The organism is Marinomonas sp. 5E14-1 (genome assembly GCF_039939215.1).
GTDB lineage: Bacteria > Pseudomonadota > Gammaproteobacteria > Pseudomonadales > Marinomonadaceae > Marinomonas.
Genome location: NZ_JBDXMW010000007.1, coordinates 115,343 through 206,506 on the forward strand (window position 1 = coordinate 115,343; position 91,164 = coordinate 206,506).

At 41.4% G+C, this 91,164-nt stretch carries 83 protein-coding genes (1 of these 83 running past the window's edge); 62 read left to right on the forward strand and 21 right to left on the reverse strand.

Annotated features, from left to right (window positions below):
• From serC to rpsA, 5 genes are all read left to right on the forward strand, one after another.
• On the forward strand, positions 1-224 hold the 3' end of the coding sequence (serC, locus tag ABFY09_RS08280; protein ID WP_347983839.1) for a 3-phosphoserine/phosphohydroxythreonine transaminase. Its footprint begins 856 nt before the window's first position; the window shows 224 of its 1,080 coding nt (coding positions 857-1,080); its start codon lies off the left edge, out of view; the stop codon is at positions 222-224.
• A gap of 4 nt (positions 225-228) precedes the next feature.
• On the forward strand, positions 229-1,347 hold the full coding sequence (gene pheA / locus ABFY09_RS08285) for a prephenate dehydratase (protein ID WP_347983840.1): 1,119 nt from the start codon (positions 229-231) through the stop codon (positions 1,345-1,347).
• Positions 1,348-1,411: 64 nt separating this feature from the next.
• Positions 1,412-3,640 carry a prephenate dehydrogenase/arogenate dehydrogenase family protein gene (locus ABFY09_RS08290; protein WP_347983841.1) on the forward strand — a complete coding sequence of 743 codons (2,229 nt, stop codon included), beginning with the start codon at positions 1,412-1,414 and terminating at the stop codon, positions 3,638-3,640.
• A 19-nt stretch (positions 3,641-3,659) separates the two neighbouring features.
• The gene (gene cmk, locus ABFY09_RS08295; RefSeq protein ID WP_347983842.1) at positions 3,660-4,343 is read left to right on the forward strand and encodes a (d)CMP kinase; all 684 of its coding nucleotides are present in this window, start codon (positions 3,660-3,662) and stop codon (positions 4,341-4,343) included.
• Positions 4,344-4,505: 162 nt separating this feature from the next.
• On the forward strand, positions 4,506-6,188 hold the full coding sequence (gene rpsA, locus ABFY09_RS08300) for a 30S ribosomal protein S1 (RefSeq protein ID WP_347983843.1): 1,683 nt from the start codon (positions 4,506-4,508) through the stop codon (positions 6,186-6,188).
• Between the two features lie 134 nt (positions 6,189-6,322).
• Here the strand turns inward: rpsA and ABFY09_RS08305 are convergent, their stop codons facing one another.
• Positions 6,323-6,571: a hypothetical protein gene (locus ABFY09_RS08305; protein WP_347983844.1), complete on the reverse strand. Its 249-nt coding sequence runs from the start codon at positions 6,569-6,571 to the stop codon at positions 6,323-6,325.
• Entirely contained in the window at positions 6,568-7,296 is a 729-nt protein-coding gene (gene tsaA, locus ABFY09_RS08310; protein WP_347983845.1) for a tRNA (N6-threonylcarbamoyladenosine(37)-N6)-methyltransferase TrmO, read from the reverse strand. The genes ABFY09_RS08305 and tsaA overlap by 4 nt, the downstream gene beginning before the upstream one ends.
• A 134-nt stretch (positions 7,297-7,430) precedes the next feature.
• On the opposite strand from tsaA, the gene ABFY09_RS08315 reads away from it, so the two are divergent.
• The 18 genes from ABFY09_RS08315 (at position 7,431) to bfr (ABFY09_RS08400) (ending at position 26,680) form a co-directional block, all read left to right on the forward strand.
• Positions 7,431-8,690, forward strand: a complete 1,260-nt coding sequence (locus ABFY09_RS08315; RefSeq protein ID WP_347983846.1) for a glutamate-5-semialdehyde dehydrogenase — start codon at positions 7,431-7,433, stop codon at positions 8,688-8,690.
• Entirely contained in the window at positions 8,680-9,345 is a 666-nt protein-coding gene (nadD, locus tag ABFY09_RS08320) for a nicotinate-nucleotide adenylyltransferase (RefSeq protein WP_347983847.1), read from the forward strand. Before ABFY09_RS08315 ends, nadD begins: the two co-directional genes overlap by 11 nt.
• A gap of 14 nt (positions 9,346-9,359) precedes the next feature.
• Positions 9,360-9,713, forward strand: a complete 354-nt coding sequence (rsfS, locus tag ABFY09_RS08325; protein WP_347983848.1) for a ribosome silencing factor — start codon at positions 9,360-9,362, stop codon at positions 9,711-9,713.
• Positions 9,714-9,723: 10 nt separating this feature from the next.
• Complete coding sequence (gene rlmH, locus ABFY09_RS08330) at positions 9,724-10,191, forward strand: 23S rRNA (pseudouridine(1915)-N(3))-methyltransferase RlmH (protein ID WP_347983849.1); 468 nt, start codon at positions 9,724-9,726, stop codon at positions 10,189-10,191.
• Between the two features lie 10 nt (positions 10,192-10,201).
• Positions 10,202-12,082, forward strand: a complete 1,881-nt coding sequence (gene mrdA, locus ABFY09_RS08335; RefSeq protein WP_347983850.1) for a penicillin-binding protein 2 — start codon at positions 10,202-10,204, stop codon at positions 12,080-12,082.
• Positions 12,075-13,196, forward strand: a complete 1,122-nt coding sequence (rodA, locus tag ABFY09_RS08340) for a rod shape-determining protein RodA (protein WP_347983851.1) — start codon at positions 12,075-12,077, stop codon at positions 13,194-13,196. Before mrdA ends, rodA begins: the two co-directional genes overlap by 8 nt.
• Positions 13,193-14,239, forward strand: a complete 1,047-nt coding sequence (mltB, locus tag ABFY09_RS08345) for a lytic murein transglycosylase B (RefSeq protein ID WP_347983852.1) — start codon at positions 13,193-13,195, stop codon at positions 14,237-14,239. Before rodA ends, mltB begins: the two co-directional genes overlap by 4 nt.
• Positions 14,226-15,158 (forward strand): septal ring lytic transglycosylase RlpA family protein, encoded by a 933-nt coding sequence (locus tag ABFY09_RS08350; protein WP_347983853.1) that lies wholly within the window; start codon positions 14,226-14,228, stop codon positions 15,156-15,158. Before mltB ends, ABFY09_RS08350 begins: the two co-directional genes overlap by 14 nt.
• A gap of 81 nt (positions 15,159-15,239) precedes the next feature.
• Positions 15,240-16,388 (forward strand): D-alanyl-D-alanine carboxypeptidase family protein, encoded by a 1,149-nt coding sequence (locus tag ABFY09_RS08355; protein ID WP_347983854.1) that lies wholly within the window; start codon positions 15,240-15,242, stop codon positions 16,386-16,388.
• Between the two features lie 21 nt (positions 16,389-16,409).
• On the forward strand, positions 16,410-16,715 hold the full coding sequence (locus ABFY09_RS08360; protein WP_347983855.1) for a DUF493 domain-containing protein: 306 nt from the start codon (positions 16,410-16,412) through the stop codon (positions 16,713-16,715).
• Complete coding sequence (gene lipB / locus ABFY09_RS08365) at positions 16,716-17,360, forward strand: lipoyl(octanoyl) transferase LipB (RefSeq protein WP_347983856.1); 645 nt, start codon at positions 16,716-16,718, stop codon at positions 17,358-17,360.
• Between the two features lies 1 nt (position 17,361).
• Complete coding sequence (lipA, locus tag ABFY09_RS08370; RefSeq protein WP_347983857.1) at positions 17,362-18,321, forward strand: lipoyl synthase; 960 nt, start codon at positions 17,362-17,364, stop codon at positions 18,319-18,321.
• A gap of 147 nt (positions 18,322-18,468) precedes the next feature.
• Positions 18,469-20,367, forward strand: a complete 1,899-nt coding sequence (speA, locus tag ABFY09_RS08375) for a biosynthetic arginine decarboxylase (RefSeq protein ID WP_347983858.1) — start codon at positions 18,469-18,471, stop codon at positions 20,365-20,367.
• 31 nt (positions 20,368-20,398) lie between these two features.
• Positions 20,399-21,280 (forward strand): N-carbamoylputrescine amidase, encoded by an 882-nt coding sequence (aguB, locus tag ABFY09_RS08380; protein WP_347983859.1) that lies wholly within the window; start codon positions 20,399-20,401, stop codon positions 21,278-21,280.
• A 338-nt stretch (positions 21,281-21,618) separates the two neighbouring features.
• Positions 21,619-22,506: a GNAT family N-acetyltransferase gene (locus tag ABFY09_RS08385; RefSeq protein ID WP_347983860.1), complete on the forward strand. Its 888-nt coding sequence runs from the start codon at positions 21,619-21,621 to the stop codon at positions 22,504-22,506.
• 793 nt (positions 22,507-23,299) lie between these two features.
• On the forward strand, positions 23,300-25,597 hold the full coding sequence (gene parC / locus ABFY09_RS08390; protein WP_347983861.1) for a DNA topoisomerase IV subunit A: 2,298 nt from the start codon (positions 23,300-23,302) through the stop codon (positions 25,595-25,597).
• A 133-nt stretch (positions 25,598-25,730) separates the two neighbouring features.
• Positions 25,731-26,204 carry a bacterioferritin gene (gene bfr / locus ABFY09_RS08395; RefSeq protein WP_347983862.1) on the forward strand — a complete coding sequence of 158 codons (474 nt, stop codon included), beginning with the start codon at positions 25,731-25,733 and terminating at the stop codon, positions 26,202-26,204.
• 11 nt (positions 26,205-26,215) lie between these two features.
• Positions 26,216-26,680, forward strand: coding sequence for a bacterioferritin (bfr, locus tag ABFY09_RS08400; RefSeq protein WP_347983863.1), 465 nt, complete (start codon positions 26,216-26,218; stop codon positions 26,678-26,680).
• An 18-nt stretch (positions 26,681-26,698) separates the two neighbouring features.
• Here the strand turns inward: bfr (ABFY09_RS08400) and ABFY09_RS08405 are convergent, their stop codons facing one another.
• The 3 genes from ABFY09_RS08405 to ABFY09_RS08415 all read right to left on the reverse strand — a co-directional run bounded on the left by ABFY09_RS08405 (position 26,699) and on the right by ABFY09_RS08415 (position 28,425).
• The gene (locus ABFY09_RS08405) at positions 26,699-26,893 is read right to left on the reverse strand and encodes a (2Fe-2S)-binding protein (protein ID WP_347983864.1); all 195 of its coding nucleotides are present in this window, start codon (positions 26,891-26,893) and stop codon (positions 26,699-26,701) included.
• Between the two features lie 184 nt (positions 26,894-27,077).
• On the reverse strand, positions 27,078-27,713 hold the full coding sequence (locus tag ABFY09_RS08410; RefSeq protein ID WP_347983865.1) for a DsbA family oxidoreductase: 636 nt from the start codon (positions 27,711-27,713) through the stop codon (positions 27,078-27,080).
• 37 nt (positions 27,714-27,750) lie between these two features.
• A complete protein-coding gene (locus ABFY09_RS08415) occupies positions 27,751-28,425 on the reverse strand; it encodes a DNA-3-methyladenine glycosylase I (protein WP_347983866.1) in 675 nt (224 codons plus the stop codon).
• 146 nt (positions 28,426-28,571) lie between these two features.
• On the opposite strand from ABFY09_RS08415, the gene ABFY09_RS08420 reads away from it, so the two are divergent.
• From ABFY09_RS08420 to ABFY09_RS08440, 5 genes are read left to right on the forward strand one after another with little or no spacing between them, the layout of a single operon-like run.
• Positions 28,572-29,297 carry a pyridoxine 5'-phosphate synthase gene (locus ABFY09_RS08420; protein WP_347983867.1) on the forward strand — a complete coding sequence of 242 codons (726 nt, stop codon included), beginning with the start codon at positions 28,572-28,574 and terminating at the stop codon, positions 29,295-29,297.
• A gap of 27 nt (positions 29,298-29,324) precedes the next feature.
• A complete protein-coding gene (locus ABFY09_RS08425) occupies positions 29,325-29,930 on the forward strand; it encodes a tRNA-uridine aminocarboxypropyltransferase (protein ID WP_347983868.1) in 606 nt (201 codons plus the stop codon).
• Between the two features lie 26 nt (positions 29,931-29,956).
• Positions 29,957-30,250 (forward strand): DUF1244 domain-containing protein, encoded by a 294-nt coding sequence (locus ABFY09_RS08430; RefSeq protein ID WP_347983869.1) that lies wholly within the window; start codon positions 29,957-29,959, stop codon positions 30,248-30,250.
• 19 nt (positions 30,251-30,269) lie between these two features.
• Entirely contained in the window at positions 30,270-30,947 is a 678-nt protein-coding gene (locus tag ABFY09_RS08435) for a transglutaminase-like cysteine peptidase (RefSeq protein ID WP_347983870.1), read from the forward strand.
• Positions 30,948-30,957: 10 nt separating this feature from the next.
• On the forward strand, positions 30,958-32,910 hold the full coding sequence (locus ABFY09_RS08440) for an EAL domain-containing protein (protein ID WP_347983871.1): 1,953 nt from the start codon (positions 30,958-30,960) through the stop codon (positions 32,908-32,910).
• A gap of 32 nt (positions 32,911-32,942) precedes the next feature.
• On the opposite strand, the gene ABFY09_RS08445 is transcribed toward ABFY09_RS08440, so the two are convergent.
• Positions 32,943-33,302, reverse strand: a complete 360-nt coding sequence (locus tag ABFY09_RS08445) for a hypothetical protein (RefSeq protein WP_347983872.1) — start codon at positions 33,300-33,302, stop codon at positions 32,943-32,945.
• 138 nt (positions 33,303-33,440) lie between these two features.
• Between ABFY09_RS08445 and ABFY09_RS08450 the strand changes: the two genes are divergently transcribed.
• The 14 genes from ABFY09_RS08450 (at position 33,441) to ABFY09_RS08515 (ending at position 52,178) form a co-directional block, all read left to right on the forward strand.
• Positions 33,441-35,729 (forward strand): type I secretion system permease/ATPase, encoded by a 2,289-nt coding sequence (locus ABFY09_RS08450; protein ID WP_347983873.1) that lies wholly within the window; start codon positions 33,441-33,443, stop codon positions 35,727-35,729.
• Positions 35,730-35,731: 2 nt separating this feature from the next.
• The gene (locus tag ABFY09_RS08455) at positions 35,732-37,063 is read left to right on the forward strand and encodes an HlyD family type I secretion periplasmic adaptor subunit (protein WP_347983874.1); all 1,332 of its coding nucleotides are present in this window, start codon (positions 35,732-35,734) and stop codon (positions 37,061-37,063) included.
• 110 nt (positions 37,064-37,173) lie between these two features.
• Positions 37,174-37,791, forward strand: coding sequence for a response regulator transcription factor (locus ABFY09_RS08460; RefSeq protein ID WP_347983875.1), 618 nt, complete (start codon positions 37,174-37,176; stop codon positions 37,789-37,791).
• Between the two features lie 223 nt (positions 37,792-38,014).
• Positions 38,015-38,620, forward strand: a complete 606-nt coding sequence (locus tag ABFY09_RS08465) for an ANTAR domain-containing protein (RefSeq protein WP_347983876.1) — start codon at positions 38,015-38,017, stop codon at positions 38,618-38,620.
• On the forward strand, positions 38,617-39,807 hold the full coding sequence (locus ABFY09_RS08470) for an ABC transporter substrate-binding protein (RefSeq protein WP_347983877.1): 1,191 nt from the start codon (positions 38,617-38,619) through the stop codon (positions 39,805-39,807). The genes ABFY09_RS08465 and ABFY09_RS08470 overlap by 4 nt, the downstream gene beginning before the upstream one ends.
• Before the next feature lie 324 nt (positions 39,808-40,131).
• Positions 40,132-41,541, forward strand: coding sequence for a CmpA/NrtA family ABC transporter substrate-binding protein (locus ABFY09_RS08475; RefSeq protein WP_347983878.1), 1,410 nt, complete (start codon positions 40,132-40,134; stop codon positions 41,539-41,541).
• 65 nt (positions 41,542-41,606) lie between these two features.
• Positions 41,607-42,578 carry an ABC transporter permease gene (locus tag ABFY09_RS08480; protein ID WP_347983879.1) on the forward strand — a complete coding sequence of 324 codons (972 nt, stop codon included), beginning with the start codon at positions 41,607-41,609 and terminating at the stop codon, positions 42,576-42,578.
• 34 nt (positions 42,579-42,612) lie between these two features.
• Positions 42,613-43,458, forward strand: a complete 846-nt coding sequence (locus tag ABFY09_RS08485; protein WP_347983880.1) for an ABC transporter ATP-binding protein — start codon at positions 42,613-42,615, stop codon at positions 43,456-43,458.
• A gap of 4 nt (positions 43,459-43,462) precedes the next feature.
• Complete coding sequence (locus tag ABFY09_RS08490; protein ID WP_347983881.1) at positions 43,463-44,692, forward strand: FAD-dependent oxidoreductase; 1,230 nt, start codon at positions 43,463-43,465, stop codon at positions 44,690-44,692.
• A gap of 44 nt (positions 44,693-44,736) precedes the next feature.
• Positions 44,737-47,295, forward strand: coding sequence for a nitrite reductase large subunit NirB (gene nirB / locus ABFY09_RS08495; protein ID WP_347983882.1), 2,559 nt, complete (start codon positions 44,737-44,739; stop codon positions 47,293-47,295).
• A gap of 4 nt (positions 47,296-47,299) precedes the next feature.
• On the forward strand, positions 47,300-47,635 hold the full coding sequence (gene nirD, locus ABFY09_RS08500; protein ID WP_347983883.1) for a nitrite reductase small subunit NirD: 336 nt from the start codon (positions 47,300-47,302) through the stop codon (positions 47,633-47,635).
• Between the two features lie 286 nt (positions 47,636-47,921).
• Positions 47,922-50,597 carry a nitrate reductase gene (locus tag ABFY09_RS08505; protein WP_347983884.1) on the forward strand — a complete coding sequence of 892 codons (2,676 nt, stop codon included), beginning with the start codon at positions 47,922-47,924 and terminating at the stop codon, positions 50,595-50,597.
• A complete protein-coding gene (locus ABFY09_RS08510) occupies positions 50,594-51,592 on the forward strand; it encodes a glycosyl transferase family protein (protein ID WP_347983885.1) in 999 nt (332 codons plus the stop codon). The genes ABFY09_RS08505 and ABFY09_RS08510 overlap by 4 nt, the downstream gene beginning before the upstream one ends.
• Positions 51,593-51,602: 10 nt before the next feature.
• Positions 51,603-52,178, forward strand: coding sequence for a molybdenum cofactor guanylyltransferase (locus ABFY09_RS08515; protein WP_347983886.1), 576 nt, complete (start codon positions 51,603-51,605; stop codon positions 52,176-52,178).
• 25 nt (positions 52,179-52,203) lie between these two features.
• Here ABFY09_RS08515 and ABFY09_RS08520 read toward each other — a convergent pair whose 3' ends face one another.
• From ABFY09_RS08520 to purM, 3 genes are read right to left on the reverse strand one after another with little or no spacing between them, the layout of a single operon-like run.
• Positions 52,204-52,878 (reverse strand): DUF3108 domain-containing protein, encoded by a 675-nt coding sequence (locus ABFY09_RS08520; RefSeq protein ID WP_347983887.1) that lies wholly within the window; start codon positions 52,876-52,878, stop codon positions 52,204-52,206.
• Between the two features lie 55 nt (positions 52,879-52,933).
• Positions 52,934-53,587 (reverse strand): phosphoribosylglycinamide formyltransferase, encoded by a 654-nt coding sequence (purN, locus tag ABFY09_RS08525; protein ID WP_347983888.1) that lies wholly within the window; start codon positions 53,585-53,587, stop codon positions 52,934-52,936.
• Positions 53,584-54,642: a phosphoribosylformylglycinamidine cyclo-ligase gene (gene purM, locus ABFY09_RS08530; RefSeq protein ID WP_347983889.1), complete on the reverse strand. Its 1,059-nt coding sequence runs from the start codon at positions 54,640-54,642 to the stop codon at positions 53,584-53,586. Before purM ends, purN begins: the two co-directional genes overlap by 4 nt.
• Before the next feature lie 115 nt (positions 54,643-54,757).
• On the opposite strand from purM, the gene ABFY09_RS08535 reads away from it, so the two are divergent.
• Positions 54,758-55,843, forward strand: a complete 1,086-nt coding sequence (locus tag ABFY09_RS08535) for a DUF2066 domain-containing protein (protein WP_347983890.1) — start codon at positions 54,758-54,760, stop codon at positions 55,841-55,843.
• Complete coding sequence (locus tag ABFY09_RS08540) at positions 55,843-56,070, forward strand: hypothetical protein (protein ID WP_347983891.1); 228 nt, start codon at positions 55,843-55,845, stop codon at positions 56,068-56,070. Before ABFY09_RS08535 ends, ABFY09_RS08540 begins: the two co-directional genes overlap by 1 nt.
• A 70-nt stretch (positions 56,071-56,140) precedes the next feature.
• Here the strand turns inward: ABFY09_RS08540 and gltA are convergent, their stop codons facing one another.
• A complete protein-coding gene (gene gltA, locus ABFY09_RS08545) occupies positions 56,141-57,424 on the reverse strand; it encodes a citrate synthase (RefSeq protein ID WP_347983892.1) in 1,284 nt (427 codons plus the stop codon).
• Positions 57,425-57,997: 573 nt separating this feature from the next.
• Between gltA and sdhC the strand changes: the two genes are divergently transcribed.
• The 11 genes from sdhC to lhgO all read left to right on the forward strand — a co-directional run bounded on the left by sdhC (position 57,998) and on the right by lhgO (position 71,202).
• A complete protein-coding gene (gene sdhC / locus ABFY09_RS08550) occupies positions 57,998-58,375 on the forward strand; it encodes a succinate dehydrogenase, cytochrome b556 subunit (RefSeq protein WP_347983893.1) in 378 nt (125 codons plus the stop codon).
• Positions 58,369-58,716, forward strand: a complete 348-nt coding sequence (gene sdhD / locus ABFY09_RS08555) for a succinate dehydrogenase, hydrophobic membrane anchor protein (protein WP_347983894.1) — start codon at positions 58,369-58,371, stop codon at positions 58,714-58,716. Before sdhC ends, sdhD begins: the two co-directional genes overlap by 7 nt.
• Positions 58,717-58,719: 3 nt before the next feature.
• Positions 58,720-60,492: a succinate dehydrogenase flavoprotein subunit gene (sdhA, locus tag ABFY09_RS08560; RefSeq protein WP_347983895.1), complete on the forward strand. Its 1,773-nt coding sequence runs from the start codon at positions 58,720-58,722 to the stop codon at positions 60,490-60,492.
• 12 nt (positions 60,493-60,504) lie between these two features.
• Positions 60,505-61,209, forward strand: a complete 705-nt coding sequence (locus ABFY09_RS08565) for a succinate dehydrogenase iron-sulfur subunit (protein WP_317003461.1) — start codon at positions 60,505-60,507, stop codon at positions 61,207-61,209.
• Between the two features lie 367 nt (positions 61,210-61,576).
• The gene (locus tag ABFY09_RS08570; RefSeq protein ID WP_347983896.1) at positions 61,577-64,414 is read left to right on the forward strand and encodes a 2-oxoglutarate dehydrogenase E1 component; all 2,838 of its coding nucleotides are present in this window, start codon (positions 61,577-61,579) and stop codon (positions 64,412-64,414) included.
• A gap of 33 nt (positions 64,415-64,447) precedes the next feature.
• A complete protein-coding gene (odhB, locus tag ABFY09_RS08575) occupies positions 64,448-65,956 on the forward strand; it encodes a 2-oxoglutarate dehydrogenase complex dihydrolipoyllysine-residue succinyltransferase (RefSeq protein ID WP_347983897.1) in 1,509 nt (502 codons plus the stop codon).
• A gap of 106 nt (positions 65,957-66,062) precedes the next feature.
• A complete protein-coding gene (lpdA, locus tag ABFY09_RS08580) occupies positions 66,063-67,502 on the forward strand; it encodes a dihydrolipoyl dehydrogenase (protein ID WP_347983898.1) in 1,440 nt (479 codons plus the stop codon).
• An 89-nt stretch (positions 67,503-67,591) separates the two neighbouring features.
• Positions 67,592-68,758, forward strand: coding sequence for an ADP-forming succinate--CoA ligase subunit beta (gene sucC, locus ABFY09_RS08585; protein WP_317003466.1), 1,167 nt, complete (start codon positions 67,592-67,594; stop codon positions 68,756-68,758).
• Between the two features lie 2 nt (positions 68,759-68,760).
• Positions 68,761-69,633, forward strand: coding sequence for a succinate--CoA ligase subunit alpha (gene sucD / locus ABFY09_RS08590; RefSeq protein WP_347983899.1), 873 nt, complete (start codon positions 68,761-68,763; stop codon positions 69,631-69,633).
• A gap of 96 nt (positions 69,634-69,729) precedes the next feature.
• Positions 69,730-69,960 carry a cysteine-rich CWC family protein gene (locus ABFY09_RS08595; RefSeq protein WP_347983900.1) on the forward strand — a complete coding sequence of 77 codons (231 nt, stop codon included), beginning with the start codon at positions 69,730-69,732 and terminating at the stop codon, positions 69,958-69,960.
• 15 nt (positions 69,961-69,975) lie between these two features.
• The gene (gene lhgO, locus ABFY09_RS08600; RefSeq protein ID WP_347983901.1) at positions 69,976-71,202 is read left to right on the forward strand and encodes an L-2-hydroxyglutarate oxidase; all 1,227 of its coding nucleotides are present in this window, start codon (positions 69,976-69,978) and stop codon (positions 71,200-71,202) included.
• A gap of 85 nt (positions 71,203-71,287) precedes the next feature.
• On the opposite strand, the gene ABFY09_RS08605 is transcribed toward lhgO, so the two are convergent.
• Positions 71,288-73,435 carry a TonB-dependent siderophore receptor gene (locus tag ABFY09_RS08605; protein WP_347983902.1) on the reverse strand — a complete coding sequence of 716 codons (2,148 nt, stop codon included), beginning with the start codon at positions 73,433-73,435 and terminating at the stop codon, positions 71,288-71,290.
• Positions 73,436-73,663: 228 nt separating this feature from the next.
• Here ABFY09_RS08605 and ABFY09_RS08610 point away from each other — a divergent pair, with 228 nt between their 5' ends.
• From ABFY09_RS08610 to ABFY09_RS08620, 3 genes are all read left to right on the forward strand, one after another.
• Positions 73,664-74,617, forward strand: coding sequence for a helix-turn-helix transcriptional regulator (locus tag ABFY09_RS08610; protein WP_347983903.1), 954 nt, complete (start codon positions 73,664-73,666; stop codon positions 74,615-74,617).
• Between the two features lie 116 nt (positions 74,618-74,733).
• Complete coding sequence (locus tag ABFY09_RS08615; RefSeq protein ID WP_347983904.1) at positions 74,734-75,213, forward strand: hypothetical protein; 480 nt, start codon at positions 74,734-74,736, stop codon at positions 75,211-75,213.
• Between the two features lie 224 nt (positions 75,214-75,437).
• Positions 75,438-76,520 (forward strand): class I mannose-6-phosphate isomerase, encoded by a 1,083-nt coding sequence (locus tag ABFY09_RS08620; RefSeq protein ID WP_347983905.1) that lies wholly within the window; start codon positions 75,438-75,440, stop codon positions 76,518-76,520.
• A gap of 145 nt (positions 76,521-76,665) precedes the next feature.
• Here ABFY09_RS08620 and ABFY09_RS08625 read toward each other — a convergent pair whose 3' ends face one another.
• From ABFY09_RS08625 to ABFY09_RS08640, 4 genes are all read right to left on the reverse strand, one after another.
• On the reverse strand, positions 76,666-77,976 hold the full coding sequence (locus tag ABFY09_RS08625) for a TRAP transporter large permease (protein WP_347983906.1): 1,311 nt from the start codon (positions 77,974-77,976) through the stop codon (positions 76,666-76,668).
• Positions 77,973-78,431 (reverse strand): TRAP transporter small permease, encoded by a 459-nt coding sequence (locus tag ABFY09_RS08630; protein ID WP_347983907.1) that lies wholly within the window; start codon positions 78,429-78,431, stop codon positions 77,973-77,975. The genes ABFY09_RS08625 and ABFY09_RS08630 overlap by 4 nt, the downstream gene beginning before the upstream one ends.
• A 131-nt stretch (positions 78,432-78,562) precedes the next feature.
• Positions 78,563-79,555 (reverse strand): TRAP transporter substrate-binding protein, encoded by a 993-nt coding sequence (locus ABFY09_RS08635; RefSeq protein WP_347983908.1) that lies wholly within the window; start codon positions 79,553-79,555, stop codon positions 78,563-78,565.
• Positions 79,556-79,833: 278 nt separating this feature from the next.
• On the reverse strand, positions 79,834-80,601 hold the full coding sequence (locus ABFY09_RS08640) for an FCD domain-containing protein (RefSeq protein WP_347983909.1): 768 nt from the start codon (positions 80,599-80,601) through the stop codon (positions 79,834-79,836).
• A 234-nt stretch (positions 80,602-80,835) separates the two neighbouring features.
• Between ABFY09_RS08640 and ABFY09_RS08645 the strand changes: the two genes are divergently transcribed.
• From ABFY09_RS08645 to ABFY09_RS08655, 3 genes are all read left to right on the forward strand, one after another.
• On the forward strand, positions 80,836-82,305 hold the full coding sequence (locus tag ABFY09_RS08645; protein WP_347983910.1) for a mannitol dehydrogenase family protein: 1,470 nt from the start codon (positions 80,836-80,838) through the stop codon (positions 82,303-82,305).
• Position 82,306: 1 nt separating this feature from the next.
• A complete protein-coding gene (gene uxuA, locus ABFY09_RS08650; protein WP_347983911.1) occupies positions 82,307-83,494 on the forward strand; it encodes a mannonate dehydratase in 1,188 nt (395 codons plus the stop codon).
• 280 nt (positions 83,495-83,774) lie between these two features.
• A complete protein-coding gene (locus ABFY09_RS08655; protein ID WP_347983912.1) occupies positions 83,775-84,818 on the forward strand; it encodes a low specificity L-threonine aldolase in 1,044 nt (347 codons plus the stop codon).
• 65 nt (positions 84,819-84,883) lie between these two features.
• Here ABFY09_RS08655 and arsJ read toward each other — a convergent pair whose 3' ends face one another.
• The 6 genes from arsJ to ABFY09_RS08685 all read right to left on the reverse strand — a co-directional run bounded on the left by arsJ (position 84,884) and on the right by ABFY09_RS08685 (position 90,190).
• Complete coding sequence (gene arsJ / locus ABFY09_RS08660) at positions 84,884-86,101, reverse strand: organoarsenical effux MFS transporter ArsJ (RefSeq protein WP_347983913.1); 1,218 nt, start codon at positions 86,099-86,101, stop codon at positions 84,884-84,886.
• A gap of 76 nt (positions 86,102-86,177) precedes the next feature.
• A complete protein-coding gene (locus tag ABFY09_RS08665) occupies positions 86,178-87,185 on the reverse strand; it encodes an ArsJ-associated glyceraldehyde-3-phosphate dehydrogenase (RefSeq protein ID WP_347983914.1) in 1,008 nt (335 codons plus the stop codon).
• Between the two features lie 49 nt (positions 87,186-87,234).
• A complete protein-coding gene (locus tag ABFY09_RS08670) occupies positions 87,235-87,384 on the reverse strand; it encodes a hypothetical protein (RefSeq protein ID WP_347983915.1) in 150 nt (49 codons plus the stop codon).
• Between the two features lie 24 nt (positions 87,385-87,408).
• Positions 87,409-87,579 carry a metalloregulator ArsR/SmtB family transcription factor gene (locus ABFY09_RS08675; protein ID WP_347983916.1) on the reverse strand — a complete coding sequence of 57 codons (171 nt, stop codon included), beginning with the start codon at positions 87,577-87,579 and terminating at the stop codon, positions 87,409-87,411.
• 204 nt (positions 87,580-87,783) lie between these two features.
• Positions 87,784-88,635 (reverse strand): universal stress protein, encoded by an 852-nt coding sequence (locus ABFY09_RS08680; RefSeq protein WP_347983917.1) that lies wholly within the window; start codon positions 88,633-88,635, stop codon positions 87,784-87,786.
• A 64-nt stretch (positions 88,636-88,699) separates the two neighbouring features.
• The gene (locus ABFY09_RS08685) at positions 88,700-90,190 is read right to left on the reverse strand and encodes a SulP family inorganic anion transporter (protein WP_347983918.1); all 1,491 of its coding nucleotides are present in this window, start codon (positions 90,188-90,190) and stop codon (positions 88,700-88,702) included.
• Positions 90,191-90,581: 391 nt separating this feature from the next.
• Here ABFY09_RS08685 and ABFY09_RS08690 point away from each other — a divergent pair.
• Positions 90,582-91,164, forward strand: a 583-nt coding sequence (locus ABFY09_RS08690) for a retention module-containing protein (protein ID WP_347983919.1), incomplete at its 3' end; no start/stop codon positions are given.

Sequence of the window (91,164 nt, forward strand, 5' to 3'; positions counted from 1 at the left end):
CTGTTGATCCAGCGTTTAGATCTCGTATGAATGTGCCTTTCATTTTGGCAGATCAATCTTTGGATGCTTTATTTATTGAAGAATCAGAAGCGGCTGGTTTGCGCACGTTAGCAGGCCATCGTTCTGTTGGTGGAATGCGAGCAAGTATTTATAACGCCATGCCGATGGAGGGTGTGCTTGCCTTGATTGATTTTATGCGCGGTTTTGAAGAGCGTCACGGGTAATAATATGTCTAACTCTAAAGAAATAGTGCCTGATACATTGCCATTGTTGCGCGATCGTATTGATTCGATTGATTCACAGATTCAGGTGCTTATTAATGAACGTGCACGCTGTGCTCAAAAAGTGGCTGAAGTGAAGCTTGCTGAGCAATCTGATGACGTTGTTTTTTATCGTCCTGAGCGTGAAGCACAGGTCTTAAGGCGTGTAATGGAACGCAATGAAGGGCCTCTTGGTAATGAAGAGATGGCGAAAATTTTTCGTCAAGTGATGTCTTCTTGTCTTGCCTTAGAGAAACCCATGCGCATTGCGTTTTTAGGGCCAGAAGGCACCTTTACTCAACAAGCGGCATTGAAGCACTTTGGTAAATCTATCCTAAGTGCGCCAATGGCAGCTATTGATGAAGTCTTCCGTGAAGTGGAATCAGGCGCGGCAAATTATGGTGTTGTGCCCGTTGAGAATTCAACAGAAGGTGTTGTAAACCATACTTTAGACAGTTTTCGCGACTCGCGTTTGAAAATTTGCGGAGAAGTGGAGGAGCGTATTCATCATCATTTGTTGGTGAGCCCGAATATCAATTCGGAAGATGTGACGCATATTTATTCTCATCAACAATCATTGGCACAATGTCGAGCTTGGTTGGATCGCTATTGGCCGCACGCAGAGCGTGTGGCTGTTAGCTCTAATGCGGAGGCGGCTCGTCTTGCTGCTGATGCTGGTCGAAGTGGCCGTGCCGTGGCTGCGATTGCAGGTGAAGTGGCGTGTGAATTGTATGGCTTGATTAAGGTGTCGGCGAACATTGAAGATCGCCCAGACAATACGACACGATTTTTGATTGTGGGTAATCAGGATGTACCGCCTAGTGGTAAAGATAAGACATCTTTATTGATTAGTGCTAAAAACGAGCCTGGTGCCTTGTATTATTTGCTTGAGGCATTTGAGCGTCACGGTGTAGATATGACGCGATTGGAAACTCGGCCATCACTAATGAGTCGCTGGGGGTACATTTTTTACATCGACTTCATTGGGCATTATTTAGATGATGCATGTCGTGCTGTGATTGATGAGCTACGTGAAAAAGCATCCGAAGTAAAGGTGTTGGGTTCTTATCCTGTGGCTGTACTTTAAGTCGATAGTCACTTTTTAATATTGCTAGATATGTCGCGCTTTGATAGATAAGAGTAGTTTTTTAATGCCACTGGATACTATGCCTCAAGAAAAAAATAAATTCGGTAATGTCATGATTATTGGTCTTGGCATGATTGGTGGTTCTTTCGCTAAAGCTCTGAAAGATCGTGGTTTGGCGACACTATATGGCGCTGATCGTCGAGACGGTGAATTGGCGTTAGGTGTGTCTACTGGAGTGATCGATTATCCAGCTCAACTTACTGAAGATTATATCGCCAGGATGGATGTTATTGTTTTAGCAACACCTGTTCGAGCCATGGAGTCTGTTTTAAAAAGAATAAAGCCTTTTCTTTCGGTGGATACTTTGGTGACAGATGTTGGCTCAACAAAAGGGAGTGTGGTTGAGTCTGCGCGTCGTGCTTTTGAGGGGGTGCCGTCGAACTTTATTCCCAGCCACCCAATTGCGGGAGCAGAAAAGAGCGGTGTTTTAGCTGCTAATCCTTTGTTGTTTGAAAAGCACATGGCAATCGTGACGCCTTTGTCGGACAGTGATCCGGTTTTGCTTGATCTTTTACATCGTATTTGGCGAGCCATTGGTGCAGACGTTGTGAGTATGGATGTCGAGCATCATGATCATGTTTTAGCGTCTTCTAGTCATTTGCCTCATTTGCTTGCCTATACTTTGGTTGATGCGCTTGCTAATAGTGAACGCAGTCAGGATGTATTCAAGTTTGCCGCTGGCGGCTTTAGAGACTTTACTCGTATTGCTTCTAGTGACCCTGTCATGTGGCGCGATGTTTTTTTGGCTAATAAAGAAGCCACATTGGCGACGCTTGATCATTTTACTGATCGCCTTGCGGATATGCGCTCTGCGATCGAGCAAGGTGATGGTGCGAGTATGTTTGGTGTATTTACCCGAGCCAAGTCTGCACGAGATCATTTTCTTCGTTTGTTAGAGCAACGTACAATGGGCTCGACAAAAGAAGTGCGACCAACTTCTGTTTCAGTTTTGCCTGCTTCTGTTATTAAAGGTGATATTTCTTTGGCGGGTGACAAATCTTTGTCACACAAAACCATTACCATAGCTGCGCTTTCGGAAGGGGTGAGTGATTTACAGAATATTGATCTTAGTGTTGATGTTCGAATTACTATGCAAGCCTTTCGAGATATGGGTGTTGTCATTGAGGAGGTCGCATTAGATCGTTTGCGAGTGCATGGTGTCGGGCTTCGTGGTCTTAAGGCACCAATAGCACCCATTAATATTCATGAATCTCGGGAAAGTTTGTATCTCTTGTTGCCAGTGTTGGCGGGACAATCATTCGTAACTACTGTTGTTGGTGAAGGTGAGCTGTTAAAACAACCTATGAGTGATTTGTTTTCAGTTGTCCGTGAAATGGGCGGGAAAGTCGCTTCTGATGTGGAGGATTGTTTGCCTATCGTCTTAACGCCAGGGCAAGTAACAGATGTTTCTATTGACTTAACTAGTGGGTCTGAGCGTTTAAAAATGTCGGCTTTTTTGGCAGCTTTATATTCACAAACAATGGGGCGTGTAAGGCCATTGTTTGAAGAGTTATCTCATTGCGAGGTCTTGTTACGTCAATTTGGAGCGGTTGTTTCTGAGTGCGATGGTAGTTTTCAAATAGGTTCATCATCATTATCTGGCGTAGATATCGTACTTTCCGGTGATGTGCACGAAGCTATGTGGTGGACGTTGCTGGCAAGTTTACTTCCAGGTTCTGAACTTAATATGAAGAATATAGGTCTAGACTCTGTTTCGTTTGATTACCTTTCGTTTTTGCAATCTATTGGGTTAGATGCGTCTGTGCCAACGAAAAGTGTCTTAGGAACAGGGTTGCGCGAAGGGGAGATGCATGTTGTATTTTCTGAATTGCAATCTTTCACATTAAGTGCAGAGCAAAGCTATCGATTTAGAGAGATGTTGCCACTTTTATGTGTTGTGGCTGCATATGCCAACGGTGTAACGCATATGAATGGTATTAACGCATTGCCTTATTACTATGAAGATAGAGTATTCGCTCTAGTTGATGCGCTTGAAAAAGTGAAAGTACGTTGTACTTATGAAAATGGCGAATTGATTATTTATGGCTCTGTTCCGCAAGGTGGTGAGCTTGATTGTGCTGGCGATGATCGTTTGGCGTTGGCCATGCTGGCACTTGGTGCAAGAAGTAAATCGACTACAGTCGTCAATGACTGTCAGAAATTATTAGAAGAATTTAATGAGTTGGAGAACATTGCAGAGCAATTAGGTTTCCATTGTTCGGTAATGCAGTAGTTTTTTAAGAGGAATAGTTATGATTAACCAAGGCCCAGTTATTACAATTGATGGTCCAAGTGGTGCTGGTAAAGGTACCGTCAGTCAATTAATTGCAGAAAAACTGGGGTGGCATATATTAGATAGTGGAGCCTTGTATAGACTTCTTGCGCTTGCTGTTTCACATCATGGTATGTCTGTTGAAGATGTGGAGACGCTAAAAGTATTAGCGGAGCATTTGGATATACAATTTCAACAAATGGAGCCAGGTAAAGTTGAAATTATCTTAGAAGGTGAAACTGTTACTCAGGCAATTCGTACTGAAGAAGTGGGAAACAATGCTTCTAAATTGGCTGCAATCCCTGAAGTCCGAGAAGGTCTATTGCTTCGTCAGCGTGCGTTTTCACAGTGGCCAGGCTTAGTTGCTGACGGTCGCGATATGGGCACAGTTGTTTTTCCTTCCGCACAAGTTAAGGTGTTTTTAACCGCTTCTGCAGAAGAACGTGCACAGCGTCGCATACAACAATTGCAGCAAAAAGGCGAAACAGTTAATCTTGATGAATTAGTTAAAACGATTAAAGAAAGAGATGAGCGAGATGCTAATAGAGCTATCGCTCCTCTTGTATCTGCTGCAGGCGCCTTAGTAATCGATAGTACAGATTTAAGTATTGAACAGGTTGTCGAGATGATTTTTACTGAAACAGTAAAAGCCGGTCTTGCGTAGCCTGTTCTTTTTTGTGTCTGGAATGTGCTAGAATAGACTGAATTTTATCAAAGTCGGTAAAGGTGCCAGCAAGCCTTTATCGCATCATTCGAAAAATTGACCCACATTTGCTGGCAATGTGGATAGGGTTTAGTTTACTAAACCAAACATATAGGAAATACAATGACTCAAAGCTTCGCAGAACTGTTTGAAGAAAGCCTTTTAACCGTCGAAATGGCGCCAGGCTCAATTGTTACTGGTATTGTTGTTGATATTGACAGCGAATGGGTAACTGTTCATGCAGGTCTTAAATCTGAAGGCGTAATTCCTCGTTCTCAGTTTCTAACGGAAAGTGGTGAATTCAACTTAAACATCGGTGACGAAGTTAAAGTTGCACTTGACGCTGTAGAAGATGGCTTCGGTGAGACTAAATTGTCTCGTGAAAAAGCGAAACGTGCAGAGACTTGGTCTGTGCTTGAAAAAGCTTACGAAGAAAATGCCATTATCCACGGTGTAATTAACGGTAAAGTTAAAGGTGGCTTCACTGTTGATATCGCTAATATCCGTGCCTTCTTGCCAGGTTCTTTGGTAGATGTTCGTCCAATCCGCGACACATCACATTTGGAAGGTGTTGATCTAGAGTTCAAACTTATTAAGCTTGATCAAAAACGTAACAACGTTGTTGTTTCTCGTCGTGCCGTTATGGAAGCGACTAACAGCGCTGAACGTGAAACACTTCTTGCTTCTCTTGAAGAAGGTCAAGAAGTTAAAGGTATCGTTAAGAATCTTACTGATTACGGTGCGTTTGTTGACCTTGGTGGTGTTGATGGTCTTCTTCACATCACTGATATGGCTTGGAAGCGTATTAAACACCCAAGCGAAATCATTGCTGTTGGCGATGAAATCGACGTTAAAGTACTTAAGTTTGACCGCGAGCGTAACCGTGTGTCTCTAGGTCTGAAACAGTTGGGTGAAGATCCATGGGTAGCAATCAAAGCTCGTTACCCAGAGAATACTAAAGTAACGGCTAAAGTTACTAACTTGACTGACTACGGTTGCTTCGCTGAACTTGAAGAAGGTGTTGAAGGTCTAGTTCACGTATCTGAAATGGATTGGACTAACAAAAACATCCACCCATCTAAAGTTGTTCAGATCGGTGATGATGTAGACGTTATGGTTCTTGATATTGACGAAGAGCGTCGTCGTATCTCTTTGGGTATCAAACAGTGCACTATGAACCCATGGGAAGAATTTGCTACTTCTTTCAACAAGGGCGACAAAATCTCTGGCGCAATCAAATCTATTACTGACTTTGGTGTGTTCATTGGTCTTGACGGTGGTATTGATGGTTTGGTTCACCTATCTGACCTATCTTGGGAAGAAGCGGGTGAAGAAGCTGTTCGTCAATACAAGAAAGGCGATATGTTAGAAACTGTTGTATTATCTATCGACGCTGAGCGTGAGCGTATTTCTTTAGGTGTTAAACAACTTGAAGAAGATCCGTTCCTTGCTTTCGTAGCTGAAAACGACAAAGGCGCTATTGTTAATGGTACTGTTTCTGAAGTTGATGCGAAAGGTGCAGTAGTTGTTCTTGCGGAAGGCGTTGAAGCTACTTTGAAAGTATCTGAAATCAGCCGTGACCGTATTGAAGATGCAACATCTGCATTGAAAGAAGGTGACAAAGTAGAAGCAGCGATCATCAATGTTGATCGTAAAGCTCGTACTATTGCTCTTTCTATCAAGCAGAAAGATGCTTCTGAAGAGAAGACAGCGTTGAAAGCGCACTCTGAGAAACAGCAAGCTGAAGCGAATGGTCCTACTACTATTGGTGATTTGATCAAGGCGCAACTAGAAAGCCAAAACTAAGTTTTGATTTTCTGGAAGTTATAAAAAGCGGACTTCGGTCCGCTTTTTTTATGTCTATTTTTGGGGAATTTATTGACAAGAAAACTATACACAGAACATGTGGATAACTATGGGTATAGAGTTTGTGTATGTTTTTAGCCTAATGAATTGAGAAAAGTTTGGATATCTTCGTCATCCCAATTCTCTTTTTCCAATAGGTTTTTGAAGGCGTCACTTTGCTGGACTTTGTTGAAGTTTTTTTGGAATTTTGCGTAATGGAAGTCTTTTATTAGGCGCTCATCGTGCTCTGATCGATAAATTGGCGCCTGCTCAGTTTTTTTCCTCTTATCTTCGTCTAGTGAGTCGATTTTTTTATATGTATTCAAAAAATGTTTTTTGTTCATATTTCGATCTCTGTTTCATGTTCTATTTCTAGTATCTCAAAATGATCACTTCTTGCACACCACTTAACATTTATATCCCAGAGTCTAATTCCATGTTCTCGATCTATTTGATCTGACAAGTAAGAGGGTCTTGGGTCTTGAGCAATAACTTGTTCAATTAAGCTTATAATTGGTCTTTTATTTTCGGTCTTGTATCGCTCACATTGTAGTTTAGCAGTCGCTGAGAATTGTACTTTATGGGTTGAAGATCTAGTATGTGCGAATCCACCTTTTGCTTCAGGGATATTGTCGGCATAAGGTAGGTAAGGCTTTATATCTAATACTGGTGTCCCATCGAGTAAATCTGCGCCATGCAGATCAATAAACACTTTTGTATCTTCTTTGTAGATGCGCCCCATTTTGACCACAGATAAGCCAATAGGGTTGGGTCTATGGGTTGCTCTTGTGGCAAATACCCCCATTTTTTTCTGTCCACCTAAGCGTGGAGGACGAACCTTTGCTTTCCAGCTTTCTTGCTGATTTGCATGGAAAATAAATTGAATCCAAATGTGTGAGAAATCATTCAAGCCATCTAATGTGTCGAGTCTATTGTAGGGCGCAATGAGTTCTAAGCGAGCTGTTGCTTCTGTGACTAATCCCGGTTGTCTAGGAATGCCAAATTTTTCTTTATAGCAGGAATGTATTATGCCAATGGGGGAAAGGGTGTATGAATGAGAGCTGGGCACCGAGTCTTCCTTCTTCGTATAAAACTGCACTAAATGAATGAAAATATTATGTTAGTATACTGGCTTAGTTGAATTGGTCGTGATTTATTTTGCTGCCTTCTGTTTGTGCTTCTTACTTTTATTAGAGATTAAAAATGTCTTTAGAATCTTATATGAATCAAATTGGTCAGCAAGCTAGAGTTTCTTCTCGCTTACTTGCTAAAGCTTCCACTCAGCAAAAAAACATGGCGTTGTTCGCTATGGCAGACGCTTTAGGTGATGCACGACCTCGATTGATAGAAGCAAATTCGAAAGACATGGAAGAAGGCCGAGCGAAAGGATTGGATGCTGCTTTATTAGACAGATTATTACTTAATGACGCTCGAATAGATAACATGATTGAAGGTTTGAAACAGGTTGCTTCTTTGCCTGACCCAATTGGTGAAGTATCAGGAATGGTGTATTTACCTTCTGGCATTCAGCGTGGCCAAATGCGAGTGCCTCTTGGTGTTGTGGGTATTATTTACGAATCTCGTCCTAATGTAACTATTGACGCTGCGAGTTTATGTTTGAAGTCAGGTAATGCAACTATTTTACGTGGTGGCTCAGAAGCGTTTCATTCAAATCAAGCTATTGCAGAAGCAGTATGTAAAGGGCTTGAAGTGGCTGGCTTGCCTGCAGATGCGGTGCAAGTGTTAAACACAACTGATAGAGAAGCGGTTGGTAAAATAATTACTATGCCTGAATATGTTGATGTTATTGTGCCTCGTGGCGGCAAAGGCTTAATTGAGCGAATTAGCAAAGATGCTCGAGTGCCTGTCATTAAGCATTTGGATGGTAATTGCCATGTGTATATTGACGATGAAGCAGACTTTGATAAAGCCTTCAAAATTGTGATTAATGCAAAAACACGTCGCTACGGCGTGTGTAATGCAATGGAATCTATGCTCGTTCATAAATCGGTTGCAGACGACATACTTCCAAAGCTGGTTGCGGCCTTTGAAGAGAAAGGCGTTGAACTCGTTGGTTGTGAATTGTCTCAATCTATATCCTCTTCTATTGGCGTAGCGACAGAAGAAGATTGGTATACGGAATATCATGCCCCTAAACTTTCGATCAAAATTGTGGTCGATATGGATGAAGCAATTACTCATATAAATAAATATGGTTCGCATCATACCGATGCCATTGTTTCTCAGAATTACAGTAAAACTCGTGCTTTTATGACAGAGGTCGATTCTTCATCTGTTATGGTAAATGCTTCAACATCCTTTGCAGACGGTTTTGAATATGGTTTTGGTGCAGAAATTGGTATTTCTACAGATAAAATTCATGCTCGTGGCCCAGTTGGGCTATTAGGACTTACCAGTCAGAAATACATAGTGCTGGGTGATGGTCATACACGTGATAATTAAGCAGCAAAATGAAACAAGACGATCTGGTTTGGCAATTATGGGAGGGACATTTGACCCCGTTCATAATGGCCACCTTAGAACGGCTGTTGAGGTGCTTGATAAATATCAATATTCAGCACTGAAATTAATACCTTGCTTTCAGCCTGTTCATAAAGGTGAGCCAGGTGTTACGGCTCGTCAGCGTTTAGAAATGGCACAGTTGGCCGTTTCTAGTCACCCAAGGTTAAGTGTGGATTCTCGTGAAGTAGAGCGAGAAGGACCGAGCTACAGTGTAGACACCTTGCGAGATATACGTGCTGAAATAGGCCCAGATGAACCACTGATTATGGTGTTGGGTATGGATAGCTTTTTGTCGCTTCCTACTTGGCATGAGTGGCGAGTACTAACTCAGTATGCTCATCTTTTAGTGGTTTCACGTCCTGGTTGGGAGCCAGATTTGATTTCGGAGCTAAATGCATTTTGTGAAAACTATCGTGCCTCTGCATCGCATGAGTTACAATGCGCACCTTCGGGATTGGTCTGGTTTGAGACATTAACCCCATTGGGGATATCTTCTAGCATGATTAGATCGCTGGCTCGAAATAATGAGTCAATTGCCTATTTATTGCCAGAGCCCGTTCAAAAGTACGTAGAGCAACATCAATTATATCGATAGGATAACGTAATTATATGAGTCAGATTAACCTCACAGCAGATCAAATTTTAGCCTTTGCTGTCGAAGCATTAGAAGATGTAAAAGGTGACAAGATCACTGTGTTGAACGTTGGAAGTCATACAGACATGATGGATTACATGGTGATCTGTACAGGTACTTCTAAACGCCATGTTAATGCTTTAGGGCAAAATGTTTTTGAGCATCTTAAGCAACAAGGTTTACAGCCGCTAGGTTCTGAAGGGCGTGGAATGGGAAGTGACTGGGTGCTTGTTGATCTACATGATGTTGTTGTTCATGTGATGACAGAAGAAGCTCGAGCATTTTATGACCTTGAGAAGTTGTGGGATATAAAACCAGAAACGTTATAAGGTCTTTATAATGCGAGTTCGTTTGATTGCTGTTGGTAACAAAATGCCCAAGTGGGTGACTCAAGGTTATGATGATTATGCTAAGCGTCTACCAAAGGATTTTGCGTTAGAGCTTGTTGAAATTTCGATGTCGCCTCGTGGTAAAAATACGGATATACCCAAAGCTATTCGTAAGGAAGGAGACGCTATGCTCGAAGCGATTTCTTCTGGAGATAAAGTCATTGCTATGGAAGTGCTTGGTAAGGAGTGGTCTACTGAGCAGCTTGCAGATCAAACAGAAAATTGGCGCATGGATGGCTATAACGTGAGTTTATTAGTGGGTGGGCCAGACGGATTAGATCCAAGATGCACGGCTCGCGCAGATCAAGTTTGGTCTCTATCTCGTTTAACGCTTCCGCATCCTATGGTGAGAATTATTTTAGCTGAGCAAATTTATCGTGCTTGGACTTTAATGAACAATCACCCATATCATAGATAAGGTGTGGTGAGTGAACAGCAAACATCAGGCGTTTCGTAATTATGGAGAAGAAAAGAAATTAACTCAGCGGCGAGTTACTGCTGCAGCGATTTTTGTATTGTTCTTGTCTATTATCTTGATGGTTCGTTTGTTTTATCTGCAAGTGATGAACTATGAACTTTATCAAACTAAGGCCGATGAAAACCGAGTTATGCTGGTAACGGACCCTCCACCCAGAGGGCTAATTTACGATCGTAATGGCGTAGTATTAGCTGATAATCGACCTATCCACAGTTTGACAGTTATTCCTGAACGGGTTGCTAATTTTCCTGAGTTAAAGAGAGAGCTTTCAGGAATTATAGATATTAGTGACAGCGAGTGGGAAGATTTTGATAATCGCCTTAAAGAATATCGCCGGCCTTATCAATCCCTTACTTTAAAGCCTCAGCTGACAGATGAAGAATGGGCTAAAGTTTCTGTTGATTTATATAAGTTAGACGGTGTTCAAGTTGAAGCTCAACTAACTCGATACTATCCATATGGTGAAGCGTTTGCTCATGCAATTGGCTATGTTGGGCGAATTACATCCAAGGACCTTGAGAGAGTGGATAGGCTTGCTTATCAAGGGGCTTTATTTATAGGGAAGACAGGAATAGAAGGCTTTTATGAAGATACTTTGTTTGGAAAAACAGGGCTCAGTAAAGTGGAAGTTAATGCCCGTGGGCGAATCATGTCCGAGCTGGAAAAACAGCCTCCAACACCTGGAAAAGACCTTCGTTTACATTTAGATGCTCGATTACAGCAATATGCTTATGATTTGTTGGGCGATTATAAGGGCTCTGTTGTTGCTATTGATCCGGATACAGGCGGTATATTAGCGCTGGTGTCTAAACCTGGATTTGATCCTAATTTGTTTGTCCGTGGTATTTCAGTTCAAGATTATTCATCGTTACGTAATTCAAAAAAACTTCCTCTTTTTAACCGAGCTTTACGTGGTGGTTATCCTCCGGCATCAACCATTAAGCCATTTATGGGGCTTGCTGGACTAGAGTATGGATTTTCATCCTGGACGGAGCGTTACTTCGCAAAGGGGTATTATCAAATAAACCCTAATGGTCGACGCTACCGAGATTGGAAACGAACAGGTCATGGTTGGATAGGTTTAGAGCGTTCGATTATTGAATCGGTTGATACTTATTATTATCAACTCTCAAACAAGATGGGAATAACGCCTATTCATAACTTCTTATCGAGATTTGGTTTCGGTCAAAACAATTTGCTTGATTTAAACGGTGGTAGTGTTGGTTTATTACCTTCCAATGAATGGAAGAAAGCCAAATATAATGAACCTTGGTATCCTGGTGATTCGGTTAACGTAGGCATTGGACAAGGCTTTATGGTGGCGACACCGGTACAAATTGCTGCAGCCACTTCTGCGTTAGCGGGTAGAGGGCATTATTATTACCCTCGTATGGCGCAAAGTGTCGGCGGCGAACCTATAGAGTTTCCTGGTGAGCGCGGCGATGATCATCATATTGTTCTTAAAGATCAGCGGAATTGGGAGCGTATGATTGTCGCGATGCGTAAAGTAATTACTGATTCAAAAGGCACGGCAAGACGTTTACAAGGAACGGATTATCTTATTGCAGGTAAGACGGGTACGGGGCAAGTATTTAGTTTGCAAGAAGACGAAGAGTACGACTCCGAAAAGTTAGATCAACGTTTGCATGATCATGCATTGTTTATTGGCTTTGCGCCTGCTGAAAAGCCTAAAATTTCAGTTTTTGCTATTTTTGAAAATGGTGGAAGCAGTTCTAAGCCTGCCGATTTAAGTAAAAAGCTATTTGATGCCTACCTTTATAATGATTACCCAGTCGAATACGACAACTTAAAAGGGAGTGGTGATGACTGAGAGCTTTTATCGTAGAGCATTGTCTTTTACCAATGCTCGTTTATGGAAGTTAGTGCACATTGATATTCTATTAATTGGCTCTTTATTGTTGTTGATTGGTGGTGGTTTATTTGTATTGTACTCCGCTTCTGGTCAGAATATTGCGATGGTTGATCGACAGGTGTTTCGCTTAATTGTGGGTATGTGTGTATGCTTGTCTCTTGCTCAGTTGCCGCCAAAGTACATGCGTCGAGCTTCACCTACCTTATTTCTTTTTCTAGTGATTTTACTTGTTTGTGTGTTGCTATTTGGTGTCGGCGCTAAAGGTGCTCAACGTTGGTTATCGTTGCCCGGAGGGCTCCGTTTCCAACCTTCTGAAATCATGAAAATAGTCATGCCTATGATGGTTGCTTGGTATTTCTCTAATCGACCGCTGCCTCCGACGTTTAAAGAAATTGTTACTGTTCTCGGCATCATAATATTGCCTGTTTTAATGATAGCGAAGCAGCCTGATTTGGGAACCTCCTTACTTGTTGCTGTCTCAGGTGTTTTTGTTCTATTTTTGGCAGGTTTAGGTTGGCGTTATATTTTAAGCGCCACAGCGCTCGCTCCTATCGCTGGTTATGTTTTATGGCAAGTGATGCATGATTATCAACGTCAGCGAGTGTTAACTTTTTTAAACCCTGAAAGTGATCCTTTGGGGTCGGGTTGGAACATTATCCAGTCGAAGACTGCGATTGGGTCCGGTGGTGTTTATGGCAAAGGCTGGTTAGAGGGAACTCAGGCCCAATTGGATTTTCTACCTGAAAGTCATACTGATTTTATTATTGCCGTTCTCGCAGAAGAGTTTGGAATGTTGGGGTGTGGCCTGCTTATTTTTGCATATTTACTGGTTATTGCTCGAGGGCTATACATTGCCACTAATGCGGAAGATAACTATGCACGCTTATTAGCAGGTAGTCTGACGTTAACATTCTTTGTGTACATGTTTGTAAATATCGGTATGGTGTCTGGGATTCTTCCTGTTGTTGGAGTTCCCTTGCCACTTATAAGTTATGGTGGTACTTCTATTATTACCATCATGGCAACATTTGGTATTTTGATGTCGATACAAACTCATAAAAGGGCAATATGATGATTAAACAGATAGTAGTCGTTTTTTGGACACTCGGTCTAATCGCTTGTAGCAATGTAGACCATTCTAATTCAGGTGTGAATGGCTCCTTATTAGAGAATGAATTGGAAGATGCATCGGATTCATATGCGGCTAACTCTGAAGTTCAGTCGTTTATAGGTAAATTAGTTAAAGAGCATGATTATGATAGAGATACTCTTGAATTGGCTTTTTCTCATATAAAAGTGCGACCTAACGTTATTGAGAAGTCTGATAACCAACCAGAAGTGCTTGTTCCATATTACGAATACAAGAAGCGCTTTGTTACAAAAGCAAGAGCTGAGTCTGGTCGTGAATTTGCAGAGCGTAATCAATATTGGTTACAAAAGGCAGAGCAAGAGTTCGGTGTGGAGCCAAACATCATAGTAGCACTCATTGGTGTCGAAACCTATTACGGCCGTATCACGGGCTCTAAAGATGTGTTCACATCGCTCACCACTTTAGCTTTTGATTACCCAAGACGTAAAGAATATTTTCAAAGTGAGTTAGAGGCTTATTTATTACTTGCCCGTGAAAAACAATGGAGCATTGGTGTTACAAAAGGGTCTTACAGTGGAGCGATGGGAATGGTTCAATTCATGCCCAGCAATTATCGTAAGCTTGCTATAGACTATGATGAAAATGGCCATATTGATTTATGGAAATCAGAAGCGGATGCAATAGGTAGTGCTGCTAATTATTTAAAACATCATGGTTGGCAAAACAATCAACCTTGGTTTGTTACTGCTCAGGTAGCTGATCCTGTAAAAGTAGAGAAAGAGATTAATCGTGGTAGAAAAGCAGACACTGAAATGAATGTCTGGTCTTCGTATAATGTCTTGCCGACACAGTCTTTTTCGCTTGGGAAAACAGGACTGGTTGCGTTACGTACAGGACCTGAAGAGGTTACTTATTGGTTGGCTTATGAGAATTTTTTTACCATTATGGATTATAACCCTAGCCGAAGATATGCAATGTCTGTATTAGAATTGGCGCAGAGTATAGGTAAATATGAGAGTTATTAAGGTACTGTTTTTTGTTGCTTTATCTTCTTTATTGTTAAGTGGTTGCATGAGTACGCGCCACGTTTTGGGGCAAGATGATATAGATTATGAGAAAGCATCTGGTGGAGGTCGCTATTCTATTCTACAAGATCATGCGCCAACAGGAGATATTAAGGTTGATCACCTTCCTGATTTGGTTCCGAAGTGGGAGCCTAAAAGTCGAGGCGGTAATAAAAGCTCCTATAAAGTCTGGGGGAAAACCTACAGAGTAATGGATTCTGCAGAAGGCTATGTGGCAGAAGGAACGGCATCTTGGTATGGTAATAAATTTCATGGTCATAAAACCTCAAATGGGGAAATATATGACATGTATAGCTTTTCCGCCGCGCATAAATCCTTACCTTTGCCAACTTATTTGAAAGTGACAAACTTGGAAAATCAGCGCTCTGTTATTGTTCGAGTCAATGACCGAGGTCCATTTCATGGTGATCGATTGATTGATCTTTCTTATGCTGCTGCAGCTCGTTTGGACTACCATAAGAAAGGTTTGGCCAGAGTTCGAATTGAAGCCATTACTCCAGCGCAAGGGCAGACCTATAATCCGAATTCTACAGTAGTTAATAATACAGCTAATGTCGTTCAGACCCAGCTGGCTAAGGCTTCATTACCTTCTAGTGCGAATATTGCAGCTGCCTCTGGGGTGAATTTCACTCATTTACAATTAGGGGCTTTTAGTTCTGAAGAGTCCGCAGAGCGTTTGAAGCAAAAGCTGTTTGAAGCCTTCGATACGAGTATTAAAATAACAGCAAATAAACAGAGGGACGGCCTCTATAAAGTCTTGGTCGGGCCTTATGATGACGCCAATGAATTATCAAATTGGCAGAAAAAATTGCAGCAGGAGGGGTTTGAGAATCCAGTTAGAGTTATTTTACTACCTTAGTTATTTATTTGTTGGGCTAGAGATTCATAGAGTGCTCTAGTATTATTTATCCACATTTTTAAGAAGACGATATTTTTGAGCATGAAAACACTCCTAGTTTCTTTATTTTTTACACTAAATATTTTTGTCGGCTCTGTATTTGCCGCTTCTCCGCTGATTCCTGCTCCTCCACAATTATCTGCAAGCAGTTATATCTTAATGGATGCTTATACTGGGGATATCCTAGTAGATAACAATGCTAATGAGGCCTTACCTCCGGCAAGCCTAACAAAACTTATGACGGCTTATATCATTGAATATGAACTTGCCCGCGGAAATTTGACACTAGAAGATCAAATTAGAGTCAGTGAAAAAGCATGGCGAATGGAAGGTTCCAGAATGTTTATTCGTGAAGGAACCTATGTATCACTGGAAGATTTAATGCGCGGAATTATCATTCAGTCAGGTAATGATGCCAGTGTTGCCGCAGCGGAACATGTTGCAGGCAGCGAATCTGCGTTTGCTGATTTGATGAATCAGCATGCACAGCTTTTGGGAATGACGAATACAAATTTTGTGAATTCCACTGGCTTCCCTGCTGAAAATCATTACTCCACTGCTAGTGATCTTGCGAAGTTATCTCGCGCAACCATTTTGCAATTCCCAGAAAATTACAAAATGTATTCGGAAAAGTATTTCACTTATAACGACATCCGTCAGCCAAACCGCAATAAATTACTATGGCGAGATAAAACAGTAGATGGTTTGAAAACAGGTCATACAAACGAAGCAGGTTACTGTTTGGCCGCTTCTGCTGTGCGAAATGGCACACGTTTGATTGCTGTTGTGATGGGAACGAAATCTGATGAAGCTCGTGCTGCAGAAGCGCAAAAGCTATTGGATTACGGCTTCCGCTATTATGAAACACGCAAACTTTATAGCCGTGGCCAAGTATTGAATAATGCACATGTATGGCGCGGTAGCCAATCTACTGTAAAAGTAGGTTTTGCTGAAGATGTGCTTGTGACCATTCCACGTCAGCAAAGTGCTTCTATTCCTGCGATATTAGAAATGCAGGAAGAGATTACCGCTCCTATCGCAGTTGGAGATATTCTAGGAACCATTGTTGTTGGCACTGAAGGAAATATTTTATTGGAGCGACCGGTTGTCGCTTTGGAAGCTGTTGAAGAGGGCGGTTTCTTCAAACGCCTATTCGATAGTATTAAGCTTTTCTTTATGAAGCTGTTTTAAGCTGAATAAATAGGTAAATTAATGGCATTAATTACAAAAGATGGTGATCAGGCTGAGAATGCAGTAGATGCACCTAAAATAGAATTTCCATGCGAAAACTATGTTATAAAAGTTGTTTCCCTTGAAGTGGAAGGTATTCATGAAACGCTTGCTGAATGCTTCAAGGTGCATGCACCGGAGATGGATGCTAATGCAGTGAAAGTAAACCGATCCAGTAAAGGACGTTTTGTTAGTTACAGTTTCCGTATTTTGGCTCAAAATGAAGAGCAATTATCTGCTCTTCACATTGATTTAATGGCGATAGAAGCTGTTAAAATGGTCATGTAAATGGAGCTTGATTTAATTTGTCGTAATTTGGGGGTTGTTGAGTATTCTGATATTTGGGATCGGATGAAAAATTTTACTCAGACTCGAACCAAAGACGACGCTGATGAAATTTGGCTTTTGGAACACCCGCCTTTATTTACACAAGGGCAAGCGGGTAAACAGGAGCATCTTCTTGCTCCTGGTGACATTCCTGTGATTCAAGTCGACCGTGGTGGCCAGGTCACGTATCATGGCCCAGGGCAATTAGTGGCTTATGTGTTAATTGATCTAAAGCGTTTAGGAATAGGCGTTCGTGATTTGGTTAATGTATTGGAAAACTCCGTTATTCAAGTGTTGGCTAAAAACGCAATAGATGCCTACCCAAAACCAGATGCACCGGGTGTTTATGTTGATGGGCAAAAGATTGCATCACTCGGGTTACGAGTGCGCAGAGGTTGTTCATTTCATGGGCTTGCATTAAATGTAGATATGGATCTCACACCTTTTGATCGTATCAATCCATGTGGCTATCAAGGTCTGAAAATGGTTGATATGAAGCACCTAAATAGCAATGTGGTTTTATCAAATATCAAAGTTCAGTTGGCGAACCAGCTTGCTGAGCTGCTCGGGTATAGTTATCCGACTATCCAACAAGGGTGGAAATAAAATGACAGCAGAACGCAAACGCGTTGTCCAAGGGGAGAAGTTACGTGGCGCCGATAAAATGGCACGTATTCCAATTAAGATTGTTCCAACAGAAGAAATTCCAAGAAAGCCAGATTGGTTGCGTGTTCGTATGCCTGCTTCGCCTGAGATTGCCCGTATTAAGAGCACTTTGCGAGAGCACAAACTGGCATCTGTTTGTGAAGAAGCAAATTGCCCGAACTTAGGCGAATGCTTTAGTAACGGTACAGCGACTTTCATGATTATGGGCGAAATTTGTACTCGCCGTTGTCCTTTCTGTGATGTAGCTCATGGTCGTCCAAACCCTTTGAAAGAAGACGAACCAAAAGAGCTTGCTGCCGCTATTCGTGATATGAAGCTAAAATATGTGGTTATTACTTCTGTAGATCGTGATGATCTACGTGATGGCGGTGCACAGCATTTTGTTAATTGTATTAATGAAACGCGGGCAGCAAGTCCTAATATTGAGATTGAAACTTTGGTACCAGACTTCCGTGGTCGTATGGAAGTCGCTGTTGATACTCTTTCTTTAGCGCCACCAGATGTTTTTAATCATAACTTGGAATCTATTCCACGTTTGTATCGCCAAGTAAGACCAGGTTCTGATTATCAGTGGTCATTGGATTTGCTTAAAAATTTTAAAGATTGCTGTCCAGATGTGTCAACTAAATCAGGTTTAATGGTTGGTATGGGCGAAACGTTCGAAGAGATTGTTGAAGTCTTAAAAGATTTAAGAGCACACAATGTAGACATGTTGACGATTGGTCAGTACTTACAGCCTTCTAAACATCACTTCCCTATGGCGAGATTTGTACCGCCAGAAGAGTTTGCTCGTTACGAAGAAGTTGCAAAAGAGTTAGGTTTTAAGCATGCGGCTTGTGGACCTTTGGTTCGCTCTTCTTACCATGCAGATAAACAAGCTCATGGTGAGCATGTTTCTTAGTTGCTTATAAATTGAATTGAGAAGCGGAGTTGAGATTTTTCTTAGCCCCGCTTTTTTTTACTCTTAGGAATAGGCTGATGCCAGTATATTGTGCGGCATAAGTATTTATTGGCTGTTGCAAAACAGTAATTTAGTTTTGGAGATGATATGAAGCCTTGGTCCATTAAAGATTCGATGGAGCTATATAATGTAAGTCATTGGAGCAGTGGTTTTTTTTCCATTAATGACAAGGGCCGTGTTGTTGCCTTACCCGATAGAGAAAACAAGATAGATCTTACTGAGCTATCTAGCGGGCTTAAAGAGAAAGGGGCTCCTTATCCATGCTTGGTTCGCTTTCCTAATATTTTGCACTCACGTATTGAGAAAATCACAAACTCCTTTCAGCAAGCGATAGCGCATTATGATTACCAAGCCAAATACGCCATCGTTTATCCAATTAAGGTAAACCAACAGCGACGTGTCGTAGAAGAAATAGCGGGCTGTCAACCAGACAATCTATCTAATGTTGGTTTAGAAGCTGGTAGTAAACCAGAGCTAATGGCAGTGCTAGCGATGCATAAAAATACCGATGGTATTATTGTGTGTAACGGATACAAAGACAGAGAGTTTATTCACCTTGCTCTAATGGCTGAAAAAATGGGGCATCAGGTTTTTCTCGTCGTTGAGAAAATGCATGAGTTGGATTGGATTTTGGAAGAAGCCGAGAAAATCGGTGTTCAGCCTCGTATTGGTATACGTATTCGATTGGCTTCTACATGCACAACTCATTGGGGAAACAGTGGTGGTGAAAAATCCAAATTTGGACTAACGACTTCCCAGTTATTGCGTGCTGTTGAACGATTGCGCGAATTAGGCTTGTTGCATTGCCTGGAATTGATCCACTTTCATTTAGGCTCGCAAATTACACGCATTCGAGATATTCAAAACAGTTTGAAAGAATGTGCTCGTTATTACGCTGAACTGCATCAAATGGGTGTAGAAGTGAAATGGGTGGATGTTGGTGGTGGTTTGGGTGTCGATTATGAAGGTACACGTTGCCAGAACGATTTTTCCGCGAACTATAGTATTGGTGAATATGCGAATAATGTGGTTTTTGCGTTCCACAATGTTTGTGAGCAATACGACCTTCCTCACCCTCACTTGATTTCAGAATCTGGCCGAGCAGTGACGGCTCATCATGCAATGATGATTGCGGATGTGTTTTCTCATGGCGCAGAGCTTTTACCAATAGAAGAGCCTAGTGAAACGAGTGAGCTTGAGTTGCAGCGTTTATGGGCTTCTTATCAAAGTTTGAAAAGTGAAAGCGATGATGAAAGCCGTTCATTGGTGGAAATCTATCACGATTTATTGGACGATTTTAATGACAGCTTAACTTTATATAATCATGGTCAGCTAAATCTTTCCCAAAGAGCGCAGGCTGAGAATTTATTTTTATCTGCTTGCCGTAATTTATTGCCTAAACTGGATAATCGTAATCGTGGTCATCGGGCGGTCATTGATGAGTTGAATGAGCGGTTAGCCGAAAAGTTGTTTGTTAATTTATCGGTTTTCCAATCTATGCCAGACGCATGGGGAATCAACCAACTTTTTCCAGTGTTGCCATTACAAGGTTTGGAACAAGCGCCATCTTTTAGAGGTAAGATTCAAGATGTTACTTGTGACTCAGATGGTTGTTTATACAGCTATGTTGACGGTCAAGGTATCGAATCGTCTTTGCCCTTGCCTCCGCCACCTGCAAAAGGAGAAGATTATTTAATGGGCTTTTTCTTAGTGGGGGCTTATCAAGAGACGTTAGGAGATTTGCATAACTTATTCGGCGACACTTGTTCTGTTGACGTATATTTAACCGAAACAGGTTTCATGATTGATCATGTTTTAAAAGGCGATAGCGTCCAGGATGTTTTGAAATATGTTAGCTATGATGAGCAGGTGTTACTAAATCGCTATCAGGAAAAAATTGCTTTAAGCCCATTAAGTGAAGATGAAAAAGTAGATTTATTTGCTCTATATAAGAAAGTTTTGAGTGGTACAACATACTTAGCGTAAGCTGATTTAATAACCATTTTGGAAGGATTGATTGATGAGAAATGTGAAAGTAGCTTGTGTGCAAATGTCGATTGGTACTGATTTTCAGGAAAATTTAGATAATGCTGTCGTGCAAGTAAAGGAAGCCGCGGCGAATCAGGCTAATATTATACTTTTACAAGAGCTTTTCATGGGGCCGTATTTTTGCATTGATCAAAAGCCAGAGTACTTTGATTGGGCGCAGCCCGTAAATGATTGTTTGGCGATTCAAACCATGAGCGCACTTGCGAAAGAACTGAGCGTGGTTCTGCCCATTAGCTTCTTTGAGCGAGATGGAAATGTATTTTACAACTCTCTTGTTGTGATTGATGCAGATGGAGAAGTGCTGGATTTATATCGTAAGTCTCACATTCCAGATGGCCCTGGTTATCAAGAAAAGTATTACTTCACGCCTGGCAATACGGGCATTAAAGTTTGGGATACAAAGTTTGGGCGTATCGGCTGTGGTATTTGCTGGGATCAGTGGTTTCCTGAGCTAGCACGAGAACTTGCTTTAAAAGGTGCGGAACTTATCTTCTACCCGACAGCGATTGGGTCTGAGCCACCTTACCCAGAATGGGATTCTAAGGATCATTGGCAGAGAACGATGCAAGGGCATGCAGCAGCAAACATGGTACCTGTGATCGCAGCGAATCGAGTGGGGCGTGAAATCGGAGAGAATAGCTTTATACAGTTTTATGGTTCATCTTTTATGACAGATGAAATGGGCGCAATGAAATGCGTTGCTGATAGAGACGAGAGCGCTATTTTATACTCTGAATACGATTTAGATTTTATTCGTAAGGCACGCCAGTCCTTCGGTTTGTTTCGAGATCGTCGCCCTGATCAGTATAAAGCGATTACTTCTGGAGCGGGTTCTACTTGGGAGAAGTAAAGCTGTGTATGCTGTAGAAGCAAAAACAATGAGACAAAAAAATGCCCGTTTGAGAAACTAAACGGGCATAAAGCTTTCCATATCCTTATTGATTAAGGGGGCTCAATAAGGGCGACCTGTTCGTACAGGGATACATTATCTAATTCCGTCGGGCCTGTACGAGAGTTTAGCGGACATATAAGGCGAATGTTGGGCTCTTATATATCGGATCTTCTGGTTGCATGTGTTCGCCATGTCAGATCGGTCCGTAGAGGTTAATTAACTATAGTCTTAAATTTCGATAAGGGCCGATATAATTTATATCCTTAACATTTATTTAATATTTACATAGAGTCTGAATGAGCGTATTTAGTTCCCCCAAAAAATTGCCTTATTTTGCAATAACCCTATCGAGTCGCTTAATTCTTGATGATCTTATTCATCGAATAATGATTGATAAAATGATTGCTTTAGCGACAGAGCAACCTGGTTGTCTTGGTGCAGAATTTGGTGGTGGAGAAATTGGCTTTGTAGTGACTTATTGGCAAACTAAAGAAAGTGCCGAAGCTTGGCTTCAGCACAATATGCACCGCAGAGTCTTGTCTTTGGGTGAAAGTTTTTGGTATGAAGAGTATTCGTTGAAGTTGTGTGAAGTGTTAAGTGATATGCCTTTCAAAGCGACAGATCAAAATTTATATAACACGCGTTTTCCTAGGATCGACACTCAGCATGGTGTATTAAAAATTCTTGATGAGTCACAAGTTGATCTTTTTCACCAATACATTATTGATGAAAGGGCCTTTCATGAGCCATGGGAGCCTGCTCGGAGTGAAAGCTATTACTCGTTGGAAACCTGCCTGCTACGTGTGCGAGAGATGAGAAGAGATTTTTTAGAAGACAAAGGTGTTGCGCTTTGTTTGCTTTCACCCAATGAAGATAGAATGCTGGCTTATACAAATTATTCAAATATTGTTCGTGGCGTTTTTCAAGGCTGTAATTTAGGTTATAGCTTGCGCCAAGATGAGCAAGGCAAGGGAATCATGCATGAGACCCTAAAGGCAGGAATAGACTATTTGCAAAAAGAGTTAAATATTGAGCGTATACAAGCCAGTTATATGCCTAGAAATAATAAAAGTGCAGCTGTTTTAAAGAAAATGGGGTTTGAAAAAGAGGGAGTTGCAAGAGATTATTTGAAGATTAATGATGTTTGGGAAGATCACATTTTGACGGCTTTAATCTTGCGTTGAGTCCTTTTTTTGGGGTAAGGAGTAAAATGCGCCGTTTAGTGTGTGACGTAATTACTAATAGAAAAATAGTGCTATCAGCGCTCGGATTTGATATGGCTATTGGTTCTTTTTTCAGTAAGGCCTTTCCCAAATTATCACATGCTTGGTGTTCTTCTGTATAAGCTGTTCCATCGATTGACAGCATATGTGGCTTGATTTTCATTGTCATAACGGTCCAATCTTAATGTGATTTCGTCCTGATCCTAATTCCATCTTACCTGAGGGCACTTTTTCTACGGGCTTAATTTTTGTGTTTTTGCTTTATTGAAGTGGATAAGGCAAAGCTCAGCTTTTGATGTTAGTAGCGTTACTGTACTCAGACTGAGAGCGTCTAACCAAATCCTTTGATGCTTTTAATGCTCGTTTCTTGTTTGCCTTCCTGTAAAAAAATTCGCTTTTAATGACGAAGTAAAATGTATCCACTTATTTTGATAGAAGCGAGTTGGAGTGCTATCTTGAAAAAGATATTCATGAGTAGTACATAAGTCACCTTGTTGGTGAATAATGATCCACTGACTCGATGATTTATCTAGACTGTAATGTATTGGGTAAAACATATTTTTATTAGTCATATTTGATTGTATGGCTCTTTTTCATCATCTAACCTGTTGAAGCATGAGAATAAGGGACTTTCCATGCTAATCTTATGCGGAGCATTGATGAGTTTCTTTATAGTTGAGTTCATCATCATAGTTTGTGGGATATTCATGTGTGATAATAGGCATATGTAAACGTTTGTAGAAGGAAAGGTTCCTTGAGTGAGTTGTCAAATTTCGAGTCAAATGAAACCCTTTCATTAAAAGACTATACGGAAAAAGCGTACTTGAATTATTCCATGTACGTTATTTTAGACCGAGCCTTGCCACATATTGGTGATGGCTTAAAACCAGTGCAGAGACGTATTGTCTACGCGATGAGCGAACTGGGATTAAAGTCCAGTGCCAAGTATAAAAAATCAGCTCGTACAGTCGGTGATGTGCTAGGTAAATTTCACCCGCATGGTGACAGCGCTTGTTATGAAGCTATGGTTTTGATGGCGCAACCTTTCTCTTATCGCTACCCATTAGTTGATGGTCAAGGTAACTGGGGCGCACCAGACGACCCTAAATCCTTCGCCGCTATGCGTTACACCGAATCTCGCCTTTCTAAATATGCAGATGTATTGCTTAAAGAAGTGAGCCAAGGGACAGTGGATTGGGTGCCAAACTTTGACGGCACTTTGCAAGAGCCTTCGGTATTACCTTCTCGACTTCCTAATCTATTACTAAACGGCACGACAGGTATCGCTGTTGGTATGGCAACAGATATTCCGCCACATAATTTACGAGAGGTTGGTGGTGCGTGCATTCATCTTTTAAACAATCCTAATGCGGATTTAGATGAGCTACTAAACTACGTTCAAGGGCCGGATTTCCCAACTGGTGGTGAAATTATTACTCCTAAAGCAGATATAGTGAAGCTTTATGAGACAGGCAAAGGTCAGATCAAAGCTCGTGCTCGTTTCACCTTGGAAGAGGGTGAAATAGTTGTTAATGAATTACCGCATCAGGTTTCGGGTAGCAAAATTCTAGAGCAAATCGCAGCGCAAATGCAGGCGAAAAAGCTTCCTATGGTCGTGGATCTACGAGATGAATCTGACCATGAGAACCCAACGCGTTTAGTCATTGTGCCTAAATCCAATCGTGTTGATGTTGACTCGGTGATGACTCACTTGTTCGCGACAACTGATCTGGAAAAATCCTACCGTGTCAATATGAATGTTATTGGCTTGGATGGCCTGCCTCAGGTTAAACCGCTAAAGAATTTCTTATCAGAGTGGCTACGCTTTCGTATTGATGTGGTTCGTCGTCGATTGCAATTCCGTTTAGATAAGGTATTAAACCGTTTGCATATTCTGGAGGGCTTGTTAATTGCCTACCTGAATATCGATGAAGTGATTGAAATCATCCGAACAGAAGAAAAGCCGAAAGTTGAGTTGATGAACCGATTCGGGTTAAGCGATCTTCAGGCTGAATCTATTCTTGAGTTGAAACTTCGTCATCTTGCCAAACTTGAAGAGATGAGAATCAAAGGCGAGCAAGATGAATTAGAGAAAGAGCGTAAGCAATTAGAAGGCTTGTTATCTTCTGATCGTAAATTAAAAAAGCTTATTTCCGATGAAATCCAAGAAGCCATTGATGCGTTTGGTGATGAGCGTCGAACTCCTATTGTGGCGAGAAAAGAAGCCCAAGCCTTTAGTGAGGAAGACCTTCTATCGAATGATCCTATTACTGTTGTGATTTCAAAACAAGGTTGGATACGCGCTGCGAAAGGTCATGATATTGATGTGCAGGGCTTAAGTTATAAATCTGGTGATGAGTTCTTGATTAGTACGAAAGGTCGCTCCAATCAGACGCTAGTTTTACTTGCTTCTAATGGTCGAACCTATTCGATTAAAGCGCATACTTTACCTTCTGCCAGAGGCCAAGGTGAGCCGGTTACAGGACGAATCTCATTAGAGAAAGAAGCGACGATTGTGTCAGCTGTTCTGGATAATGAAGACGCACATTACTTGATTGCAAGTGATGCCGGTTATGGTTTCGTCGCCCAATTAAAAGATCTTTTTGCTAAAAACAAAGCGGGTAAAGCAACGTTAAGTTTGCCAAATTCTGCACAAGTTATGACGCCGGTGCTTGTTCAGGACCCTGAACAAGGTCGAGTGGTTGCGGTAACAAACGAAGGCCGTATGTTGGCTTTTGATATCGCGTCTTTACCGAAGATGGCAAAAGGTAAAGGGAATAAAATGATTAGTATTCCTACTGCCCGTGCTGCTGACAGAGAAGAGCTCATGGTTGCTATGGCGTGTATTCAGCCTAATGACCTTTTGACGGCTTATGCTGGCAAACGCTTTATGTCCTTCGTTCAAAAAGACCTAGAAGAATATATTGGAGAACGTGGCCGAAGAGGTTTGAAACTTCCTAGAGGTTTCCAGCGTATAGACAGTCTTGAGGTAAAAGTCGGAGAAGGTAAATTAGCTAAGCCTGATGAGGCTCCGGCGCAAGATTTGTTTTAAATAATGGCTGAATCATCATTGTGGTCATAAATTTACCCGTTAGATCACAATGATGATGTGAGTTAATGCTGACTAGAGATGTATGTGTTCTAGACAAAGCAGGTTTGTGAATAAGCAAGTAGAGGAAATGAAAATGAAAGGTAGTCAAAAAGTAATTGATAGCTTAAATGCATTGTTGGCCAATGAGTTGGCTGCTATTGACCAATATTTTATTCATTCACGTATGTATGATGATTGGGGCCTAAACAAATTATATGAGCGTTTGAACCATGAGATGGAAGAAGAAACTCAACACTCAGACTGGCTAATTAAGCGTATATTGTTTTTGGAAGGCGTACCTTGCATGACAAAGCGTCGTGATTTATTAATTGGTACAGATGTTAAGTCTATGATGAGTAATGATCTTACTCTTGAATTAGAAGTAGTCAGCAGCGTGCGAAGTGCCATTGCTATTTGTGAGTCAGAAGGTGATTATCAAACTCGTGAAACGCTTGAAAAATTACTGTTTGATACTGAGGAAGATCATGTTTATTGGTTAGAGCAACAGCTTGGTCTAATGGAAAAAATCGGTATGCAAAACTACTATCAGTCACAAATGGGTAACTAAGGGAGTTCTTTATGAAAGGAGATCGCGAGGTTATCGCCAGTCTTAATAAAGTATTGGCTAATGAATTAGTTGGAATTAACCAATATTTTCTTCATGCACGCATGTTTAAAGACTTTGGTTTTAGTACGCTTGATAAAGCGGATTATAAAACGTCTATTCAGAAAATGAAAAATGCCGACCGCTTGATCGAGCGTGTTTTGTTTTTAGAGGGGTTGCCAAACCTTCAAGATCTTGGTCGTCTTCGTATTGGTGAGAATTGTGAAGAAATGATTGCTGCGAATATGGATTTTGAACAGGAGACATTGCCAGCATTGAAAGATGCTATTGATCTCTGTGAGAAAAAATTCGATTTCATGAGCCGAGATGCATTGGAAAAAATTCTAGAAGAGCAGGAAGAGCAGATTGATTGGTTAGAAACTCAGCAGCACTTGATTGAAGTGTCTGGGATTAAAAACTACTTACAATCACAAATGTAAGTAGCTGTTCGCTTATTGCTAAGCGACCTGATATTGACTGTCAGCGATTTTTATCAATTCACTATTGAGGACTTGTTTCGCGCATTGGCAGCACTTTCCGCATTGACTACCTATGTTGTGCTCTTTATATAGGGCACGCATAGTAGTCGCTCCTTGCTCAATAGATGCTTTAATGTCTCTGTCTGATACTTTGTTGCATATACAAACGTACATAAATGAAAATCACTCGCACTAATATTTCTATAATTTAATTCTATTTTTAATGTGAATGATTATCAACAGATATAAATTTATCTATTTTGGGTATTTAATAGTTTTTATAAAGAGAGTTGATAGGAGAAAGTAAAAAGACTTAATCCTATCCATTGAGAGACAAAGAGAAGAGTTTTATTTATTACTACTTTTGGGCGATGTCCGTAAGTACTTTTAAAAATGATTCTGGATCATGGGCACCATGAATCATGTATTTGTCATTAATGACATAAGTTGGAGCTGAATTGATTTCTAAGCCACGTAAATGTGAGAGCTTCTTTTCTGTAATGGTTTTGGTTTTTTCGCTTAAAGCGTATTCAATATCTACTTCTTGCATACCGACACTCAGTGCTGTGTCTTTAAGCACGCTTTGTAATCCTATGTCTTTGCCGTCGGTAAAATAAGTGTGAAATAAAGCAAGAACAAAAGGTGTCGCTAAATTTACTTTTGTGGCCGCAAGTACAAATTGATGAGCTAGCTTGGTGTTTGGCACTCGATCTTTTTCTGAAAAGTTAAATTGAATGCCTGCCTCAATGCCAATTTGCTGTAGGGCATGAGTTGCTTCATTAAGCTTTTCTGGGCTGCCAAATTTTTCTCCAAGGTAAGTGTCACGATCTGCACCTTCTATCGGCATGTCTGGGTGTAATTCAAAAGGCTGCCAGCGGATGTCAATGCGATAATCATCGCCTAGTTGCTCGATGGCTTGTTTGAGGCGTGAATAGCCTAAGTAACACCAAGGGCATATTACATCTGAAATAATGTCGATGCGTAGATCGGCCATGTCTTCTCCTGCATAATTTTTAATAAATAATAAGTTACTAGTTAACACTTAAAGCGATGCATTGACTGATTTCTGTATAAGAGCGATCGCTTTCTTTGTGCCAATTGTTAAACGCTTCTTGAGTGGCTTTTAAGGCAGATTGAGTGTTCCTTCCAGTGCTAATGATTTCATTTAAGCGCAGATAGCCTTCGACATCTTTGGTGAGTAAGAACGAGTCTTTACCCATTGCTCGCAATGTATAAGGCCCCGTATTTCCGCCTAGGCGAGCGCCATGTTTCTTTAGATAAGCCCACAAGCCAATAATATTGTCACTAGGCCAATCTGCAATAAAGTGAGAAAAAGAACCGTGTTTCGCTTGGCAGTCACTGATCATTAAAGCGTTTTCTCTAATGGTCATGACTTTGCCAAGGTGTCTTATGATTCGAGTGTCTTTGGCTTTTTCTTCCCACATCTCATCATGAATTAGAAGCATCTTTTCAATGTCGAATTGAAAGAACACCTCTTCAAAGCCAGGCCATTTATTTCGTACCACTTGCCAACTGATGCCAGATTGGAAAACTTTTTGTGAAAAAGCCGCGAGCCATCTGTCGTCTGTATGTTGCTCTAATTCTGCTGAACTTAATGGGCGAGCAAGCCTTTTTTCAAGGTGCTTTGGTCCACCATGTCGCAGAGCTGCACGATCATAAATTGATTGAAAGAGTTCGTATTGCATCTTGGACTCCTATTTTGTTGGGCGCAGTTTAACATAAGCCTTCCTTTATAGGATGGATGAAGGGAGTATCTTGTTTGGTATTTTAGTGATTGAAATGGTTGATTTGTCTTATAATGCTTGCAAATGACCTAATCGAGATAAGTGGAATGACACATTTAAGCGTAAATCTGAATAAAATTGGCTTGCTCCGTAATTCTCGAGGAAGAGATTATCCAAATCTGGTGGATATAGCGGAGCGTACTCTTAAGTTAGGCGCATTCGGTATTACGATTCACCCAAGACCGGATCAGCGCCATGCAACTTATCAAGATGCGTATGACACAAAAGAACTACTCAAGCGTTTTCCTGGTGCAGAGCTAAATATTGAAGGCTTCCCTGATGCGAAGTTTTTAGAAGTGGTTTTGGAAGTTGAGCCAGACCAATGTACGCTGGTTCCTGATGATCCAAACCAACTGACATCCGATCATGGATGGAATATTGCTCGTGATCAAGATGCTTTGCGTCCAGTGATTGCTAAGCTAAAAGCAAAAGGAATTCGAGTTGTTTTGTTCATGGATCCTGATCCTGAGAACATGGCGTTAGCAAAAGAAATTGGCGCAGACCGCGTTGAGTTATATACAGAAGAGTATGCCAATGCATTTGGTAAAGCGGGTTTTGAAGAGATTCTTGAAAATTACCAAAACACAGCGCAAGCTGCTTTAGACGTTGGTTTAGCTGTTAATGCAGGGCATGATTTGGATTTAAATAATGTTCAGGCGTTATGTGAACCTGGTCGAATTATGGAAGTTTCAATTGGGCATGCGTTAACCGTCGAAGCATTGGATCTTGGTTGGGACAATGTGGTTAAAGCGTATCTTGAAAAACTCGCCTAACCTATATGAATTAGGTTGGTCTGGGTCATGCAGGTAGATAAGCGAGCTCGTTGTAATGGTTGTCGTTTTTTAGTTGAGCAGTGTGTTTGCGAATGGATTCCTAAACTGGAAACAACATTAAAAGTGTTGGTTATACAGGACCCTAAAGAAGCTAAACATGCTAAGAATACGGTTGCATTACTGCGCTTGGGATTGTCATCAGTAGAATGTATTTCTATCGACAATCGGAACCTCCTAGAAGCTAGTTTGTCTGAATTAGAAGAAAGTAAGTGGCGATTGGTATTTCCTTGTGACGACGCTGTCGCTGTTGAATCCATGAGTCGAGGTGACTTGGCGCAAATTGAAGGCGTAATTTTACTGGATGCAACATGGCGAAAAGCCAAGAAGATGTATTTCACCGAGCCATTGTTAAATAGCTTTAGAGCGATAACATTTTTACAGCCGCCAGAAGGAAAATATGCTATTCGTAAGTCGCCTAATGACGTATCAGTTTCTACTTTAGAAGCCTGTGCTTATATTGTTGAGCAAATCACGGAAGCGAATATGCAGCCCTTACGTGACTTCATGGTTGTTGCGCAAGATTGGCAGTGGCGAAAGCAGCCTGCGGAACATCGCCATAACAATGGTCATTAATGATTTTAAATAAAGAGATTGAATGCATGAATAATCAAACAGAAATTGAAGCCGCTGTACTTCGTCGTCTTTTGAAGCATTTAGATGATAATAAATCTGTTCAGAATATTGATTTAATGAATTTAGCAGGCTTCTGCCGTAACTGTTTAAGTAAATGGTACATGGTAGAAGCAGAGCAGCGAGGCGTATCTATAGATTATGATGCAGCTCGTGAATATATTTATGGTGAGCTTTATGACGACTGGAAAGCAAAGTATCAGCCAAAAGCAACACTTGAACAGTTAGCCGCATTTGATGCAAAGTTTCAGTCTAAAAAGTAATGATAAAGTGAGAAAGCGATTGAGTTCGTTTTTCGGCTTTTTTAGAGGTGCAAATCGTTTTGTTTTGGTGCTTCTGATTGTCTTTCTTGTACCGCAGTGGTGGTTGTACGCTGACGTTTCAAGCAAATACCAAAAACTAGCCAAAAAAGCTGGGCTCGTATATGGCCCTAATGCAGAGAAACGTGTTCTAGCTTGGCGCCGGCTTATTGAAGAGAGTCGACCTCTCTCTGTCGTTGAGAAGTTAGCCAAGGTAAATAACTTCTTCAATCAGATGGAGTTCGTTGATGATGATATTTTATGGGCAAAAGAAGATTATTGGGCGACACCAATTGAGTTTCTAGGTATGCAGGCTGGCGACTGTGAAGACTTCACAATTGCAAAATACTTCACTCTTCGTGAGTTGGGTGTGCCTGACGAACAGTTGCGTTTGGTTTATGTTAAAGCTTTAACATTGAATCAGCACCATATGGTGCTTGCTTATTATCATAAACCGACTTCCATTCCTGTCTTGTTAGATAATATCGATAAAGAATTGAAACCTGCGTCCAGACGTAATGATTTATTACCTATCTATTCCTTTAATGCTGAAAACTTATGGTTATCTAAAGAAAAAGGGCGTGGTGTGCTAGTAGGGGGCTCATCACGATTGAGCTTGTGGACAGATTTAAATGATCGACTTAATACGATTACCAATTAGGAGAACCTAGATGACGCTGTTCCGCCAGTTAATGATGACGATTATAGCCATCTTTTCATTAATGCTTGTGGTTGTTATGGGCATTAACTTCAATACAACAAAGGGCTATTTGATCGGGCAGCTGGAATCGACAACGCAAGATTCAGCCACGTCATTGAGTATGTCTGTTTCTGATTTTATGGCTTTTGAAGACTACGCCTCAGTGGAAAGTAGTATCAATGCTGTGTTTGATAGCGGCTACTTTTCTGAAGTACGGATACATGTTTACGATGGTGACAGAAATATTGCTCGTTCAAATTCGGTCACTGTTGATGGCGTTCCTACTTGGTTTGTGAAGCTGATTGATTTCAGAGTGCCTATTGCGAAAGCGGTTATTTCAAACGGCTGGAGTGAATTGGGTCAGGTTTATATTACAGGCAGTGCCGGTTATGGATACCATCAGCTTTGGCTAGCCACTCGAGATTTGCTGATTTCCTTCTTTATTATAGGTTCCATAACACTTGTGCTGGGGAGTATTGCTCTACGTTATTTATTTAAGCCTTTGGTTGAGTTGGAAAAACAAGCGGAAGCGATACAACAAAGACGTTTTGTGAAAATGCTTAATGTACCTAAAACTCGTGAGCTTAGGTCTGTTGTTCTTTCTATGAACCGAATGGCTGAAAAGTTAGAAAAAGAGTTTGCTGCTGAAGTAGAAACGGCCCAATGGTTACAATCCAAAGCTTTTAAAGACCCTGTTAGTGGGTTAGGTAATAGGCACTTTTTTGAGAGTCAAATGAAATCGCACTTTTCTGAACGGGAACGCGGTTTTGATGCATTAGCACTAATTAGTCTTGCTGATTTGGCTAAACTTAATAATGAGCAAGGGTACGAATCAGCAGACCTTTTCATTCAATCTGCGGCTGAGATATTGTCCAAAAAGGTATCGGCAGTATCTACCTTTGCTACTTTGGCTCGTTTATCTGGTGCGGATTTCGTCTTGCTAATCCCTAATTTTGGTCGTAGTCAGCTTGAACTGATCTTGTCTGAAATCATGGGTGAGTTAATGGAGCTTCATACCGCAGAGATCAGTTATTCTGAGTCTGTTGCTAATATTGGTGCGGTTATTATCGATGGGAGTGTGGATAGATCTAATGCTATGTCTCAGGCGGATGAGGCGTTACGTGAAGCTAAGCGACAAGGGATGAATACTGCGAAGGTCTTAGGGCTTCAGGGAGCTCAAAGCGTGGCTATCAATAGGACGAAATGGAAAGAAATTATTGAAAAAACAATACTCCACCGTTCTTTTAGCCTTAAAAAGCAAAAGGTGGTCTCTATCAATCAATCAACCCCTGAAGTGCTTCATGAAGAAGTTTTTATTGGGTTGGAATATGAAGGGAAAAATTACCACGCTGGGTATTTTATTGGCTTAGCGAATCAGTTTGATCTATGTGATCAGCTAGACCGAGTTATTATTGAGCGGGTGATTGATTTTATTAAATCTAGAAACCTAGAGAAACCTTTGGCCATTAATTTGTCTGCTTCATCCTACGCTAAACCAGAATTTATTTCGTGGTTGGATAAAGTGCTAAGTCAGACAGAAGAGAGTGTTAAGAACAAATTGATCTTTGAAATATCGGAGCAAAGTGTTTTGGCTGAAGAATCACAGACTCAAGTGTTAGCCGATCTATTGAAGAAGCATAGTGTTGTATTTGGTATTGATAATGTTGGGAAGCAAATTTCTGCCTTCCAATATTTACAAATGTTGATGCCAGATTATGTGAAAATTGATTCTTCTTATACGCGTATGGCAGCGGGTAAAGAGTCTGAATCCTTCTTCATGCACACTTTATGTAAGGTATTTAGTAGCTTGAATATTGATGTTATTGCAACAGGTGTAGAGCATGACAAGCAATTGAAAGCATTGGCCCGTTTCGATGTTACTGGAGCTCAAGGCTATTGTGTCGGCCGAGCTCAAGAAATGTAATAGCTACTAATCTTTTGCCTTGGAGGCTCTTTTTATATCAAAGAGTCTCCGTCAGTATTTTGAGTTTCTATCATTAGGTCATCTTCACCATTGTGAACACGGCGAACCCATTTTCTTCCCAAGATTTTTTTCTGGGCAGCCAGAGGAAGTTCAGTAAATTGGATAAGGCGCTTTTCCGTTAAGAGGTCAATTAAATCCTCGATGATACGCATCATATCGTTATCGGAATTGGCTAATATTTGCTGGGTGCTGGTGTTTTCTGAGGTGAATTTCTTTTCTAATATCGCCGCAACAGTTGGCTCATTTGGAGCGACCAGTAGGTCATATTCATCCGTTTGAGATGCTGAAACGTCAATGATAACGCCTTCATCGTTCACTTTTGCGTATAGCATTATGGTATCCTCAGTGCGTAAATTTGTATTTCATGTCTTAGTGAGCTTTATATATTACTTAATAAACACTATTCTAGACAGATACATTATAGATTGGTTTGTAAATAAGACTTTCGGTAGTTTAGGAGAATATAGAGTATGTCTGACTCTGATCAACCAGAACAGAACTCTTCGTCACCTGTAGGAAATGATTCTTATGAAAAAGATAAAGTCATGAATGCTCAAGGCGAAACGGAAAAGACGACGCCAGATCAAGAAGAGTTAGCAAAAGCTGCAGATCAATGGGATATGCAGAGTGCTTCTTTGGAATATCCAAACCCGCTTTTGGATTGTTTAGTTTTATTAAGTAAATATTTCCATAACCCTTATACAGCAGACAGTATTGCCGCTGGATTGCCTATTACAGATAACGCAATGACGCCTGAGCTGTTTCAGCGTGCGGCAAAGCGTATCGGTATCAGTACACGTTTTGTTAAACGACCTTTAAACAAGATCCCAGATATGGTTTTGCCTGCCGTCCTGCTGCTAAAGGATAAGCAGGCTTGTGTTCTATTAGAAATGGATCGAGCTAAGAAGACGGCAAAAATTTTTCGCCCAGAATCTGGTGAGGGTGAAGTGATCCTCTCTTTAGAGGAACTAGAGTCCTCTTTTACTGGTTATAGTTTTTTTGTTCGCCCTTTGTATCAATTCGACAAGCGTTCGACAAAAGCAGATGAGACTGAGCGCAAAAAAGGACATTGGTTCTGGGGAACTATTACAGGTTCTTGGCGTATATATCGAGATGTGTTTATTGCCTCTCTGCTCATTAATATTTTTGCTTTGGCTAGCCCGCTCTTCGTCATGAACGTTTATGATCGGGTTGTGCCAAATAATGCGTTTGATACCCTTTGGGTTTTGGCAATTGGTGCTTCCGTAGTTTATCTATTTGACTTCTTGTTGCGTAGTTTACGATCTTACTTTATTGATATTGCTGGGAAAAAATCAGATATCCTTATATCGGCTTCTATCTTCTCACGGGTAAGTAATATCACAATGGCCTCGAGGCCCAAGTCTGTTGGTGCTTTTGCAAAGAACCTCCAAGAATTTGAAAGTATTCGCGACTTTATCACATCAGCATCAATTACTACTTTGGTTGATATTCCTTTTATGTTTTTGATCATTGGTGTGATTTGGCTGATTGGTGGCCCAGTAGGTTACATTCCGATCATCACTATCGTACTCATTATTTTATATAGCTTAATTGTTCAAATCCCGCTACGCCGCTCAATAGAAGAAAGTCAGAAAACGGCATCACAAAAGAATGCGGTTCTTATCGAAAGTCTTTATAACGCAGAGAGTGTAAAGCTGAATAATGCCGAGGGTGTTTTCCAAACACAATGGGAAAACGCTGTCGGTAATATTGCGGATTGGGGGGTGAAAACTCGTCAGTTATCTCAGTCTTGCTCTGCGTTTGCCATGGTTGCCCAGCAATTGACTACAGTTGTTATTGTTATTGTTGGGGTTTACCAAATTTCAGAAGGTCTAATGAGTATGGGCGCGCTAGTCGCTGCTGTTATGTTAACTGGACGGGCACTTGGACCTATGGCGCAAGTGGCGAGCTTGGCAACACGTTACAATCAGGCAAAATCTGCTTTCAGCTCATTGAATGAAATTATGTCTTCACCGGTAGAAAACCCAGATGATGTGAAGTTTGTACATCGTCCAGTGTTCAATGGTGACTTCCAGTTTGAAGCCATTAACTTTTCTTACCCTGACCAAGAGCAAACTGCAGTTACAGACGTTAATATTAATATCCAACAAGGTGAAAAAGTCGCGATTATTGGGCGCATTGGTTCAGGTAAATCTACATTAGGTAAGTTAATGACTGGCTTGTATACACCAAGTAGTGGAGCAATACGTATTGATGGTGTGGATATTAGACAAGTAAACCCAACAGATTTACGACGGAACATTGGTTCCGTTTCTCAAGACGTCAATTTATTCTATGGCTCAATTAAAGACAATATTGTGATGGGTGTTCCATATATGGAAGACGATGCGATCATTCGAGCGTCGGATTTATCAGGTGTTTCTGAGTTCGCTAACCGTAAACCAAGTGGGCTAGACAGCATTGTTGGTGAGCGTGGAGCATTGCTTTCTGGAGGACAAAGGCAAAGTATTGCAATTGCTCGAGCACTTTTGTTTGATCCACCGATTTTGATTTTAGATGAGCCGACCGCCTCAATGGACAATACGACAGAGTCACGAATGAAGCGTCGTTTAATGGAAGCGGTAAAGGACAAGACTCTTATTTTGATTACACACAAAGCCTCTATGCTGGATATGGTTGATCGTATTATTGTTATGGACAATGGTCGACTTATTGCGGATGGTCCAAAAGCACAAGTGCATGAAGCGCTCCGTCAAGGCAAGTTGAAGGTTAGTTAATAATGAGTAACAAAAATCAAGTATCTCAAAATGACTTAGAGTATTTAACAGACCGTAATGCGGCTCTTATGCTTAGAACCCCTAGAGGTGGCCGCATTATTCTCTGGGTTATCTTTATCTTTATCGCAGTTGCGCTTGTTTGGGCGAATTACACATCATTGGATGAAGTGACGGTTGGGGAGGGGACGGTTATTCCTTCGAGCCAAGTTCAGCAAATCCAAAACCTTGAAGGCGGTATTCTAAAAGAGATTAATGCACAAGTTGGTCAAGTGGTGGAAAAAGGTCAAATCTTGATGACAATTGAGAATACAGAAGCTCTTTCTACTTTGCGTGAACGACAAGCCGAATATATTAACTTGCAGGTTAGAGCAACTCGACTTCAAGCTGAATCTTATGGTGTTGAGCCAGAATTTGACCAAGATGCGTTAGAGCAATATCCCTTAGTTGTCACGCGAGAGCTGGACTTGTACAAGAACAAAATAGAGTCGTTACGAGCGAATCAAGTGAGTTTTCAGCAGCAAATAGAGCAAAAGAAACAAGAAGTAGTTGAATTGCAAGCTAAACTAGAGAACTTAAGACAAAGTTACGCCTTTTCAAAAGAAGAGTTAGATTTGACTCGTCCTGCGTTTGAGCAAGGTGCTGTTTCTAGAGTGGAATTACTTCAACTTGAAAGAGACGTGAATCAGCTTAAAGGGGATTTAGAGGCGACGGAGTTAGCTATTCCTCGAGCGGGTTCTGCACTTAAAGAAGCACAAAGTAAATTAGCGGAAAGTGATGCACAGTTTAGAACGGAAGCACAAGAAGAGTTGACTAGTGTGCGAAGTAAGTTGGATCAATTAAGAGAGAATACGGTATCACTTGAAGATAAAGTATCGAGAACTCAGGTGCGGTCGCCAGTTAAAGGGATTGTAAAACAAATCCAAACCAATACAGTCGGTGGTGTTATTAAACCTGGTGTCAATATGATGGAGATTGTTCCAATTGAAGATTCTCTATTGATTGAAGCGAAAGTTAGACCAGAAAACATTGGTTTTATCCAACCTGGGTTTAATGCTGTTGTTAAACTTTCTGCTTATGACTTTGCCATTTTTGGTGGATTAAATGGTGTAGTTGAAAATATCAGTGCTGATACAATTTTAGACGAAGAGGGAAACAGCTTTTATCTTGTTCGCGTGAGAACAAACAAAAATTACTTAGGAAGTGACGATTCAAAACTGTCGATTATTCCAGGTATGCAATCTACTGTAGACATTATTACAGGTAAGAAAACGTTACTTGATTATTTATTGAAGCCTATTTTGAAAGCAAAGAATAACGCCCTTAGAGAGAGATAATTACAAAAATAAATTTGTAATTCTTGGCTTGTAACAAATGTTAACAATGGCAATGTTTTCTACTGGTTAGAATCATTTCAGTGGAAACTGACAAAATAACGAGATCTGCTTTGAAAATATTATGTTGGAATACCGATGATGCTGTATGGACGCATTGGAATCAAATAGTTAGTGTCAATGTAGATTTATTTCGAGTTGAGAGTAGAGAAGAAGTTCGTCGATCATTACAAGGTCTATCTGCGGACTTTCGTTATTGCTTTATTTACTTGGCGGATAATGGTTTTGCGAAACATGTTGAGGACGTTGTTGCTTTACGTGAAGAGTTCCCATATCAAAAAATAATCGTTTTTCCGAATCAATCGAGCCAAGCAGCAGCGCTAAGGCTTTTTTCTGTTGGTGTGAGTGGCCAGTGCAATCCTTATATTGGTAAAGAGCAATTGTCGTTGGTATTGTCTGTTGTTGATTCTGGGGAAATTTGGGGTGGAAAGGCTTTCATTCAGCAACTCATTTCACAGTCTGCTGCTAATGCTGTGTCTGAAAATGAGCTTGAAGGGCTATCCGATCGAGAATTAGATGTGACTCAATTGGTTGCTCGAGGGTTGTCAAACAGAGATATAGCAAATGAGATGGGGATTACTGAACGTACAGTAAAAGCTCATTTGACATCTATCTTCAAAAAAACCAATACAAAAGACCGATTGGCTTTGGCTTTGCTAGCTCAAAATTAATAACAACGCGCCTCATTTCGGGGCTTTAACTGGATCTTTGTGCACCAAATCGCTCTCCTCCTTTTCTTTAGGTTTCTTTTTCTTTCTCTATTTTTTATAGGGCCTTGTTAATACAGGGATTTTACGAAAAATTGCCTTTTCTTTTTAGGCTTTAAAATGGCGCATATCTTGCAGTATATAAAAGTATATTTTTATATTTTTATATTTTTTAAGAGAGTGCACTATGTCTGCGCCCCCAGAGAAAGAGTTAACCATCATGCTTGTTGATAATGAGCCTGCCCGAGCAGCCATTGTTGAGCAAGCAATGACAGACAGTGGTTATCGTGTCATTAGGCGCCTTGAGAATGCCAAAAATCTAACGGAAGCTGTTAATCAATATCAGCCTGATATGGTTATTATTGATATTGAATCTCCCGATCGAGATATATTAGAAAATATGTCTCGCCTTACCCAAGATAACCCTCGTCCAATTGTAATGTTTGCCGAAGAAGATGACTCACGACACGTTGAAGCAGCCATTAGAGCTGGCGTCAGTGCATATGTAGTTGATGGTGTTAATAGCGGAAGTGTCAAAGCGCTGTTACAAGTAGCTATTGCGAGGTTTCGCGAATTTCACGCCTTAAGGTCGGAACTGGAAACAGTCAAGAGCCAATTAGAAGACAGAAAACTTATTGATAAAGCGAAAGGTTTAATTATGAAACATCAACAATGTGATGAACCGGCCGCCTACAAAGCATTAAGAAAGTTAGCCATGGACCGCAGCCAACGTATGACAGAGGTCGCACGTAACATTATATCGGTAATGGAACTCATGGGAGGTGCAAAGTGAGCCCAAAACAAGAGAATACGACACCTTTGCATAACGGGACCGTTCGTATTGGATTCATTCCATTAATAGATTGTGCCCCTTTTGTTATTGCAAAAGAAAAGGGCTTCTTCGTTTCAGAGGGTGTAGATGTAGAGCTTTCTAAAGAAGCATCTTGGGCTAGCATTCGTGACAAAGTTGCGTTTAATGTACTTGATGGCGCTCATATGTTGGCTTCTATGCCTATAGCAGCCACGTTAGGGGTAGGTACCATCAAAAAAGCGATGCAAACCAGCTTTACTGTAAGTCATAACGGAAATGGCATAACCATTGGTAATGCTCTTTATGATCAGCTTCAGCATTATTCTGAGTCGGTTGCAGATATTCGTACGGGGGCAGCACTCAAAAAATTGATTGATAATCGAGATAGGCAAGATACGCCTCTGCGTTTTGCTATTGTGTATCCATATTCTTCGCATAATTATCAATTACGAGATTGGTTGAGCCGTGTGGGTATTAGCCCAGATAAAGATGTACAAATTACTGTTGTGCCGCCAGTAAAAATGCTCGATGCACTTAAGTCAGGTGAAATAGATGGTTATTGTGTGGGTGAGCCCTGGAATAGCCTTGCTGTTGAACAAGGTGTAGGGCACATGTTGGTTACAGGCTATGAAATTTGGGGGAGTACGCCTGAGAAAGTGTTTGGTGTGAATTCCTTATGGGCAGAACAGAATGAATTGGCCCACTTAGCTGTTATTAGGGCTCTGGAGAAAGCATGTACTTGGGTAGATGAAGCGGAAAATCAAACTGAATTATTAGAAATATTAAGTCATCCAGATTATTTAAATTGTACGGTTGAGCAATTGGTATATGGCTTTAGTGCGATTAAACCTAAAGGGCAATTCGACTGGCCAATGGAGGCTTATCAGCGCTTTTCTGGAAGTGAAATTAATAAGCCTTTACCAAGTTACGCTTTGTGGATTATGGCGCAAATGCACCGTTGGCAGCAACTAGAAGGTTTTCCTTCATTGAATGAAGTGGCTGAGCAAGTGTATCGCAAAGACCTTTATTATAAAGCGTTAGGGCTTGATGTTGAGAAAGATGATTCTTGGCGTTTGAACTCTTCAGCAGAATCCAATTGGTTAGAGGCTGTATCGACAGGAAATGTTTCTTTGCACTCGGAGGGTATTTTGAAAGGTTTTAGTGAGTAGCGTGTCTTTTTATGGTGCGTAGTGCGTAAGAAATGAGCGCGGCTTAGTGTTTTATTTGTCAAAAACTGCACTTTTTTTACTTAAATTTATTAAAAAACATTATATATCAATGGTTTGTTTTTTTTGGCATATAACGTGCTTTCTTTTTATGTATCAAGTTTTAATAAAATTTTGGTGAGGTTGGCAACGATGTCTAACTATCACCCACATTATTAGCAGTTCAATGTAGGGCTGTTTATGAATGGCAAAGGCGCCTGTGGACACATTAATTGTGATCCGCATGCGCCTTTTTTTGTTTTTACGTTTCTCAAGTGGAGCATAGTTATGAATATGAGATCTTTGAAAGCGGTTTTATCCTTACCCGAGTTAGCCTCTTCAACTAAGAAGGTAGGTCTTTCTTTACTGATTGGTTCTACATTCCTATCTGGAATTGCTCATGCTGAGCTTGGTTACCCAGAAAAAGAAGAGCTCAAATTTGGTTTTATAAAATTAACTGATATGGCGCCTTTAGCGATTGCCTACGAGAAAGGTTATTTCGAAGATGAAGGCTTATATGTCACGCTAGAAGCACAAGCAAACTGGAAAGTATTATTAGATCGAGTGATTGATGGGCAGCTTGATGGTGCTCATATGTTGGCGGGTCAACCTTTAGGAGCAACTATTGGTTATGGGACAAAGGCTAACATTATTACTGCATTTAGTATGGATTTGAATGGTAATGGCATCACCGTTTCTAATGATGTTTGGGCTGAAATGAAAAAGCACATTCCAAGCGGCTCTGATGGAAAACCAGTTCATCCAATCAGTGCTAGTGCTTTAAAACCTGTTATCGATGGTTATAAAGCAGAGGGAAAACCATTCAAAATGGGAATGGTGTTTCCTGTCTCTACTCATAACTACGAATTACGTTATTGGCTAGCAGCTGGTGGTATTCATCCTGGTTACTATGCGCCAACGAAAGGTGATACAAGTGGTCAGATTGATGCGGATGCCTTGTTGTCAGTAACGCCTCCACCGCAAATGCCAGCAACAATGGAAGCAGGAACCATTCACGGTTACTGCGTGGGTGAACCTTGGAACCAGCAAGCAGTATTTAAAGGTATTGGTGTTCCAGTTATTACCGATTACGAAATCTGGAAAAACAATCCAGAGAAAGTATTTGGTGTGAGTGGTGATTGGGCAGAAGAATATCCAAATACACACATTCGTGTTGTAAAAGCCATGATTCGTGCAGCGAAATGGTTGGATGAAAATAACAATGCTAACCGTCCCGAAGCAGTTGAAATCTTGTCTCGTAGTGATTATGTCGGTGCCGATTACGACGTTATTGCTAACAGTATGACTGGGACATTTGAGTATGAAAAAGGTGACAAACGTGAAGTTCCTGACTTCAACGTATTTTTCCGTCATAACGCAACTTACCCTTACTACAGTGATGCTATCTGGTACCTGACTCAAATGCGTCGTTGGGGACAGATTGCAGAGCCTAAGTCAGATGAATGGTTCATGAACGTAGCGAAAGAAGTGTACCGTCCAGACATCTATGCTCAAGCGGCCAATGCTTTGATCGAAGATGGTTTGATGGTGGCATCTGAATTCCCAGATTTTGAAGCAGAAGATGGCTTCAAAGCACCACAAAGTGACTTTATCGATGGTGTTACTTATGACGGCAAAAAACCAAATGATTACCTGAAAAGCTTTGAAATTGGTTTGAAAGGCGACGACCAAATATAAGTAAAGCGAATAATAAGACAGTCAGTCAGGCTGTCTTATTTTGTTAAACAGAGTGAGAGAGAAATATGAATATACCGAGCTTATCCATAGCGTCATTGAAAGACAAAGTAGAAAGCATTTCATTGAAAAGCTTGTTGCTTCCTCTTTTTGGGATTTTGGTTTTTATTTCGTTATGGCAGGTTGGTGCAAGCCGAGTTCATACTTCTTTAGGAGAGTTCCCAGGGCCATCAGTTGTATACGAGCAATGGAATAGTCTTGTAGCTGAACATCAAAACGAGCGAGTTAAGGAAGAAGCGTTTTATGAGCGCCAAGAAAAACGCATTGAAGCGCGTCAAGCGAAAGATCCTAGCTATGTGGGTAAGTTAAGAGATTACACAGGTAAGCCAACCTTTTTTGATCAAATATTTACAAGCCTTTATACCGTATTGGCAGGTTTTGGATTGGCGAGTCTTATCGCAATTCCGCTTGGTATTTTAATTGGTCTTAATAGTTCAGTTTACAGTGCTCTTAATCCGGTTATTCAAGTATTTAAACCGGTTTCACCGCTTGCATGGTTGCCTTTGGTCACTATGGTTGTGAGTGCGACCTATGTTACAGACGATCCAATGTTTTCGAAATCTTTCCTAACCTCCATGTTTACTGTGACGTTATGTTGCATGTGGCCGACTTTGATTAATACAGCCGTAGGTGTAGCAGCGGTAGAGAAAGACTTGTTAAACGTATCAAAAGTATTGCGTCTGAATTGGATGACCCATGTCATCAAGATTGTTATCCCTTCTGCTATCCCATTGATGTTTACCGGACTTCGTTTGTCTTTAGGTATTGCTTGGATGGTTCTTATCGCAGCAGAAATGCTGGCTCAAAATCCAGGTTTAGGTAAGTTTGTTTGGGACGAATTTCAAAACGGTAGTTCTAACTCGCTAGGGCGAATTATGGTGGCGGTGTTGATGATTGGTTTTATCGGATTTTTATTAGACCGAGCTATGCTTGTAGTTCAGCGTTTTGTCTCTTGGGATAAAACACAAGTATTACGTTAATGGTTAACTAGATAAGACTAAGTAGGAGATAAATATGTCAACCCATTTGGATATCAGCAAAGTTTCTATCGAGTTTCCAACCCCAAAAGGTTCGTTCAAAGCGCTTGATAATGTCAGTTTGAAAATTAACAAAGGGGAGTTCGTTTCCCTGATAGGTCACTCTGGTTGCGGTAAATCTACTGTTCTGAATATTGTTGCAGGACTTTATGATGCAACGGAAGGCGGTATTTTACTTGATGGAAAAGAAGTGAAAGGCCCAGGCCCAGAGCGTGCTGTTGTTTTCCAGAACCATTCCTTGTTGCCTTGGTTGACGTCATACCAAAATGTTGAATTGGCGGTTAAACAGGTTTTCAAGAAGACAAAGTCTAAAAAAGAAATGCACGAATGGATTATGCACAACCTAGACCTTGTGCATATGACTCATGCGGCAGACAAACGGCCTGATGAAATTTCAGGTGGTATGAAGCAGCGTGTAGGTATTGCGCGTGCGCTGGCAATGGAGCCAAGTGTTTTGCTAATGGATGAGCCTTTTGGAGCTTTGGATGCTTTAACCCGTGCACACCTTCAAGACTCTTTGATGGAGATTCAAAAAGATCTAAATAACACAGTCATTATGATTACTCATGATGTTGATGAAGCTGTCTTACTGTCTGATCGTATAGTCATGATGACGAATGGTCCAGAGGCGACCATAGGTGAAATTCTTCATGTAGATTTAGAACGTCCACGAGATAGATTGGCATTGGCTAATGACCCTAAATATGTTGATTACCGTGCGCAGGTACTGACTTTCTTATATGAGAAACAGCGCAAAGTTGAGCCTATTTCTGCTGCGAAAGCGAAAAAGGCATCAGGCACAAATTCAGCAGTGAGTGCTTAAGAATATGCGTCAAGAAGGCTGTGTTCGTATTGTTATTGTTGGTGGTGGAATGGCAGGCAGCAAGCTGGCGTTTGAATTGATGCAGCAAAAAAATGCGAATTATTCTATTACACTGATTGGTGAAGAAGCTCAGGTTGGATACAACCGAATCATGCTGTCTTCTTTGTTGGCCAAAGATATTTCAGACCATGAAATGTCTTTGGTTGATACGGAAAAAATGCAGCAAGAAGGTGTGTCTATTATTGCTGGTGATGGGGTTGAGAGCATTGACCTTGAGGCTAAAGTGGTTTGTTTAGCCAGCACTAGAACCATTGGCTATGACAAATTGATTATGGCGACAGGTTCACGAGCAAAAATCTTGCCTATTGATGGGGCGAAGGCGTCAAATGTGATGGGCTTTCGTACTTGGAACGATGTCAACGTTATGGCGAGCCTTCAACAGAAGCGTTCTGTTTGTGTCATTGGTGGTGGCTTGCTGGGATTAGAGGCAGCTGTTGGACTAGTTAAGCGAGGTCATAAAGTTACTGTTTTTCATCGCTCAAAGTGGTTGTTGAACCGACAGCTAGATACTGAATCGGCTGCTTTGTTAGGTAGCCGATTAGAGCAAATGGGAATTGAGTTTCGTCTGGGCGAATCGCCATCTTCTTTTATCCAATCAGAAAACGGTCTTGTTAATCAAGTTGTGCGCGCGGATGGTGAACGAGTTGCAGCTGACTTAATTGTTATGGCGGCAGGAATTTCACCAGAAATTGCTTTGGCGAAGTCAGCTGGTTTAAAAGTAAATCAGGCGATTATAGTGGATGAAAAAATGCAAACGTCCCATCGAGATGTTTTTGCATTAGGCGAATGCTGTGAATTTGAACAGCAGACTTTTGGTTTAGTCGCTCCTATTTGGGATCAGATAAAAGTGTTAATCAGTGTGCTGAATGACAAAGATGCCAGCTTTTCAATTGAGCCTACTCCAACCAAATTAAAAGTATCTGGTGTGAATCTTTTTTCAGTCGGGAAGATTCAAGCAGACCCAGAAGACTCATGCATCTTCTTTAAAGATGTAGGAGCCAATCATTACCGCAAACTTATCGTCAACGATGGCGTATTAGTTGGAGCAATTCTTTATGGCAACGTTGCCGATGGGAGCTGGTATTTTCAGCTAATTAAAAACAAAACTAATGTCTCTGACATGCTTGAACTACTGGTGTTTGGGGAAGCATATTGCTGCCCAAAAGTGGCCTAATTAAGCGGTTTTAGACGTTGCTAGTTAAAAGCAAGGGGAACACGATGACATCTAACATACCTCTATCGGCCAATAAACCACATCTTGTTGTAGTGGGGAATGGTATGGTCGGCCACCATTTTGTTGAACAGATTATTGCCCAAGGTGGTCATAAAACTTTCCATATTACCGTATTTGGTGAAGAGCCTCATTTAGCCTATGACCGTGTGCATCTCAGTGAATATTTTACTGGTAAAGGCGCAGCCGATTTGGCTATGACAGACGGTACGTTATATGACGATAATGGCGTTCGTTACTTTACAGATAGTCTTGTAACCGAGATTGACCGTGAAGCCAAAACACTACTTTTGCAGAATGGTGATTCATTAGCATATGACAAGCTTGTTTTGGCCACAGGTTCTTATCCTTTTGTTCCGCCAATTCCGGGTCACAAACGTGATAACACCTTTGTTTATCGAACATTGGAAGATTTGGATGCTATTCGAGATTGTGCCAAGAAAGTGACTCGTGGCACAGTTGTAGGCGGTGGTTTGTTAGGTTTGGAAGCTGCAAATGCCTTAAAGAATCTCGGGTTAGAAACCAGTGTTGTAGAGTTTGCCCCTCGACTTATGCCTGTTCAGTTAGATGAAAAGGGCGGTAGTGTTCTGAAAGGAATGATCGAAGCTTTAGGTGTGAAGGTTTATACCGATACAGCGACACAAGAAATTGTCGATGGAGAAACGGCTTTCCATCGTATGAATTTTGCTGATGGCACACACCTTGAAACAGATTTGATTTTGTTCTCTGCAGGTATTCGACCTCAAGATGCATTGGCGAAGCAGTCTGGCCTAGAAATGGGCGAGCGTGGCGGTATCACTATTAATAACCAATGCCAAACCAGCGATGCAGATATTTACTCGATTGGTGAATGTGCGCTTTGGAATAATCGAATCTTTGGTCTGGTTGCACCAGGTTACACCATGGCGAAAGCAGCAGCAGGTCATTTGATGGGCGATGCAGGTTTGTCATTTACTGGTGCAGATATGAGTACCAAGTTGAAGTTACTTGGTTGTGATGTAGGTTCGGTTGGTGATGCTCATGGCACTTCACAAGGCTGTAAGGTTTTTGTTTATCAAGACGAGTTGAGCCAGAGCTACCGCAAAATGGTTGTTTCAGAAGATGGCAAGAAATTGCTAGGCGCGGTGTTAGTCGGTGACAATAGTTATTACGATACCTTGCTGCAATACTATTTGAATGCGATTGATTTACCTGAACAAGCGCAATCTTTGATCTTACCAGCAATGGATGGCGCACCCGCTGCGTTGGGAGTTGACGCTTTGCCGGCGACAGCGTCAATTTGTAGTTGTCATAATGTATCGAAGCAAGATATCAGTGATGCTGTCTGTGGCGGAGCTTTGTCTGTTGGTGATGTGAAAGGAATGACAAAAGCCGGAACAGGTTGTGGGGGTTGTGCTGCTTTGCTGAAAAAAGTAGTCGATAGCGAGCTGCTTGCGCTAGGGGTGGAAGTCAGCACAGACATTTGTGAACACTTCGCTTATACGCGTCAGGACTTATATAACATCATCAAAATTGGCAAGATCAAAAGCTTTGATGAGTTGTTAGAAAAGCACGGTAAAGGTCACGGTTGTGAAATTTGTAAGCCCGCGGTTGGCTCTATCTTAGCCAGTGTTTGGAACGAATATGTTCTTAAAAAAGAGCACATTATCTTGCAAGATACCAATGATCGCTTCCTAGGTAATATGCAGAAAGACGGTACTTACTCTATCGTTCCTCGTATTCCTGGTGGCGAGATTACACCAGAAAAATTGATTGTGCTTGGTGAGGTGGCAAAAGAATACAAGCTTTATACCAAGGTAACAGGTGGTCAACGTATTGATTTATTTGGTGCGACCTTGCCTCAGCTGCCAGAAATCTGGAAAAAGCTTGTCGACGCGGGTTTTGAAACAGGCCAAGCCTACGGTAAGTCATTACGAACGGTTAAGTCTTGTGTTGGTAGTACTTGGTGTCGTTATGGTGTGAATGACAGTATGACCATGGCAGTTGATTTGGAGAACCGTTATAAAGGTTTGCGTTCTCCTCATAAAATCAAGTTTGCCGTGTCTGGCTGTACTCGCGAGTGTGCAGAAGCACAAAGTAAAGACATTGGTGTTATTGCGACAGAAGGCGGTTGGAACCTTTATGTTTGTGGTAACGGTGGTATGAAGCCCCGTCACGGCGACTTATTTGCTACTGACTTAGATGATGAAACACTCATTAAGTATATCGATCGCGTATTAATGTTTTACACAAAAACCGCAGATCGACTGCAACGAACTTCCGTCTGGATGGATGGCCTTGAAGGTGGTCTAGAGTATCTAAAAGAAGTCGTTATAGGGGATAAGTTAGGCATGTGTGACGAGCTGGATGCAGCGATGAATTATGTTGTTGATACCTTCCAGTGTGAGTGGAAAACAACATTAGAAGACCCAGAAGCACTGAAAACATTCCGTCAATTTGTTAACTATGATGGTGTGGATGACAATGTTGTTTTTGTTGAAGAGCGTGATCAAATTCGCCCTGCGACAGAAAAAGAAAAGTTAGAATTGATTGCGAAGGTGGGTTAATAAGATGGCATCACAGTGGAAATTAGTTTGTAAGCAAAGTGATCTTATTAGAGGTGCTGGAGTGGCGGCTATGGTTGATGGTCAGCAAGTGGCACTTTTTTATATAACTGAGTCTGACGATAAGGTGTTTGCTATCAGTAATTGGGACCCATTTGGCAAAGCAAACGTTTTATCTCGTGGCCTGGTTGCTCACCTTCAAGGCAATTGGACTGTTGCTAGCCCTTTGTATAAACAACACTTTGTGTTGTCTTCTGGAGAATGTCTGGAAGATGAAGTGGTTCGAATTCCTTGCTGGAAAGCCAAACTAGAAGGGAATGATGTGTACATTTCTGAAGCTTAATGTGTATTTTTGCATTATTTTGGTGCAAAAAATTGAGGCCTTATGCTATTAGTAAAAGATCACTCGTCCATTTATAGGGGATTGATAGCGAATACATGGATTTAACATCTTTTATCAAAACTGGCTTGTTTATTGCTTAGTATAAAAGTAACTGATGCACCGTAAGTCGACGAAGGTTTACACATAAAGCAATCAGATATTACAAAAGGCAACGAGGCCCAATCGCTTTTCTAGAAAAGCGATTGGGCCTTTTTTTGTTTTTGGATAATAGGTTTGAGGAGTGATCATGACAGCACGAATTGAGAAAACGACTTGTCCATATTGTGGCGTAGGGTGCGGGGTGAATTTTACTGTACCAAATGCCACTACTGACCCTGTTGAGCCAGTGTCTGGAGATCGTGATCATCCTGCTAACTTTGGTCGCTTATGCGTTAAAGGTAGTAGCCTCGCACAAACCATTCAATCTGACGATAGATTGTTGACTCCTATGGTGCATGGCGAGTCTGCTACTTGGCAAACGGCGATTGAGACGGTCAGTGAAAAAATTGCTCAAGTGGTAAAGGATCATGGTTCTGATGCTTTTGCGTTTTATCTTTCTGGGCAGATTTTGACAGAAGATTATTATGTAGCGAATAAGTTAGCCAAAGGCTTCATTGGAACGTCTAATGTCGATACCAACTCTCGATTGTGTATGGCGTCAGCGGTTGTTGGTTATAAGCGTGCTTTTGGCTCTGATACCGTTCCCTGTAATTATGAAGACTTAGAACTGTGCGATTTGTTAATCATGGTGGGGTCTAATGCGGCTTGGACGCATCCTATTTTATTTCAACGTATTGCAGAAGCTAAAAAGCAACGTCCTCACATGAAAGTGGTTGTGATTGATCCTAGAGAGACAGCCACTTGTGATATCGCAGATTTGCACTTGGGAATTAAACCTGGCAGCGATGCGGCGATCTTCTCTTATTTGTTACAGCACTCTGTTCAGGCTAATGTGCTTGACCAAGGTTTTATTTCTCGTCACACCAATGGTTTTAAAGAGGCGCTAAATCAGGCGAGTGAGTCAACACCGACGTTGGCTTCTGCGGCAGGATTCTGTGGAGTCAGTGAAAAAGAGTTAAGCCTGTTGGCAAGTTGGTGGACAGAAACGCCAAAAACGGTGACTTTTTATTCTCAAGGTGTGAATCAGTCTTCATCGGGTGTCGATAAATGTAATGCGATTATTAATTGTCATTTAGCAACTGGGCGTATTGGAAAGGAAGGTGCTGGACCGTTTTCGATTACAGGTCAACCGAATGCGATGGGCGGGCGAGAAGTGGGCGGATTAGCGAATCAGTTGGCTGCACACATGGATTTTGCTACGCCAGGTGCTCAGTCTTTGGTTCAGCGTTTTTGGCAAGCGCCTAATATGGCGACAGAAAACGGTTTAAAAACAGTCGATTTATTTCAAGCTATGGAAGAAGGTAAGGTGAAAGTAGTTTGGATTATGTCGACTAATCCTATGGTGAGTCTGCCGGATACGGCTCAAGTGAGAAGAGCGTTAGAAAAGTGTGAGTTGGTTATTGTCAGTGATTGCAAGGCGCATACTGATACCACTGCGATGGCAGATGTCTTATTTCCAGCAACAGGTTGGAGTGAGAAAAATGGCACAGTGACAAATTCAGAAAGAAGAATCTCACGCCAACGAGGTCTTTTACCTGCACCAGGTGAAGCCAAACATGATTGGTGGGCGATGTGTGAAGTAGCTAAAAGCTTGGGTTATCAGTCAGCGTTTTCTTATCGAAATGTGCATGAAATCTTTGTGGAGCATGCGGCGTTATCTGCCTTTGAAAATAATGGCAAACGTGATTTCGATATTGGGCATTTCAGTCAAATGACAAAAGAGGAATACGATGCTTTGATTCCTGTGCAGTGGCCTGTGCCAAAAGGTCGACCAGAGGGCACGGCTCGTATGTTCGAAGATGGCCGCTTTTTTACGCCAGACAAGCGAGCTAAATTTGTACCTATTGTGCCACAATTACCTATTAATCAGTTTTCTCTGGAATGGCCGTTTACACTTAATACAGGGCGTGTTCGAGACCAATGGCACACTATGACACGAACGGGCGATGCCGCTTTATTAACAAAGCACACTGACCAGCCTTATGTAGAAATTCACCCTAGAGACGCAAGAGAGCTTGGTGTTGAAGACAAAACACTTGTTCGCCTTACCTCTTCATATGGGGAAGCCTTGTTGAAGGCAAAAGTAAGTCGAGCAGTGACTCCAGGGAATGTTTTTGCACCAATCCATTGGACGCAACAATTTTCCAATGCATCTGTTGTGTCAAACCTTATTCCTCAAGTAGTTGATCCACTGTCAGGGCAGCCGGAATCGAAACATGCACAAGTTAAACTTGAAGCTGTAAAAGAGGTTTCTTATGGCGTGGTTGTATCTTCAGAGCCGCTTGAAAAACTGGATTTCACTTATTGGTGTTATGTGCCATCTGAACATGGCTATCATTACGAAGTGGTGTGGCCAGTTGGCGAAAATGTGTCTTCGATTCAGGCTTTGTTAAATCAGGAGGGGGCGTCAACAGGAGAGTGGCTGGAATACACTAACCCTGCTACAGAGCAAATTAGGCTGGCGTATATTCAGGATAAAAAGCTTTCTCTTGTTGCGTATTTGCATCCGACACCTGAGTCTATTTCGTGTGATTGGTTAGAGTCAAAATTAGCGGAGCAAGAACCTTTGTCTGAGTTGGATCGTATGGCGATATTAGTCGGATTGCCAGCGAATGTTGAAGATAAAGGCGCTATAATATGTACTTGTTTTCAAGTCGGTAAAAAGCAAATAGAACAAGCAATTACCGATGGTGTTTGTTCAGTCGAAGAGCTCGGTTCATTATTAAAGTGCGGAACAAATTGTGGCTCCTGTCTTCCTGAACTAAAACACTTTATCCCTACTATAACGGAGCTTTCTGCATGAGTAATGCGTTTACACAGTATGTGAAAATTTTAGGGCGCGGTAAAAAAGGCTCTCGTAGCTTGACTACTGAAGAAGCAGATCATGCAATGTCTCTTATTTTAAATGGCAAAGTTGAACCAGAACAGCTAGGTGCTTTTTGGATGCTAATTCGTATCCGTGAAGAAACAGTGGAAGAAACGGTTGGGTTTACTGAGGCCACACGTCAGTTTTTATCAGGAAAAGATCCACTAGAGTTTCACGTAGACCTTGATTGGCCTGCGTATGCTGGTAAGCGTAATGAGTTACCTTGGTTTTTACTTGCTGCGCTTGCTTTGGCAAATTATGGAAAGAAAGTAGTGATGCATGGCCATGCATTTGAAGGTGAAGAAAGAATATTTGTAAATGAGGCCATTAAGCGTTTAGGCTTGCCTATTTCCCATACTCGTCAGGAAGTAAAGGAGAAGGTTGATGAAATTGGTTTTGCGTATATCTCTCTTGAAAGTATCGATTCTACCTTAAGTGACATGATGAACTTGAAATACACATTGGGGTTACGGTCACCAGTTAATACAGTGGTACGCATGATGAACCCATTTCAAGCCGATCATAGTGTGCATGGTGTCTTCCATCGTGGTTATGATGTGTTGCATATTTCAGCTTGTGAGCAATTAAATGACCCTTCTGTCTTGGTATTTCGAGGTGGTAATGGTGAAGCCGAGGTAAATCCGGAAAGAGAGGTAACCTTATGGAAATGGCAGAAAGGGGTTGCCAGTTGGACGAGCTGGTCTAAGGCGGAAAAGGAACATAAGCGTCTTAAGCATAATTTAGATCTAACTCGTCTGACGGACCACTGGAGCGGGTTACAGGTAGATCAATTTGGAGAGCAAGCGGTTCGTCAAACACTTGCTTCCGTTGCTGGGCTCATGTTCGGAGTTGCTTCTCACGAAGAATGTTTAAGTTTGGCTGATGATATATGGTCTAAACGTGACAAAATTTGGTTTTCTAAACTAATTTAAACGAGTTTTTATGGCACTTACATCTCTATCTAGCGCTGTATTGGCTGGTGGAAAAGGCACTCGAATGGGAGGTCAAGATAAAGGACTTCTGTTGTTTCAAAACGAACCTATGGTCATGCCGATTGCTCGTGCATTGAAGTCTGCTTCTGGCTCTGTCTTTGTGAATGCCAATCGGCATGTAGAAGAATATTTAGCATTAGGTTTCGAGGTTGTTTCGGATCATCAGGACTATTCTGAGAAAGGGCCTCTTTCTGGTTTATTGACTTGTTTGATGCGAGCTGATTCTTCTCATTTACTTGTTTCACCATGTGATACACCTCGTATTACGGAGAGCGCTTTTATGGCGCTTATAGAGGCATGTCATATATCTCCAGATAAAATTCATTATTTAGCAGGAGAGTCTGGTAATCATCCATTACATGCGATTTTGCCTGTTCAATCTGCTATAGAGAATTTAAAAGGCTTTTTCGATGAGGCTGGGAGATACAGTGTGATGGTTTTTTATGAAATGTTTGGCTGTAAGAGCGTATTTTGGAATAAAGAGAGCGACTTTTTAAATGTAAACACACCAGATTCATTGCTCTAAGTCTGGTGATGTTTTATTGAAAGCGTTACTTTACAGATTCTATATTTAGGTGATAGGACTCGCCATCTTTTTTGTGTTCTAGTTTAACAAGTAAATAGTCAAATTTTGGAGCAAACCAAAATGAGGTCTGTTTGCCTTTCGCTAAGTTGTCCGTTCGAATAACTTTAATTGCTGATACTTTTCCAAGTTTAGTGTCAATGGTTTCTAAGCTACTGCGCTCGAAAATCCAGTTTTTAATATGCCCGCCATCGGCTACTTGATAATCAAACTCGCTTTTGCCTATTTTCAAATCTTGTCGGATTTGCAGTTGTATGGACAGTTTGTCTAAGGTATTTTGGTTGATTGCAAGATTCCAAGGTTTGTCTTTTATATCGTTTCGAACCAGCATTTTTTCCCAGTCAAACGTCAGTGTTGCTGTTCGCTTTTTGCCAAGTGCGACACTTTTGTATTGGTATTTTGTTGGAATTATTTGGTGATTTTCGACATAAAAGTTGGAAACTTCATTTAGTGAAGCGATCATGCTATCGGCTGAGAATACAAATTGCCAAGTATTATCCGATTTCTTCGATAGGGTTTGTGTGCCTTCTACTTTGAAACTGATGCCCTTTTTCCAAATAGTGCTATAGGTGGCAGAATAAGGTAAAAGAAAGGTATCGTTTGCTGCCTCAGAAGAGAAGGTAGTGGTAGAAAGAACACTCATGAAAAGGCCAATTATATAGATTGAAATTTTACGAGTGATCATTCTTTCTCCCTATTTATATCAGTTCTTGATGATAATGAATGCCGCATTCTGGAATGACCTTGCCATCTAAAATAGCTTGGCCGCTATCATAGCTCAGCCTGTCCTCACTAAACCATTTTACCGTTAAAGGGTAAATAATGTGTTCTAGTAAATGAACCTTGGTTGCCAGAGTGTCTGCTGTCTCATCATTTTCTATTTTGGTACTAGCTTGGAGTATTACTGCGCCTGCATCAAGCTCTGAGCTAACAAAATGCACAGAAACGCCATGCTCTGCTTCTTTTGCGTCAATGGCTCTTTGATGCGTATTCAGCCCTTTATATTTAGGTAACAATGATGGATGAATGTTTAACATTCTACCTTCAAAATGTTTCGTAAAAGTTTCAGTGAGAATACGCATGAATCCAGCTAGCACAACAAGCTTTGGTTGATACTGATCGATGATTTTCTGTAACTCTACATCGAACTCTTCGCGGCTATCAAAAGACTTATGGCTTAGGGCATGAGTCGCAATACCTGCTGATTTAGCGCGCTCTAATCCATAAGCATCTGCTTTGTTGCTGATAACAGCGCAGATATTGATATTTAATTTACCTTGCAAGCTTTGATCAATCAAAGCTTGCAAGTTGCTGCCGCTGCCAGAAATCAAGACAACGATAGGGTAGCTCATGCTTCAGTCTCTAGATCAGAGATAAGCACGTCCTTTCCATTATTACGTGGGCAAATTTCACCTATGATCCAAGCTTCTTCACCTTCTGCTTTTAAGATAGAAAGTGCTTGTTCTGCTTTATCTGCATCAATAGCGAGAATCATGCCGACGCCACAGTTTAATACGCGGTACATTTCTTCTTGCTCAACATTGCCTTGCTCTTGCAACCAATCAAATACAGCAGGGCGTTTCCAGCTAGTTGCATCGATTTTAGCCGCTGCGTCTTCTGGAAGTACGCGCGGAATGTTTTCCAATAAGCCGCCACCTGTGATGTGAGCTAGAGCATTAACAGAAATGCTTTCCATGAGTTTTAGAATGGACTTCACATAGATTCGAGTTGGTGCCATCAAGGCATCTTTTAATACTACGCCATCAATGGTTTGTGTCAGATCAGCGTTGTTCACTTCCAAAATTTTACGGATAAGAGAGTAACCGTTGGAATGAGGGCCAGATGAACCTAGCGCGATTAATGCGTCGCCAGACTTTACTTTGCTGCCATCGATGATGCTATCTTCTTCCACAACGCCAACACAGAACCCTGCTAAATCGTAATCGCCATCATGATACATGCCTGGCATTTCAGCTGTTTCGCCGCCAACTAATGCACAGCCAGCTTGTAAACAACCTTCACCGATACCTGTAACAACATTTGCAGCAACATCAATGTCTAATTTGCCTGTGGCATAGTAATCAAGGAAAAGTAATGGTTCTGCGCCTGCAACCACAAGATCGTTAACACACATGGCAACCAAGTCGATACCAATAGTATCGTGTTGATTTAAATCCATCGCTAGACGAAGTTTGGTGCCTACGCCGTCCGTGCCAGAAACAAGAATTGGATTTTTATATTTTGTTGGAAGACGTGTTAAAGCGCCAAATCCGCCTAAACCGCCCATAACTTCAGGTCGACGAGTTTTTTTGCTTACGCCTTTGATGCGTTCAACAAGTTGGTTGCCTGCGTTGATATCTACGCCAGCGTCTTTATAACTAATTGATGGTTTATCTGACTTGGTCATTGCCTATGCCTTATCATGGTACGAGGAAAAAATGCATTTTAGCATAGTGACGCATTAGGGCTATGGTTCTTTATCATTATGGCAGTAGAATAGGTAAATAAACGAAGGAAGGGCTATGAATTTTCGTATTTTATTATTACTTATTGGTGTTTTTTCAGTTTCATTTGTTCAAGCGGTTACTGTGAAGGGGCTTTATGATGCTGAAATCAATCTACCTGTCACTCAATCTGAGTCAAGAATGCTAAATGAAGCATTTGGTTTGGCAGCAGAAAGAGTACTGATCAAAGTCTCTGGCGATAGAGTAGCGATCACAGGCGATGTGTTGGCGCAGGCTAAGAAAAATGCTTCGACTTGGGTGGCTCAGCATTCAGTGACATCCTTGAGTGAACTGCTTCCGTCTGGCAATGGCTTGGTTCCGAGTAAGCAAGTTAAGGTGACGTTTTATCAAGCATCGATCGATAGCTTTTTATCGCAAAATAATTTACCAGTTTGGGGAGATAATCGTCCTTCCGTTTTGGTTTGGGTCGCAAACGATAATAATGGTATTAGAGCGTTATCAGGCTCGAAATCACCTTCTAGTGTGCTTAATCAGTTTGCGTATTTTTCCAATATGGTTGGTTTGGCTATTTATGCTCCTTTATTGGATGACACGGACAGAAGTAATATTAGTGCTGCAGATGTTTGGGGTTTTTTTGAAGATACTATCGTGAATGCTAGTAAGCGATACCAGACTGATGCAGTCGCTGCATTGAGAGTGAGTAGTTATGTAGGGCATGTGGGTGGAAGCTTATTGGTATTGCTTAAAAATGGAGAAACAGAACGCTTTGTTTTAAATGGTGAGACGCTTGATGATGTTGTGGAGCAAGCAAGTACCCAGCTGGCAAAAGCGTTTTCTTCTCGGTATGCCTCTGTTCGCAATAGTAATTCAGTTAATAAGCTAAATATCCAAGTAATAGGTATAACAAGTTACAATGTTATGAAGAGGACTCAATCCTATTTAGAAACAATCGGTGTAGTAAGGAACGTTGATTTAGTGCAAGTTGATGGTGAAAAAGTTGAGTTCTCAGTTGAAATCGATGGGGATAAACAGAAACTTTTTAATTCTATTTCATTGAGTCACTTGCTCGTGAATTTGCCATTAAACGCATTAGAATCTGATGCAAGTCGCGTGGTTTCATATCAATACAATGGAGCGAAATAATGACAGATGTATCAAATGGTCAAGCCGTAGAGCGGGATTTTTACGCACGATCTGCAGAAGAGCAAAAAGACTTTTTGTCTCAGACTTGGTGCAACACTTGTGGTGAAGTGGATTTAGGTATGATTAATCCTAAAGAGTTCGAAGCACCAGAGCGAGTTTGGATAGAAGGTGACTGTGTGAAATGTGGTCAAAAGACGATTACAGAAATAGTGGAAGAAGATGAATGATCTTTTTCTTGCTTTAGATTGGAGTAAAAAAATCGCGCTATAAGCGCGATTTTTTTACTATCAAAGATTGCTACTTGTCAGTAGGGTAATCTCTTTGTGGATGGCCCACATATAATTGACGTGGGCGGCCAATCTTGTAAGGTCCAGAAATCATTTCATTCCAGTGTGAAATCCAACCAATTGTACGAGACATAGCAAAAATTACTGTGAACATACTTGTTGGGATTCCGATCGCTTTCATGATTATGCCTGAGTAGAAGTCCACGTTTGGATAAAGCTTACGCTCTACAAAGTATGGGTCTTCAAGAGCGATTTGCTCTAGACGCTTTGCGATTTTCAGTAATGGGTCATCAGACATACCAAGTTCAGCCAATACTTCGTCACAAGTTTCACGCATTACTTTGGCGCGAGGGTCGAAGTTTTTGTAAACACGGTGTCCGAAGCCCATTAGGCGGAATGGGTCATTTTTGTCTTTTGCTTTGGCGATAAATTCGTCGATGTTCTCAACATCACCAATTTCTTCAAGCATTGTTAGTACGGCTTCGTTAGCGCCGCCGTGAGCTGGCCCCCAAAGTGTTGCAATGCCTGCAGCGATACAAGCAAATGGGTTGGCACCAGATGAACCTGCTAGACGAACAGTGGACGTAGATGCGTTTTGCTCGTGATCCGCATGTAAAATGAAGATACGATCCATTGCTTTAGCAAATACAGGGTTAACTTTATAGTCTTCGCAAGGTGTGGCAAACATCATATATAAGAAGTTCTCAGCGTAAGATAGGTCATTACGTGGGTACATAACCGGCTGATCTTTTGAGTACTTGTAGCAAATAGAGGCCAATGTTGGCATTTTTGAAATTAAGCGAAATGCTGCAATTTCACGATGTTTAGGATCGTTGATATCCATGTTGTCTTGATAGAAAGCAGATAACGCACCTACAAGACCACACATGATAGCCATTGGGTGAGCGTCATTTCTGAATCCATCAATGAATTTGTGCATGGATTGATTGACCATGGTGTGTTTGTTGACCATGGCATCAAATTCTTCTTTCTGCTTCTTATTCGGTAGTTCTCCGTAAAGAAGTAAGTAGCAAGTTTCTAAGTAATCTGAATGTTCAGCAAGCTGGGCAATTGGATAACCGCGATGCAAAAGAATTCCCGCTTCACCGTCTATGTAAGTAATAGATGATTCGCAAGAGCCAGTAGACATAAAGCCTGGGTCATAGGTGAATACACCGTTAGCACCTAAGCCACGGACATCAATAACGTCTGTGCCTAAAGTACCTGAAAGAACAGGAAGTTCGATAGTTTTATCGATCCCATCCACTTTGAGTGTTGCTTTTTTATCAGCCATTTATAGTCTCCTTCGTATTCTGGTCCGGGGCTAAGGGATCTTAATTTGACTCTCCTGGCCCAGAAGGTGCGCAAAAAATACTGTTTCTACACTATAAAAGTCAATCTTGTTCACTTACACAGTATTTACATTGTAGAGGTGTATTTCGTAATTATATGACAAAATTGCAATAAGATCTTTTTCTGTTTCTATATGGATGTGGTTTTATCTTGTTGATTGCAAAGCAAATTAAAGTGATTTATATATGTTTTTTTTATGTAATTTTATACCATTATTGTTTCGGCTTATACCTACATTCATTTGATGAATGGTGATCATTGAAAACCTCTTGTTCAGTCTATTTGTCTTAGTATTTTTCACTGGTCTATAATTGCTGTCCCGATGATTTCATTGATTTGCTGACGTAAAGTAATAAAAGAGAGTCGCTTTTAGAAAGTCGTTTGCAAATCGATGAGATTTTCAAAGCAGGTCTATGATGTGCTTTGTTGCTCTCTATATATTTGTGGTGAGTGCAGTACATATTAGATATTGGGTCGTGATTGACCATTCAATCGTTAAGATGGTGTAAATGTCGTGAATAAAAAAAGACCAGTCAACCTTGATATTTCTACAATATCAATGCCAGTCACAGCAGTCGTTTCTATTCTTCACCGCATAACAGGAATCATTCTTTTTGTGGGTTTGGTGTTCTTGTTTTATGCGTTTGACCTTTCCTTGCAGTCACAGGAAGGTTTTGATCAAGTGGTGAGTGTTTTTCAAACAAGTTTTCTTGCGAAATTCATTATTTGGGGGGTTGTATCTGCATTAATGTATCACCTTGTGGCAGGAGTGAAGCATTTGTTTATGGATTTGGGGTATTTCGAAGAGTTGGAGAGTGGACGTAATGCTGCTGTCGCTAATTTAGCAATTGCCACGGTTTTGATCGTGTTAGCAGGAGTGTGGATATGGTAACTCAGATTACAAGTTTTGGCCGTTCTGGACTTTATGATTGGATGGTGCAGAGAATCTCTGCCGTTGTCTTATCTTTATATACAGTATTCATTATTGGTTATTTATTGCTGAACCCAGATCTTACATACGACCAGTGGAGTGCTTTGTATGAAGCAACATGGATGCGTATTTTTAGTTTGATGGTTCTTTTGTCGATTGGTGTTCACTCATGGATTGGTTTGTGGTCTATTTCTACGGACTATATTAAAGCCACTGGTGCGCGTTTTTTCTTTCAATCTATATGTGGCCTTGCGATGTTCGTCTATATCGTATGGGGTGTTCAGGTTATTTGGGGACTATAAGTAATGGCGAATATTCGTACTATTTCTTTTGATGCCATTGTTATTGGCGGTGGTGGTGCAGGCATGCGTGCTGCACTTCAGCTTACTGAATCTGGTTTAAATACAGCTTGTGTAACTAAAGTATTTCCAACTCGTTCACACACGGTTTCTGCGCAAGGTGGTATTACTTGTGCAATTGCAAGTGACGATCCTAATGATGATTGGCGCTGGCATATGTATGACACCGTAAAGGGGTCAGACTACATTGGTGATCAGGATGCAATTGAATATATGTGTTCCGTTGGTCCACAGGCAGTTTTTGAATTGGAGCATATGGGGCTTCCATTCTCTCGTACAGAGCAGGGCCGTATTTATCAGCGTCCATTTGGAGGTCAGTCTAAAGACTTTGGTAAAGGTGGTCAGGCTGCTCGTACTTGTGCTGCTGCTGACCGTACAGGTCATGCCCTTTTGCATACTCTTTATCAAGGTAACTTAAAAGGCGGCACAACATTCTTTAATGAATGGTATGCAACAGATCTTGTTAAAAATAAAGAAGATGCAGTAGTTGGTGTTATTGCGATTTGCATCGAGACAGGGGAAACCGTTTATCTAAAAGCGAAAGCAACAGTTATCGCAACAGGTGGTGCGGGTCGTATCTTCCAGTCTACAACCAATGCGCACATCAATACTGGTGATGGTGTTGGTATGGCATTGCGTGCTGGTTTCCCAATGCAAGATATGGAGATGTGGCAGTTCCACCCGACGGGTATTTACGGTGCCGGTACATTGGTAACAGAAGGTTGTCGTGGTGAAGGTGGTTACCTGATCAATAAAGACGGCGAACGCTTCATGGAGCGTTATGCCCCAAATGCAAAAGACCTTGCTGGTCGTGACGTTGTAGCACGTTCTATGGTTCTTGAAATTCTAGAAGGACGCGGTTGTGGCCCAGATGGTGATCACGTTCTATTGAAACTAGATCACTTGGGTGAAGAGACTCTTAATAAGCGTCTTCCAGGTATTCTAGAATTGTCTCGTACATTCGCACACGTTGATCCAGTGAAAGAGCCAATTCCAGTTATTCCTACTTGTCATTATATGATGGGTGGTATTCCGACAAATGTTGGTGGTCAAGCGATTAAACAGAATGAAGCTGGAGAAGACGTTATTATTGACGGTCTTTATGCTTGTGGTGAGGCTGCCTGTGTATCTGTGCATGGTGCTAACCGTCTTGGTGGTAACTCATTGCTTGACTTGGTTGTATTTGGACGCGCTGTTGGTCTTCACGTTAAGAAATCTTTGGATGAAGGTTTTGATTCGTTAGATGCGAGTGAGACAGATATTGAAATAGCAATGGCTCGTTTGAACCGCCTAAATACGACAGCTGGCGGTGAGAGTGTTGCTAAAGTGCGTGAAGATCTTCAACGCGTTATGCAGCTTTATTTCGGTGTGTTCCGTGATGGCGATGCAATGCAAAAAGGTCTTGCTCAACTGCAAGAGATTCGTCAGCGCGTTGAGAATTTACACCTTGAAGATAAGAGCCAGGCTTTCAACACAGCTCGTATTGAAGCTCTTGAGCTGGAAAACTTGTTAGAGGTTGCAGAAGCTACGGCTGTTCCTGCTGAATTCCGCAAAGAAAGTCGTGGTGCACATGCGCGTAATGACTTTACAGAACGTGACGATGAGAATTGGCTGAAGCACTCTTTATTCCATCCAGTAGATAAGAAGGTGACCAAGCGTGATGTGAACTTTGCGCCTAAAACAATGGAAGCTTTCCCACCTAAAGTTCGTTCGTACTAAGGAGTTATGTCAATGTTAGTTAGTATTTATCGCTACAACCCTGAGAAAGACGACGCTCCTTACATGCAGGATTACGAGGTTGCTTTGCCTGAAGGTAAAGACCTTATGGTGCTTGACGTTTTAAACTTGTTGAAAGCACAGGATCCTAGTATTTCTTACCGTCGTTCATGCCGTGAAGGTGTGTGTGGTTCAGATGGTATGAATATGTCTGGTAAGAATGGTCTTGCTTGTATTACACCGGTTTCTGAAGCTGTAAAAAATGGTAAGTTGGTTCTTCGTCCGCTTCCAGGTTTGCCTGTTGTGCGTGACTTGGTTATTGATATGGCGCAATTCTATAAACAATATGAGAAAATTCGCCCATATTTGATCAATGATGCGCCAGCGCCAGCGATTGAACGCTTGCAAAGCCCGGAAGAGCGTGAAAAACTTGATGGTCTTTACGAATGTATCTTATGTGCATGTTGTTCGACGGCTTGTCCATCTTTCTGGTGGAACCCAGATAAGTTTGTTGGGCCATCTGGTTTATTGCAGGCCTATCGCTTTTTGGCGGATAGCCGAGATACAGCAACACAAGAACGCCTTGGTGATCTAGATGATCCGTTTAGCGTTTTCCGTTGCCACGGTATTATGAATTGTGTCAATGTTTGCCCGAAAGGTCTGAACCCGACTAAAGCAATTGGTAATATTCGTACCATGCTTTTACAGAGAGCAACTTAATAATGCTCTGTGTGGTCTTTTCTTCAACTTTATATGACCACTAAAAAGTAGGCGGCTTGGATAAATGTTCAATGCCGCCATTTTTGCTTACTCTAGCAATAGAAAATGTAATAAAAAGAATTTAAAGTTTGACCTTTATGAGCACGGATGTACAAAGAAAAACGATTAACTTTGTGATGATGGATTCAGAGTTTTCTTTATTGAACTACTCTTAATCGTTTAGTATTGATCGTGAAGGGCAAAAGTAGCTGTAAATAACCAAAAAATCGAGGCTTTATAGCCTTACGGGCCTGATTAATTGATTGATCTTAATAATAGGTTGATGCCGGGACCCCGGTGGCTGGCTCGAACATAAGGGTGATCGAGAATGCACGAAAGTTTAATGGAGTTGCTGTGGAGCACTTCTCATTTCTCAGGTGGAAACCTGGAATATGTCGAAGGGCTTTTTGAAAGCTACCTCGTCGATCCGAACTCAGTGTCGGAAGAATGGCGCAAATGTTTTGATCAATTGCCTCGTATAAGCGAAGCACAATCAACTGATCTTCCTCACTCAGTGATTCAGGAGCAGTTTTTACAAATTGGTAAGAATAAATTTCGCTCTATGCCTGTTTCTTCAGGTACGGTTGCGGCATCTGACCATGAACAAAAACAGATCAATGTTTTGCAGTTGATCAATGCTTATCGAGTACGTGGGCATCAACATGCAACACTTGATCCGCTTGGCTTGCAAAAACGTGAGAAAGTCGCAGATTTAGATCTGGGTTATCATCAATTAACCGGTGCCGATTTAGATACTGAATTTAATGTTGGCTCTTTATTCTTTAATAAAGAATCAATGAAGTTAGGTGATATAATATCTGACCTCGAAAAAACCTACTGCAATAGTATTGGTTATGAGTTTATGCACATCGTTGATACGCAAGAAAAAGCGTGGTTACAACAACGTGTTGAATCTGTTAGATCCCGTCCTGAGTATTCCCAAGAAACTCGTGAGAGTCTATTAGAACGTTTAACTGCAGCGGAAGGTTTAGAGAAATATCTTGCTAGCCGTTACCCTGGTGCAAAACGTTTTGGACTTGAGGGGGGGGAAAGCCTAATCCCAATGGTTAATGAATTAATACAACGCTCTGGCTCACTTGGAGCGAAAGAAGTTGTTATCGGCATGGCTCACCGTGGTCGTCTTAACGTTTTAGTGAATACCTTAGGCAAAAACCCGAAGGATTTGTTTGACGAGTTCGAAGGTAAAAAGCTTGTTAATACATCTGGTGACGTTAAATACCACCAAGGTTTTTCATCTAATGTAATGACGTCTGGCGGTGAAGTCCATATCGCTTTGTCATTTAACCCATCTCACCTTGAAATCGTTTCTCCTGTTGTTGAAGGGTCTGTACGTGCCCGTCAAGATCGTCGTAAAGACACATCAGGTAAGACAGTGGTTCCTATCTCTATCCACGGTGATGCAGCTTTTGCAGGGCAAGGTGTTGTGATGGAGACATTCCAGATGTCTCAAACTCGCGCTTATCGTACCGGTGGTACGGTTCATATTGTTATCAATAACCAAGTTGGTTTCACAACGAACCGTCAAGAAGACTCGCGTTCTACTGAATATGCAACAGATGTTGCTAAGATTATTCAAGCGCCAATCTTCCATGTAAACGGTGATGATCCAGAAGCGGTGTTGTTTGTTACTCAATTGGCACTTGATTACCGTTATGAGTTTGGTCGTGACGTTGTTATCGATATGGTTTGTTATCGTCGTCGTGGGCATAACGAGACCGATGAGCCTTCTGGTACACAGCCACTAATGTACAGTGTAATTAGTAAGCTAACAACGACTCGTACTTTATATGCTGAGCGTTTGATTAATGAGTCTGTTGTTTCAAAAGAAAAAGCAGACCAATTAGTAAGCGAAAACAGAGAGGATTTGGATAATGGTCGCCATGTAGCGAAAAGTCTTGTCTTAGAATCTCAAACAGGTTCTTTCGTAGATTGGAAACCTTATCTTGGTGTTGAATGGACAGATGCTGGTGATACGACTTATCCATTAGCAAAACTTCAGGAAGTGGCTAAGAAGTTAACCGTTATTCCTGATGGTGTAGTGGTTCAGCGTCAAGTCCAGAAAATCTATCAAGACCGCGATAAGATGACAGCGGGTGCATTGCCTCTAAACTGGGGTTATGCAGAGACATTGGCTTTCGCAACTTTGCTTGAGCAGGATTATCCAATCCGTATCACAGGTCAGGATTCTGGTCGTGGTACTTTCTCTCACCGTCATGCAGTTATTCATAGCCAAAAAGACGGCAGCACTTACATTCCTTTAAAACATTTGTCTGATGATCAACCTACGTTAGATCTTTATGACTCTTACTTATCAGAAGAAGCGGTATTAGCATTCGAATATGGCTATGCGAGTACTTCTCCGAAAGGTTTGGTTATTTGGGAAGCGCAATTTGGTGACTTTGCCAATGGCGCACAAGTTGTTATCGACCAATTTATTACGAGTGGTGAACACAAATGGGGTCGCTTATGTGGTCTGACTATGTTGTTACCACACGGTTATGAGGGTCAAGGCCCAGAGCATTCGTCAGCACGACTAGAGCGTTTTCTGCAGCTTTGCGCAGAATACAATATTCAAGTTTGTGTTCCGACTACGCCGTCACAAATCTTCCATATAATCCGTCGTCAAGCGATTCGCCCAATGCGTCGCCCACTTGTTATTATGTCGCCTAAGAGTTTGTTGCGCCACAAACAAGCAATTTCGACATTAGAAGAGTTGGCGGAAGGAAGTTTCAAAACGGTATTACCTGAATCTTCTGAAGCTGTTACTGCGGATAAAGTAAAACGCATTGTCCTTTGTAGCGGTAAAGTTTATTACGACTTGATCAATCGTCGTGAAGAGCTACAAAAAGAGGATGTTGCCGTGGTTCGTTTGGAGCAATTGTATCCGTTCCCGTACGCTGACCTTGAGTCTGTGTTGGAGCAATACAAAAATGTTGAGAGTTTGGTTTGGTGTCAAGAAGAGCCGAAAAACCAAGGTGCTTGGCATGCCAATCGTCACCGCATGAATCGAGTATTGGAAAAGCTGTACCCTGAATTGAAAATCCGCTTTGCGGGTCGAATTTCTTCTGCTGCACCTGCAGCGGGTTACATGTCTATCCATGTTGAAGAACAAGAAGCACTGGTCAACGACGCACTAGTTGGTTAGTACCATAGCCTGTCAGAGAGATAAGGGTATAAAATGAGCATTGAAATTAAAGCACCTACTTTTCCAGAATCTGTAGCCGACGGAACCGTTGCTACTTGGTATAAGCAGCCAGGCGAAGCCTGTGCACGTGATGAGCATATTGTAGACATCGAGACAGACAAAGTTGTCTTGGAAGTTGTTGCACCTGCTGATGGTGTATTAAAGGAAGTTTTGAAAGCAGAAGGTGACGTTGTCCTTAGTGATGAAGTCTTAGCTGTATTTGAATCTGGTGCAACAGCTTCTGCTGCGCCGGCTGAGAAGGCGGCGGCACCTGTTGCTTCGGCTCCAGCAAAAGCGCAAGAATCTGTACAAATTAAAGCACCAACTTTCCCTGAATCTGTTGCAGAAGGTTCTGTTGCGGCTTGGCATAAACAGCCAGGTGAAGCATGTACTCGTGATGAGCATATTGTTGATATCGAGACAGATAAAGTTGTACTTGAAGTCGTTGCGCCTGCAGATGGTGTGATTGGCGATATTTTGAAAGCGGAAGGCGACACTGTCTTAAGTGATGAAGTGTTGGCAAACTTCCTAGTAGGTGCATCTGGCGCGACAGTAACACCAGAAGCTATTGCACCTGCTAGCGCTGCAGAAGAAAGTGACGAAGATGGTGTTGCCGGACCTGCTGCCCGTAAAGCATTGGCGGAAGCTGGCTTAACAGCAACTCAAGTAAAAGGTACTGGCAAAGGCGGTCGCATTACGAAAGAAGATGTTGATGCTGCAGTAAAAGCGAAACCAGCAGCTGCACCAGCTGTAAAAGCCACTGCACCAGCAGCTGCGATGCCAGCCTTGGGTGCAGATGGCCGCGTTGAAAAACGTGTGCCAATGACTCGTCTACGTGCAACGATTGCGAAGCGTCTTGTTGAAGCACAACAAACAGCGGCGATGTTAACCACGTACAACGAAGTTAACATGGGGCCGATCATGGAGATCCGTAAGAAATACAAAGATCAATTCATGAAGACTCACAATGGCACTAAGCTTGGTTTCATGTCTTTCTTTGTAAAAGCCGCCACAGAAGCACTTAAACGTTTCCCAGCAGTTAACGCTTCAATCGATGGTAATGACATGGTTTACCATGGTTACCAAGATATTGGTGTTGCTGTATCTACTGACCGTGGTTTGATGGTTCCAGTATTGCGCAATACAGAAGCAATGGGCTTGGCTGATATTGAGTCAACAATCATGGACTTCGCACTTCGTGGTCGTGATGGCAAGTTAGGTATGGATGACATGCAAGGTGGTACTTTCACTATTACTAATGGTGGTACTTTTGGTTCTTTGATGTCGACTCCTATCATCAACCCGCCTCAAACAGCAATCTTGGGTATGCATAAAATCCAAGAACGTCCAATGGCTGTAAATGGTCAGGTTGTTATCCAGCCAATGATGTACTTAGCGCTTTCTTATGATCACCGCATGATAGATGGTAAAGAAGCAGTGCAGTTCTTGGTAACAATTAAAGACTTGCTAGAAGATCCTGCACGTCTGTTACTTGAGATCTAAGTGCTTGAAATTTGAGTATTCGTACCAATAGTTAGGTATGAATTGATCCTGTGGCGATGTTTAAACAAAACATCGCTCAGTTTGACTGAAAAATATGGAACTTCTTATGTCTGATAAATTTGATGTTGTTGTAATTGGTGGTGGCCCTGGTGGTTATGTCGCTGCAATTCGTGCTGCTCAGCTAGGTTTGAAAACGGCATGTATTGAAAAATGGTTAGACAAAGATAACAAGCCTCGTTTAGGCGGTACTTGTTTGAATGTTGGTTGTATCCCATCTAAAGCTTTGTTGGATTCTTCTCATAAATATCATGACGCTAAAGAAGCTTACGGGGTGCATGGTATTTCTGTAGGCGATGTTGCAATGAACGTTGATACAATGGTTGATCGAAAAGATAAAATCGTTGATCAACTAACTAGTGGTATCACTGGCCTGTTTAAAGCAAATGGCGTTACTAGCCTTGAAGGTTTTGGTAAAGTTCTAGCCAACAAAAAGGTTGAGTTCACAGCGCACGATGGAACAGTTACTGTGATCGACGCTGAAAACGTTATTTTGGCAACAGGCTCTATTCCTGTGAACATTCCACCTGCGCCACGTACTGGTGACATCATCGTTGATAACGAAGGTGCATTGGATTTCCGTGAAGTACCTAAGCGCCTTGGCGTAATCGGTGCTGGTGTTATCGGTCTAGAACTTGGTTCTGTATGGTCTCGCCTTGGTTCTGAAGTTGTTGTGCTTGAAGCACAAGATTCTTTTCTAAGTGTTTGTGACCAAGACCTTGCTAAAGAAGCCGCTAAAATCTTCAAGAAACAGCATCTAGATGTACGTTTGGGCGCTCGTGTAACAGGTAGTCAAATTAATGGCGAAGAAGTAGAAGTGACTTACCTTGATGCAAAAGGCGAAGAGCAGAAGCAAACTTTCGACAAGCTTATTGTTGCGGTTGGTCGTAAGCCATTCACTCAAGGTTGTTTCTCTGACGACTCAGGCGTTAAGCTTGACGAGCGTGGCTTTGTATTCGTTGACGAACAATGCCGTACTTCTGTGCCAGGTGTTTACGCGATCGGTGATATCGTTCGTGGTCCAATGTTGGCACACAAAGCGTCTGAAGAAGGTGTTATGGTTGCAGACATCATTGCTGGTCACAAAGCACAAATGAACTACGACTGCATTCCTTCTGTTATTTATACACACCCAGAACTTGCTTGGGTAGGTAAGAGTGAGCAGGAACTTAAAGCGGAAGGCGTTAAATACAAAGTGGGTAAATTCCCATTTGCTGCGTCTGGTCGTGCTATGGCCGCTAATGATACAGATGGTTTCGTTAAAATCATTGCTTGTGAAGAAACAGATCGCATTTTAGGTTGCCATATTATTGGTGGTCATGCGGCTGATTTGATCGCACAAGCGGTAATCGCAATGGAATTTGGCTCTACAGCAGAAGATATCGCTTTGACTGTATTCGCTCACCCGACAGTAAGTGAAGCGGTACATGAAGCGGCATTGGCGGTCGACGGCCACGCAATCCACATTGCAAACCGTAAAAAACGTTAATAAAAATTAGATTTGCCGGCTTTTAGCCGGCATTTTCTGTCTTAATAGGCAGAACTTATGTCAACCATTCAGATGAGCGGAAGAATCAAATGAACTTACATGAATATCAGGCTAAACAGCTTTTTGCTGAATACGGTCTGCCAGTATCTACAGGATACGCAGTAGACACGCCGGAAGCGGCAGTCGAAGCGGCGAAAAAAATTGGTGGTGACAAATGGGTTGTTAAAGCTCAGGTTCACGCCGGTGGTCGCGGTAAAGCAGGCGGTGTAAAACTTGTTGATTCTTATGAAGAAGTAGCTGCATTTACAGAAAACTGGTTAGGTAAGAATCTAGTAACTTACCAAACTGACGAAAACGGTCAGCCAGTTGCTAAGATTCTTGTAGAATCTTGCACAGATATTGCGAATGAATTGTACCTAGGTGCGGTTGTTGATCGTTCTACTCGTAAAGTTGTCTTCATGGCCTCTACTGAAGGCGGTGTTGAAATCGAGAAAGTTGCTGAAGAAACTCCAGAGTTAATTCACAAAGCGATCATCGATCCTTTGGTTGGTGCTCAGCCTTACCAAGCTCGTGAAATGGCATTTAAAATGGGTCTTAACCCAGCTCAAATCAAGCAGTTCACTAAGATCTTCCTTGGTTTGTCTCAAATGTTCCATGACTACGATTTCGCACTTTTAGAAATTAACCCTCTTGTTATCACTGATGAAGGTAATCTTCACTGTTTAGATGGCAAGATCAACATTGACAGTAACGCTGTATACCGTCAGAAAAAAATGCAAGAGTTCCACGATCCATCTCAAGAAGATGAGCGTGAAGCACATGCTGCACAGTGGGAACTTAACTACGTAGCTCTTGATGGTAACGTTGGTTGCATGGTAAACGGTGCCGGCCTAGCAATGGGTACAATGGATATTGTAAACATTCATGGTGGCAAGCCAGCTAACTTCCTAGATGTTGGTGGTGGTGCGACTAAAGAGCGTGTTGCTGAAGCATTCAAAATCATCCTATCTGATGACAATGTTAAAGCCGTATTGGTTAACATTTTTGGTGGTATCGTTCGTTGTGACATGATCGCTGAAGGTATCATCGGTGCCGTTGAGCAAGTAGGTGTTAATGTACCTGTTGTTGTTCGTCTTGAAGGTACAAATGCTGAACTAGGTCGTGAAGTTCTTGCGAAATCTGACCTGGATATTATTGCTGCAGCAAGCTTGAAAGACGCCGCTGAGCAAGTTGTTAAAGCTGCGGAGGGCAAATAATAATGTCTGTCTTAATCAACAAAGATACTAAAGTAATTTGTCAGGGCTTCACTGGTGGTCAAGGTACTTTCCATTCTGAGCAAGCAATTGCATACGGAACAAAAATGGTTGGTGGTGTAACTCCAGGTAAAGGTGGTCAAACTCACCTAGGTCTTCCAGTATTCAATACTGTACAAGAAGCAGTTGAAACAACTGGTGCTGAAGCATCTGTTATCTACGTTCCAGCCCCTTTCGTTAAAGACTCTATTCTAGAAGCAGCGAACGCTGGTATCAAACTTATCGTTTGTATCACTGAAGGTGTTCCAACTCTAGACATGCTTGATTGTAAAGTGGCATGTGACGCGCTTGATGTTCGTCTAATTGGCCCTAACTGCCCAGGTGTTATCACACCGGGTGAATGTAAGATCGGTATCATGCCAGGCCACATCCACATGCCAGGTAAAGTAGGTATCGTATCTCGTTCTGGTACTTTGACTTATGAAGCCGTTAAGCAAACGACTGATGCTGGTTTCGGTCAATCTACTTGCGTAGGTATTGGTGGTGACCCAATCCCAGGTACTAACTTCATCGACGTATTGGAAATGTTCCAAAACGATCCTCAGACTGAAGCGATTGTTATGATCGGTGAAATCGGTGGTACCGCTGAAGAAGAAGCGGCTGCTTACATCAAAGCAAACGTTACTAAGCCTGTTGTATCTTACATTGCGGGTGTTACGGCTCCTGCTGGTAAGCGTATGGGTCACGCTGGTGCGATCATCTCTGGTGGTAAAGGTACAGCGGATGAGAAATTTGCAGCTCTAGAAGATGCGGGCGTGAAAACTGTGCGTTCTTTGGCTGACATCGGTGCAGGTCTTAAAGAAATCACTGGCTGGTAAGTCGTTTTAAATAAACGCTTATTAATAGCTAATAAAATCCCTGCCTCGGCGGGGATTTTTTTTGCATGAAAGATGCAGTCTTCTAAGTGAGTAAATATGAGTTGTCCGTTTTGCCATATGGATAATCGTTGTTCTGTCAGTGAAGAGGGGCCTTGTTGGTGTTTTACAATGATAATTCCTGATGGCATGCTTGAGCTCTTATCAGATCAAGATAAAGGTAAAACCTGTGTCTGTCAGGCTTGCATCGAGCGTTACAATGATGACGCAGATAAGTTTACGCGCCTTTATCGTGTAGACCTGAATTTAATGATAAGCAACGACAATTAAGAAAGGAAAATGAAGGTGGCAAGCGTATCAAAAAATAACTCTAAGTATGATATTGCTGTAATTGGAGCGGGTATTGTTGGTCTATCGACTGCTTGGCAATTATTACAGCGTTACCCAGACTACCGTATTGTAGTGATTGAGAAAGAAGGTGATGTCGGCTTACATCAGACTGGTCATAATTCTGGTGTTATACATGCGGGTGTTTATTATTCGCCAGGTAGTTTAAAAGCTAACTTTTGCCAAAGAGGAGCTGCTGCAACTAAAGCTTTTTGCCAAGAGCATAATATCGATTTTAATGAGTGTGGTAAGTTGTTGATTGCAACAAATGACGTCGAATATGAGCGAATGAATACTTTGTTCGAGCGGTGCCAAGAAAATAATTTAGAAGTACATAAACTGGACCAAACGCAATTAACTGAAAGGGAACCCAACGTAAAAGGTCTAGGTGCTTTATTTGTTCCATCTACAGGCATTGTCAACTATCGTGATATTTGTCAGAAGTTAGCCGAAATGTTCATGCAAAAAGGGGGAGAGATTCGACTTAGCAGTCAAGTGGTAGGGCTTGTGGAAACTCATGAACAAGTGATTATTACATTGACTAATGATGTTATTAGCTCATCGTATCTTGTCAGTTGTGGTGGGCTTATGGCGGACCGGTTAACCAAGATGTTAAATATCCCGACAGACTTTCAAATCATTCCCTTTCGTGGCGAATATTATCGGTTGCCTACCAAACATAATAAAATTGTAAACCATCTGATTTATCCAATTCCAGATCCAGATTTGCCTTTCTTAGGTGTTCATCTTACTCGTATGATTGACGGCTCCGTCACTGTTGGCCCAAATGCTGTGCAGGGATGGAAGCGAGAAGGCTATGGTTTAATAAATATTAGTCTACATGACATAGTTGAAATGATGCGCTTCTCAGGTTTTTGGAGGCTACTCAAAACATATTGGCGTACGGGACTAATTGAAACCAAAAATTCATGGTATAAACCCGGCTATCTGGCTCAAGTTAGAAAGTATTGTGATCAAATTAATTTGGATGACTTGCAGACTTATCCAGCTGGAATAAGGGCTCAAGCAGTTCTCCGTGACGGAACTTTAGTGCATGATTTTCTATTTGCTCGAAGTCTAAGAAGCTTGCATGTTTGTAATGCTCCTTCACCAGCAGCGACCAGTGCTTTTCCTATTGGTGAACATATCGTGCAAAAATTAGAACAACAGATAACATTGGAATAAAAAGAAAGATTATTCTAAAAAGGAAAAAGGAGCCGTTTGAGGCTCCTTTTGAATTAACACATACTAAATATAAAGGGGATTAAATTTAGAAGGTGTAAGTAGCATTGGCCATAAAGTTACGAGATGGTCCATAGAAGTTAAAGGTACTTGTTGCACCAACACGCGCATAGTACTTAGTATCAAACAGGTTGTTTACATTCAATGAAACCTTAAAGTTATCATTGATTTGCTTAGAAACAGCTGCATCTACGGTTGCGTAGCCCGCACCTTTCACAGTTCCGTCAGACGTTTCAAAATCGCTCACTGCTGTCAAGCCTGCGCCAACTGTCATGTTATTCAATACAGAGTCTTCTGGTGCTTCAAAGCGATATTTAGACCAAGCTGAGAAGTTGTGTTCTGGCATAAGCGAGAAGTAGCGGCTTGTGCTTCCTGAAAGCACTTCCGTTTGCATGTAAGTATAGCCTAATATTGTATCCCATTGACCAAATTGGCCGGCAAGTTCAGCCTCGAAACCACGAACTTGGTATTCACCAGTAGTTTCATAGTAGGTTTCACCTTCGACTTGCTCTGAGCGGTTTTTATCCGTTAATTGAAAAACGGTTAGACGGCTGTTAAGTAGGCCATTCAGATAGCTTCCTTTAATACCAAATTCAACCTGCTCGCCTTCACGAGGATCGATAAAATCTCCATTTACATCAACATTGTCTTGTGGTTTGAATACTTCTGAATAGCTGGCGTAAAGTGCTTGAGAGTCAGTTAAGTCGTATACAAGACCAGCGTAAGGTGTAATATGGGAACCAGAAGCCGTATCAGTCCCAGTATAAAGCTCGTAATTACTGACGCGTGCACCTGTGATTAACGCTAGATCTTCAATAGGGCGGAAAGTAAGCTTGCCATATACCGCTTGCTCTTGTTCAGATGTATCTGAATCAGTAGTACGTGAAACACTAAACAAGTCTTTAGTTAAAGTAGAGGAATCAAAGGAATAAATATTCCATGTGCCACTCGCTGATGAAATAATAGAGTTTTGAGTTGACTCTTCTTGCTTGTAGTCAACTCCCACAACGAATTCACTAACATTTCCCATCGTTTCAAAAGGCTGACTGTAGCTGGCATCAAAAGCTAAAGCCTGCTGATCAATGTCGCTGGCATATTCTGAGAATGAGGTGATATTGTTATCTGTGTTTACAGAACTACCGGTATAGGCGTAGTCAAAGTCTGAAGTGCGATCTGATATTCGTGCAGCGATACGACCACGTCCACCGTTATCGAATCGATGTGTTAAGTCAGCAAAGACATCTGTGCTTTCTGCATTAAACTCATTCCAATCAGCCCCGAAAAAAGTAGATGTGTCTAGATCTAACAAGGTGCCGTCAGCATAGCTTGGTAAGCCATTACTTGTATCTATATCCTTGGTTTGGTGTAGCAAGCCAACGGATAATTCAGTATCTTCATTTAAGTCGATTTCAATAGTAGCGTAAACGCTCTGACTAATATTTTCATTGTCTTCTATTTGATTCGCGGCATTAGATTGGTCTAACACCAAGCGTCCACGAACACTACCATCTTCATTAAGAGGACCAGATACATCGGTACCCAACTGGTATCTACCCCAGCTGCCTGCTCCAATGTTGACGGATGCTTGAGCATCTTCAGTACCACGTTTACGAACCAAGTTCATGATGCCACCCATTTCACTGGTACTGCTAAACAGACCGGATGGACCACGCATAATTTCTACACGGTCAAAAGCACTCAGCGAAGGAAGCGTACCTTGTTGACTACTTACAGGTGCTGATAGACCGTCGATTAATAAGTCATCATACTCGTAACCACGGGCAAAGATAGATGAACGCCCACTTTCATTGGATAGGGTAGTTAAACCAGGTGTCGTTTTAGTTATATCGTCAAGATATACCGCACCACGATCTTCAATATAGTCATTGGTAATGACAGTAATAGACTGTGGGATGTCTTTTAGTGCTGCTGGTGTTTTAGTGCCAACAGTTGCAGCTTCTACATTGTAGCCAGTCAATTCTTCACTAGAGGCGGCATCGTATAGAGCATTACCTTCAACGGTAAGTGTTTCTAAAGACGTTGCATTGGATACTTCTTCCGCTAGTAGAGTCTTAGGGAAAGGAGCCAATATAAGTGCAATGGATGCAATTTTTAGTGACTTTACTAGGATATCTTTCGTGCCTTGTTGAGCTGGCATTGTTTGACGATCTTGCATTTTTAGCCTCAATCATGTTTCAACGAAAAAATTCTCATTTATATATCGAAACACAAATGAGAATAAGTTGTATTTAATGTGTCTGAAACGTATTATTCCACAAACTTTATGCAAAGTTCTTATGCACTTTAATCAATCTTTTATGAGAACCGCTCAAATGTGAGACGAAAATGTGTTTTTTCGTCAAACCTGCAAATATTAGTTTCATTATCAGGGGTGCTATCATTCATGGAAAATTTAGACTTAGAGCATAACGCTAGATTCCTAAAGCGTTACAAACTAAACATTACTAAAGCAGATCTTGAAAACGCTTCTAGGTCAGCTCGTCATCCTTCTGCTTTGATGGACGGTATGATAATGACTGAAAAGCTAAAGTCTGGGATGACGTTTCATATGGTAGATGCGAAGGCTCTATATGAGTTTGGATTTGAGGCTGAATTTGCTCCCAACTTTAAAATTGCCTTATTGTTTTCCGGCGATATGCGTTTTCAATTTGGGCAAAAAAAGAAGTATATGGAAGAGAGGAAAAAAGTCGCTAAAGTAATGAATTTTAGTGAAGTAGAGACTTGTGCATTAAACGCAAGAGCAGAGGAGCACAGATCTGCTCTTTATCTTTCTGTTGAACCGGATTGGTTTGAAAAAAATGGCATCGAATCTCCTGAAATGAAGCAGAAGTTAAGTCAGCATCTTGCTCTAAAAGATTGGGCTTTACCTAATACGTTATGGTTACAGGGGCAGCAGCTGCTTAATCAGCATGACCAAAGCTACGTTAGCCGTATGGCTAGAGAAGGCTTTTCTTTATCACTAATGTCTTCTTGGCTTGAAACATTAGATCAAAAAGAGTCAGCTTATTTAAAACCTGAAAGTCGCCGTATGAATCAATTTAAGGAACTCATGAACAGTGATGAAGTACTAACTATGAGCTTAGGTGAAATTAGCAATTACCTTGGCATGAGCTCTGCTACTTTACAGCGTTATGCTCATGAGCACTTGAACATGAGTCTGACTCAATATCTCAGAAAGCGCCGATTGGACTTAGCAAAGTTCGCTTTACATCAAGACGGTGTTTCCATTATCGAAGCGGCTTTATTGGCGGGGTATAATCATTCAAGCAACTTCACGACGGCTTTCAAACGTCAATTTGGTGTTTCTCCAGCGGAATCTCATCGATTAATCATATAGGTAGGCTGTTTTTCTTTAGTCTTATGAAAGCATTATGAAAAAGAATGTTTTCACCTATTTTACTGATGGGTTTCAAGATAAAGTAAATACACTTTATAACCTGTGAGGAAAATACGATGGCACATGTGAAAGCTTCTTTTAGGGCTCGCCCGATACTGAATCTGCTAATGTTGAAGCGTAGCCTTGTGGTTGCTTTAATCTCGACTCAAATTACAGCTTGCGGAACTCTGCTTTATCCTGAACGAAGAGGGCAGACGACTGGTCAAATAGATGTTGGTGTTGCCGCTTTAAATGCTGTGGGGCTGTTGTTTTTTTTCGTACCTGGTGTTGTTGCATTTGGTGTCGATTTTATAACGGGAGCCATTTATTTACCCAGTGGTGGTGTGGCCAAGCTAACTCAAGATGAACTTGAAGTCGTTCGGAAAAACTCAAATGAGATCGATATAGATAAATTAAAAAACGTCATAGCGCAAAGAATGGATATATCACTTCCTAAAAGTGCTTATACGGAAACATGGCAAGCTTCTTCCATGAATTCCCCTCATGACCTACAAATCGCAATGCATTTATCTAAAGATCAAATTGCTCTTAAATAAAGTGAACTTCAAATCTTAGTTATTAATGATATTCTGATAATCAAATTAAGGGATAGCCACACTTTCTTTTTATGATGAAAAACATATAAATATTTTTTCATCATTTAATCTCTTATTTCTTGTTCGACTCTTGTATACAATTATCTTGTATCTATAAAAGCTTAAAGTTTTTAATAAATTGAAAGTTTTCAATGATTCAATGCTTTAAAACAGATGGAATAATCATGAATTATAAAAATAAAATTGTTCGTTTTACTTCAAATCGTGTTTGGCGTACTTACACTGGCGGCAAAATTCTAGATCAATTAGAACAGAAAGCAGACCCTCAAGATTCGCATTTCCCTGAAGATTGGATAGGCTCCACGACACAAGCTGTGAACTCTGGCAGAGAAGAGGTTGTTGAGGGGGTTTCTCACGCAATTGTTGGTGAGAAAAATGTTCGTTTCGATGAATTATTAGCGCTAGATCCTAACTACTTTTTAGGTGAAAAACATACCAAAGCATTCGATGTAAATCCGATGTTACTGGTTAAGTTTTTAGATTCTTCAGTGCGGTTACATTTTCAAGCCCACCCTACGGCTGAGTTTGCTCGAGAACACCTTAATAGTAATCATGGTAAAGCAGAAGGTTATTATATTTTAGCTGTGCGTGAAGACACGCCAGAGCCATATGTTTATGTGGGTTTCCAGCACCCGCCATCCCGTAGCGCTTTTAAAGAAATGATCGAAACTCAAAACATTAGCGCCATGGAAGATTGCTTTGAAAAAGTTGCAGTGAAACCTGGGGATTGCTTGTTTATTCCAGGTGGTTCACCGCATGCTATTGGCGAAGGAATTTTGATGGTAGAAATCATGGAGCCTTCCGATTGGGCGGTACGTTTTGAGTTCACTAAAGCGGGTTACACCATGCCTGAGGAAGCGCGTTTCATGAAGCGTGACCTTGAATTCTGTATGGATGTTTTTGATTTCACTCAGCTTTCCGTTGAAGAAGCGATTGATAAATTCTATCAAAAGCCAAAAGTCGAGCGTCACTATTCAGAAAGCGCTTTTCAAGAAAGCCTCATTGATGGAAAAGTGACGGATAAATTCAGAGTAAAAAAATCCACTATTACAGGAAGCGTTGATAAATCTGAAGGCGACTTTTACATAGGTATTGTGGTATCTGGTGAATGTCATCTTAAAATTGGTGACGAGGTGACTCGTCTTAAAAAGCTTGACCGATTCTTCTGCCCAGCCGGCGTGGACGTGGTTAACATCACAGCAGAATCAACCGTTGAAATTTTGGAGTGTTATCCTCCAGAAATCTAATGAAATGAATGACAGAGCTCTTTTTTACTGAGAGCTTTGTTATTATTGGATAGTAACTTTGAATTAACAGGATGTATTTTCTAAAAAAAAGGCGTGATGAATATATAGCATCACGCTTTTTTTTTATGATTTTTGCTTATTTATATTAGCTAAATGAATTTGGCATAAGTTTGCCTGGAAGCCATAATGCTATTTCTGGGAAGATGATGACCAGCAACAATATAAGCAACATAGGAAGCAGGATGATAGCCACTTGCTTCAATACACTGATGACATTCATTCCACCAATGGACGCTGAGATTAGAAGGCAGAGACCATAGGGTGGCGTGACTAGTCCAAAAGCTAATGAAATAATACCTATAATCGCAAAAACAATCGGAGATATATCTGCTTGTAACGCCACTGGTAATAAAACTGTTCCTAAAATAATGATTGTAGGAATGGCATCAATGAATAAACCAAAGAATAGAAATAAGAAGGCAATCACCAAAGCGGTTCCAAAACTGCTTAGATTCATATCTGTGATTAATTCAATAATCAGGCGCGGCACATTGTAATAAGCCAACAACCAACCAAAGATAGAAGCAGTACCAATTGCGAAAAGCGAAATGGATGCGAAACGACCTGTGTCATATAAAATCACACCGACTTCACGAGGCGTTACGGTTCTATAGACAACCATGCCTAAAAATAAAGAGTAAGCTGCGGCAATAATGGCGCTTTCTGTTGGAGTTACGATACCAGCAACAATACCGAAAATAACAAAAACAGGTGTGAGCATAGCCAGTGCGGCACCTTTAAAAGCTTTTATTGCTGAAGATAAAGTCGGCTTCATTGCGATAGGGTAGTTATACACTTTGGCGAAACCATATACTGTTGCCATTAATGCACAACCAATCATCAACCCAGGCACTGCGCCCGCTAGGAATAGAGCACCTACTGATACTTGCATGACGCCACCCCAAACAATCATCAAAATGCTTGGTGGAATAATAACGCCCATAACTGAAGAACAAGCTGTGATAGCTATGGCAAAGCGTCGGTCGTAGCCTTCTTTAATCATAGCTGGGATGAGGATTTTGCCACAGCCTGCGGCATCAGCAGTAGAGGAGCCAGAAATACCAGCGAATAACATTGAAACTGCTACGTTAACATGACCTAACCCACCTGGCATCCAACCAGTTAGCACCCTTGCTAGATCAATCAGTTTGTCGGTTATCTTTCCTGAATTCATCAAATTGGCAGCCAGTAAAAAGAAAGGCACAGCAAGTAGAATAAAGGAGTTATACGACTGAAACATACGGTCGATAATGATAAATGGTGTTAATCGGATATCGAGCGCCACAACGGGGATAGTTGCCAAACCTAATGCAAATGCAACAGGAACACGCAATATAACCAAAAGAATAAAGCCGCCTACTAATAAAGAGCAAGCGAGTCCAGTAGTAAGGATCATAGAGTAGCCCTTTTAGTAGAGAGATATTGAGCAAACGCTTCGTATAGACGGTATAAACAGAACACAGCCCATAATAATCCCGCGATTGGAATGGTGATGTGGGTCACAACAAGATTAGCGTTCATCATTACTGAGTGCTGGATTAAGCCAAATTTCGCATATTCAATACCGTACCAAGTGAATAGGACGCCAAAGAGGCCCACAAGGAGGAGAACCAATGCTTTTTGGAAGAATGATAGTAATGGATTGGCACTTTCAGGTATGACTTGAACATCAAAATGCGCACCATCCCAAACAGCAACTACAGAACCTATCATGACAACCCATACAAATATGAAGGTAGCGAGTTCTTCTGTCCAAAGATAAACAGGAATAATACCTGTGTAACGAGCCATAACTTGCATGGCGACAGGGATAATCAAGGCACCGACTAAGATCGCTAAAAGTACCCGCAAAAGGTTACATAGCGATTCTAAACTGCGTTTAATCATAAAAAAGCCTTTAAGATAAATTATGTTTAACTATAAAACATCCCTAAGGCCAATCACGGCCTCAGGGCTGTTAAACCAGAAAGTAACGCGATTGATTACCTGCTACGAATGGCTTCAAGTAATTCTGTTGCGCCAATGCTTTCTGCAAATTTATCTTGTACAGGTTTAACCATGACTAGCAATTTCTCACGGTTGGCAAATTCGGATACTTTGATCTGACCTGCATCTTCCATTTGCTTAAGTTTGATTGCGTCTTCACGGGACTCAAGTTCACGACCGTATGCACCTGCTTCTTTACCTGCTTTTTTGATGGCAGCTTGAAGATCAGCTGGTAATTTACGGAAGCTCTTACCACTAAATACAATAGGGCGTACTGTGATGGTATGGGCTGTTTTTGTTACATATGGTGCAACTTCATAAAACTTAAGGTTTTGGATGCTTGCCGCTTCGTTTTCAAGGCCGCTCACTACACCTGTTTGAATCGCGTTATAAACTTCGTTATAAGCAATTGCAGAAGGTGCTGCACCGATCGCATTAAAGATCTGAGCTTGAATTGGGGCGCCCATTACACGCATTTTATGGCCAGAGAGCTCTTTAGAGTTGCTGATTTTTTTACTGGAAATTAGGTTGCGAGTACCACCGCCAGCATAACCAACAATCACTATGTCGGCTTTATCAGAGAGCTCTTTTTCAAGAGGAGCGAGAATATTGCTGGATAAAACTTCATTCCAATGGTCGAGATCACGGAACAAGAATGGCATATCCATAAGAGGGATAGATGGTGCGAAGCGAGCCATGTTCGATGGCGCTAAGATGGTGTAGTCGATTGCAACACCTTGGTTCAAGAAAGTCACATAATCTTTCTCAACACCAAACTCACCGTTCAAACGCAAATCAAAGTCTACGTCACCTTTGTAATACTGGCTTACAAGGTCATCAAATTTAACCATCGTTTTTGTGAAGGTGTGATTGTCATCGAACATGCTGGCACCACGAAGTGTTACCGCATTAACAGGAGCGATTAGTGCTGCGAATGTAGCGCCAACCAAAGTAGCTTTCATGATTTCTTTAACATTAAATTTTATCATTTTTTTTTATCCTTATTATTATGATTGTGTTTTAAAGCAACAATTGTCATGCAATAGTACTTAAACACTCGGAGTTACTATATTGAAAACGAATCATGCTGTCTAGGTATGATTTTTTACATTTTGTTAATACATTTTCCTCTTGTTTTATATGTTGATAATGGTTCGCGTTTACAAAAAATAATTAACATTTTAGAAATTAATCCCTATCTGCTAATTATAATTTTCAAACAGTTTGACTTACTATTTGAAATTGGATTTTTAGTTTTTGTCAATATTTAAATCTGAACTGGATTAGAGCTAAATAAGTAACCATCAAAATTCGGTGACTGGTGCTCAGATAATAACAGCAAGGTATCTTTTACGTTTTCTAAATGCCGCCACATGGCATTACGTGCGGCATCCGGTTTTTTTTGTTGAATGGCTAATAAAATATCTTCATGATCCACGAGCCACTGCTTTCTGTATGTTTGATCTATTATGTGGCGGTGTAATTGTTTCCACATAGGGCTTTTTTCACGTCTTTCCCAGAGATTCTCTACTAAATCCACGAGTACGCTGTTTTGAGTCGCTTCGGCGATGGCAAGATGAAAAAGCTTATCAGCATCATGGTTGTTGTCTGTCTCTTCGATATTTTGTTTTTCTAGCTCTAATGCGTTACGCATTTTCATAATGTCTTTCTTAGTTGCTTGTGTTGCTGCAAACTCAGCCACATGACTTTCAAGCAGCTGTCTTGCTTGCATCATTTCAAAAGGCCCAACGTCATTCTTATCTACAGAAGACTCAAACTCTTTTTTTGGTAAGCTCTCCGTTGGTTGTTTGATTAAGTAGATGCCACTGCCTTTCCTAACTTCAACAAGTCCCATTAGTTCAAGCATGATTAAAGCTTCTCGAACGACAGCGCGGCTTACTCCCAAGTTTTCTGCGATATCTCGCTCAGGAGGTAGTTTGTCGCCAACGCTAAAGCGGCTATCACTGAGTTCCTCATACAGCTTCAACCCAATTTCTTGGTATAAGCGTTTTGGCTTAGTAAGTGTCTCTATCATTAATGTAATTCTGCTTATTGGTTCAATTGTGCGTTTAGTATGACTTCTAATCTAAGAGTATAAAGAAATTTGGTCAACCAATTTTTTATTTGGTTGACCAAAAAGGAACTTTGGTTCAATATATTGATCATTCTCAGAGTAGGAAGCGCTCTTACTTTAGTTCTTTTAGATCTGAAGCACTCCTCAAAATCAGTACCAGAAATTACATCTTAACTGGGCAATAAAGAGGCCATCATGAAGATAAAAACAATAAATACGTTGTATGCGCCAGAAAATATTGGAATTGGTATCGTACATATTGGCTTGGGTGCTTTTCATCGTGCTCATCAAGCGCTTTATGTCGAAAAAAACCTAAACCGTAACCTTGGTGGTGATTGGGGAATATGTGCCGTTAATATTCGTTCCAATAGACTGTTGGTTGACCAATTAAAAACACAAAGCTGTCGCTATCACATAGCTGAATATACAGACAGTCAGCATGCTGAGTTGAGAGAAGTTAACGCCATCAGAGACGCTTTATTTGCGGGAGAAGACAAAGACGCTTTATTTGAAAAGCTGTTATCACCTCATACCAAAATAGTGACTTTAACGGTCACCGAAAAAGGCTATTATGTCACGCCATCAGATAAAAAATTACGCTGTGATGACCCAAACATTCAGCATGATATGCAATCGCCAACTACACCGAAAACAGCGCCAGGTATTTTGGTGGAAGCCTTATTTCGTCGTAAAGCATTAGGCTTAGCGCCGTTTACTATTTTGTCTTGTGACAACATGCCAAATAACGGCGAAATAACACGTCAAGCCGTGTGCGAACTAGCGTCACTTCGATCCGAAGAATTTGCCAAATGGATTAAAGAAAACGTGGCGTTTCCTTGCTCTATGGTGGATAGAATTGTGCCCGCCATGACAGATGAATCACGAGCGCGGCTACAAGCTGAATTAGATTGTAACGATCCAAATGCTGTGATGTGTGAAGCCTTTAGCCAATGGGTAGTGGAAGATAACTTCCCATTAGGTCGACCAGATTGGGAGTTAGATGGTGTTCAAATGGTAAAAGATGTTCACCCATTTGAAACCATGAAACTGCGTTTGTTAAATGGAAGTCATTCTTTGCTGGCCTATGTTGGCTCCACAGCAAAACTAAGCACAGTTGCAGACGCAGCGGCAGACCCTAAACTGGTTGTTTTAATTCGCCATTATATGACTTTAGAGGCTGCACCTACGTTGAATATGCCAGAGGGCGTTGATATTCAGGCTTACATAGAGAATCTCATTCGACGCTTTTCAAACGATAGTTTACAGCATAAGTTGACGCAGATCGGTATGGACGGATCACAGAAAATTCCTCAGCGCTGGTTGCCCGTAGCTGAAAATAGATTGGCTTTGAATCAAGAAATATCGGCGATTGCATTAGGGGTTGCCGCTTGGCTTTTGTATGTTCGTGGGGAATCTGTAACAGGTCAAACACACATTGTTGATGATCCAATGTCGCAAACATTTAACGAGATTCATGCTCGTAATTCAGATCCAGAAAGCCTGATTCGAGAGATGCTGACATTAGAGAGCGTTTTCCCAGAAAGCCTCAGACAAGACGAAGGCTTCTTTCAATCCGTTTTGAACTCTTATTTAACATTGACAACAAAAGGTGTGGTTGACTGTTTGCAGTTCGATCAACCTGATACAGCACGTTTCGGAGAATAGAATGGAACATACTTGGCGTTGGTTCGGACCAAATGATGACACAACCTTAATAGACATTCGTCAATGTGGTGCAACAGGCGTTGTTACTGCGTTGCATGAAATTCCTAATGGCGATGTTTGGCCCATTGAAGCTATACAAGCACGTAAAACTATGGTCGAAAATCATGGCTTGCGATGGTCTGTGGTGGAGAGTGTCCCTGTACATGAAGACATTAAAAAACGCACAGGAAAGTATCTTGAATATATAGAGAACTACAAACAAACACTTGCGAATTTATCAGCCTGTGGCATAGACACTGTGTGTTACAACTTTATGCCTGTTTTGGATTGGACGCGTACGGATTTGGCTTATGAATTGCCGGATGGTTCCCGTGCACTTCGATTTGATCAAACCGCGTTTGCGGCGTTTGAACTCTACATTTTAGAACGCAAAGGCGCAGAGCTGGAATACAGTGATGCAGAAAAAGCCGAAGCAAAAACCTTCCTTGAAAACTTAAAAGAGGAAGATAAAAACCTCTTAGTTGCCAACATCATTGCAGGCTTACCCGGTGCAGAAGAGAGCTACACACTAGAGCAATTTCGTGAAAAATTAGCAGAATACGACCATATTGATCGAAACGAACTTCGTCAGAGCCTCAAATTCTTTTTAGAAGCGATTGTTCCTGTTGCAGAGCAGGGTAGATTGAAGCTCGCAATTCACCCAGATGATCCACCATGTCCTATTCTAGGTTTGCCGCGTATTGTATCAGTCAAAGACGATGTGCAATGGCTTTTGGATGCAGTACCAAGCTCATCAAACGGTATTACATTGTGTACGGGGTCTTACGGTGTGCGTGCTGATAATGACTTAGTCGACATGGTTGAACGCTTTGGTTCAAGTATCTTCTTTACTCATTTGAGATCTACAAAGCGAGAAGAAGTGGCTGGTAGCTTTCATGAAGCCTCTCACCTTGGAGGTGATGTAGACATGGTTGGCGTAGTGAGTGCGTTAATTAAAGAAGAGCAAAAGCGTAAAGGTAGTGATGCTTTTCACCTTATTCCAATGAGGCCTGATCATGGTCACCAAATCCTGAATGATTTGGCGAAAGACGCAAAACCTGGCTATTCGACATTAGGAAGAATGAAAGGGTTAGCAGAAGTTCGCGGCCTAGAAATGGGCTTAAAGAGCATGCTCACAGCGCCTAAATAAAAATGTTTTAGGGTAGGATGAATAAAAAATGCCTTCTGTCTCGCTGGGACAGAAGGCATTTTTTGTATGAGCTAGCTAGATGTATTGCTGCGCTTTATTGGATTGCCAGTTTGCTCCTATTGCTCGTAATGAGTTTGAGAAAATGTCTCGCTTTGATCAGAGCTGTTTGTAAGCGACTGTTGTGTTGAGTTTTTAAAGTTCTTTCTTATTGCACAAAAATACAAGCGGAACGCTTTCAGCCCTGACACAATAAGGAAAATTAATAAATGGAGGATGTTAGATGAAAGAGGCTTTTACCAGTGACAACATCGCGGGTGCGTCAGATTCTGTCATAGCAGCGATAATGGCTGCGAATCAGGGTGATACCATGCCTTATGGAAATGATGATTATACAGCGCAAGTGACGCGCATGTTTACTGAGCTTTTTGAATGTGATGTGGATGTCTTTTTGGTTTCCACAGGAACAGCGGCAAATGTATTAAGTTTAAGTGCGATGACACCGCCGTGGGGAAGTGTACTTTGTCACTCAGAAAGCCATATTTTGAATGATGAATGCTCAGCCCCTGAATTTTATACAGGTGGCGCCCGTTTGGTTGGGATTGGCGGTAAAGACGCGAAGATCGATCCTATTAAATTAAAAACGCTAGCTCACCAGAAAAAAGGTGATGTACATTCTTGTCAGCCTTCCTCTGTTAGCGTATCACAAGTGACAGAAGTCGGTAGTGTTTACACTTTACAAGAATTGAAAACCATTACAGCGATTGCAAAAGAGGCAGGCTTGCCTGTTCATATGGATGGCGCGCGTTTTGCCAATGCTTTGGTTGCTTTAGGTTGTACACCTGCTGAGATGACTTGGAAAGCGGGCGTGGATATTTTGTCTTTTGGTGCAACGAAAAATGGAGCCATGACAGCGGAAGCCATTGTTGTATTCAAAAAGCCTTTGGCGAAAGACCTGGGGCACCTTCGTAAACGTGGCGGACATTTGCATTCTAAGATGCGTTTATTGGCGTCACAAATGATTGCTTATTTGACGGATGAGCTGTGGCGTATTAATGCTGAGCATGCGAATGGCATGATGGCGCTTTTGCAGGATGGTTTGAAAGGTATTCCTGGTGTGAAAATTAATACACCAGCTCAAGCGAATATGCTCTTTTGTACTATGCCAACACCAATGATTGAGTACTTACTAGCAGAAGGTTATGCTTTTTACACTGGTCGTTGGGCCGAAGGTATGATTCGTCTAGTGACGTCTTTTCGTACGCCAAAAGAAGGTGTAGAAGCTTTTGTTGAGAGTGCAAGGTACTTTGCAGAGCAGGGCGCTTAAACTCGTTTAGACTAAGTTTTTTAAAATCAGTTGTATCTAAAAAAGAGCCAGTGAATATTAGATATTCACTGGCTCTTTTGGTTTTGCTTCGGCAGTAAAAGTGAAATGAGACTGGCGAAAAGTAGGAAAGCGCATGAAACCCATAAGCAGCTGATTAGACCGTATTCTTGGTAAATCCACCCTGAAAATAATGTTCCAATTAAACGCCCCATGGCATTGGCCATATAATAAAAGCCAACATCCATTGATACGCCATCTTTACTGGCGAACTGGACAATCAAGTAACTGTGGAGCGAGGAATTTACAGCAAAAACAGCGCCGAATACAACCAGTCCGCCTAGTAATATAACTTGTGGGTAGAATGACGATTGCAAGCCAATCGCAATACCTGGCGGTAAAATTGTCAATGCCAGTGCCCATAAAGTAACCACTTTGGCGCCAGGGACTTGCTTGCTGCGTTTTCCTGTTATGTGAGGTGCGAGACTCTGAACGATTCCGTAACCAATAACCCAAAGAGCAAGAAAACCGCCGACAGTCCAATGATCCCAGCCAAACTGACTGCTTAAGTAAACCGGTAGCGCGACCACAAACCAGACGTCTCTTGCGCCAAAAAGGAACATGCGCGCCGCAGAGAGAATATTGATTTCTTTGCTTTTAGAGAAAATTTCAGAAAACTTAGGTTTGCTTGTCGATTTGCCAAGGTCTTCTTTTAATTGCCAGATACTGAATGCCCACACTAAACCAAGGGCAAGCGTCACGATAAGAATGGCTTGATGGAAACCTACAGTGGTTAGCAGCAATCCACCGATAAAAAAACCAATGCCTTTTAAAGCGTTTTTTGAGCCAGTTAATACTGCAACCCATTGATAAAGTTGGCCACTTTCACCTTTTGGTACCAATACTTTAATAGAACTTTTAGCGCTCATCTTATTTAAGTCTTTGGCGATGCCTGATAAAGCTTGTGCTGCCATAACCCAAATAACTGTTAGCCATGAATCAGGCACCAAGAGCATAGAAAGAGCAAGAATTTGCATGCCAAGGCCTATGTTCATGGTGCGGTTTAATCCCCATTTAGCGCCAAGCCATCCGCCTAACAAATTGGTCACGACACCAAAGGCTTCATAAAAAACAAAGAGTAGGGCGATCTCTAATGCGCCATAGCCTAACCCATAGAAATACAAAACAACCAACATGCGCAATGCGCCATCGGTTAGGGTAAAGCACCAATAGTTACCAGTTACGATAAGGTACTGGCGAACACTTTGAGAAAGTTGTGAAAGCATAGTCTCGTTTTTAGCTTTGGGTTATGGGATAAAACGGCCTTGCGGCGATTTTAAATGGTGTTTTTTTTTAGGTAGCTTATTTGTCTAAGCGTCCTACTTTTCGCATTAACTCAGCAGTACGATTTGCATAGCCCCACTCATTGTCATACCACACATACAGTTTTACTTGTGTACCATTGATAACCATGGTGCTTGGTGCATCGATAATGCTAGAGCGAGGGTCGGTTTTGTAATCTATAGAAACCAACGGGCGTTCTTCATAACCAAGAATGTCTTTTAATTCGCCTTTGCTGGCATCTTGAAGCAGTTTGTTGATTTCAGCTTTTGTTGTGGTGCGATCCATTTCAAAAACACAGTCTGTCAGAGAGGCGTTGGTTAATGGAATGCGAACAGCGTGACCGTTAAGCTTGCCTTTGAGTTCTGGGAAAATGTGTGTGATAGCGGTTGCAGAACCCGTTGTCGTTGGAATTAAACTACTGCCACAAGCACGTGCACGACGTAGATCTTGATGTGGTGCATCGATGATAGTTTGTGTGTTTGTAATGTCGTGAATTGTGGTCATGGAGCCGTGTTTGATGCCGATGGATTCATGTAGAACTTTAACCACAGGTGCTAGGCAGTTGGTTGTACAAGATGCTGCGGTCACTATTGGGTGTTGCTGTGGGTCGTAGTCTTTGTCGTTGACGCCCATTACGACGTTTAAAACGCCATCTTCTTTGACAGGAGCGGTAACAACAACACGTTTTACACCTTGGTCAAGGTAAGCTTGTAACAGTGTCTTTGTCTTCATGGCACCTGTTGCTTCAATAACAACATCACATTCTGACCAATCTGTTGCAGCAATATCTCGATTGCTTGTGCATTTGATTTCTTTTCCATTGATTAGAATGCTATCGCCTTCGCTGGTGGCATTGTGGTGCCAACGGCCATGAACTGAGTCGAAATTAACAAGATGAGCCAATGTTGCAGCGTTACCTGCAAGATCGTTGATTTGGACAAACTCGACATCGTCCCAATCAAAAGCGGCGCGAAAAGAAAGTCGGCCCATGCGGCCAAATCCGTTGATTCCTACTTTAATGGTCATTTTTAAATCCTGATTGTATTGAGTGTTTGAAAGGTTAGGTTGCTATTCATTAACAGTATTCGTTTAAACGCTCTGGGCGGTTTTCCATGCTTTTAAGCTTTTCGGTGTTGGTTTTTAGCCATTCTTTCTGACTGTTTAGTATTGTTTGCAAAATTTTTGTCGCCCATTCTGGAAGACCTGGATTTAACCTATAAAACACCTACTGCCCTTTGCGTCTGTCGTTTTATAACCCGTTCTTACGTAACTGAGCAAGATGACGAGAAATCTTTGGCTGTGTTTCATTGAGTGCTTCCATAAGCTCACAAACACATAGCTCAGTGAATTGTTTAATTAATAAAAGACAGCGGAGTCTTGTGTCGTCAGCTAATGCTTTAAAAAATAAACTTGGGTCCATTTCGATTGCTTTTTTCTTTCATGTATTCTTAGAAGGAGAGTATATGGGTTTTTGTATATATGTAAAATCGTATGTTTGTGTTTGGTCGATATTTAATTTAATTGTCATAATTGCTTGTCGTGTAGCCAAAGCGAAAAAGGTGACTCATTCAATGGTCACCTTTTAATAGCATCACTTGATAACAGTTTTGTGAGAAAACAGAAATTAGCGCAGAATTAATAGTGGAGTATTGCTTTCTATGATCATTTTACTGGTATTGCTGCCAACAAAAAACTGTCTTACTTTTGAGTGTGCGTAAGCGCTCATAACCATTAATTCGATGCTGTGCTCATTGCGATATTGGGTAAGAACAGGGTAGATTTTGCCTGACTGAATGCTTGAGGTTACTTGGAAACCTTCTTCTTCAAGGATGTTTTGAGCTTCTTCCAGTTTGGCGCGTCTTTCTTTTGTGTTTTCTCCTGCCATGACCAAGTGACAAGGTAAGCCCAATAAAAGAGGGCTTTGCGCAATTCTGGCGATAGCGTTATCTGCGGCTTCTCGCCCATCATAGGCAATCATAAAGTTTTTAGGTGTTTCGAATTTACCGATACTAATAAGAATAGGTTTGTGAGAGGTGCGGGCGACTTGTTCTATGTGTGAACCGATCGTATGAGCGTCCATGGCATGATTCGTACCAAGGCGACCGAGCACAATAAGACGAGTTTCTTCTTCCAGATCGGCAAGTGTTTCGACGAGGTTGCCGTGACGTTGTAGTAATTCTATTTGTTTTGCGCCAGCTTTTAAGGCGAATGCCTTAGCGTTTTCTAGGATGAGTTTACCGTGTTCAAGAGCGAGTTTCGCCCGTTGAGCATCTAATGTAATAAGTTCGTCCAAGAGATGCTCTCGGCTCCCAAAACCTATCGTACCAGATAGGTCTTCATCGGTTCTGGGAGGTTCCTTTTCTAAGGAGTGCAACAATGTTAGCGGACAAGTCATTTGTTTCGCAGCCCATACAGAGGCTGTTGTGATGTTTTCTGATAAAGCAGAACCATCGATACAAGCTATTATATTTGTCATTGCTGTACTCCTTATCTCATGATTACAAAAGAAGAAGGAGGGTGTGATTTTCAGCGGTTAGTTTTTAGTGGCCGCCCATCACTTTTTCTACTTCTTCTGGATTGTTATGAACACCAAATTTATCAACGACTGTTGCGCTGGCTTCATTTAATCCTACGACTTCTACCTCGGCACCTTCGCGGCGGAATTTAATCACAACCTTATCTAGAGCAGATACAGATGTAATGTCCCAGAAGTGCGCATCGGATAAATCGATCGTAACCTTTTCAATCGCTTCTTTAAAATCAAAAGAGCCATTAAATTGATCTGACGACGCAAAAAAGACTTGTCCGATAACTTTATAGGTACGGTGGTTCGTATTTTCATTTTTGTCGCTTTTAATCACCATGAAGCGGCCAATCTTATTAGCAAAAAACAGAGAGGCTAACAACACACCAACAAATACGCCCAAAGCAAGGTTGTGTGTAGCGACAACAATAGAAACGGTAGCCAACATAACTATATTAGTCGACAGAGGGTGTTTCTTCAGGTTAATAATGGATTCCCAAGAAAAAGTACCAATTGATACCATTATCATGACTGCAACAAGCGCCGCCATTGGGATTTGGCCAATAAGGTCGTCAAGAAACACCACCATGATCAATAGCAAGAAACCGGCGATGAAAGTTGATAGTCGTCCGCGACCACCGGATTTTACGTTGATCACAGATTGACCAATCATGGCACAACCAGCCATCCCACCGAATAAACTAGAACCAATGTTTGCAATGCCTTGACCTTTGCATTCGCGGTTTTTATCACTCGTTGTATCCGTGAACTCGTCTACTATCGTGGCTGTCATCATGGATTCCAGCAAGCCAACAAGCGCAAGGCCGATGGAGTAAGGCAGGATAATCATTAATGTTTCCAGTGTTAATGGAACATCCGGCCATAGAAAAATAGGCAGAGTATCTGGAAGCTCGCCCATATCCGATACGGTTCGGATATCTAAGCCATACGTCATAGCGAACGCCGTTAAAACAACAATACAAACTAACGGAGAAGGAAGGGCTTTACCAATTACAGGCAGTAAGGGGAAAAGGTAAATGATACCAAGACCGGCAGCCGTCATTGCGTAAACATGCCAAGTAACGTCGGTTAATTCTGGTAGCTGGGCCATAAATATCAGAATGGCTAAGGCATTTACAAACCCTGTTACAACAGACCGAGACACAAAACGCATTAAAGAACCTAACTTTAAGTATCCCGCAAAAATCTGGATGCCCCCGGTTAATAGGCTAGCTGCAAGCAAATACTCTAAACCATGCTCTTTTACCAATGTCACCATCAACAACGCCATGGCGCCAGTGGCGGCGGAAATCATTCCAGGTCGACCACCAACAAAAGAGATGATTACAGCAATACAAAATGATGCATATAAGCCAACTTTTGGGTCCACGCCCGCAATAATAGAAAAGGCGATTGCTTCTGGTATGAGGGCAAGAGCAACAACAGTACCAGCGAGGGAGTCGCCTTTTATGTTCGAGAACCAATCTCGTTTTATTGAGTCGATCATTTATTACCTTCTATTTTGTAGGAGTATTTAGCTTCTTTATAGAGAGAAGCTTCGAATTAATGTTGAAGTTAATGCGGTGCCAGTTACACAACATACAAGGATAAAGGTATGACTGTATAAAGCAGGCAGAACAAAGGGTAGAGCGCTAATTAATTTATTAGCAAAACATTGAAAAAAAACCCTGAGTTTGAGGAGCATTTAGAATGCGGCGATTATAAAGATTTAGGATATTGATGGCAACGGCAAAGGTCTTTGAACTATCTAGTTTACGAACTGAAACAAATTAGAGGTATTACTGTACCAAGGTACAATAGCGACTTGTATTTGATTCCACTATCCTGCAATTAATTAAAAATTTATTACGTCTTATCAAGAGTCTAGGAGATTCACCATGAGCGACAATCAAAATACATTTTCAACATTAGGCGACCCTATTGGTATCGTGACTAAATTAAGTGGGTCAGTCACTGTTCAATCTATTGATGGTCAAACACGAGAACTCCAGATTGGCGACCAAATTTACTTTGCTGAAACCATTATCACTGGGACAAACGCTAGCGTTACGATTGCTCTTGTTGATGGCGCAGAAGTCGTGATTGGCGGTGATTCAATCGTTGAAATTAACGAAGAAGTATATAACCCAGGCAGTAATGAAGAGTTAGTTGAAGATGCTACGGCTGAGGTTGAGGCCCTACAAGCTGCGATCTTAGCGGGTGATGACCCGACTCTAGTGCAAGAAGCTCCTGCAGCAGGCGAAGTTTTAGATGAGCAAAATCGTGTAGATGTCTCTATAGAAAGAAATGGCGATATCGATTCATTACCTGTTTATGGTTATGACACTGATGCTGTTGAAAGTGTCAATGTAGTCGCTTCATTTGATGATACTGATACTGATACTGATACTGATACTGATACTGATACTGATACTGATACTGATACTGATACTGATACTGATACTGATACTGATACTGATA

What these genes read in the sequence shown, in the direction of transcription:
- pheA (WP_347983840.1), top strand. Translation starts at nt 229, where the DNA reads ATGTCTAACTCTAAAGAAATAGTGCCTGATACATTGCCATTGTTGCGC.
- ABFY09_RS08290 (WP_347983841.1), top strand. Translation starts at nt 1,412, where the DNA reads ATGCCACTGGATACTATGCCTCAAGAAAAAAATAAATTCGGTAATGTC.
- cmk (WP_347983842.1), top strand. Translation starts at nt 3,660, where the DNA reads ATGATTAACCAAGGCCCAGTTATTACAATTGATGGTCCAAGTGGTGCT.
- rpsA (WP_347983843.1), top strand. Translation starts at nt 4,506, where the DNA reads ATGACTCAAAGCTTCGCAGAACTGTTTGAAGAAAGCCTTTTAACCGTC.
- ABFY09_RS08305 (WP_347983844.1), bottom strand. Translation starts at nt 6,571, where the DNA reads ATGAACAAAAAACATTTTTTGAATACATATAAAAAAATCGACTCACTA.
- ABFY09_RS08315 (WP_347983846.1), top strand. Translation starts at nt 7,431, where the DNA reads ATGTCTTTAGAATCTTATATGAATCAAATTGGTCAGCAAGCTAGAGTT.
- rsfS (WP_347983848.1), top strand. Translation starts at nt 9,360, where the DNA reads ATGAGTCAGATTAACCTCACAGCAGATCAAATTTTAGCCTTTGCTGTC.
- rlmH (WP_347983849.1), top strand. Translation starts at nt 9,724, where the DNA reads ATGCGAGTTCGTTTGATTGCTGTTGGTAACAAAATGCCCAAGTGGGTG.
- rodA (WP_347983851.1), top strand. Translation starts at nt 12,075, where the DNA reads ATGACTGAGAGCTTTTATCGTAGAGCATTGTCTTTTACCAATGCTCGT.
- mltB (WP_347983852.1), top strand. Translation starts at nt 13,193, where the DNA reads ATGATGATTAAACAGATAGTAGTCGTTTTTTGGACACTCGGTCTAATC.
- ABFY09_RS08350 (WP_347983853.1), top strand. Translation starts at nt 14,226, where the DNA reads ATGAGAGTTATTAAGGTACTGTTTTTTGTTGCTTTATCTTCTTTATTG.
- ABFY09_RS08355 (WP_347983854.1), top strand. Translation starts at nt 15,240, where the DNA reads ATGAAAACACTCCTAGTTTCTTTATTTTTTACACTAAATATTTTTGTC.
- ABFY09_RS08360 (WP_347983855.1), top strand. Translation starts at nt 16,410, where the DNA reads ATGGCATTAATTACAAAAGATGGTGATCAGGCTGAGAATGCAGTAGAT.
- lipB (WP_347983856.1), top strand. Translation starts at nt 16,716, where the DNA reads ATGGAGCTTGATTTAATTTGTCGTAATTTGGGGGTTGTTGAGTATTCT.
- lipA (WP_347983857.1), top strand. Translation starts at nt 17,362, where the DNA reads ATGACAGCAGAACGCAAACGCGTTGTCCAAGGGGAGAAGTTACGTGGC.
- speA (WP_347983858.1), top strand. Translation starts at nt 18,469, where the DNA reads ATGAAGCCTTGGTCCATTAAAGATTCGATGGAGCTATATAATGTAAGT.
- ABFY09_RS08385 (WP_347983860.1), top strand. Translation starts at nt 21,619, where the DNA reads ATGAGCGTATTTAGTTCCCCCAAAAAATTGCCTTATTTTGCAATAACC.
- bfr (WP_347983862.1), top strand. Translation starts at nt 25,731, where the DNA reads ATGAAAGGTAGTCAAAAAGTAATTGATAGCTTAAATGCATTGTTGGCC.
- bfr (WP_347983863.1), top strand. Translation starts at nt 26,216, where the DNA reads ATGAAAGGAGATCGCGAGGTTATCGCCAGTCTTAATAAAGTATTGGCT.
- ABFY09_RS08405 (WP_347983864.1), bottom strand. Translation starts at nt 26,893, where the DNA reads ATGTACGTTTGTATATGCAACAAAGTATCAGACAGAGACATTAAAGCA.
- ABFY09_RS08410 (WP_347983865.1), bottom strand. Translation starts at nt 27,713, where the DNA reads ATGGCCGATCTACGCATCGACATTATTTCAGATGTAATATGCCCTTGG.
- ABFY09_RS08415 (WP_347983866.1), bottom strand. Translation starts at nt 28,425, where the DNA reads ATGCAATACGAACTCTTTCAATCAATTTATGATCGTGCAGCTCTGCGA.
- ABFY09_RS08420 (WP_347983867.1), top strand. Translation starts at nt 28,572, where the DNA reads ATGACACATTTAAGCGTAAATCTGAATAAAATTGGCTTGCTCCGTAAT.
- ABFY09_RS08425 (WP_347983868.1), top strand. Translation starts at nt 29,325, where the DNA reads ATGCAGGTAGATAAGCGAGCTCGTTGTAATGGTTGTCGTTTTTTAGTT.
- ABFY09_RS08430 (WP_347983869.1), top strand. Translation starts at nt 29,957, where the DNA reads ATGAATAATCAAACAGAAATTGAAGCCGCTGTACTTCGTCGTCTTTTG.
- ABFY09_RS08440 (WP_347983871.1), top strand. Translation starts at nt 30,958, where the DNA reads ATGACGCTGTTCCGCCAGTTAATGATGACGATTATAGCCATCTTTTCA.
- ABFY09_RS08445 (WP_347983872.1), bottom strand. Translation starts at nt 33,302, where the DNA reads ATGCTATACGCAAAAGTGAACGATGAAGGCGTTATCATTGACGTTTCA.
- ABFY09_RS08450 (WP_347983873.1), top strand. Translation starts at nt 33,441, where the DNA reads ATGTCTGACTCTGATCAACCAGAACAGAACTCTTCGTCACCTGTAGGA.
- ABFY09_RS08455 (WP_347983874.1), top strand. Translation starts at nt 35,732, where the DNA reads ATGAGTAACAAAAATCAAGTATCTCAAAATGACTTAGAGTATTTAACA.
- ABFY09_RS08465 (WP_347983876.1), top strand. Translation starts at nt 38,015, where the DNA reads ATGTCTGCGCCCCCAGAGAAAGAGTTAACCATCATGCTTGTTGATAAT.
- ABFY09_RS08475 (WP_347983878.1), top strand. Translation starts at nt 40,132, where the DNA reads ATGAATATGAGATCTTTGAAAGCGGTTTTATCCTTACCCGAGTTAGCC.
- ABFY09_RS08480 (WP_347983879.1), top strand. Translation starts at nt 41,607, where the DNA reads ATGAATATACCGAGCTTATCCATAGCGTCATTGAAAGACAAAGTAGAA.
- ABFY09_RS08485 (WP_347983880.1), top strand. Translation starts at nt 42,613, where the DNA reads ATGTCAACCCATTTGGATATCAGCAAAGTTTCTATCGAGTTTCCAACC.
- ABFY09_RS08490 (WP_347983881.1), top strand. Translation starts at nt 43,463, where the DNA reads ATGCGTCAAGAAGGCTGTGTTCGTATTGTTATTGTTGGTGGTGGAATG.
- nirB (WP_347983882.1), top strand. Translation starts at nt 44,737, where the DNA reads ATGACATCTAACATACCTCTATCGGCCAATAAACCACATCTTGTTGTA.
- nirD (WP_347983883.1), top strand. Translation starts at nt 47,300, where the DNA reads ATGGCATCACAGTGGAAATTAGTTTGTAAGCAAAGTGATCTTATTAGA.
- ABFY09_RS08505 (WP_347983884.1), top strand. Translation starts at nt 47,922, where the DNA reads ATGACAGCACGAATTGAGAAAACGACTTGTCCATATTGTGGCGTAGGG.
- ABFY09_RS08510 (WP_347983885.1), top strand. Translation starts at nt 50,594, where the DNA reads ATGAGTAATGCGTTTACACAGTATGTGAAAATTTTAGGGCGCGGTAAA.
- ABFY09_RS08515 (WP_347983886.1), top strand. Translation starts at nt 51,603, where the DNA reads ATGGCACTTACATCTCTATCTAGCGCTGTATTGGCTGGTGGAAAAGGC.
- ABFY09_RS08520 (WP_347983887.1), bottom strand. Translation starts at nt 52,878, where the DNA reads ATGAGTGTTCTTTCTACCACTACCTTCTCTTCTGAGGCAGCAAACGAT.
- purN (WP_347983888.1), bottom strand. Translation starts at nt 53,587, where the DNA reads ATGAGCTACCCTATCGTTGTCTTGATTTCTGGCAGCGGCAGCAACTTG.
- purM (WP_347983889.1), bottom strand. Translation starts at nt 54,642, where the DNA reads ATGACCAAGTCAGATAAACCATCAATTAGTTATAAAGACGCTGGCGTA.
- ABFY09_RS08535 (WP_347983890.1), top strand. Translation starts at nt 54,758, where the DNA reads ATGAATTTTCGTATTTTATTATTACTTATTGGTGTTTTTTCAGTTTCA.
- ABFY09_RS08540 (WP_347983891.1), top strand. Translation starts at nt 55,843, where the DNA reads ATGACAGATGTATCAAATGGTCAAGCCGTAGAGCGGGATTTTTACGCA.
- gltA (WP_347983892.1), bottom strand. Translation starts at nt 57,424, where the DNA reads ATGGCTGATAAAAAAGCAACACTCAAAGTGGATGGGATCGATAAAACT.
- sdhD (WP_347983894.1), top strand. Translation starts at nt 58,369, where the DNA reads ATGGTAACTCAGATTACAAGTTTTGGCCGTTCTGGACTTTATGATTGG.
- sdhA (WP_347983895.1), top strand. Translation starts at nt 58,720, where the DNA reads ATGGCGAATATTCGTACTATTTCTTTTGATGCCATTGTTATTGGCGGT.
- ABFY09_RS08565 (WP_317003461.1), top strand. Translation starts at nt 60,505, where the DNA reads ATGTTAGTTAGTATTTATCGCTACAACCCTGAGAAAGACGACGCTCCT.
- ABFY09_RS08570 (WP_347983896.1), top strand. Translation starts at nt 61,577, where the DNA reads ATGCACGAAAGTTTAATGGAGTTGCTGTGGAGCACTTCTCATTTCTCA.
- odhB (WP_347983897.1), top strand. Translation starts at nt 64,448, where the DNA reads ATGAGCATTGAAATTAAAGCACCTACTTTTCCAGAATCTGTAGCCGAC.
- lpdA (WP_347983898.1), top strand. Translation starts at nt 66,063, where the DNA reads ATGTCTGATAAATTTGATGTTGTTGTAATTGGTGGTGGCCCTGGTGGT.
- sucC (WP_317003466.1), top strand. Translation starts at nt 67,592, where the DNA reads ATGAACTTACATGAATATCAGGCTAAACAGCTTTTTGCTGAATACGGT.
- sucD (WP_347983899.1), top strand. Translation starts at nt 68,761, where the DNA reads ATGTCTGTCTTAATCAACAAAGATACTAAAGTAATTTGTCAGGGCTTC.
- ABFY09_RS08595 (WP_347983900.1), top strand. Translation starts at nt 69,730, where the DNA reads ATGAGTTGTCCGTTTTGCCATATGGATAATCGTTGTTCTGTCAGTGAA.
- ABFY09_RS08605 (WP_347983902.1), bottom strand. Translation starts at nt 73,435, where the DNA reads ATGCAAGATCGTCAAACAATGCCAGCTCAACAAGGCACGAAAGATATC.
- ABFY09_RS08610 (WP_347983903.1), top strand. Translation starts at nt 73,664, where the DNA reads ATGGAAAATTTAGACTTAGAGCATAACGCTAGATTCCTAAAGCGTTAC.
- ABFY09_RS08615 (WP_347983904.1), top strand. Translation starts at nt 74,734, where the DNA reads ATGGCACATGTGAAAGCTTCTTTTAGGGCTCGCCCGATACTGAATCTG.
- ABFY09_RS08620 (WP_347983905.1), top strand. Translation starts at nt 75,438, where the DNA reads ATGAATTATAAAAATAAAATTGTTCGTTTTACTTCAAATCGTGTTTGG.
- ABFY09_RS08625 (WP_347983906.1), bottom strand. Translation starts at nt 77,976, where the DNA reads ATGATCCTTACTACTGGACTCGCTTGCTCTTTATTAGTAGGCGGCTTT.
- ABFY09_RS08635 (WP_347983908.1), bottom strand. Translation starts at nt 79,555, where the DNA reads ATGATAAAATTTAATGTTAAAGAAATCATGAAAGCTACTTTGGTTGGC.
- ABFY09_RS08640 (WP_347983909.1), bottom strand. Translation starts at nt 80,601, where the DNA reads ATGATAGAGACACTTACTAAGCCAAAACGCTTATACCAAGAAATTGGG.
- ABFY09_RS08645 (WP_347983910.1), top strand. Translation starts at nt 80,836, where the DNA reads ATGAAGATAAAAACAATAAATACGTTGTATGCGCCAGAAAATATTGGA.
- uxuA (WP_347983911.1), top strand. Translation starts at nt 82,307, where the DNA reads ATGGAACATACTTGGCGTTGGTTCGGACCAAATGATGACACAACCTTA.
- ABFY09_RS08655 (WP_347983912.1), top strand. Translation starts at nt 83,775, where the DNA reads ATGAAAGAGGCTTTTACCAGTGACAACATCGCGGGTGCGTCAGATTCT.
- arsJ (WP_347983913.1), bottom strand. Translation starts at nt 86,101, where the DNA reads ATGCTTTCACAACTTTCTCAAAGTGTTCGCCAGTACCTTATCGTAACT.
- ABFY09_RS08665 (WP_347983914.1), bottom strand. Translation starts at nt 87,185, where the DNA reads ATGACCATTAAAGTAGGAATCAACGGATTTGGCCGCATGGGCCGACTT.
- ABFY09_RS08675 (WP_347983916.1), bottom strand. Translation starts at nt 87,579, where the DNA reads ATGGACCCAAGTTTATTTTTTAAAGCATTAGCTGACGACACAAGACTC.
- ABFY09_RS08680 (WP_347983917.1), bottom strand. Translation starts at nt 88,635, where the DNA reads ATGACAAATATAATAGCTTGTATCGATGGTTCTGCTTTATCAGAAAAC.
- ABFY09_RS08685 (WP_347983918.1), bottom strand. Translation starts at nt 90,190, where the DNA reads ATGATCGACTCAATAAAACGAGATTGGTTCTCGAACATAAAAGGCGAC.